This is a genomic window from Teredinibacter franksiae, from assembly GCF_014218805.1.
Taxonomy (GTDB): domain Bacteria; phylum Pseudomonadota; class Gammaproteobacteria; order Pseudomonadales; family Cellvibrionaceae; genus Teredinibacter; species Teredinibacter franksiae.
Genome location: NZ_JACJUV010000001.1, coordinates 749,728 through 865,070, shown reverse-complemented (window position 1 = coordinate 865,070; position 115,343 = coordinate 749,728). Strand labels below are relative to the sequence as shown.

At 47.0% G+C, this 115,343-nt stretch carries 90 protein-coding genes and 1 tRNA gene (1 of these 91 running past the window's edge); 74 read left to right on the top strand and 17 right to left on the bottom strand.

What is annotated here, in order from left to right; translation table 11 throughout:
* The 5 genes from lepB to recO all read left to right on the top strand — a co-directional run.
* Positions 1 to 367: the 3' portion of a signal peptidase I gene (lepB, locus tag H5336_RS03420; RefSeq protein ID WP_185231429.1), read on the top strand. It extends 494 nt beyond the left edge of the window; 367 of the gene's 861 nt are visible here — the last part of the coding sequence; the start codon falls outside the window, past its left edge; it ends in the stop codon at positions 365 to 367.
* Between the two features lie 29 nt (positions 368 to 396).
* Positions 397 to 807, top strand: coding sequence for a DUF4845 domain-containing protein (locus H5336_RS03415; RefSeq protein WP_185231427.1), 411 nt, complete (start codon positions 397 to 399; stop codon positions 805 to 807).
* Positions 782 to 1,471, top strand: coding sequence for a ribonuclease III (gene rnc / locus H5336_RS03410; RefSeq protein WP_313556051.1), 690 nt, complete (start codon positions 782 to 784; stop codon positions 1,469 to 1,471). The genes H5336_RS03415 and rnc overlap by 26 nt, the downstream gene beginning before the upstream one ends.
* Before the next feature lie 168 nt (positions 1,472 to 1,639).
* The gene (era, locus tag H5336_RS03405; protein WP_376766513.1) at positions 1,640 to 2,533 is read left to right on the top strand and encodes a GTPase Era; all 894 of its coding nucleotides are present in this window, start codon (positions 1,640 to 1,642) and stop codon (positions 2,531 to 2,533) included.
* Entirely contained in the window at positions 2,496 to 3,236 is a 741-nt protein-coding gene (gene recO, locus H5336_RS03400; RefSeq protein ID WP_185231423.1) for a DNA repair protein RecO, read from the top strand. Before era ends, recO begins: the two co-directional genes overlap by 38 nt.
* On the opposite strand, the gene H5336_RS03395 is transcribed toward recO, so the two are convergent.
* Entirely contained in the window at positions 3,229 to 3,873 is a 645-nt protein-coding gene (locus H5336_RS03395) for a YdcF family protein (RefSeq protein WP_185231421.1), read from the bottom strand. The two genes, recO and H5336_RS03395, sit on opposite strands and share 8 nt — an antisense overlap.
* 110 nt (positions 3,874 to 3,983) lie before the next feature.
* On the bottom strand, positions 3,984 to 6,836 hold the full coding sequence (locus H5336_RS03390; protein ID WP_185231419.1) for a response regulator: 2,853 nt from the start codon (positions 6,834 to 6,836) through the stop codon (positions 3,984 to 3,986).
* A 320-nt stretch (positions 6,837 to 7,156) separates the two neighbouring features.
* Here H5336_RS03390 and cysM point away from each other — a divergent pair, with 320 nt between their 5' ends.
* From cysM to mazG, 3 genes are read left to right on the top strand one after another with little or no spacing between them, the layout of a single operon-like run.
* Positions 7,157 to 8,059, top strand: coding sequence for a cysteine synthase CysM (gene cysM / locus H5336_RS03385; RefSeq protein ID WP_185231416.1), 903 nt, complete (start codon positions 7,157 to 7,159; stop codon positions 8,057 to 8,059).
* A 20-nt stretch (positions 8,060 to 8,079) separates the two neighbouring features.
* On the top strand, positions 8,080 to 10,320 hold the full coding sequence (relA, locus tag H5336_RS03380) for a GTP diphosphokinase (RefSeq protein ID WP_185231414.1): 2,241 nt from the start codon (positions 8,080 to 8,082) through the stop codon (positions 10,318 to 10,320).
* Positions 10,321 to 10,325: 5 nt separating this feature from the next.
* A complete protein-coding gene (mazG, locus tag H5336_RS03375) occupies positions 10,326 to 11,168 on the top strand; it encodes a nucleoside triphosphate pyrophosphohydrolase (RefSeq protein WP_313556044.1) in 843 nt (280 codons plus the stop codon).
* A 21-nt stretch (positions 11,169 to 11,189) separates the two neighbouring features.
* On the opposite strand, the gene H5336_RS03370 is transcribed toward mazG, so the two are convergent.
* The gene (locus tag H5336_RS03370; protein ID WP_185231412.1) at positions 11,190 to 11,528 is read right to left on the bottom strand and encodes a type 1 pili tip component; all 339 of its coding nucleotides are present in this window, start codon (positions 11,526 to 11,528) and stop codon (positions 11,190 to 11,192) included.
* 427 nt (positions 11,529 to 11,955) lie between these two features.
* On the opposite strand from H5336_RS03370, the gene adk reads away from it, so the two are divergent.
* From adk to H5336_RS03235, 27 genes are all read left to right on the top strand, one after another.
* On the top strand, positions 11,956 to 12,612 hold the full coding sequence (adk, locus tag H5336_RS03365; RefSeq protein WP_185231410.1) for an adenylate kinase: 657 nt from the start codon (positions 11,956 to 11,958) through the stop codon (positions 12,610 to 12,612).
* A gap of 324 nt (positions 12,613 to 12,936) precedes the next feature.
* Complete coding sequence (locus H5336_RS03360; protein ID WP_185231408.1) at positions 12,937 to 13,764, top strand: hypothetical protein; 828 nt, start codon at positions 12,937 to 12,939, stop codon at positions 13,762 to 13,764.
* 152 nt (positions 13,765 to 13,916) lie between these two features.
* Positions 13,917 to 14,651 carry a tRNA (adenosine(37)-N6)-threonylcarbamoyltransferase complex dimerization subunit type 1 TsaB gene (gene tsaB / locus H5336_RS03355; RefSeq protein ID WP_185231406.1) on the top strand — a complete coding sequence of 245 codons (735 nt, stop codon included), beginning with the start codon at positions 13,917 to 13,919 and terminating at the stop codon, positions 14,649 to 14,651.
* Positions 14,652 to 14,679: 28 nt separating this feature from the next.
* Positions 14,680 to 15,477, top strand: coding sequence for an undecaprenyl-diphosphate phosphatase (locus H5336_RS03350; RefSeq protein WP_185235615.1), 798 nt, complete (start codon positions 14,680 to 14,682; stop codon positions 15,475 to 15,477).
* Positions 15,478 to 15,490: 13 nt separating this feature from the next.
* The gene (locus H5336_RS03345) at positions 15,491 to 16,798 is read left to right on the top strand and encodes a M18 family aminopeptidase (protein ID WP_246439013.1); all 1,308 of its coding nucleotides are present in this window, start codon (positions 15,491 to 15,493) and stop codon (positions 16,796 to 16,798) included.
* A 250-nt stretch (positions 16,799 to 17,048) separates the two neighbouring features.
* A complete protein-coding gene (locus H5336_RS03340) occupies positions 17,049 to 18,092 on the top strand; it encodes a cyclic nucleotide-binding domain-containing protein (protein ID WP_185231404.1) in 1,044 nt (347 codons plus the stop codon).
* A 162-nt stretch (positions 18,093 to 18,254) separates the two neighbouring features.
* Entirely contained in the window at positions 18,255 to 19,364 is a 1,110-nt protein-coding gene (locus H5336_RS03335) for a tRNA-queuosine alpha-mannosyltransferase domain-containing protein (protein WP_185231402.1), read from the top strand.
* 189 nt (positions 19,365 to 19,553) lie between these two features.
* On the top strand, positions 19,554 to 20,558 hold the full coding sequence (locus H5336_RS03330) for a tryptophan--tRNA ligase (RefSeq protein ID WP_185231400.1): 1,005 nt from the start codon (positions 19,554 to 19,556) through the stop codon (positions 20,556 to 20,558).
* 487 nt (positions 20,559 to 21,045) lie between these two features.
* Positions 21,046 to 21,906 (top strand): methyl-accepting chemotaxis protein, encoded by an 861-nt coding sequence (locus tag H5336_RS03325; RefSeq protein WP_185235613.1) that lies wholly within the window; start codon positions 21,046 to 21,048, stop codon positions 21,904 to 21,906.
* A 10-nt stretch (positions 21,907 to 21,916) separates the two neighbouring features.
* On the top strand, positions 21,917 to 22,222 hold the full coding sequence (locus H5336_RS03320) for an STAS domain-containing protein (RefSeq protein ID WP_185231389.1): 306 nt from the start codon (positions 21,917 to 21,919) through the stop codon (positions 22,220 to 22,222).
* A 70-nt stretch (positions 22,223 to 22,292) separates the two neighbouring features.
* Positions 22,293 to 24,014 carry a PP2C family protein-serine/threonine phosphatase gene (locus H5336_RS03315; protein ID WP_185231387.1) on the top strand — a complete coding sequence of 574 codons (1,722 nt, stop codon included), beginning with the start codon at positions 22,293 to 22,295 and terminating at the stop codon, positions 24,012 to 24,014.
* A gap of 448 nt (positions 24,015 to 24,462) precedes the next feature.
* Positions 24,463 to 25,026: a contractile injection system cap protein gene (locus tag H5336_RS03310; RefSeq protein WP_185231385.1), complete on the top strand. Its 564-nt coding sequence runs from the start codon at positions 24,463 to 24,465 to the stop codon at positions 25,024 to 25,026.
* Positions 25,023 to 25,754 carry a hypothetical protein gene (locus H5336_RS03305; RefSeq protein WP_185231383.1) on the top strand — a complete coding sequence of 244 codons (732 nt, stop codon included), beginning with the start codon at positions 25,023 to 25,025 and terminating at the stop codon, positions 25,752 to 25,754. The genes H5336_RS03310 and H5336_RS03305 overlap by 4 nt, the downstream gene beginning before the upstream one ends.
* Positions 25,755 to 25,830: 76 nt before the next feature.
* Positions 25,831 to 27,303, top strand: a complete 1,473-nt coding sequence (locus H5336_RS03300) for a contractile injection system sheath protein (RefSeq protein WP_185231381.1) — start codon at positions 25,831 to 25,833, stop codon at positions 27,301 to 27,303.
* A gap of 47 nt (positions 27,304 to 27,350) precedes the next feature.
* Entirely contained in the window at positions 27,351 to 27,782 is a 432-nt protein-coding gene (locus H5336_RS03295; RefSeq protein ID WP_185231379.1) for a phage tail protein, read from the top strand.
* A 6-nt stretch (positions 27,783 to 27,788) separates the two neighbouring features.
* Entirely contained in the window at positions 27,789 to 28,229 is a 441-nt protein-coding gene (locus H5336_RS03290) for a phage tail protein (RefSeq protein WP_185231377.1), read from the top strand.
* A 35-nt stretch (positions 28,230 to 28,264) separates the two neighbouring features.
* Positions 28,265 to 28,432 carry a DUF5908 family protein gene (locus H5336_RS03285; RefSeq protein WP_185231375.1) on the top strand — a complete coding sequence of 56 codons (168 nt, stop codon included), beginning with the start codon at positions 28,265 to 28,267 and terminating at the stop codon, positions 28,430 to 28,432.
* Between the two features lie 5 nt (positions 28,433 to 28,437).
* Positions 28,438 to 29,121 carry a CIS tube protein gene (locus tag H5336_RS03280; RefSeq protein WP_185231373.1) on the top strand — a complete coding sequence of 228 codons (684 nt, stop codon included), beginning with the start codon at positions 28,438 to 28,440 and terminating at the stop codon, positions 29,119 to 29,121.
* Positions 29,118 to 30,854: a type VI secretion system tip protein VgrG gene (gene vgrG / locus H5336_RS03275; protein WP_185231371.1), complete on the top strand. Its 1,737-nt coding sequence runs from the start codon at positions 29,118 to 29,120 to the stop codon at positions 30,852 to 30,854. The genes H5336_RS03280 and vgrG overlap by 4 nt, the downstream gene beginning before the upstream one ends.
* A 12-nt stretch (positions 30,855 to 30,866) precedes the next feature.
* Entirely contained in the window at positions 30,867 to 31,160 is a 294-nt protein-coding gene (locus H5336_RS03270; protein WP_185231369.1) for a PAAR domain-containing contractile injection system baseplate protein, read from the top strand.
* 2 nt (positions 31,161 to 31,162) lie between these two features.
* Positions 31,163 to 31,570, top strand: a complete 408-nt coding sequence (locus H5336_RS03265; RefSeq protein WP_185231367.1) for a gp25 family contractile injection system sheath assembly initiator — start codon at positions 31,163 to 31,165, stop codon at positions 31,568 to 31,570.
* Positions 31,567 to 35,238, top strand: a complete 3,672-nt coding sequence (locus H5336_RS03260; protein ID WP_185231365.1) for a baseplate J/gp47 family protein — start codon at positions 31,567 to 31,569, stop codon at positions 35,236 to 35,238. Before H5336_RS03265 ends, H5336_RS03260 begins: the two co-directional genes overlap by 4 nt.
* Positions 35,235 to 38,603 carry a baseplate wedge protein gene (locus tag H5336_RS03255; protein ID WP_185231363.1) on the top strand — a complete coding sequence of 1,123 codons (3,369 nt, stop codon included), beginning with the start codon at positions 35,235 to 35,237 and terminating at the stop codon, positions 38,601 to 38,603. The genes H5336_RS03260 and H5336_RS03255 overlap by 4 nt, the downstream gene beginning before the upstream one ends.
* Before the next feature lie 109 nt (positions 38,604 to 38,712).
* Positions 38,713 to 41,991 carry a carboxypeptidase-like regulatory domain-containing protein gene (locus tag H5336_RS03250; RefSeq protein WP_185231361.1) on the top strand — a complete coding sequence of 1,093 codons (3,279 nt, stop codon included), beginning with the start codon at positions 38,713 to 38,715 and terminating at the stop codon, positions 41,989 to 41,991.
* A 41-nt stretch (positions 41,992 to 42,032) separates the two neighbouring features.
* The gene (locus H5336_RS03245) at positions 42,033 to 43,370 is read left to right on the top strand and encodes a contractile injection system tape measure protein (RefSeq protein ID WP_185231359.1); all 1,338 of its coding nucleotides are present in this window, start codon (positions 42,033 to 42,035) and stop codon (positions 43,368 to 43,370) included.
* Entirely contained in the window at positions 43,367 to 48,826 is a 5,460-nt protein-coding gene (locus tag H5336_RS03240) for an eCIS core domain-containing protein (protein WP_185231357.1), read from the top strand. Before H5336_RS03245 ends, H5336_RS03240 begins: the two co-directional genes overlap by 4 nt.
* Positions 48,827 to 48,844: 18 nt before the next feature.
* Positions 48,845 to 50,203 (top strand): ATP-binding protein, encoded by a 1,359-nt coding sequence (locus H5336_RS03235; protein WP_185231355.1) that lies wholly within the window; start codon positions 48,845 to 48,847, stop codon positions 50,201 to 50,203.
* A gap of 105 nt (positions 50,204 to 50,308) precedes the next feature.
* Here the strand turns inward: H5336_RS03235 and pelA are convergent, their stop codons facing one another.
* The 4 genes from pelA to H5336_RS03215 form a co-directional block, all read right to left on the bottom strand.
* Positions 50,309 to 51,937, bottom strand: coding sequence for a pectate lyase (gene pelA / locus H5336_RS03230; RefSeq protein WP_185231353.1), 1,629 nt, complete (start codon positions 51,935 to 51,937; stop codon positions 50,309 to 50,311).
* Positions 51,938 to 52,080: 143 nt separating this feature from the next.
* Entirely contained in the window at positions 52,081 to 53,367 is a 1,287-nt protein-coding gene (bioA, locus tag H5336_RS03225) for an adenosylmethionine--8-amino-7-oxononanoate transaminase (protein ID WP_185231351.1), read from the bottom strand.
* Between the two features lie 48 nt (positions 53,368 to 53,415).
* Positions 53,416 to 54,180 (bottom strand): PilZ domain-containing protein, encoded by a 765-nt coding sequence (locus tag H5336_RS03220; RefSeq protein ID WP_185231349.1) that lies wholly within the window; start codon positions 54,178 to 54,180, stop codon positions 53,416 to 53,418.
* Between the two features lie 17 nt (positions 54,181 to 54,197).
* On the bottom strand, positions 54,198 to 54,428 hold the full coding sequence (locus tag H5336_RS03215) for a hypothetical protein (RefSeq protein ID WP_185235822.1): 231 nt from the start codon (positions 54,426 to 54,428) through the stop codon (positions 54,198 to 54,200).
* On the opposite strand from H5336_RS03215, the gene ttcA reads away from it, so the two are divergent.
* Positions 54,367 to 55,356, top strand: coding sequence for a tRNA 2-thiocytidine(32) synthetase TtcA (gene ttcA / locus H5336_RS03210; protein ID WP_185235612.1), 990 nt, complete (start codon positions 54,367 to 54,369; stop codon positions 55,354 to 55,356). The genes H5336_RS03215 and ttcA overlap by 62 nt on opposite strands.
* Positions 55,357 to 55,449: 93 nt before the next feature.
* Positions 55,450 to 57,903, top strand: a complete 2,454-nt coding sequence (locus tag H5336_RS03205; protein ID WP_185231346.1) for a putative bifunctional diguanylate cyclase/phosphodiesterase — start codon at positions 55,450 to 55,452, stop codon at positions 57,901 to 57,903.
* Between the two features lie 44 nt (positions 57,904 to 57,947).
* Here the strand turns inward: H5336_RS03205 and H5336_RS03200 are convergent, their stop codons facing one another.
* The gene (locus H5336_RS03200; protein WP_185231344.1) at positions 57,948 to 58,664 is read right to left on the bottom strand and encodes a 16S rRNA (uracil(1498)-N(3))-methyltransferase; all 717 of its coding nucleotides are present in this window, start codon (positions 58,662 to 58,664) and stop codon (positions 57,948 to 57,950) included.
* Positions 58,665 to 58,686: 22 nt separating this feature from the next.
* Here H5336_RS03200 and H5336_RS03195 point away from each other — a divergent pair, with 22 nt between their 5' ends.
* The 7 genes from H5336_RS03195 (at position 58,687) to nadS (ending at position 70,747) form a co-directional block, all read left to right on the top strand.
* The gene (locus H5336_RS03195) at positions 58,687 to 59,442 is read left to right on the top strand and encodes a hypothetical protein (RefSeq protein ID WP_185231342.1); all 756 of its coding nucleotides are present in this window, start codon (positions 58,687 to 58,689) and stop codon (positions 59,440 to 59,442) included.
* A gap of 10 nt (positions 59,443 to 59,452) precedes the next feature.
* Entirely contained in the window at positions 59,453 to 60,190 is a 738-nt protein-coding gene (locus tag H5336_RS03190; RefSeq protein ID WP_185231340.1) for a hypothetical protein, read from the top strand.
* Between the two features lie 745 nt (positions 60,191 to 60,935).
* Positions 60,936 to 63,338: a fibronectin type III domain-containing protein gene (locus H5336_RS03185; protein ID WP_185231338.1), complete on the top strand. Its 2,403-nt coding sequence runs from the start codon at positions 60,936 to 60,938 to the stop codon at positions 63,336 to 63,338.
* 64 nt (positions 63,339 to 63,402) lie between these two features.
* Positions 63,403 to 65,616, top strand: a complete 2,214-nt coding sequence (locus tag H5336_RS03180; protein WP_185231336.1) for a hypothetical protein — start codon at positions 63,403 to 63,405, stop codon at positions 65,614 to 65,616.
* Positions 65,617 to 65,634: 18 nt separating this feature from the next.
* Positions 65,635 to 68,172, top strand: coding sequence for an RHS repeat domain-containing protein (locus tag H5336_RS22835; protein WP_185231334.1), 2,538 nt, complete (start codon positions 65,635 to 65,637; stop codon positions 68,170 to 68,172).
* A gap of 1,971 nt (positions 68,173 to 70,143) precedes the next feature.
* Positions 70,144 to 70,467, top strand: a complete 324-nt coding sequence (locus tag H5336_RS03170; protein WP_185231332.1) for a type II toxin-antitoxin system RelE/ParE family toxin — start codon at positions 70,144 to 70,146, stop codon at positions 70,465 to 70,467.
* Positions 70,457 to 70,747, top strand: coding sequence for a NadS family protein (gene nadS / locus H5336_RS03165; protein WP_185231330.1), 291 nt, complete (start codon positions 70,457 to 70,459; stop codon positions 70,745 to 70,747). Before H5336_RS03170 ends, nadS begins: the two co-directional genes overlap by 11 nt.
* Positions 70,748 to 71,133: 386 nt before the next feature.
* On the opposite strand, the gene H5336_RS03160 is transcribed toward nadS, so the two are convergent.
* From H5336_RS03160 to H5336_RS24000, 3 genes are all read right to left on the bottom strand, one after another.
* Positions 71,134 to 71,286 carry a hypothetical protein gene (locus tag H5336_RS03160; protein ID WP_185231328.1) on the bottom strand — a complete coding sequence of 51 codons (153 nt, stop codon included), beginning with the start codon at positions 71,284 to 71,286 and terminating at the stop codon, positions 71,134 to 71,136.
* Between the two features lie 205 nt (positions 71,287 to 71,491).
* Positions 71,492 to 72,460 carry a transposase gene (locus tag H5336_RS03155; protein WP_185231327.1) on the bottom strand — a complete coding sequence of 323 codons (969 nt, stop codon included), beginning with the start codon at positions 72,458 to 72,460 and terminating at the stop codon, positions 71,492 to 71,494.
* A gap of 246 nt (positions 72,461 to 72,706) precedes the next feature.
* Positions 72,707 to 73,099: a glycine zipper domain-containing protein gene (locus tag H5336_RS24000; protein WP_446697315.1), complete on the bottom strand. Its 393-nt coding sequence runs from the start codon at positions 73,097 to 73,099 to the stop codon at positions 72,707 to 72,709.
* Here H5336_RS24000 and H5336_RS03150 point away from each other — a divergent pair.
* Positions 73,098 to 73,991, top strand: coding sequence for a carbohydrate binding domain-containing protein (locus H5336_RS03150; RefSeq protein ID WP_446697314.1), 894 nt, complete (start codon positions 73,098 to 73,100; stop codon positions 73,989 to 73,991). The genes H5336_RS24000 and H5336_RS03150 overlap by 2 nt on opposite strands.
* A gap of 175 nt (positions 73,992 to 74,166) precedes the next feature.
* On the opposite strand, the gene H5336_RS03145 is transcribed toward H5336_RS03150, so the two are convergent.
* Together H5336_RS03145 and H5336_RS03140 are read right to left on the bottom strand one after the other, a co-directional pair.
* Entirely contained in the window at positions 74,167 to 74,997 is an 831-nt protein-coding gene (locus H5336_RS03145; RefSeq protein ID WP_185231323.1) for an MBL fold metallo-hydrolase, read from the bottom strand.
* A gap of 28 nt (positions 74,998 to 75,025) precedes the next feature.
* Complete coding sequence (locus H5336_RS03140; RefSeq protein WP_185231322.1) at positions 75,026 to 75,421, bottom strand: NifB/NifX family molybdenum-iron cluster-binding protein; 396 nt, start codon at positions 75,419 to 75,421, stop codon at positions 75,026 to 75,028.
* 154 nt (positions 75,422 to 75,575) lie between these two features.
* Here H5336_RS03140 and H5336_RS03135 point away from each other — a divergent pair, with 154 nt between their 5' ends.
* From H5336_RS03135 to H5336_RS03125, 3 genes are all read left to right on the top strand, one after another.
* Positions 75,576 to 76,961 (top strand): sigma-54 interaction domain-containing protein, encoded by a 1,386-nt coding sequence (locus tag H5336_RS03135; protein WP_185231320.1) that lies wholly within the window; start codon positions 75,576 to 75,578, stop codon positions 76,959 to 76,961.
* A gap of 480 nt (positions 76,962 to 77,441) precedes the next feature.
* Positions 77,442 to 78,014 carry a disulfide bond formation protein B gene (locus H5336_RS03130; protein WP_246439010.1) on the top strand — a complete coding sequence of 191 codons (573 nt, stop codon included), beginning with the start codon at positions 77,442 to 77,444 and terminating at the stop codon, positions 78,012 to 78,014.
* A 54-nt stretch (positions 78,015 to 78,068) separates the two neighbouring features.
* Positions 78,069 to 78,434 carry a carboxymuconolactone decarboxylase family protein gene (locus tag H5336_RS03125; RefSeq protein ID WP_185231318.1) on the top strand — a complete coding sequence of 122 codons (366 nt, stop codon included), beginning with the start codon at positions 78,069 to 78,071 and terminating at the stop codon, positions 78,432 to 78,434.
* A gap of 511 nt (positions 78,435 to 78,945) precedes the next feature.
* Here the strand turns inward: H5336_RS03125 and H5336_RS03120 are convergent.
* Positions 78,946 to 79,021 (bottom strand) — tRNA-Arg (locus H5336_RS03120).
* Positions 79,022 to 79,230: 209 nt separating this feature from the next.
* Between H5336_RS03120 and H5336_RS03115 the strand changes: the two genes are divergently transcribed.
* A complete protein-coding gene (locus tag H5336_RS03115) occupies positions 79,231 to 81,261 on the top strand; it encodes a M13 family metallopeptidase (protein WP_185231316.1) in 2,031 nt (676 codons plus the stop codon).
* Between the two features lie 16 nt (positions 81,262 to 81,277).
* On the opposite strand, the gene H5336_RS03110 is transcribed toward H5336_RS03115, so the two are convergent.
* The 3 genes from H5336_RS03110 to flgA form a co-directional block, all read right to left on the bottom strand.
* The gene (locus H5336_RS03110) at positions 81,278 to 81,775 is read right to left on the bottom strand and encodes a flagellar protein FlgN (RefSeq protein ID WP_185231314.1); all 498 of its coding nucleotides are present in this window, start codon (positions 81,773 to 81,775) and stop codon (positions 81,278 to 81,280) included.
* Between the two features lie 209 nt (positions 81,776 to 81,984).
* Entirely contained in the window at positions 81,985 to 82,308 is a 324-nt protein-coding gene (gene flgM / locus H5336_RS03105; RefSeq protein ID WP_185231312.1) for a flagellar biosynthesis anti-sigma factor FlgM, read from the bottom strand.
* 137 nt (positions 82,309 to 82,445) lie between these two features.
* Positions 82,446 to 83,216 (bottom strand): flagellar basal body P-ring formation chaperone FlgA, encoded by a 771-nt coding sequence (flgA, locus tag H5336_RS03100; protein WP_185231310.1) that lies wholly within the window; start codon positions 83,214 to 83,216, stop codon positions 82,446 to 82,448.
* A 255-nt stretch (positions 83,217 to 83,471) separates the two neighbouring features.
* On the opposite strand from flgA, the gene H5336_RS03095 reads away from it, so the two are divergent.
* The 25 genes from H5336_RS03095 (at position 83,472) to H5336_RS02975 (ending at position 115,288) form a co-directional block, all read left to right on the top strand.
* Positions 83,472 to 84,419: a chemotaxis protein CheV gene (locus tag H5336_RS03095; RefSeq protein ID WP_185231308.1), complete on the top strand. Its 948-nt coding sequence runs from the start codon at positions 83,472 to 83,474 to the stop codon at positions 84,417 to 84,419.
* 42 nt (positions 84,420 to 84,461) lie between these two features.
* Entirely contained in the window at positions 84,462 to 85,337 is an 876-nt protein-coding gene (locus tag H5336_RS03090) for a CheR family methyltransferase (protein WP_221627975.1), read from the top strand.
* Between the two features lie 405 nt (positions 85,338 to 85,742).
* Positions 85,743 to 86,147, top strand: a complete 405-nt coding sequence (gene flgB, locus H5336_RS03085) for a flagellar basal body rod protein FlgB (RefSeq protein WP_185231306.1) — start codon at positions 85,743 to 85,745, stop codon at positions 86,145 to 86,147.
* A 7-nt stretch (positions 86,148 to 86,154) separates the two neighbouring features.
* Entirely contained in the window at positions 86,155 to 86,595 is a 441-nt protein-coding gene (flgC, locus tag H5336_RS03080) for a flagellar basal body rod protein FlgC (RefSeq protein ID WP_185231304.1), read from the top strand.
* Positions 86,596 to 86,633: 38 nt separating this feature from the next.
* Complete coding sequence (locus H5336_RS03075) at positions 86,634 to 87,353, top strand: flagellar hook assembly protein FlgD (protein ID WP_185231302.1); 720 nt, start codon at positions 86,634 to 86,636, stop codon at positions 87,351 to 87,353.
* A gap of 77 nt (positions 87,354 to 87,430) precedes the next feature.
* Entirely contained in the window at positions 87,431 to 89,860 is a 2,430-nt protein-coding gene (locus H5336_RS03070; protein ID WP_185231300.1) for a flagellar hook-basal body complex protein, read from the top strand.
* A gap of 340 nt (positions 89,861 to 90,200) precedes the next feature.
* Entirely contained in the window at positions 90,201 to 90,950 is a 750-nt protein-coding gene (gene flgF / locus H5336_RS03065; protein ID WP_185231298.1) for a flagellar basal-body rod protein FlgF, read from the top strand.
* A gap of 11 nt (positions 90,951 to 90,961) precedes the next feature.
* Positions 90,962 to 91,747, top strand: coding sequence for a flagellar basal-body rod protein FlgG (flgG, locus tag H5336_RS03060; RefSeq protein WP_185231296.1), 786 nt, complete (start codon positions 90,962 to 90,964; stop codon positions 91,745 to 91,747).
* A gap of 254 nt (positions 91,748 to 92,001) precedes the next feature.
* A complete protein-coding gene (flgH, locus tag H5336_RS03055) occupies positions 92,002 to 92,682 on the top strand; it encodes a flagellar basal body L-ring protein FlgH (RefSeq protein ID WP_185231294.1) in 681 nt (226 codons plus the stop codon).
* Entirely contained in the window at positions 92,682 to 93,806 is a 1,125-nt protein-coding gene (locus tag H5336_RS03050; RefSeq protein ID WP_221627974.1) for a flagellar basal body P-ring protein FlgI, read from the top strand. The genes flgH and H5336_RS03050 overlap by 1 nt, the downstream gene beginning before the upstream one ends.
* Positions 93,806 to 94,756: a flagellar assembly peptidoglycan hydrolase FlgJ gene (flgJ, locus tag H5336_RS03045; protein WP_185231290.1), complete on the top strand. Its 951-nt coding sequence runs from the start codon at positions 93,806 to 93,808 to the stop codon at positions 94,754 to 94,756. The genes H5336_RS03050 and flgJ overlap by 1 nt, the downstream gene beginning before the upstream one ends.
* Positions 94,757 to 94,769: 13 nt before the next feature.
* On the top strand, positions 94,770 to 97,952 hold the full coding sequence (gene flgK / locus H5336_RS03040; protein ID WP_185231289.1) for a flagellar hook-associated protein FlgK: 3,183 nt from the start codon (positions 94,770 to 94,772) through the stop codon (positions 97,950 to 97,952).
* Positions 97,953 to 98,186: 234 nt separating this feature from the next.
* Positions 98,187 to 99,788, top strand: coding sequence for a flagellar hook-associated protein FlgL (flgL, locus tag H5336_RS03035; protein WP_185231288.1), 1,602 nt, complete (start codon positions 98,187 to 98,189; stop codon positions 99,786 to 99,788).
* A gap of 516 nt (positions 99,789 to 100,304) precedes the next feature.
* Positions 100,305 to 102,050, top strand: a complete 1,746-nt coding sequence (locus H5336_RS03030) for a flagellin N-terminal helical domain-containing protein (protein ID WP_185231287.1) — start codon at positions 100,305 to 100,307, stop codon at positions 102,048 to 102,050.
* Positions 102,051 to 102,436: 386 nt separating this feature from the next.
* Complete coding sequence (locus H5336_RS03025; RefSeq protein WP_185231286.1) at positions 102,437 to 104,233, top strand: flagellin N-terminal helical domain-containing protein; 1,797 nt, start codon at positions 102,437 to 102,439, stop codon at positions 104,231 to 104,233.
* Between the two features lie 86 nt (positions 104,234 to 104,319).
* Positions 104,320 to 104,712: a flagellar protein FlaG gene (locus H5336_RS03020; RefSeq protein ID WP_185231285.1), complete on the top strand. Its 393-nt coding sequence runs from the start codon at positions 104,320 to 104,322 to the stop codon at positions 104,710 to 104,712.
* Between the two features lie 186 nt (positions 104,713 to 104,898).
* Entirely contained in the window at positions 104,899 to 106,986 is a 2,088-nt protein-coding gene (fliD, locus tag H5336_RS03015; RefSeq protein ID WP_185231284.1) for a flagellar filament capping protein FliD, read from the top strand.
* 532 nt (positions 106,987 to 107,518) lie between these two features.
* Complete coding sequence (gene fliS / locus H5336_RS03010) at positions 107,519 to 107,896, top strand: flagellar export chaperone FliS (protein ID WP_185231283.1); 378 nt, start codon at positions 107,519 to 107,521, stop codon at positions 107,894 to 107,896.
* A 258-nt stretch (positions 107,897 to 108,154) separates the two neighbouring features.
* The gene (gene fliS, locus H5336_RS03005) at positions 108,155 to 108,541 is read left to right on the top strand and encodes a flagellar export chaperone FliS (RefSeq protein ID WP_185231282.1); all 387 of its coding nucleotides are present in this window, start codon (positions 108,155 to 108,157) and stop codon (positions 108,539 to 108,541) included.
* Positions 108,542 to 108,727: 186 nt separating this feature from the next.
* On the top strand, positions 108,728 to 109,006 hold the full coding sequence (locus H5336_RS03000) for a hypothetical protein (RefSeq protein WP_185231281.1): 279 nt from the start codon (positions 108,728 to 108,730) through the stop codon (positions 109,004 to 109,006).
* A gap of 262 nt (positions 109,007 to 109,268) precedes the next feature.
* A complete protein-coding gene (locus H5336_RS02995; RefSeq protein ID WP_185231280.1) occupies positions 109,269 to 110,732 on the top strand; it encodes a sigma-54 dependent transcriptional regulator in 1,464 nt (487 codons plus the stop codon).
* Positions 110,733 to 110,882: 150 nt separating this feature from the next.
* Positions 110,883 to 111,983: a phosphoribosylaminoimidazolesuccinocarboxamide synthase gene (locus H5336_RS02990; RefSeq protein WP_185231279.1), complete on the top strand. Its 1,101-nt coding sequence runs from the start codon at positions 110,883 to 110,885 to the stop codon at positions 111,981 to 111,983.
* A 190-nt stretch (positions 111,984 to 112,173) separates the two neighbouring features.
* Positions 112,174 to 113,394 carry a sensor histidine kinase gene (locus H5336_RS02985; protein ID WP_246439009.1) on the top strand — a complete coding sequence of 407 codons (1,221 nt, stop codon included), beginning with the start codon at positions 112,174 to 112,176 and terminating at the stop codon, positions 113,392 to 113,394.
* 24 nt (positions 113,395 to 113,418) lie between these two features.
* Entirely contained in the window at positions 113,419 to 114,876 is a 1,458-nt protein-coding gene (locus H5336_RS02980; RefSeq protein ID WP_185231277.1) for a sigma-54-dependent transcriptional regulator, read from the top strand.
* Between the two features lie 214 nt (positions 114,877 to 115,090).
* On the top strand, positions 115,091 to 115,288 hold the full coding sequence (locus H5336_RS02975; protein ID WP_185231276.1) for a hypothetical protein: 198 nt from the start codon (positions 115,091 to 115,093) through the stop codon (positions 115,286 to 115,288).
* The last annotated feature ends 55 nt before the right edge of the window (positions 115,289 to 115,343 follow it).

Below are 115,343 nucleotides of genomic sequence, written 5' to 3'. Positions count from 1 at the left end.
CTACGAAGATAAAGTGCTATATGTTAATGGTAAACAGGTTGAGCAAAGCAACAGTAAGCGTGAACCCGTTACAGAAAGGAATCGCTGTGTAGCCTTTGGCGGCCACTATCAGTTGGCAGAGGAGCGCTTGGGCGACGAATCGCATGTGATGCGAAAATGCAGTGTCGCCGGCCGTGCGGGACCGGAAGGTACGTGGGTACTGAGTGACGGTGAATATTTCATGATGGGCGATAATCGCGATAACAGCTCAGATAGCCGTGTCTGGGGCCCTGTTCCCGAAGAGCGTATAGTGGGCAAAGCATTCGCTGTATGGATGCACTGGGGAGGAACACTGCCAAGTTTTTCACGGGCTGGGTCCATTAAGTAGTTTCACCAATTGTTGAGTGGAGTGAAGATATGAAATCGATTAAATCACAAGCTGGACTAGGCTCGATTACGTGGTTGGTTATCCTCATGGTTGCAGGGTTTTTCTTGCTCTGTTTTTTTCGCTTGGGGCCACATTATCTTGATAATATCTCGATTGACGCTGCCTTGAAATCTCTCGCGGAGCAGGAGGAAAACCTTGGCAGTATGGACAAACGTGACATCTATCGAAAGCTAGATAATTTCATGATGGTTAATAATGTCCGGGGTCCAGAAGCCGAAAGTTTCAAAGTGATTCGAAAAAAGGATCGAGTATTGGTCAACAATGAATATGAGAAGCGTATACATATGTTCCTCAATATAGATGTTTTACTGACATTTAAAAGTCAGCTGGATACATCCAATCCGGAGCTCTGTTGTGAGTATCTTATCGAACCTGAATAAAGCGCAGCTCAGCGCGGCATTGGGCTACGAGTTTAACGATCAATCTTTGTTGGTCAGAGCGTTGTCCCATCGTAGTGTTGGGAAAGAAAATAACGAGCGCATGGAATTTTTAGGTGATTCACTGCTGAATTTTTTCATTGCTGAAAGCCTATTTAATCGTTTTCCCCATGCTCGAGAAGGTGACCTCACCCGTCTCAGGGCAACTTTAGTAAAGGGCGAAACACTTGCTGAAATTGCACGCGATTTTAAGTTAGGGGAGTTCCTTTTTCTCGGCGAGGGTGAAATGAAAAGCGGCGGGTTTCGACGGGCTTCGATTCTTGCCGATACCGTAGAAGCTCTTCTTGGGGCCATTTATCTTGAGTCTGGCATGGAGGTCTGTCGGGATATTGTGTTGTCGTGGTATGCGACCCGACTTGAACAGGTTTCGCCAGAGCAAACCGAAAAAGACGCAAAAACGCGCTTGCAGGAATATCTCCAAGAACGAAAAAAACCGCTGCCGCAGTACCGAGTATTACGTTGTCTTGGGGACTCTCATTCTCCAGAGTTTGAGATATGTTGTGAGGTTGGTCGTGGTTTAGATTCTACCAAAGCCATTGCTAGCAGTAAGCGCCAAGCTGAAAAGCTAGCGGCACAAAAAATGTTGCAGATTTTAGGTTTAAGCTAAGAGCAATACTATCAGTTGCTCTTGGGCTCAGCACGGCGTTAATGCTTTCCTCTAGCCACTACATGCCCGTAAGTTTTTCCGTATGCAAGAATCACGGGCAAAGCCAGAGGCTAAAATCAATGAAGAGAGGTACCGTCCAATGCCATTTAATACGTTCAAGAGTTTATGATGCCCAGTAAATCTGTATCCGGCTATATAGCCATTGTCGGCCGACCTAATGTAGGTAAATCGACACTGTTAAATCATCTGCTGGAACAAAAAATCAGCATTACTTCCCGCAAGCCGCAAACTACACGCAATAACGTGCTTGGCATTAAAACTGTTGGGCACGTACAGATGTTGTTTGTGGATACTCCTGGTATTCACAAAGGCCAAGAAAAAGCCATCAACAAATTTATGAATAAAACCGCTTCCTCCGCATTGAAGGATGTGGATGTTGTGATTTTTGTGGTGGATAAAAAACAGTGGACGGAAGAGGACGACTGGGTAGAGCAGCAGGTAAATAATGTTGACTGCCCCATAATTGTTGCTATCAATAAGGTTGATCAAATAGAAAATAAATCCGACCTATTGCCTCACCTACAAAAGTTAGCCGAGCGCATGCCTAAGGCCGAGTTGGTGCCAATTTCTGCATTGAAAATGCAAAATCTAGATCAGTTGGAACGGCTGGTTGTCGAGCGCCTGCCAGAGGGCGAACACTATTTTCCTGAAGACCAGATTACCGATAAAAACTCACGCTTTCTGGCGTCTGAGATAGTCCGTGAGAAGATTACCCGCCAGCTAGGGGATGAGGTGCCATATCAGTCTGCGGTCGAAATTGAAGAGTTCGTGGAAGAGGGTAATCTTATTACCATTAGCGCCGCGATTTTGGTGGAGAGATCGGGTCAGAAAAGAATGTTGATTGGCGATAAAGGCGACCGTATCAAGCAAATTGGTCAGCAGGCAAGGCTTGATATGGAAAAGCTCTTCGATTCAAAAGTAATGCTTAACCTCTGGGTAAAAGTGAGGCGTGGCTGGTCAGACGATGAGCGCGCCCTACGTAGCCTTGGTTTTGATGATTAAGGTAGAGCACCACCCTGCCTATATTCTGCACCACCGCGACTACACCGATAGTCGAATTCTTATTGAACTCTTTACACGCGAACACGGCCGTTTTACAGCGGCGCTGCGTATGCCTAAGCGAAAGTCTCCCGGCGTTGTTCGTCCACAGGCTTTTACCCCTTTTGTGATCAATTTTTCGGGTAAATCTGGACTTAAAAACCTTACCCACTACGAACAAGTGAGCCCGCAACTGTTAGCGAAAGGCGTAAAGCTGTTTTGCGGGCTTTACGTCAATGAATTGTTGCAGCGTTTGCTTGCGACGGATGACGCGAATATCAATTTGTTTGACGCTTACGGACTTTGTTTGAGTCGCTTGGCACTAGCGGAATCTGGTGAGGAAGATATTGCGTTAAGGCAGTTTGAATTTCATTTGATAGAAGAATTGGGTTACGCGGTGAACTTTACAGAAGATGTAGTAGGTAAGCCCATTGTTGACGGATCTAAAATTCATTACCGCTATGACCATGGCTTTAGGCCCGTTGTGGTCGAGGCCACAACGCCTGCTGCTCAGAGTGACATTTTTACCGCGAGCGAGATTGTGCTCATCGGTAATCAAAGTTGGTCCTCGCCGCCAACGCGTGCGGCCGCCAAAAGGTTAGCTAGAATCGCGCTTGCCAATCTCTTGGGAGGTAAACCATTACAGAGTCGCGAGTTGTTTAGGTAGTTTTCACTCTGTAATAGAGTAATCCTAACCATTCGTGTAAGGCTTGGGTGCTGTCACTGAGTGCGCGTGCACTTGGAATGAGCTGGTGAAACCGAAACGGTTGTTGAGAGACAAAATAGGTCGGTGCTGGCACAACCTCAAACCCGGCTGCTTCGAATAATAGTTGTGCTCTCGGCATGTGATATGCGCTTGATACGAGTAAAATTTTATCGATATTTATTGCCGCTAACATGTCGTAACTGAATTTAGCGTTTTCGTCGGTTGTTCTGCTGCTACTTTCCAGCCATTCGGGTGTTACTTGAAATCCGTCCTGTAAATCGAATGCTGCTGTGTGGGCGAGACTTGTGGTGGTTTCGCCTGCTGTGAAGCCACCTGTCACTAATAAAGGTAATTGCGTACGGCGCTGCAGGAAAGCAGCGTATCTCAGTCGCATTAAAGCTTCACCGGAGGAAATTGGGTGACCAAATTCCGGAGTATCGTTATTTTGGGCGCCGGTCAATACGACAATGGCCTGGGCGTCAATACTAGGCAGTGTTTCGGGTGAGAGGGCCGGTGTGTTTTCTAAGCGCGCGTGCAGAGCGTTGCTGGCGAGAGGCGTCGCAAGAGCAAATAAGCTGGTAAGGCTAGTAGCGATCAACGCTTTTCCCGTGGCTGGATGCCGCCGTAACAGCCAGAGCCCGGCGCCTGCCAATATAATTTGGCAAAGTGGCGGTAGCAACATACTTTTCAGGAGAAGTCTGATGATCATCAGTCTTCATCAGAAAAAAGTGCTTCGACCTCGACAGAGGCCTGCCATTCCAGCTGCTGATTAATAACGCTAAGTAAATGCGCAACTTTTTCTTCAAGTAAGGGGGTCACTTCGTCCTTTTCCAGTGCGCTTTGCATTTTGGCATCCAGCTCTGCGCTGTACTTTTTTAGCCGTGGAACGCCGCAATAGCAGCAACCACCGTGCAGTTTATGGATGGTTTCCTGTAATTCCTTGTGGTTGCCTTCGCTAAGGTAAGTTTCAATGTTGGTACGAGTTACCGGTAGTGAATCTAGGAGCATGTTGAGCATATCTCGGGCGAGATCAGGCTTATTTTTGGCCAGCTCCAGTGAATGCTGAATGTTAATAAGTTTTTCTGATTCATCTGGTTCGTTGTCGATTAACTCGGCGTCCGGGCTCGGTGTTGAAGCTCTGATGATAGGGGGTTCCGTTCGCTTGTAGGGGTTGCGCGATACCCAGCGGTCAATAATGTGCCGAAGTTCATTTTCACTCACCGGTTTGGTGAGATAGTCGTCCATACCGGCTAGAAGAAGTTTTGATTTCTGCTCGTTGGCGGCGTGAGCAGTGAGAGCAACAACTGGCGTGCGGTGGTCTGGTTTTTCACGCTTACGCAGTTCCTTGGTTGCTTCGATACCGTCCATCCCCGGCATTTGGATATCCATTAATATTAAGTCAAAACTGGTGGAGTCGCAGAGCTTTACTGCGTCGGCTCCGTTATCGACGGATGTTACATCAACGTCAATGTCTTTTAGTAGTTCACTGACCAGTCGCAGATTTGCCGGATTATCGTCTACGGCCAGAATGCGTGTTTGTTTGTTGGGCTCTGTTACTACCCCCTGTGAAGGTGCCATTTCCTGCTCAGTGTCCGGAATGATAATGCCTAGTTGTTCGCATACCGTTTGATGTAGGCGGTTACATAATATCGGGCGCTGTAATATGACCGAGTGAGTACCGGTAATGGCAGGTTCTATAAGGCGCTGAATGGAGGGTGATGCCAAAACAATAACCGGAATGGAGTAGTCTAAGTTGAGCACGTCAATAATCTTACGCAGCTTGAGCTTGTCGAAGGTTTTATCGTTTACCTGCGCGTCGACGATGGCTAAATGTATTTGCCCCGAACGGCAGGCATAGGCGGTTTTTTCATCAATATCTTCGAACCTAGATATCTCGTTTATTTCGGCTCCCCAGCCGCGCATGTAATGAGTGATTTCCGTACGGCTCATGGAGGAACAGTCGTAAACCATGGCGCGTACGTTGCGCAGTGTTCCGGTTAAATAGCCTGAGGTATTAGCGGCATTTGGGTTGCGGCCCAAGGTGGAGGAAAACCAGAAGGTCGCGCCTTTACCGGGTTCGCTGTCTACACCGATTTGGCCGTGCATGCGATCAACAAGCCCTTTGGCAATGGCAAGTCCTAATCCTGTGCCGCCGTGAGCACGGCTTTCGCTCGAATCCAATTGCGTAAAAGCGTCGAATAATTTGTCTTGTTGGGCCTGATTCAAGCCGATGCCGCTATCGGTGATACGAAATTGTAGAGAGATTTGGTTGTCTGCGCGGTCTTCCTTGCCGACGCTGATGAGTATGTGGCCGGTATTGGTAAATTTAATGGCATTGGAAAGCAAGTTGGTCAAGACCTGTTTTAAACGCAGCGGGTCGCCCAGTAGGTGCTCGGGAATGTCGTGATCGATAATGGTGAGTAAGCGCAATTTTTTTTCGTGTGCGGAGGGCGCTTGTAAACGCAGAGACTCTTCAATTACCTGCCGTAATCGAACGGGTTTATATTCAAGTGTAAGCTTGCCTATTTCGAGGCGCGAAAAATCTAGAATGTCGTTAATGATGGTTAGCAGCCCTTTGGCCGACTCATCAATTGTCTCTAGGTACTCTGCCTGCTGTGAATTCATTACGGTTTTTTTCAGTAACTCGGAAAAGCCGATAATGCCATTTAGCGGGGTGCGGATTTCGTGGCTAGTGTTGGCTAGAAACTCCGATTTAACTCGGCTACTTTCTAGCGCGGTTTTACGGGCGATATCAAGTTCAATGTTTTGAATTTCGACTGTTTCTAGGGTTTCTCGAAGCTCGGACGTTGATTGGTCAATATTTTTTTGCAAATCTTCCTGTGAGGTTTTTTGCAGCGTGGCTAATTCGTTAATGTCTTCGACCAAGTCGCCGTAAATATCTTCTTGCTCAACGACAATGTTTTTCCCGTAGCGACCGTTAATGTATTCGCGAATACCCGAGTGTATATTTTCTAGGGGCATAATGATTTTACATTTAAATTGGTTCAATAGTATTCCGGCTAGCACCATACAAATGGCTAAGCCTAGAACTAACGCTAGCAAAAACTGATAGCGAGCCAAGGAGTGCCCGAGGTTGTCTGTGACCACTAGGAAAAAACTGGCATTGGCAATGGGGGCTGTTAGTGCATCAAGGCTCGCTTCGGGAGGGGGGATAATTAAATAACATTTGCGCTCTATACAGCGGTTTTGGCGGCCGATTTCGTTGGATACATGCTGCTCTAGGTAGTCTATCTGGTAAGGCTTTAGGGGAATGCCTCGTTCCCACACGGGTTCTAATTCATTGTTCAATAGCGCGAAGGACAAACTGCCTTCCATACTTAGGATTGTATCGCTAAATGCTTCCAGCGAGGTGGCATGATGTTGCTGTGTGGCGAAGTTAATTAGCAGCGTATCGAGGAAGTTGTCGTGTTGTTCTTTGCGTTCCTGTAAAAACTGGCTCTGCAACAAGTAGAAGAGAATCGCAAGCCCGAGTAGTGCAAAGGAGCAGGGTATTAGGATTAACTGAACCAGTTTTGTATTGATTGCTCGATTTCTAGACATCTAATGGCCTTGGAGGAAAAGGGTGCGCGAATCTGTAACGCGAATTTACGGGTAACGAACCTGTGGGTAAGGTGTCTGCATTGTTATCGGTTTCACTTTCAAATTCCCGGATAGCATAGGCAAAAAGACGATATTTAGGAAGTAGAACTGCTAGAATTGCGCTCCCTACGAGCTAAGCCATTTGTTAAGCAAAGTAAGTCGCTTCAGACTGAGTACCAATCCTTGCTAGCGCGCGATCGTTCGGCGCTAATGGTAAACGAATAGCTACAGTAGAATAAAGTGCAAAAGCAAACAACAAACCTGGGTGAGACACAACAAGGATGAAGGAATTTCCTACCATTGAATCCTGCATTGGTCAGACGCCGCTGGTGCGGCTTCAGCGATTGGCCGGAACCGAGCGCAATACGGTTCTGGTGAAACTTGAGGGCAATAACCCGGCGGGTTCAGTGAAAGATCGTCCGGCTTTGTCGATGATCAACCATGCTGAGTCCCGGGGACGGATACAGCCCGGTGATACGTTAATCGAGGCGACAAGCGGTAACACGGGTATAGCCTTGGCCATGGCTGCAGCCGTGAAGGGTTATAGTATGATTTTGATCATGCCCGAAAATGCTACTGACGAACGCAAGGCCTCAATGGCGGCCTATGGTGCCGAATTAATCTTGGTGTCTAAGGACAAAGGCATGGAGGGTGCTCGTGATCTTGCGCAGAAAATGGAGAGTGAAGGCCGGGGTATAGTGCTCGACCAATTTGGTAACAGCGACAACCCGTTGGCTCATTACGGCGGAACCGGGCCGGAGATTTGGTCTCAAACGGCTGGTATGGTTACCCACTTTGTCAGCTCTATGGGAACCACTGGCACCATTATGGGGGTCTCGCGTTATCTTAAAGAGCAGAACGCAAACGTTCAGATTGTTGGCCTGCAGCCGGAAGAAGGAGCCGCTATTCCGGGTATTCGTCGTTGGCCGAAAGCGTATTTACCTTCGATATTTAATGATGAGGATATCGACCTAGTGGTTAATATGTCTCAGCGGCTTGCCGAAGACACCATGCGTGATTTAGCCCGAAAAGAGGGTATTTTTTGTGGGGTTTCTTCCGGTGGTGCGGTCGCGGCTGCATTAGAAATTAGTCAAAAAGTGGAAAATGCCGTCATTGTCGCCATAATTTGCGATCGGGGAGATCGTTATCTCTCTTCAGGTATCTTTAACCCACCGTCTGCATAGTCAAGGGGCTGAAACTCTAAATGGTTAAAGTCAGGCAAGACCACCCAATCGACCACGAAGGCGCAGTGGATATCACCGCTTGGACGAAGCGTATCCAAGAGCTGGCGCATGTCCCAGAGCCGACTCAGGAATGCCTCCATCAAGCCTGTATGCTTGCGCAGCAGGTGGTAAGCCGTGACGGCATTAATAACGCCGGATGGGGGGAGGGCTACTCTACGCTCAATGCCGGGTTGGAAATGGCCGAAATACTGGCTGATTTGCAACTTGACGAAGAAACCTTGATGGCGGCCATTTTGTACCGCAGCGTGCGCGAGCAAAAACTGTCCATTGAAACTGTGCGCGAACAGTTCGGAGAGGTGGTTGCTAGGCTAATTGAGGGCGTACAGCAGATGGCTGCCATCAGCGGCCTGTCCAATCACTCTAACGAATCAGTATTTGGCCAGCAATCGGAAGAGCAGGCGGAAAATGTACGCAAAATGCTGGTGGCGTTGGTTGATGATGTCAGGGTAGCGCTCATCAAACTTGCGGAGCGTACCTGTGCCATTCGTGCTGTCAAAAATGCGCCTGCTGAGCGGCGACAAAAGGTCGCCAGAGAAGTTTCCGAGGTATTTGCGCCACTGGCTCATCGGCTGGGTATTGGGCATATTAAGTGGGAGCTGGAAGACCTGGCTTTTCGCTATCTACAACCATTCGACTACAAATACATCGCAAAATTATTGGACGAGCGTCGGTTAGACCGGCAAGCGTATATCGATAAGGTAATTGCGCTGTTGCACGATGCCCTCGGGAAAGAGGGTATTAAGGCCGATATCTTTGGCCGCGCCAAGCATATCTACAGTATTTGGCGAAAGATGCGGCGTAAAAAAATAGGTTTTTCTGAAGTTTATGATATTCGCGCTGTACGCATATTGGTGAACAACGAGCGTGAGTGCTACACCGTTTTAGGCTTGGTTCACGCGCTATGGCGCAATATTCCCGGAGAGTTCGATGATTACATCGCCAACCCAAAGGAAAATGGCTATCGCTCCCTACATACGGCGGTGAAGGGGTCGGACAATCAGGTGTTGGAAGTTCAAATTCGTAGCAAGGGTATGCACGACGAAGCGGAATATGGTGTATGTGCACACTGGCGCTACAAAGATACCGATACCGCTGATGATACGGGCAGCTACGAAAAAAAGATCGAGTGGCTACGACAGGTACTTGAATGGCACGAGGAAATTGGCGGAAATCCGCTGGACGAATACCTACCGAAAACCATCGAGCAAGATCGCATATACGTTTTTACTCCCGATGGCCATGTGATTGACTTGCCCGCGCATGCAACACCCGTAGATTTCGCTTTTCGCATTCATTCAGATGTTGGCATTCGTTGTCGAGGAGCGAAGGTAAATGGCCGCATCGTTCCTTTGAACCATGCGCTGCGCACCTCGGATCAGATACAAATTCTCACGGGTAAACGCGAAGCACCTAGCCGGGACTGGCTTAACTCAAACTTGGGTTATATCACCACGTCTCGTGCGCGAAGTAAATTACAGCACTGGTTTAAGGAGCAGGACCGCGACCAAAACGTCGCTGATGGCCGTACCCTGCTGGACCACGAATTCAAGCGCCTTGCGGTAGAGAATTTCGACTATCAGGATCTCGCCGGCAAGCTCAATTTGAAAACATTGGACGACCTATATGCGGCGGTGGGTAATGCTGATATTGGTGTTGAGAAGGTTATTAATCTTGCTCAGCGATTGCTGAATATTGATAAACAAGAGAACCCGGTTGCGTCTCTTGTTGGTCGGGCCACCAATGAAGTCGGCGGTGCCGATGTGTTTATTGATGGGGTCGGTAATCTGCTATCGCACATTGCCCAATGCTGTAAACCCATACCTGGAGACCGCATCGCCGGTTACATTACCCAGGGCCGAGGTGTTTCCATTCATCTACTCGACTGCATTAATTTTATGCAGCGTCAGGCCATCGAGCCAGAACGTATTATTTCGGTCGACTGGGCGGAAGAGCCTACGCAATCCTATTCGGTGTCTATTGTCATTGAGGCTTTTGATCGCCATGGATTACTGCGTGATATTACTACCTTGCTCGACCGTGAGAAAATTAACGTAAGTGCTATGCAGACGCTGTCCAATAAAAGTAAGAATACCGTGGATATGACCCTGCAAATTGAAATATTGGACTTCAGTGAATTGAGTAGAGTGTTGGCAAAAGTCAATCATCTACCCAACGTGTCGTCTGTTAGGCGAAAGGTATAACGCTTGTGAAAACCAGTACTCGTCGGCAGTACCTTGTAGAGGATTTACTCTACTTGATGGCGCGATTGCGTAACCCTGATGACGGTTGTCCTTGGGATATCAAGCAAGACTATCTGTCTATTACGCCTTCAACCATTGAAGAAGCCTACGAAGTTGTTGATGCCATTGAGCAAAAAGATTACGACCATTTGAAGGAGGAGTTGGGTGATTTACTCTTTCAGGTTGTCTTCTATGGTCAGTTGGCAAAAGAGGAAAATCGTTGGCAATTTTCGGACGTTGTGCATGAATTAACGGCTAAGCTGATTCGCCGTCACCCTCACGTATTTCCCGATGGTACCCTGCAAAGTCGCCGAGAGGCGGGGCAGCTACTCACAGAGGGTGATATCAAAGCGTCCTGGGAGAATATCAAACAACAAGAGCGTGGTGAAAAAGGCAAAGAGCGGTTGCTTGATGACGTACCGCGAGCGCTGCCTGCCCTGAAGCGCGCTGAAAAGCTGCAAAAAAGGGCGGCTAAAGTTGGCTTTGACTGGGCAGCCTCCATAGAGGTAGTAAGCAAGCTCGAAGAGGAGATCGCCGAGCTTAAGTCTGTGCTAAATGCGCGAGAGGTACAGGCTAATGAAGCCGCTGAGGAACTCGGCGATGTGTTATTTTCCTGCGTCAACCTCGCTCGTCACCTAAAGGTGGATTCCGAGCAGGTACTGCGTGGTGCAAACCTAAAATTCGAGCAGCGCTTCAACTATATTGAGACTGAATTAGTGGCGCGCGGCCAAACTCTGGAAAACGCCACGTTAGCGGATATGGACGCACTATGGGGCCAGGCGAAAAATAATAGTCAACCCGTGCGATAGCGCCGAACGCTTATTTCAACATTAACAGATGGTTTTGGCGTCTTGGTGTTTGGCTAGGTATTCGCGAGACAGCGCGAGAAATTCTGGTGTGGGGCCCACGTCTTCGTAGATGGGGTCGCCCGATTCGTCAAGTGCAATCACCTTGCTTCCTGCTACGTAGGGAAGGCTCTCTTCCAGCTCGGCCAAAGCCGCGGACACCAGCTCGCTTAACAGTTGCTCTTTGGTGCGGCGGGGATACAGCTCTGCCAGTGCATCCACTCTGGCCGCATCCTCCAATGCTAGGTTCAAAATGTAGGTCTCGTTAGCGAGCTTTGCGCTTGCGGTTTTTTGCCAGGCGGTTGCCAGCTTTTTAACAGTCATACTCTCATCACATCTGTTGGACATTGAAAGGCGGGGTAGTGTGCCATTTGCATCAGCTAAAACGTTGAATCTGAGTCAAAGTAAGGGGATATTCCCCAAGCCCTAATTTGAGTATAGAGCAGCGTTACAATAAGTTAAGTGAATTGGTGCCAGGGTTGGCTTTAGAGCATTATTCCGGGGCTCCCTTGTTTCGGCTGCGGGTGGCGTGTATCGTATCGCCCTATTTTGAGGTGGGAGTGTTGCTCGGGAAGCCGCGTTTATTGTCTAAACACTGCTCCGGGAGCTGGTCGTCTTAGGGCTCGCAGCGTCAGTGTAGCCTCCATGGTTACAGACGCGGTGATCTGTATGCCTGTGATCGAAGTGTATGCAATAAAGCGCTACTACCCGCCTTCATCAAAAACACACTTTTAGTTAAGAGGTGAAATCAATGCGAGTTATCTTATTGGGTGCCCCGGGAGCCGGAAAAGGCACGCAGGCCAAATTCATTATGGAGGCCTTCGGCATACCCCAAATATCTACCGGTGACATGCTTCGAGCTGCCGTTAAAGCCGGTACGCCGTTAGGACTAAGAGTAAAAGACATTATGGCGTCAGGTGGGCTGGTTTCGGACAGCATCATTATCGACTTGGTAAAAGAGAGAATTACGCAGGACGATTGTAAAAATGGCTTCTTGTTTGATGGTTTCCCTCGCACCATTCCTCAGGCAGAAGCGCTTGATGCCTCTGGCGTTGAGATCGATCATGTTCTTGAAATTTTTGTTAAAGATGAAGAAATAGTGGCCCGCTTAAGTGGTCGTCGTGTTCACGAAGCCTCGGGTCGCGTCTATCATGTAGAGCATAATCCTCCTAAGCAGGAAGGTCTAGACGATGAGACGGCTGAACCACTAGTTCAGCGTGAAGATGATAAAGAGGAAACGGTCCGTAATCGTCTTTCTGTTTATCACGAGCAAACAGAACCTTTAGTGGATTACTATAAAAATAAGGAGGCCAACGATGAGACTTCGGTTGTGCGTTATAGCCAAGTAAATGGTGTTGGTTCCCTGAGTGACATTAAAGAGCGAGTACTAGCGACCGTAAACGATTAATTTAGGTTTCGGGGGTGCTGCTAAAAAGCAGGTGGATAAACCTCTTCCGATATTATTTAAAAAGCCTCCCAACGGGAGGTTTTTTTTGTTTGCTGGTTATCGACGTTAGTAAAAAATATGGGGATCGCATGCCTAATAGCGTGGAATAAATTCCGAAAGAGAGAAATATCAGACAATTTGGCTATAAATCCAGATATTTTGTTAATTATTCATCAAAAACGTGCAAATGTATAAAAGATAAAATAAGATTCGCCCGCAGACGCATATGCGTCTTTACAGGGTACTATGAATCCAATTTGCCAGAACGAATGAATCGTCATCGAATTGGGAAGTTATATTGAAATTGATGAGGAGAACTTAAATATGGCGAAAGTTGCCAAAAAGCGCGGTCGTCCTGCGGCCAAAAAAGTAGCCGGAAAAACGGTTAAAAAAGTAGCTGTAAAAAAAGAAGTTATTGTTGATGCAGCCCTAGCCAAAGTTGAGGCTGTTGCAGCTAAAGCTATGGCTAAATTGGATGCTGCTAGCAAAGCTGTCGCAGATGTTCGCAAAAAAGCAGCTGCCGCTAAAGCTGTTGCCAAAAAGTCTAAGAAAGCTGTAGACATACGCAAGGCCAAAACCGCTGCTGGCGCTGTAGCCAAAGTAGCTGAAAAGGCTGCTGCAGCAAAAGCTGAAGCTACAAGTGCCAAGCAGGCACTGGTTGCTGCCAAAACTTTGGCAGCCGTTAAAGCCGCAGAAGTTGCCGCTGCTACAAAACTTGAAGCGCTTAAAACCTCTTTGGCAACTGCAGCCGAAGCCGACTTGGCAAAAGCTCTTGCTACGTTTTCTGCTCGTTGGAGCAAGTCCAGAGCTACTGCCGACGGCAAAAAGTTCAAGACTGCTGCTAAAAAATTGACTGCAAAAATTTCAGCCGCTGACAAAAAAGCTAAAGCTAAACTCAAGGCCGCCGCTAAAAAAGCTGCCGCCAAAGGCAAGGTTAAGCGCAAACCAGCCGCTAAAAAAGCAAAAGCTGCACCAGCTGCTGCCAAGTCAGCCACTAAGTCAGCCGGTCGTCCTAAAGCTACTGCCAAGCCAGCAGCCAAGGGTCGTGGTCGTCCTAAAGCTACTGCTGCTAAGCCTGCAGCCAAGCGTCGCGGCCGTCCAGCCAAGAAGTAAGCTGTACACGCCAGTATTTTACTCGCGTATTTAATAAAAAATCCTCCGAGGGCTATGCTCTCGGGGGATTTTTTATTTGTCACATATTTATTGCCTAAATTAGCCAAGATCTGGAGAATGCGCGTTCTACTCTTACTCAGGAAAGTCACGTCATGTCCAAGATACTTGCACTGGACGCCTCTACCGAGGTCTGCTCGGTCGCAGTTGGTGATGGTTCTCAGGTTACCAGCCGGTTTTGCGATATCCCCAAATCTCATTCCAAAATGCTACTGCCACTGATTGATGAGGTTCTAACCGAGGCGAATTTGACCCTTGCAGATCTAGATGCAATTGCTGTTACCCGAGGCCCGGGGTCCTTTACCGGTATTCGTATTGGCTTGGGCATTGTGCAGGGACTTTCTTATGGGGCAAATATACCAATTGTGGGATTAAGTACGCTTGAAGCTCTGGCGGAAACGGCCAGGCAGAATGGTCTCTGTGAGCATGACGGAATTATTGTGCCGTGCCTCGATGCCCGGATGGGTGAGGTTTACAGTAGTATTTATCGGCCTGCTGTCGATGACAATAGCTGGCTGGCGTTGGTTGCGGCCTCTGTTGGGGCACCTGAGAAGTTGGCGGCGCTATTGCTGAAACAGTTCGCTGGCAATTCGATAGTGGCGGTGGGGCATGGCTGGCATGTTGCGCCGTTAAATGATCTATCAGTGCTAGCATTGGACGCGGAATTAAAGCCTCAGGCAACAGCGGTACTAACGCTGGCGCAACAGTATTTTGCCCTGGCTGGCCATGTTGTCGCGGAAGAAAGCAGTGTGTTTCCTGTGGGTTCGATAGAACCGATATATCTTCGCAATGAAATCACCTGGCAAAAACGCCAAAGAATTCGCCAATAGTCGCTTTACGTTTACAGAGATTAATTTTATGGATTTAGTACAGGTCATTGTGCTCGCCTTTGTTCAGGGTATTACCGAGTTTTTACCCATTTCCAGTTCAGCACATCTCATACTGCCGAAGGAACTGTTGGGCTGGCCGGATCAAGGCTTGGCGTTTGATGTTGCTGTGCATCTTGGAACGTTATCGGCGGTAATTATCTATTTTCGACAGGAAATTTACGCTTTAACGGGTGGCTGGTTTCAGTCTGTGGCGGGGAGAGGAACTAACACTGATGCAAAAATTGCCTGGTACATTATATTTGCGACCATTCCAGCGGGCTTGGCCGGGTTAATATTCGGCGACTTTATTGAAGACAATCTGCGTTCTACCAGCGTTATTGCGGCAACGACTATTCTATTTGGTGTCGTATTGGCCGTTGCCGATCGACTGCCTACGCGGGCAAAAGAGCTTACACAACTAACACTGCTTGCGGCGATTATCATTGGTTGTGCGCAGGCCTTGGCACTTATTCCGGGTACTTCGCGATCTGGCATTACAATCACAGCAGCGCTATTTTTGGGCTTTTCACGAACGGATGCAGCCCGATTTTCATTCTTGCTCTCTATCCCGATTATTTTACTCAGCGGTGGTTACAAAGGCTTGGAGTTAATACTGGGAGAGGCTCAGGTAGATTGGCTCTCTTTATTTTTGGGCGTTGTGCTTTCCGGTTTTAGTGCCTACCTTTGTATCCACTATTTTTTAAGTTTTATTAATCGCCTTAGCATGATGCCGTTTGTCATCTATCGCTTGCTGCTTGGGCTATTCTTAATTGTATTCACCTTGTAGGCTGTTAACCATTATGACAATGACAGATTGCACAACAGGGTTGCTCGACTTTATTGCTCGTTCGCCCACACCTTTTCATGCTACCCAATCTTTAGTTGAGTTATTGACGGAGCAGGGTTTTTCTCCGCTCGATGAGATGGACAGCTGGCGGTTAAAGGCGGGAGGGCGATATTACGTTGTACGTGGTGGTTCCTCACTGATTGCATTTGTAGTCGGTAATAAAGCGGTGGAAACTTCGGGTTTTCGTATTATCGGCGCTCATACCGACAGCCCCTGCCTTAAAGTGAAACCTGTACCGGAAATAGATAAAAAGGGTTACTGGCAGTTGGGGGTTGAGGTTTATGGCGGAGCACTGCTAAATCCATGGTTTGATCGCGATCTGTCAATTGCCGGACGAGTTTCTTATTTATCGAAGAGTGGCGAGCTGCGCTCTGCACTTGTGGATTTTCAAAAAGCGATAGCCTGTGTTCCTAGCCTGGCGATTCACTTAGATAGAGAAGCGAATAAAAATCGTTCGGTCAACCCGCAAACCGATATGAATGCCATACTGCAAATATCGAGCGAAAAGCAGAGTTTTCGGACGTTGCTTATGGCGCAAATAAAGGATGACGAAGCCCAGGAGGTTCTGGATTACAACCTAAGTTTCTATGATGTGCAAACACCATCGGTGATTGGTTTAAAGGGTGATTTTATCGCCAGTGCAAGGTTGGATAATTTATTAAGCTGTTACCTCGGTGCACAGGCTCTTTGCGAGGCAGGGGGCGCGCATACCAGTGTACTTATCTGTAATGACCACGAAGAAGTGGGGAGTCGTTCGGATATTGGCGCTCAGGGACCGCTTTTGGATGAGGTGATCGACCGCCTAGCAAGTGACGGCGAAGTGCGGCAACGGGCTTTGCGTCGGTCGGTGATGTTTTCGGTTGATAATGCGCATGGTGTTCACCCCAATTTTCCGGCTTGTCATGACGACAAGCATGGCCCAATGTTAAATCAGGGGCCGGTAATCAAATTTGACGCAAACCAGAGCTACGCTACCAGTAGTGCTTCGGCGGCGCTGGTACGCTGGCTGGCAGGAACGGCTCAGGGGGAAGAGGTTATTCCGCTGCAGGATTACGTTACCCGAGCCGATATGCGCTGCGGTAGCACCATTGGACCCCTTACAGCAGCGGCAGTGGGGGTGGCAACCGTTGATATTGGCGTGCCAACATTTGCCATGCATTCCATTCGTGAACTGGCTGGGGTGTCCGATTTGAGCTATATGGTTAGGTTGCTCGAGCGATTTCTAGCCCATGAATCTTTACCATTTCCGTCTAACCTTTAATATCTTTAGAGCGATAAAGCAGGGGTGGCGCGTAAAATTATGTGGAAACGACCTGCAAGGCACTGTCATACTTGGCTTAAGTGTAAAAAATTGTGCTGGGTTTGCGGTTTAGTTCCCAAAATTGAGTGATTCCAAACGCAGTTCCATTTTGGCCTTTCGTGCAGAATGCAGAGGAGTCTCCAAAGAGCTGGGGTGCCGCCCCGTGCGCTGTTTCGTACCAGGGCTCTGAGGACTATTTCGAGGTAAATAAATGCTGGATATCCAAACATTAAAACGATTCGTGCCTTTTAATGGACTAGAAGACGATTATCTGCAGGAAGCACTTTCGAAAATTGAAGTTCAGGAGTACGGCAAAGGGCAAATGCTGTATAAGCGTGGCCGAGCTGTAGCGACCAAATATTTTTTACTAGAAGGGCAAATCGACCTAATCAACAGTGCGTTTTACGTTTCAACTGTTTTGGGAGATTCTGCAGCTGCCAATTCGGCACTTAATTCGGAATCGCCTACGCTGTGTTCTGCTGTGGCTAAGTCTCCCTCTGTTCGGGTTTTCAGTATTGAAGCCGAGGTCCTTGATCGACTGACGGCATGGAGTCAGTCTGCGGTCGAAGAAGGCTTTGATGATTTTGAGTACTCCACTGGTGAGTTTGAGGTTGAAGAGGTTGGCGAGGAAGGCGGCGATTGGATGGCTGCTCTGCTGCAGGCTCCGTTGTTCTCAAAGGTACCACTGACCCAGGTGCAGGAGCTGTTTCTGCGATTTGAAGATGTAAGCCTAAAAAAGGGTGACATGGTCGTAAAAGAGGGCGAGCGTGGGGATTACTTCTATGTGCTCGTATCCGGCAGTGCGCGGGTACGCAATCGTTCTGAAAGCGTAGATTTAGTTGTACACCCCGGCCAATTTTTTGGGGAGGAATCCTTGCTCGGTGATACCCCGCGTAACGCTTCTGTCGAAATGGAAAGTAACGGGCGCTTAAAGCGGTTGAACTCCGAGGACTTTAACGCGCTTCTAAAAGCACCTGTGGTTCGCTATGTTGAATCCAAAGTACTGGATAAAATGGATAAACCCTACAAGCTGTTGGATGTAAAAATGCCTATGGAATATCGTATTCAGCATATGCCAGGGGCGATTAATATCCCCTTGTCGAGGTTAAGGAATTCTCTGGCCGAATTGGGACGAACCAACATTTACGTGGTGCCGGACGATGCTGGTAGCCGCGCCGATATCGCCGCACATTTGCTTTGTCAGGCTGGGTTTGACGCCGTTATATTGAAAAATTGCCAGGCGCAACCTGCCTAGAGTTGTTCAACCTAGGTTTTGCGTAAAGCCAGTTAATCTTAGTTTTTTGAGCGTTTTGATGAACGTTTTGCGGTAGCTGCGCTACTAAAGGGCGCCTCTAATAATTGATTTCAGTTTGGCCTGAACAGACAGTCTCTGTTCAGGCCTTTTACTATTCCGTCTATGAAAATTCTTCTTCTCTCTGCCTATGATGCTGAAAGCCACAAACGCTGGCGCACAGGATTGGTGAATAACTTAAGTGAACACGAATGGGTAACCCTAACCTTGCCACCAAGGTATTTCGCCTGGCGAATACGGGGTAACGGACTTAGTTGGGGAGTTTCCCAGCGCGACACCTTTTGTCAGCCCTGGGATCTCATTGTCGCAACCTCTATGGTTGACCTGGCCACCCTTAAGGGCTTGGTCCCAGAAATCGCACGCGTCCCTACCGTTCTATATTTCCATGAAAATCAGTTCGCTTACCCCTCGACTCGGCGCCAATTTTCCTCGTTAGAGCCGCAAATGGTGACTCTGTATGCCGCATTGGCGGCCGATGTATTGGTGTTTAATAGCGACTACAACCGAAACACCTTTCTAGAGGGGGTCGAAGAACTCTTGGCTAAAATGCCAGATGCAGTTCCGCAAGGGGTAGCGGGCAAGCTGAATCGGAAGGCGAACACGTTAGCAGTGCCGTTGGAAGCGTCTGCTTTTACGGCGCGTGAACAGCGGCAGGAGCGAGGTCAAGGCTTGCACATTCTATGGAATCATCGCTGGGAGTACGATAAAGGCCCGGCTAGATTACTGGAGGCCATTTGCGCCATGCCCGAGAGCCTAAAGCTCACATGTCACGTTGTGGGGCAGCAGTTTCGACAGCGGCCACTGGAGTTCGAAAAACTGCGGGAATTATTAATTGTACGTGGTTGGCTCGGGCAATTTGGTTATATTGAGGACGCGCAGGTATATCGCCAACTATTGCGTTCTAGTGACGTGGTACTGTCGACAGCGCTTCACGATTTTCAGGGGCTGTCGGTGCTTGAAGCTGTGGCCGCGGGCTGTGTACCTGTAGTGCCCAATCGACTTGCCTACCAAGAACTCTTTGCCGACCGGTACCGCTATCTGTCGTGCAGTGGAGACGGGAGCGCTGAGCCGGCTGAAGCGACTTTGTCAGAAAGTGCTGCTTGCGCTGCCATGATTACTCAATACGCGCAGCACGGGCTGCCCATTGCCCCCAGCGTGAGTAACCTGAGTTGGTCTTCGCTTGGCCCATTATACCGGCAGTTGATTCAGCAATAGGCTTAAGGTGTGGTTGTCGTTGGGCGCTAGGGGTGGCTGAGGTTCATCCTCATGGTATATTAGCGCCCCCGCCAATATTGCGTCAATTTTGTGATAGCAGCATCTGGTGGGCCATAAAAAAAGCAGCTGCCTTAATATCGGACAGTAGTTGCATAACAATTTTAAAATAGAAACTATGCTGGACCCATTATGTCTGTGAATCGAATTCTTACCGGTATTACCACAACCGGTACGCCCCATTTGGGCAACTATGTGGGCGCTATTCGCCCGGCAATACAAGCCTGCCAAGCCGGTGGTTCCGAGTCCTACTATTTTCTCGCGGATCTCCACGCCATCATTAAATGTCACCAGCCCGAACTTATTCGCCAGTCGGCGAAAGAGGTGGCAGCCACTTGGCTGGCGTTGGGTTTGGACACGGATAAAGCGGTGTTTTATCGTCAGTCGGATGTGCCCGAAATTACCGAACTTAGCTGGATACTGAGCTGCATGGCGGCGAAGGGCTTAATGAATAGGGCACATGCTTACAAAGCCTCTGTGGCAGCAAACCTTGAAGAGGGGGCCGACCCAGATTTCGGTGTAACCATGGGTCTCTATAGTTATCCGGTATTGATGGCAGCAGACATCTTAATGTTCAACGCCAACAGGGTACCTGTTGGTAAAGACCAAATTCAGCACGTGGAAATGGCTAGAGATATTGCAGGCCGCTTCAATCATCATTTTGGCGAGGTATTTAAACTACCTGAAGCTGTTATTGACGATTCGGTGGCTGTGCTGCAGGGCCTGGATGGCCGTAAAATGAGTAAAAGCTACAACAACACGATTCCCATGTTTCTGCCAGAAAAGCAGCTGCGTAAACACATCAATAAAATCAAAACCAATCTGCTGGAGCCGGGTGAGCCGAAGGATCCGGATACTTCTACGGTTTTCCAAATTTGGCAGGCCTTTGCCGACGGAGAGCAAACGGTTTGGATGCGCAAGCAGTTTGAAGACGGTATTGCTTGGGGCGAAGCCAAAAAACAATTGTTTGAGCTAATAAACGACGAGTTGGGCGGTGCTCGGGACAAATACAACGAGCTACTAGCCGACTCCTCCGTTATCGAGACGGTGTTACAGGCGGGAGCTGAAAAAGCCAGAGCAGTCAGTGGCCCGCTACTTAGTAAAGTTCGCGATGCCATTGGTATTGGTGCTATGTAACGGCCGAGGCATGTTCGCTCTGTGGGCATGTCTCAATTTTCCCCTCCGCGTAAATCCCCTAATTAATATCTCGTTGGTTCTACTTCCTTTTCTTCTTTCATAGAGTTGGCGTAGCCTGTTTAGGCCGTCTAGGCTTAAGAGGGAGTCTCTTCCGGATGTTTGAGGTAGCCCTGTGGAAAACAGCCTATTTAAACTTGTTGTCCCTGCAGCAGTATCTGTTGTCTCGGTGGCAGTTATCTATTTTGTCGATTCATCACACATTGATGCTTTAGTTTTGGTGCTGTGTGTGGGCTGCTGTGTGTGGGTAGCTGGCTTCTCCGATGACGGAGAGAGTGAACAAACCGCGGCTCAGGCGAAGAAGTTATTAGCAAGTTTCTCCGGGGTCCAGGATCAAATTGGCCAGACTTCACTACCGGTCTGCAAGGAACTATTAGAGCTGTCCGGTGAGATTCAAAAAACCGTTGAGGGCTCCAGTATTCGTCTACACATGAGCTTCCAAGGCTTGTCAGCCTCAGCGAATGCTGAAAAAGATCTTATGATGGGGATTGTCCATCAGCTTTCGAGTAAGCAGGAACAAAATAGTGGTGGGCAGGATGAAGACGTTTCCCTCGAGGGCTTCGCTAACGAAGTAGGCCGAATACTGGATGATTATGTCAGCCTGTTTGTTGATATTAGCGATAAAAGTGTCCAGGCCGTCCATAATATTCAAGACATGGTGAAGCAATTGGATAGCATGTTTGGCTTAATCTCCGATATTCGAGGAATAGCCGATCAAACTAATTTATTGGCACTCAATGCCGCCATTGAAGCGGCAAGGGCAGGTGAAGCAGGGCGTGGTTTTGCCGTCGTTGCGGATGAAGTTAGAAAGCTATCGCAAGACTCAAATGCATTGAATGAACAAATACGTGTGCGAGCAGAAGCGGCAAAAAATACGGTTACAAATGTGGAGAAAGTTGTAGGCGAAATTGCCTCCCTGGATATGAATATTGCCATTGATGCTAAGGGCCATTTGGATGCCATGCTGAATGAGTTGGAAATGGTGAACGAAAAAGTGGCTGTTAGTGTTAGTCGTGGCGCGGAAATTGGTGAAGAGATAAACAGTGAAATTGGTAATGCCGTAACGGCCCTGCAGTCCGCCGATCGGGTGTCGCAGTTTGCACAGCAGATAACCCATTATTCGCAGAAAATGGTGGAAGTCTTTTCGGTTCTTACGGAATCGAAAGGTAGTAGCAAGGATCTCGAGAACGTATTTGTCGATATTCGTCAGCGTATCGACGAGTTACAGTTAAATACAGACCCCCGTGGATTGACGCGAGAAAAATCTACTGGAGACATTGAGCTATATTGAGGAAAGCTAAATGGCAATTACTGTTGGTAAAACGGATAGTGGTGATACACGTCTTTCTCTGGGTGAGAGGTTCGATTTTGGTATGGTCGATCAATTCCGAAAATGCTATGAAGATTTGGATGAGATGAAAAGTAAATCGTTGGTAATTGATTTTGCGAATACGCGTTACATGGACAGTTCTGCGTTGGGTATGTTAATTAACGCTAGAAGTTTTTTCTCTGATTCCAAGGTGAAAATTAAAATCATCAATACCAATGATCAGATAAAAAAAATATTTTCAATTTCCCGATTTGATACGAAATTCGATATCTCTTAAAGCGGGTGTCTAAAACCATTAAAATGGAAGCTGTTCGTCTGTTAACGTTGACGTATCGAGTGAATGGAAAATGAAAATACTGGTCGTCGATGATCATTCCTATAATCGAGAACTTTTGTCTTTTATTCTTGAAGACGAAGGCCATGCTTGTGTGGAAGCAGAAAACGGTCGTTTGGCTTGCCTAGCTGTTGAGCAAGATTCGGAAATCAATTTAGTATTGATGGATATTAATATGCCAGAGATGGATGGCATAGAGGCAACAATACAAATAAAAAATGACATAGGTGAAAGGTTTTTACCCGTTATATTTGTAACCGCACTGGATGATAGCGAAGTTGTAACCCGATGCCTTGATGCCGGTGGGGATGATTTTGTTCCCAAGCCGGTAAACGAAAATGTGCTGTTGGCAAAAATTAATGCTCACGCGCGCTCGCAGAGCCTTTATAATGGGCTGCAAGAGGCTAACAATCGACTCATTTATCATCAAAAACTGATGGACCGTGAACACGCCATCGTCGAGCACATATTTGCGCGCGGAAATGCTCGCAGCAAGACAACTTGCGATAACCTCAATATTTTCACTTCACCGGCTTCCATGTTTGATGGTGATGTAACCCTCTCAGGTGCAGCGCCCAACGGTGGGGTGTATCTGATTGTGGGTGATTTTACCGGCCATGGTTTGGCCGCGGCGATGGGGTCTTTGCCGGTTATCGAAGTGTTTTTTAATTTGATCGAAAGGCAAGCTAGTGTGTCTCAAATTGCACTTGAGTTGAATACTCTGCTCTTTGAACTATTGCCGAATAATATGTTTTGTTGTGCAACTATTGCTCATGTCGAACACAGTGGTACGAGTTTTACCATTTGGTCGGGTGGAATGAACGATATTCTGTGTTTGGGCGCGGATGGTAAAGCGCTCACTCGATTTGAATCCATGCATATGCCGCTTGGGATACTCAGCCCTGCTGAGTTTGATGATAGCCCACGGATGATAAAAATTGAGCCTGGTGAAAAAGTGTATGTTTACACCGACGGAGTAAACGAAGCGGCAAACCCGGCGGGTGAAGAGTTTGGTAATGAACGGCTTGAGGAAATCCTCCTTGCCGGCGGTAGTGATGTTGTTAGCGCAATTACGCAGGCGGTCAATGAATTTCATGAGGGTATTGGTCAGTCGGATGACATGTCAATTGTGCAGCTTACCGGAGGGCCGCTAATTCATCGGTCACGAGAAGTTGGCGAAATAGTTGATGTGGCTGCTGACTACCACCGAGCCCAATCTTTTCCTTGGGAGTTTTCGGTACTTCTGGAGGGGGACGACCTTCGCAGTACCTCGGTGGTGAATCAGCTGATGGGTTTTGTGTCCAGTATTAATGGTATTGAACTCCATCAGGATAAAATATTTACTATTGTCAGTGAGTTATTTAGTAACGCTCTAGAGCACGGCGTGTTAGAGCTTGCATCCAGTATGAAACATACGGCGGATGGTTTTGAAGAGTACTACCAAGAGCGAGAGAAGCGCTTGGCGACATTGTCTGCCGGGCAGTTTATTCGCATTAATTTGAATTATTTGTGTGGCGAACCCAATCAGATCAAGCTGGCAATCAGTGATTCTGGTAACGGTTTCGACTACAGTAATTCGATGCGTAAGGCTTCGCTAAATGATGACCTGTACGGCCGTGGGTTAAGCCTGCTGTCTAGCCTGTGCTCCACTTTGGAATACAGTAATGGCGGTAGCACCGCTATAGCGGTATATGATCTTTGTCGAGAACCCTTTACTCATATGGAAGGCATCTAGTCATCTATCGGCAGATAATAATGATTGGTGTGCCGATTATAGTATTGCATTAATCCACACCCGTAAATTTTTACTCACTAGGCGCAAAGCCTAAAAATACCTTAATCGGTTATTGCGACGTTTGATTTGGCGCTGAGTAAAACACTTTAGGCGTTAATTGACGCGAAAAACACCCTTTGTACAAAAAACGCACTCAGCTAGATGTGCTATACGGTATCGTTTCTCGTCTTAAATCGTCGAATCAAACTGGAAGTGCTAACAAAGAAGTCTCAAATACAGATAAACTCTTTGACACCCTCCGAAAATCTACCTTATTCTACAGCCTGATTTCTAACTTTTGCTTTAAGTGCAACAAAGTGAGCGGTCGAAAATGCTTTGTTGCGTACATTATTTTATATATTAGCGAATAAAATAATAAATAGGTTAACTATAACCTTGAGGTTTGCCAGTGATAGGCGACGCGATAGCGTATATTCGACGGGAAGTTCGAGACTACTTGGGTGTTACAGACACCGAGGTATCAAGTGGACCTCTACACGATTTGTCCGGTCGGGATCTTAATCCTGGCGTAAGGATTGCGTTGGTGAACGTTGGGGCAGAGCCCACTCTCCGAAATACTTCACATGTAAAACGAAGCTTATCGGGGCAAAACCAGTATCTGGAGCCTCCGGTATTTGTAAATTGTCATCTAATGTTTGCCTTCGATTTTTCTTCATACCAATCTAATCTTATTCGTCTTTCAGACACTATCGAGTTTTTCCAACAAAAACCCTTCTTTGAGCCTGAAAATGCACGGGTTGAAAATCCGTTCCCTGCAGGGTTAGGCCGACTAGTTTTTGATATGTGTTCGATGGATTTCGAGCAACTAAATCATCTCTGGGGCATATTGGGAGGCGCCTATATCCCTTCTGTACTTTATAAAGTACGGTTAATTAGGCTTCAAGCAGGCACCGCTATTGACGGTCCTGAAGTTACCAGTATTCAGGTGTCAACGGGGTTCAAAGCACAATGAGCTTTCGCCGTGATTACCTGCCGTTGTTCAGTATCAAGTTATTGGATAATAGCGATGGTCAGCCGATCACAGGGGGCAGTATTGTACCTACCCGTGCCGGCATGAAAAAACTGAGCGACCACCAGTTGATTGCAAAATCGAGAACTTGGGGCCTACAGGTCTATTATAGCCGGAACCCTAGGGCCGAATCGCCAGTCGTTGCCGAAGTCAGCACCCGCGTAAGGTTTGACTTTGCGCTGCACTTACCCAGATCTTTTTATAGTGAATATTTGCCCGATATCTCAGGGGGTGAGAAGCTCCACCTGCAAAATTTGGAGGGGGGTGGTGCGATAACGATTGGTGATACAGTCAGTATTGCAGCTGGCGTAACGGTTTCTGCAAATGACGCGGTATTTCTTTTCCCCAAGCGCTTTGAAATAGAACAGGAAGTGCCGCCAGGGGCAACGGAGTATGAGTTGCGCGCTCAGCACGACAATACAGTGCTCGGGAGCTTCCCCGTTGAAACGCTTGGTGGTGGCGACCTACTTGAGTTTGATTTAAAAAAAATTAATAGCGGGCGTTATAGGCTTACAGCCGATACGCAGCCAGGCCTCCACACTCACATATTTGTAGAAAATCAGTTGGCCTCTGAATCGCTGCAAGGAATATGCAGTATATATTTGGAAACTTCACAGCAGTTGGCACCGGTGAATGGCTACCAGTATGAAGCAAGGTTTGCGACGCGTTAGCAGTAGATGTAAATGCTGGCGAAGAGCAATGGACACTCCCTACAACCAATGCCTTAAAGGCGCATAAGGAAAGACTATGGCTCTTTATAAGACCCCGGGGGTTTATATTGAAGAGATTGCCAAGTTTCCGCCGGCCATTGCTGCCGTGGAAACAGCTATCCCGGCTTTTATCGGATTTACCCAAAACGCCGGCTCTCTAACCAATATTCCTACCCGCATTACATCGCTGCTTGAATATGAACAGCATTTTGGCTCCGTGCCCAATCAAGCATTTAGTGTTGCGGTTACGCAACGACAGTTAGCCTCGTCGGGCAAAATTATTGGCACCAGTGTGGCCTTTAACGGTACGCCACCGAGAATTCCTGATTATTTGCTTTATTACAGCATGCAAATGTTTTTCGCTAACGGAGGCGGTGCTTGTTATATCGTCTCTGTTGGTGATACCAGTTCAACGGCCTATGCTTCTAGCCTCTTTACGGCGGCCATAGCCAAGCTCGAAGAGTACGATGAGCCGACTCTTTACGTGTTTCCTGATGCTTGCTCCCATCGAGCCTCTCATGTGGCGTTGGATGGTGATGTAAGTGACATTGTAAACGCGGCGTTAACGAGTTGCGCCAAATTACAGGACCGTTTCACCATAGCGGATGTACGTAACGCAATTGTCGGTGGTACAGATACAAATGCCGAAGTTAATTCAGCATTCAGAAGTGCAACGCTCTCAGATAAAGATATTGTGAAATATGGTGCGGCTTATTTCCCCTATTTGGATACCAATATCAATTTTATAACCACCGATGCGAGCATTCAAATTGCTACGCATACCGTTGTTAGTATTGCGGATGATGGCTCTGAAACGTCTGGTGCGGGTGTAATCGTTGCGGATACTGCGATCAATGATCCATCGATAATTAACGGCCAAACGGAAGTGTATAACGCTGTTAAATCGTTTATCCGGGTTAACGCGAAAGTCACGCTACCACCTTCCGGTGCAGTAGCCGGTATTTACGCACGGGTGGATGGAAGTCGTGGAGTTTGGAAAGCCCCCGCCAATGTTGGTGTTGCCATGGCCGCTAAACCGGCTGTAACCGTGACGAATGACCTCAACGATGACCTGAACGTGGATGCTACTTCGGGTAAATCGGTAAATGCGATACGCTCTTTTGCCGGTAAGGGCATACTTGTATGGGGCGCACGAACACTTGCCGGTAATGATAATGAATGGCGTTATGTACCTGTAAGACGCTTTTTTAATTTTGTAGAAGAGTCCGTTAAAAAGGCCACCTCGGCATTTGTATTCGAACCCAACGATGCAAACACTTGGGCAAAAGTTCGCACAATGATCGAGAATTTTCTGGTTTTACAATGGCGAGACGGAGCCTTGGCTGGGGCAAAGCCTGAAGATGCTTTTTACGTTCGGGTGGGGCTTAACCAAACTATGTCGGCGGACGATATTCTTAATGGATACATGATAGTTGAAATTGGTATGGCTGCTGTTCGTCCCGCTGAGTTTATCGTATTGCAGTTCTCACACAAAATGCAGGAATCCTAATAATCACGTTAATGCGTGATTCCGAATTTACCGGTTGAGGAAAGATTATGGCGAATTATCCATTGCCCAAATTCCACTTTAAAGTGGACTGGGGCGGTCAATCTATTTCGTTTTCAGAAGTCAGTGGTCTGGATGTGGAAACAGAGGTTATTGAATACCGTCACGGTGCCAGTAGCGAGTACAGCAAATTAAAAATGCCTGGGCTGCAAAAATTCTCCAATATAACGTTGAAGCGCGGGGTTTTTCGTGGCGATAACGAATATTTTGAGTGGTACAACACTGTGAAACTCAATACCATCGAACGGCGTGATGTAATGGTCAGCTTGTTGAACGAAGAGCATGAGCCGGTAATGGTATGGAAAATAAAAAATGCCTGGCCCACCAAAATTCAGTCAACGGATTTAAAATCTGATGGTAATGAAGTGGCTATTGAATCTGTAGAATTGGTACACGAAGGTTTGTCGATTCAAAACGAGTAAATACCCATGAGTGACTTTTACCCGCCGGTTGGTTTCCATTTTCGAGTGGAATTTGGTGTGGATGATGTTGGCGATAGCGATATCTTTTTTCGCGAGGTTTCCGGTCTCAATATGGAACTCGAAGAGGAAACAATCGTTGAAGGTGGCGAAAATCGTTTTGTGCAAAAGCTGCCTGTTAGAGCTAAATATCCCGACTTAGTGCTTAAACGCGGCTTATTAAAAGATTCGGCTGTTGGTAAATGGTGTCGAGCGGCCATTCAGGATCTCGACATTAAGCCGGCAACTGTATGGGTAACGCTATTAAATGAGCAACATGAACCTCTGCAAACCTATTGTTTTATTAACGCTTGGCCGAAAAAGTGGCAAATTTCTGATTTTAATGCGGAAAATAGCGAGCTGGTTGTGGAATCGATGGATCTTGCTTACCAGTATTTTACCGTCAGTTAACCCAGTGGTTAACGCGAAGAAAGTGAGGAGTTGCCATGCCGATCGTTATTCATGAGCTAGTTGTAACAGCCGAAGTGGAGCAGCGAATCAGTACCGAGGCGCAACGGCAGGGGGGCGAGCGTAGCGCTTTCGACAGAGAAGAATTGGTCAGAGAGTGTGCTGAGCAAGTAATGAAGCAATTACAGCGTGAGAGGGAGCGATAAGATTTATGTCGACAGGTCTACTCGATAAATTAAAGATCATTCCTTTTTTGGATGCAGAAAGTGTGCAAGGTGGATTACCCTCCGGCCCGCCTTTTTTCGCGCAGTTTAACCCCGAAACGTTGAGTATAAAAAACGAAATTAAGCTGAACACCGAGCAAACGGCTCAGGGCGCAAACGGTGCCGAAGCCAAGCAGGTTAAGGTTGAGCCGCAGGAGTTTAACTTTGATTTTTTGCTGGATGGAACGGGTGCTTCAGGGGTGTCGCTGGATGTGTTTGCGTCAATAGAGCTTTTTAAGCTTACTACCGGATTTACCGGTGAGACCCATCGAAACCGATTTTTAGTTTTACAGTGGGGGCTATTTGTTACCACCTGTGTTTTAAAAAGTTACACCATCAACTATAAGTTATTTCGGGCAGACGGCACGCCACTGCGGGCTGTTATCTCAGCAACGTTTCTTGAACATAAATCCCTGGAGTTGCAGGACCTCATCAGTAATTTGATGTCGCCGGATGTTACTCACGTGCATAACGTTACCGAATCAGAGCACCTAGGAAAGCTGAGTTTTGATATTTATAAGCGTAGCCAGTACTACCTGCAGGTGGCAGCTGTTAATGGCTTGGATACGGTTAGAAAAATTGATGCTGGTACACAGTTAAAATTTCCTCCACTCCGGGAGGGGAACGTGTGAATGCAATAGTACGCCCGGGCGGAAGTGATTTAACAACCTACACGCTAAAAGCTAACGGACAGGTTCTTACGGGTGACTTTAAACTCGAGTATTTGGATGTTCGTCGCATGGCCAACCGTATTGCTACGGCAGAGATTGCTTTTATAGATGGTTCAGCATCGAGTCAGGACTTCGCCTTGAGTGCGACAGATGAAATGCGACCGGGAACTGAAATTGAAATTGCGCTGGGCTATAGATCAAATGAAAATGTTGTTTTTACGGGTGTGTTGGTTTGCCAACAAATTAAAGTGGCCCGAGCTGGCCAGTCTCGCTTAATTCTGCGTTGCCGCGACGCTGCCTACAAATTAGCTATGGGTGCACACTCTGGTCATTACAGCGCTATTTCCGATAGCGACCTCATTAATTTACTTGCCAGTAACCAGCAGATAGTTGCTGATGTTGAAAATACATCGGTCACCCACACCGATATTGTTCAATTAAGACAAACGGATTGGGATTTGATTGTTCAGCGAGCCGAACGTAATGGCTTGTATGTGAATACTGAGAACGGCCAGTTGCAGATAAAAAGTTTTGAACCGAGCGAGCCTGTGATCGTATTGGCTTACGGTCAAAATATTCTAGATTTGGATTTACACCTTGACGGTGAACACCAATTTTCGGCGACTAGTGCGCAATCGTGGGCAATGGCCGAGCAGTCTAATAGCACTCAGGATGGATCTGCTAGTTTACCGCAACCGGGCGATATTTCCGCTACCGAATTGGCCCAGTCTGTTGGGCGTGAACAATTACAGTTGAGCGTAGATGGAAATGTAAACCCCCAAGCATTGCAGGCATGGGCAAATGCCGCAGTAGAGCGACAGCAGCTTTCAAAAACTATAGGTACCGTTACCTTCCAAGGTGATTCGTCTGTTGGCGTAGGTGACTGGGTGCAACTGCAAGGCTTGGGTGCGCGCTTTAATGGTTTGGCGTTTGTTGGTGGGGTGTCCCACAGTTGCTCACGCGGTAATTGGCTCACCACAATACAAGTGGGTATAAAACCCCAATGGCATATGGAGCAGGTGCAAGGTTCCGCGGGTGGTAATACTGCTTGGGAACAGCAAGCTCAGGGCGTCCACATTGGTAAGGTGGTTGCGCTAGCCAACGATCCAGACGGTGAGGAACGTATACAGGTCAAAATACCTATTCTTGGTGAAGACCATTCTGGCGTATGGTCGCGGCTTGTATGCCAAGATGCTGGCGATCAAAGGGGTAGTGTATTTCGCCCGGAAATTGATGACGAAGTAGTCCTTACTTTTGCCGATGGCGATGCGTCTCAGCCTATTGTGTTGGGTGGTTTATACAGCAGCGCACGGCCTGCACCTATAGCGGCGGATAACGACGACAATAACGAAAAAGGCTGGATAACTCGCTCAGGTATGCGTTTGGTTTTTAACGACGATGTCGTAAGTCTTACCATGGAAACCCCTGGAGGTAATGCCATCGTGATCAGTGAAGATGACGGCAGTATTGTTATTAAAGATCAGAACGACAATAGCTGCACGTTGAATAGTGATGGTATTGCTTTGCAGTCCTCTGCCAATGTCACTATTGAAGCGGCGCAAGATGTGAGTATTAAGGGTACAAATGTGGCCATAGAATCTAGCGCAAACTTAGATTTAAAAGCAGGCGCCAATGCCTCGCTCGAAGGTGGTGCTGTAACCAAAGTGAATGGCTCACTAGTTCAAATTAATTAATAAGGTTAGAAAATGCCTCCCGCTGCACGAGTGAACGATATGCATGTATGCCCAATGACGAGCCCTGGGCCGGTGCCCCACGTTGGCGGCCCCATTCTTCCCGCTGGGGAGCCGACAGTACTTATTGCGGGCATGCCCGCAGCCCGTGTTGGCGATAGTGCTTTGTGCTCTGGCCCAACGGATTCCATTGTTGCGGGTTCGTCAACGGTGTTAATTGGTGGAATGCCTGCAGCGCGAATGGGAGATTCAACCGCCCATGGCGGCACTATTGTTGTCGGAGAACCAACGGTACTCATTGGAGGCTAGGCATGGCACTACAGGATGATATTATCGGCCGAGGCTGGAGCTTTCCACCGGAGTTCGACGGTACAAGCCATGGTATAAAAATGACTACCGGGCATGAAGATATTAATAATAGCCTGCATATTATTTTTAATACGGCGCTCGGGGAGCGAGTTATGCAACCCAAATTCGGGTGCAGCTTGCACAGCATGGTGTTCGATTCATTAAATACCGGTAACCTTGCGTATATTCGCAACATGCTCGAAACCGCTATTCTTTATCACGAACCCAGAATAGATGCCGAACCAATAACGTTTGATACCACCTCTGAGTTGGGTACGTTGCGTATACAGATTGAATACACCGTTCGTGGCACCAACTCACGCTATAACTTTGTGCACCCGTTTTACCTTAATGAGGGGAGCGGAATATGAGCCACCCCTGTCAGCGTAAAAACCCGTTGGTGCGTAGTGGCACAGACCGTAGCTCTCGCCAGCTTCCTGCCCTGGCAACGGACTATTTCGTTGCCGATGAGCGGAGCCTAGCTGATTTTATTTTATTCGCCCGGCGTTACATGGCCAATATTAAATTTTACGGTGAGGGTGCGCCCGTAGAAGCCAATTGGCAGCCGTTCTTTGAGCAAGACATTAGCGTTAATTTGGCAACACTTGCCAGCTCGCCGTTAAAACCATTTGTAGCTTTTAAAGACGAGCTGATAAATTATTTAAAAAGCGCCTCCGATGAACAATTATTACGTGAGCACTTTGCGCTTTTACTGCAGCTTCCGTTACTGTTGCTCACCGAGATTAGTACCAGCAAAGAACGCATTACGCCTGGGGAACCGTTATTACGCCAAATGGAGCAATGGGCGGCAAGGGAGTTGGAAGGCGAGTTGGGGCAATTACTGAGTTTCTATCTAGGGGCTATTCAGGAGCTGGCGGGTTATGGCGATACGGCAATTGATACTACGCTGCTAAACTTGGATGCCAGTAGTGGCCTTGATCAACCGCTTATCCCCGAAAAAATACAACAACGGTTAACCGCATTAACGTGTACCCAGATGTTGGAGCAAGTATTTGATCAATTCGACGGCTTGGATGCAGGCGTTTTGGTGAGTACGGCTGCCAATACAGCGCCCTTTGAAGCTTCGAGTAATGTGGCAGAGCAAATCGAAGATGCGCTTAATTATAATTTACTGATTAACACGGTCGAACATCTTTTAAGTGCCACACAGTTCGTAATCGATATCGCCAGTACGGCGTTGGAAGAATCTCTACAGCGTAATGACCATGAGCCTTCTTATGGGCTTTGGTTAACTTTCCTAAAACTCTACCGCCACCCACAGCAATTACTGAATCAGTTTACCGACCGTCATCTTGAATTCTATTACCGTGATGTACTTCAGTTAAAAAACCAGCCAAAACAGGGTGATCGCATAGCGCTGGTAGTGGAGTTGGCGCGTCAGCATAATGAATATCTATTGCAGGCCGGTACTCGTTTTGATGCAGGTAAAGATGATAATGGAACGAAACGTATATACGAGCTAGAAAATGATACCGTTTTTAACCAAGCGAAAATTGCACAGTTAAAAAGTTTTTATCATCATGAACTTGCTACCGAGAGCAGCGCATATACAGCTGATGTGACCAACAGTAGCGATGGTCAAGGCGAAAAGCTTGATAAGCACGATCCCTCCTGGTTGCCCTTTGGCCCTGTTCACAGTAATAGCCTGGCAGCGCTGGGTTTTGCCGTCGCTGACGAAAAATTGCGCCTGTCGGATGGTGACAGAATCATCACGCTTAGCTTTGCTGGGGTGACCGGTTTTCCTACACGAATACAGAATTGTCTGGCTGCGGCCCTCACTACAGAAGAGGAATGGCTGCAGCTTGATAGTAATCAGCTGACCGTTGCGCGATCTGGAAATAGTTTGGTGCTTACCATAACACTGAATGGTGGGCAGCCTGCCGTAACGCCCTATAGTGCCGATATTCATGGTTACACTTTTAATGCGTCGCTTCCCCTTTTGCGCGTATGGTTAAAGCCAGAGGCCGGCAATTTTAAGGAGTGGTTAAATTTTCGATTTGTCGAGTGCTTATTGGTAACCGAAGTTCGGAGCAGTCGAAATTACAGCCTAAGTAATGATAATGGTCCATTAGACCCGGCAAAACCATTTATGCCCTTTGGCCCTATACCGAAAGAAAACAATCATTTTATTGTCGGTGGCAAAGAACTGTTCAGTAAGCCCCTATTAACAATCGAGCTTCGTCCAAAATGGCAGGAAAAGTTCGGTTGGACCTCCCATTACAGTCGCGAGCAATTCGCATATTTTGTCCGGACCGAAGTGGAGTGGCTCACAAAAGGTAAATGGGAAAAGAAGACGGAGGCGAACCGGGTTCCCTTTTTTGTACACGCCACGGACGAAGAGGCTCACGGGCTATTGGGAATTGCACTTTTGTTTCTTCTGCTTGCAGGAAAAACACTCGATTCGCTATTTGAAGATGACGAATTCTACACATTGCTGGTCAACCTGGGGCTGCTGGGGGCTGGCATTAGTCTTCCCGTGGATAACGCCAGTACGCCATTCGATAGCTTAGACGAGCAACGCAAGGCCTCTAGCTCAACCGGGTTTGTGCGCTTTAAGTTACTGGACGCACTAGGCCACCGTCAATACGCCAAGGAGTATGCGTTATCGGTAATGGCAAAAGCACCGGGAGTAACGGGAATTGCGCAAGATGCTTCGGTGAATTATGACAATGGCATTCCGAAAGAGCCTTATACGCCGGTTATTTCAGAGCTAACCCTTAACTATAAAACCCAAAGTGGCAGGCCTAGCCAATTTATTCATCATTACCCCTTTGGCGCGTTAGCAACGGCTGCCACTAATAATAGTATTCTTCCCCCACTTAACGAGAAGGCAGAGTTGTATGTTGGCTTGGAAAATGCTGAGCCTCCGCAATCAATATCGTTGCTGTTTTCGGCCGTGGAGGGCAGTGCAAACCCGCTTAAAAACCCGGCTAGCCTTCAGTGGCACTATCTTTCTGGCGACAGCTGGATTGAGGTCCCGACAGTGAACATCGCCGATAGCAGCGCGGCTCTCGCGGGCTCCGGTATCATTGCGTTTGAGTTGCCTATAGACGCCGACACCCGACACGCTATTTTGCCCACGGGTCTTCATTGGTTAAAGCTTTCTGTTGCAAGCGATGCGGATGCAGTAGCGAAGCTTACGGGTATTTATACTCAGGGTGTATCGGTTAGCTGGGTAGATAATAATAACGCTAATAATATGCTTGCTACGCCACTGCCCGTAAATGCCATATCACGCCTGGTTACACCTGATACAGCCATAAAAAGTATCTCGCAACCATTACCTTCAGTTGACGGTAAACCAGAAGAAGATAACAGCACCTTTAATTTACGCGTGAGTGAGCGATTACGGCATAAAGACAGGGCCGTAACAATTTGGGATTATGAACACCTGATTTTGCAACGGTTTCCGCAGGTTTATAAAGTGCGTTGTTTAAATCATACCGCTTTGTGTCGTGATGGAAACAAACGCGTGCTAGCAGAAAACGGCTTACACCCGGGTGCGGTGCTGGTTATCCCTATTCCTAAGTTAGAGGCCGACTCTGCGAGCGACCCTCATCGGCCCTACACAACAACCAAAACGTTGGCCGATATCAACACCTTTTTACGTGCACGTATTTCTCCATTTGTGCGTTTGGAAGTACAAAACCCAAAAATAGAAGAGGTGCAGCTTAAGTTTTGGGTGGCGTTTCATGTACACATTCTCGATACCGGATATTATTTAAAGTTGCTGAACAGCGAGATTAATCAATACCTGATGCCTTGGGCTTACAACCACAATGCCGAATTAGATTTTAACGGAAGTTGGTATAAATCGACGCTTGTCAATTTTATAGAAGAACGACCTTACGTTAACTTTATTAAAGATGTGGAAATGTTCCACCGTCGCGACATTGAAGATACAAGCGAAGGCTGGAAGCGGCAGGATACCGACGTTATTAGAACATCTACGGCGGGTTCGATTTTGGTCTCATATGCGCAGCACGATATTGTTGAAATTTCCGAGGTGGTGGCATGAGTGGGCAAACCCTGGTGCGAAACAAGGTTTTAAACACCGCACAAAATTTCGACACCCTGCGTGAACAGGGTATAGAAACTATCCGTCAGTTAAGCGGTGCATTGTGGACAGATCACAACCTTCATGACCCCGGCATTACTACCCTTGAGCTTTTGTGCTATGCCATCACAGATTTGGGCTATCGTACAGAATTCCCTACCGCAGATCTCCTTAGCGGGCAAACAGGGTTTATTTCTGAACCAGAAAAATCCAGTTTTTTTCCCGCTCAAGATGTATTAACCAGCACTCCATTAACGCCTCTCGACTACCGAAAATTACTACTTAAAATAGAAGGCATTCGCAACGCCTGGTTGCAACCGCGATTGGAAGCACCTAGTTCAGAAGTACCTGTTTATGTCGACACATTAGCTGGATCATTAAGTTTCTCTACGCTTAATGCAGAAAGCGGTAGCAATATACCGATTATAGTGACCGGTTTGTACGACGTATGGTTGGAGTTTGAGCCACACGTTGAGTGGGGCAGTATGAATGAAACCGCGTTGCCGCTAAATTTTCGTGGTGGCAGTTTCTCAGGTAAGCGAGGGCAAGTGTTGTTCGCTGAAAATACTGTTTCTAACAGTAATGCCTGGGGCAGGCTGGGGAGCATTGATAACCTACTAAATGATTTGACGATTGAGGTACAGCAATTCACCAATCGCTCGGCCAATATTCGTGTTACCTATGAGGAGGAGATCTTTCCTGAAGTTGTTGTACAACTCGCAGAATTAGGCTCGCTAGAAATAGCCGAGAGCGATTGGGTTGCAATGCTGTCTTCGCCCTCGTTCTCACCTCTTTTAGCTTTCGCCGCCAAACAGGCTGAGATTCAGCGGCGGACAGGAAAAGCGGTTGCTGTGCTACAGGACAATCGCAACCTTTGTGAAGATTTTGCTGCTGTAGTAACGGTTGCTGCAGACTATGTGGCGGTATGCAGTGATATTGAGGTCAGCCCAGAAGCCGATTTGGAGGAGGTGCAAGCGCAGGTGTATTTTGCCATTGAGCAATACCTGAATCCACCCGTACCCTTTTACGCGTTGAGTGAATTATTGAGTAAAGGCTTAGCCGCAGAAACCATTTTTAACGGGCCGTACATAAATCATGAATTGATTCACGATGGCGATCGTGTTTTTGATAAGCCCGGTTTCATATTAGATGAAGACTTACAGGCGGCCGAGTTACGGTCAATAATTCATAGCTCAGATATCATTAATGAGCTAATGGATATTGAGCATGTTGTAAATATTAAATCGCTTTCTTTACGCAAATATTCCGCTGCTGGGCAGCCAATGGGTGATGCTCAGCCCTGGTGCCTTGCTGTTAGTAGCGGCCACCAGCCTGTACTCAGCATTGCTAACTCCAATATTCTATTTTTTAAGCAGGGAGTGCCTTTTGTTGCCAGAACCGATGAGTTCGAAGCTACTCTGCGGCATTTGCGGGCGCTGGCTAGCAAGCAGGCCTATGGCAATCTTGAAGAAAGCCTGACGGTGCCCGCCGGTCGTTACCGGAACACGCTGAGCCATTACCCGGTACAGCACGATTTTCCACAGACTTACCAAATTGGTGAGGCGGGCTTGGAAGCCAGTGCCGACCACCAGCGGGTAACACAAGCTCGCCAATTTAAGGGTTATTTGATGGTCTTTGAGCAGGTACTGGCCGACTATCTTGCTCAGCTCGCTCATTTGCCACAGCTTTATTCTATAGAGTCGGATCTAGGGCAAAGTTATTTCAGTCAGTTTCTCACGGGTATCGCGCCTTCGCGCGGTACTTTTGCGGATGAATTTTATCAGGATGCTGCGCTATTTTCGAATGCTGCGGAGCGCGCAAGTTTACGTGAAGATAGAGAAGCTTTTTTTGAGCGTCGTCATCGTTTATTGGATCATTTGTTGGCAAGGTTTTCAGAAAAATTCACTGACTATGTCATGTTAATGATGCAGCAAGGAGGGCGATCTTTAAAAACATCTGAGGAACTCATGGCCGACAAAATTGATTTTTTGCGGCAGCAGCCCGTACTTAGTCGGGAACGAAATAAGGCGTTTAATTACAAGCCAGACTCGCCGGGTGAGGTATGGAATAGTCATAATGTTTCAGGGTTAGAAAAGCGAGCAGGCCGCCTAGCCGGCTTTGATGACTACAGTCGCCGGAACCTATCTTGCACCGCTTTTTTTAGTACGCTTATGGATACCCGCCGAGTGGGTGATGACTACCGTGTTGAAATCAAGGATGCCGCGAACAGGCTGTTATTTAAGTCGGTAGAGCTTTTTTCCAGCCGGGAGCTCGCAATGGACACTGCACGACTACTATATCCGTCAATTTCAGAGGAAAGCGCTTTTGTTGTCGACGTTAATGACGAAGACAAATCTATCTGGCGGATAGTAGTCGGTGAATTGTCATTGGAGCACGATAAACGCTACAGCCAGGAAAATGCGTTAAACGTCGATATTGATAAAGTGCGTACGCGCATTGGTGAAGTGTTATTGGAGGCAAGTGAAGAAACGCTTGCAGATGAAAGTTTACCTCAACATCCATTGAACATTATTTTCGATACACGAGAATACGGAAGGGATTACCGTGTTGAGATAAAAGACTCAGAGCAGAACATTCTATTTAAGTCGAAAGAAATATTTGCCACGAGGCAGCAGGCTGTAGCAAAGGCGCGGGCTGTTTTTTCCGGGGTTAAAAACCCAAAAAATTATACTATTGATGCTAGTGGCGGTGCCGGGGCGGTATTCTTTACATTGGTTTTTGGTGGGGTAGAGCTTATCCATGATGTGATGTTCGATACCGCGAATGATGCCGTCCACGCAATAGAAGAGGTTGTTGCACGTTATTTCCAAGTACTGTTGAGCGAAGCCTGTGATAGTGAGGGTATGTATCTAATCGAACACATTTTATTGCGCCCTCGCAATGCTAGTTCGACGTTACCAGACATCTGCATCAATCAGGATCATGGGGCTTGCACCGATGAAGATCCTTATTCTTTTAGAGCTTCGGTAGTATTGCCCTATTGGCCAACACGTTTCCAAAACCTTGCTTTTCGGAATTTTTTTGAGAATTTGATTCGCGAACAAGCTCCGGCTCATGTTCACCTAAAAATATGTTGGGTTGATCATCTGCAGATGGTTGAAGTGGAGAAGGCGTTGAAAACCTGGTTACAAGCTCTGCGTAACGAAGAATTTAATAGCAACCTGCTGGCAGCGGCTCAAAATCAGTTGTTGGTAATACTTGAACAGTTAAAAAGCATTTACCCAACTGCGACACTGCATGATTGTGAAGATGATGATAGCGGCACGCCTGTGCGGCTGGGAAGTACCAACCTTGGTGTGTTTTAAAACGCTATCGGGCAATCCTCGGGTAGCGCCGGTAAGTAGTTGTGGAAAGACCGTTAGTAGCCGCCAAAAAGAAATGCCAAACGCATAATTAATTAAGGCTGGAAAGGAAATGCAAACTTTTTATCCCGTATTTGAAAGTGGCCAGGTGCTTACTAATGCACATCTCAATCAGATGTCTGCTTGGTTGAATGAGCAGGTTCAGCAGAGTCGACACAAGCTATTTGGTATTGGCATTGTTTGTGGGCTTGAACCTCTGAGGGAGGGCAACCAGGTTAGCGTTAGCGGCGGTGTTGCCGTTACGTCTAATGGTTATTTATTAACTCAGGACGGCAATCAAAGCTACACCCAGTGTCGTGAGTACAACTTACCGGTATCAGCTTCGGTGGAAAACGACAACGCTGTAGACGCTATTGAAGTTCCAGAGTTACTCCCCGATGCCAATGTACCCATGTGGGAACTGCTCACGTCTGAGTTTGAAGCGGATGCTGAAGGTCCTTCGGTACAAACGTTGAGTGCAAGTTTCCTCGGCGATAAAGTAGTGATGTTGTTACTGGAAGCAAAAGTTCAGTCGCTTAAAAACTGTGATGTAAACAGTTGTGCAGATAAGGGCGCCCGCTATCAATTTACGCTACGAACCTTGTTAGTGCATGAAAACGATGCGCGAACGCTATGGCAAGGGGAAACCGATGCCAGTACAGAATTACGGCCTTTCGACCAAAACTGGCAGGTGTTACATAATCATTTACTGCCTCAAGCGGTTGAAAAGCTGGTTGTCGCCAGTGGTGGACTCGAGAGTTTAGAGCAGGTACATACTAAAGTACAAAGTATTGCCGCAAGTGCTTGGCAAAGGTTACGTGCACAGCTGCAGGCCAGTTTCGATGTGTATGGTTGGATTTTGCGCGAGCGCTTTCCCCATGAAACCTTCCCTACGGACCCTTGGGCGGGTATGGAAACATTGTTTAATACACAACCACAAAATGCACGGGACTTATTTCTTAATTTACATCATTACGATTTGTTACAGGATGTGGCCGCTTCCTACAATGAATTTCTTGAGGTTGCGTATGAATACAATGCGCTCTGTTGTCCCAACCCTCAGCGCTTTCCCTACCATGTATTCTTAGGAAAGGCAGAAACAGAAAAAGTGGCGCAACAACCGGGTAATAGAACGTTTGCGAGCATTAACTTCAATGTAGGAGCGAAACCGACGGCCGCTGAATTACGTCATCCTTTTTACCCATGTCCACAAATGGATGGGCAGAAACCTCTTGCGCTACGTATGCAAGATTTGTATTACCGTACTTGGTTACTCTTAAAGCGATATCGTACCAATAGCTTATCGACGAAGGCGTTGAAAATATTGCCGAGCCAAGTGGGTGGTGCATTATCGGGTAAGGCTATCCCCTATTACTTGGAGCTCAATCCAGCCGATGATCTTCATCGTAACTGGAACCCCGAGTTTACACGTAAAGGCAAGTTACCATTGGTGCCGGGGTACGACGTAAGTTCGAGTAACCCGCATCCACTTATGCGTGTGCCATTGGAGCACGATTTTTATCGTGTAGAAGGTGTTAGCGGTAAACCGTTAGGGCAGTTAATTGCAGAGCTGCGCCTGCAAAAGCAGCAATTGGGTCTTAGCTTTGCGATTGAACCGGTTTTCATACCGGTACAGGCGGGCAATAACCAGTTTTCTAAAGCTTCCCTGTTGGCACTGTTACTTAAAGATCGCACTTTGCTCAGGTTGTTTAAATGCAAGCTGGGTGATATGGATGTGATCTTTTTGCTTCTCTTAGCTGTAGTGTTTCAGCTATTACTAACGTTGGTATACCTGCTGGCGCGTTTGCGGCCATCGGAAAACCAAGCGCTGTCGATGGTTGGTCCCGAGCTCAAACGTTTCAGCGTTGACGAAAGTGCGCTGCGAGCGGCTATGGAGGGGAATGATGTCATAGCACTTCAATTAGCTGCCGACGAAATGATGCAGGCAAATAACGTTGGGCAGTTTTATTTAAATCAGGTGCGTGCCGGTAATCTAGGCGCCTTGGATCTAATAGATGCACTTGATGAAGACGACGACCCCAATGGGGCTATTGCGCAGGTGTATCAGTTGTCGAAAAAACAAGCTTCTGAGAGTTTGTTTGAACGCGTGCGCAGTGTGGTGGGTGATGACGCGGACGATGAGCAGTTACAAGAAGTCTACCATTCCGCCAGAATGATGCAGCAATCTGAAAAATTAATGGCGCAAGTATCCGTTGAAAGTATCGCTCAATTTGAATTTGATGACTTTCATGCACAAATTGAAGAGCTGAGCAGTGCCCACAAAGAACTCAACCAGCATGCGAACGCCCAAAATAATCCAGAGGTTCAAGCTGTACTTACGGGTGTTAACAGTCAAATGGGGTTGCTCGGTAATTTGGGTAAAAGCGCCTTGCTTACTAATATGCAAGAAGAATTCGGTAAGCGTATTAAAAACATTTTTGAAGAATTTATATTCGATGGCTATGCGCGTAAGCATCCTGGCTTAGAGCATTTATGCGGGGTGCCTAAAGGTGGCACCTTGGTTCTGGCGTATACCCATAAAACTTTATTGGAAAAATATACGCCTCCCATTGAAGAGTCAGAGCAAGCGGTTGCTCCTGCTCTGGCAGCGGCGCTTGCCAACGACGACGCTAAGGCCTTTGTCACTGCGAATGCTGAAATAATGTTGCGTGCCGAGACGATTCTTGCCGAAGAGCGGGTTTCGCCTGCGGTTGAGGCACGGCTGGCTAGTCTTGTAGAAGCCAGTCGGAATGATCGCTCGGCGATTATGGCCTTAAGCGAAAGTGTAATGGCTAACGAAAATGTGAATGTTGATAAGGACGTTGTTGGAGAGATGGCCTCCGAAAACCCGCAATTTGCGCTAGCAAATAATGCTTTTGAGCTGCTTGACGTTAGTAAAGCGGCGGATCAAGACGATCCGCTTAACGACATGGTAGTCGTTGCCGATTTCTGTTTACCCACTTTCTGTTGTGATAGCGATTGCTCCGATCTAGAGTTGGCAACAGCACCGAATGTGCCACCTGAGCAGGCAGAGGCTGTCAGTGTGAGTGTTAGTGGAAAGATAGTGGCAGCAGCAGCTAAAGGTGCACTCGAAGCCCTTGTGCGAAAATCGCGAGTCCCCTTGGTCGATGCGACGTTATCGGTACTTGATCGTGATAATAAAGCCGTAAAAGTGAGAGTAACGCGTGGATCATTTCTTTTTAAAGTGAAACCCGGGGTTTATAACATCACAGCGTCGGCTCCTGGTTACGTTACACAGGAACAGGAAGTGCAAATTGGTAAAACCGTTTTAAAAGATATAGTCGTTACGCTAGATAAGTCTAGGGGTAAGGGCAAAACAATACGCCAGTAAATCGGCGAAAACTCATGCTGGATTAATATATCGGTTAAAATGTGCATCATGTTCGCAGCGCCAATTTCCGTTTAAAAACCGCTTCGGAGAACGTCGAACCTCGCGTGCGCCAGGAGTGGCAGCGCTGGTTCGAATTTCGTTTTACGCCGTTATTGGATCAAACTCTTAGTCAATGGCAGGCTGACAATCGTATTCCTCCCGAACGTCTAATCGATGTTGCACAGCTGAACGTGAATATTGGGCAGCTTTCGGAAAATCTTTCAGATGCTGAGCTTCTTAGTAAGCTTGAAATACAAGTATATCCGCAATTAAGGGCCCAGTGTTTGTCGGTGGTAGCGACAAACACTGGGCCTGTCATTAGCCGGAAAACTCAAGGGCTAGCTGATTACTGCCAGTTTCTCCAGTTTGGGCAATGGCCATTCGCTAGCGCTCATTCATCCGTCATCGAAATTGAAAGCTGGTTCCTGCAGGATTCACAAAATGTGGATGCCCTAATCAAATTATTAATACGCTATCGGCGCAGTAAGGTAGTTTGGCTAAGGTTTTTGTACCAACATAGTGAAGCCTTCTTGGTTCGAGTTGCCGCGTGTTTGCCTGAATCAGAGCCCATACCAAATGGGTTCGCAATAACCCTTAACATGCAAAGTGCCGAGCTTTGTGCATTATTCTGGCGGTTGTGGACGGGTGTACTGCACGTTGGTGGGGTTGGGTTGAATAGCCAGCCAGTGAAAAATGCATTATTAGATCTTAATTTACCCATAGCTGGGCTGAGTATTACTCAGTTTGTCGATACGGTTATTCACGCCGGTGGTAAATTGGTAGCAGACGATTCAAATACCAAAGAAATGTTAAAGGAGGCTGATGCAGCGGCTACGGGTTTTATTGTTCAGCAGGCCGGAGTTGTATTGCTTCATCCCTTTTTACAAAGCCTCTTTGATTCAATGGGTTGCCTCCATAATAATGAATTTAAAACAGAAGCTAACCAGCTTGCCGCAATAGCGGCCCTACAATTCGCCGCTACAGGCTCTACCGAGGCCGATGAATCTTGCCTACTATTTCATAAATGGCTCGTAGGTTGGCCGCTATCGAAACCCCTGCCACGTAAGCTACACCTCCCGTTAAGCGTACAAAGCGAAATTACTACCATGCTGGAGGCGGTTATTGGGCATTGGGCGGCATTAAAAAACACGTCGATAGAGGGGCTGCGCGAAACCTTCTTTCAGCGCAGTGGTAGCTTAAAAGTTCAGGAAACCGGGTACATACTGTATGTTGAACAACGGTCGGTCGACATCTTATTGAAGCAATTACCCTGGGGTTTTGAGTTGGTTGTTTTGCCATGGTTAAAGCAGCCGCTATATGTAAGCTGGGAGGCCCAATGAAAACCAAGCATTCTCAGGTTATACCGTCGAGTAGCAGCCACCACTCTCGCTCAAGCAGTCAATCTCAACCAGTACAGGCCGGTGCGTGTACGCCATCGTTAGCGGAGACTTCTCGGCATGTGCTAGGACTACAGCCAGCCATTAAATTAGGTCGGTCAAACGACAGGTGCGAGCTTCAAGCCGATCGTGTTGCCGATAGAGTTGTGTCGGGGGAGACAGCTATTAGTACGGGTTTGGCTTTAGAAAACCCCCAAGCTGAAAAAACGCAAAAGAAAAACCAAGCCACCAAACAGGCTGAAAACAGTGTATCGCCGGAGCTGGAAGAAAAAACTGAACTGCAGGCCAAAGGTGAACAGGGAGCGAAGCTATCGCCAGAGTTGGATAGTGATGACCCTGAACCCAGCAATTTGGAGCTACAGGCAAAGGAGCAAATAGTTGTACCCACCCAAGATGATAAAGCGCTGCAGGCGAAGGTGAATACCGAAGCGTCTTTCAAAGAAAGCGACGGGGCAGAGCAAGCCAATGTACAGGCCAATGTACAAGCCAATGTACAAGCCAATGTACAAGCCAATGTACAAGCCAATGTACAAGCGAAGTCGGCCAATACAGAAGCGGCTACGGGTGTGGGTAGCTCGGCAGCTTTCTCAAAACAGGGTTCACCTTTAAGTTCAGCTGTACGTGGAAAAATGGAGCGAGCGTTCGAGGCGGATTTTAGCGGTGTGCGCATTCATACCGATGACGCGGCGGTACTCTTAAATAAGGCGCTTGGGGCAAGGGCGCTTACCCATGGCGAACATATTTATTTCAATCAACAAGAATTCTCACCCCATAATCGCAACGGCGAGCATCTACTTGCTCATGAACTGACCCATACGTTACAACAAAAACAGTCTTCAGTGCAGGCAGTCGAGCCTCAGCGCAAAGAGCAGGATGAAAATTATCTTGTACGGCCCGAACTACTTGATGCTGTGAATTTCGCGCGTAGCCGTATTGGGTCAGTTAACGCAAAACAAACGGATGAAGATGGGAATAGGGTAGGTTGGAAGTTTCTACAGGAGTTTTTTAATGTTGCTTTCGGCGGGCAACATCCCCTAAGTGAGAGTGTTATCCAGCAACCGGTAATGTTGGCGGGGCCAGACGGTAAAAACAAAGACGCGCTACCCAGCTGGTGCGGTATTTTTGTTTGGTGGTCTTTAAAGAGTGCCGGCATACCCATACCGGACTGGAAGTTGGGGCAGTCTGCAATGGCTTTTTTAAAGGTTCGGCCAAAAGGCGATATGCCGCGCAAAGGGGATATAGCCTACAGGGCGGCTTTTCAGCATTTTGCTATTGTATCCGGGGTAAAAACCGAAAATGGTCAAGTACAAATAGCGACTATAAATGGCAATACCGCTGGTGCAGACAATTTAGGTGGCCAAATTCAGGAGCAGTGGCATTCACCCAAACAGTGGCTCGGTTTTTTTGACCCTACTGCAAAATTAAGCCTTCCGGAAAAACCCCTTGTTAGTACGGGGCTCGCACCCGATTTAGCCGTGACAGCCGAAAAAAACACCGCGGATCAGAGTGAACCTGTTCAGGGTAATACTGCGACCCCGGCGGGTAAAGACTCTTCTTCAGTAAAAAGTGACGCGGAGATCGCTGCGGACGGTGACCTAAGTACAGCTTCGCAAGAACTGGAAAAACCAGCAGACAAAGAGGTAACCCTAGAGCTACCCGATATTCCCGCTGCCCCGGCAATGGAACCAGCAGCCAAAATTGAATCACTGGACCTCAAAGGTAGTTCAGACAAAGCTGTATCCACCACGGCAACGGCCAAACCTTCGCAAATTGCGCTGGAGGGCCATAAACTTGGTGGGGCAGTTACGGGCAAGCTTAAGAGTGAGCAGGCAGAGGAAGCCAAAGGTGCGCCAAAATTGCAGGTAAACCTTGCCGGGAATGTCACGGCAGGCATTACAACGGCGGACCAACTATCACCCGAAAGTGCAGATATTAAGGATGCAAAAAAAGACACCAGTCCGCAGGCCTTAAATGCTGACCCCCACATAAATCACGGTGCTGCGCCTTCCAATAGCCAAAGCGAAAAAGAACTGGAAAAGCAAAGCCAAAGCGGTAGCTTTCTAGATTGGCTAAAAGCCAATATAAAGCGCTTTATGAATGCGGTTAAAACCCGCGACTCCAACCTTAATACCAGTGCCGGACCGCGTCAAAAAGTAGCTCTTGAAGGTGGTTCAGACCCTTCGCGTATGGCCGAACAGCGCGAGGATGCCGGGAATAAGTTACGTGGTAAGCGTGACGACCTAACGGGCAAATTGAAGTCACACCCTGGTCAGTCGAACATACAAGCAAAATCAGTGCAGCAAACGAAGCCTGTAATACTTACGAAAGTAGAAACCCCAGCCGTAGAAACAACTCAGGCGAACGATGCCAAAGACTATGCCGAGGCGGCGCTCCCACAAACTGTTCGCGACAAAGCTGATGAGCAGCTTACTAAAGGCATGGCGAAGAACCTTTCTAAAGCCGATCAGGATTCTCGTCAGGCAGCTGACAAGAAAACGCATGATAAATCTCAAGCTGTTTCAGATGCCGAAGCAAAAAATAGAAAACTCAACGATCAAGCCGACGCAGACCAGAAGAAGTTGGTTATCGATAACCGCAAATCCGTTGCTGAAAAGCAAAAAGAGGGTATTAACAAGGCCTACGCAGGCGTAAATACCTTCGAGCAAGACGCGGGAAAACGTCAGGCCGACAATAAAAAGGAAATACAAAGTAAAGTTAAAACGTCTGAAAAGAAAGCAGACGACGAACTCAAAAAAGGTGAAAAGCAGGCCGAAGCCAAAAAACTAGCGGGCGAAAAAGAAGCGCAGGAGAAGAAAGAGAAACTCGAGCGTGAGCAGAAGAATCAAAGCTGGTGGGATAGAGCAAAAAACGCGATTAAGAGCGCTGTTAAGGCCATTACAGCGGCGATAGATAAAGTTTTTACTGCTGTTCGATCAGCCGTAAAAACACTTATTGATAAGGCAAAGAATCTTGCCATTAGCGCCATTAACGCGGCGCGAAACTATGTGGTGGACAAACTCAACAAATTCCGCGACTGGGCCAAAGATAAGGTGAATAAATACCTGGGTGAGCATTTCCCCGGTATTGCGGCCGCCATTAATTCGGCAATCGACAGTGTAGTGGATGTGGCCATTGCCGGGGTGAATATGGTCGCTGATGGTGCTATTGCTGCCGTGGAAGCCGTTGCCAAAGTTCTGACAGCGGCGTTGGATAAAATATTGTCGGTATTTCAAGCAGCGTTAAAGGCCGCAGTACAGATTGTTGGCGCGGTGCTTACGGGCGATTTTCTAGAGGCACTCAAAATTGCCATTCGAGCGGGTTGCGACATAGCCGGAATTGACTCAAAGCCTATATTTGACTTCTTTGATCGCGCCGGAAAAAAGTTGATTTCTATTCTTAAAAGCCCGGGTAAGTTCTTTAATAACCTTGTTACTGCCATAGGGATGGGCGTAAGAGGGTTTGTTAAAAACATTAAGCAGCACCTAATAAAAGGTCTCATTGGTTGGCTTACGGGAACGCTGTCTGAGGCCAATATAACCCTGCCTGAAAAATTTGATGTTAAGGGTATTTTTAATTTGGTTATGCAAATATTGGGGTTGACCTATGCCAATATAAAGGCCCGCATAATTAAACGTTACCCAAAAGCCGAAAAAGTAATTGGTGCCATAGAGAAGGGCGTTAAGATCATACATCTCTTGGTGACTAAAGGGCCGATCGCACTGTGGGAAATGGTAAAGAAAAGCATGGCCAATCTCAAAGAGATGGTTATGAGTGCAATTCGAAACTTTGTTATCACTACCGTTATTAAAGAGGCGGTAACTTGGCTACTCGGTCTGCTCAACCCTGCTGGGGCCTTGGTGAAAATATTGAAATTACTTTTCGATCTGGTAATGTTTTTTGTAGAACGCTTCCAGCAGATTAAAGAATTTATTCTATCGGTTTACGGTGCTGTAGTCTCGATTGCCAGTGGGGTGCTGGGGAAGGCCGCAGCGGCTGTCGAAAACGCAATGGCAAAGAGCTTGCCGGTGGTGATTGGCTTGTTGGCCTCTCTTGCCGGTTTGGGTGGTATAGGTAAAACCATTCAGGGGATTATTAAGAAGGTTACGACACCCATTAATAAGGTGATCGATAAAATAATCGATAAAGTTGTCTCGTTCGCTAAAAAACTACTTAAGTCGGGAAAAAAAGCGGCGAAAAAAATTAAAAGTAAATTGATTCAATGGTGGAAAGTAAAGCGTAAATTCAAAGCTAAAAATGGCGAAACACATACTTTATTCCTAAAAGGTAGTGGCGCATCGGCAAAGCTTACTATGCGCAGCGATGAAGGGCCCTATGCTAGTTTTATAGGTTCGGTAGATGAAGCCAGCCTGACGGCTAAGCAGAAGCCGCACTTGGCTGCAGCAAAAGTGACCGCGTCGGAAATTGATACTGAGCGTAAGAAAAAGGTGGCCGGCAAGACGGATGCCGAAAAAGAGAAGAATGCCGAGGCGAAAAAAATTAAGCTGGATGAACTCTTGGTAGCGTTAGGAAAGGATACCGCTTACCTTTTTGGGGCAACTCTGGAGAAATGGCGAAAGCCAAATTATAAACCCAAAGAGAATTCTGCCGGTTTCGGAACTTTTATGGAAATTTCGATGCTGACAAAAAGTGGAGATGGGTGGAAGGGTGGTTATGGGCCCACACAAAAGAAGCATGCCGTATATGATGTGTTGAATTTGAGACGTCAATCCAAGGGCGCCAGCTTTTACATTCGTGGACACTTATTAAATGATAATTTGGGAGGGCCGGGTGAGTGGTACAATATGACCCCGCTTTCGAGGGAGGGCAACCACCAGCACGAGGCTCAGGTGGAAAGCTTTGTAAAAGCCGGTTTTAATTCGGGTGCAGCTCAACGGTATAAAGTTGTGCCTGACTATTCAGGTCAGAGTGGTGGGCAGGCGTTAAAAACCGGACTTGCGACAAAATACCCTACACAGTCGGCTATTTTCAACAAAATTATTGATGCCGAAGATAATGTGCCTTCTGCGCTTGTTATTGAAGCGGCTATCTTGCATAAAAAAGATAATAAATACGAGGATAAAACCACAAAAAAATGGACGCTGGTAAACCCAATACAACGGAATGTGGATAGCTATTTTCTCGCCGATAGCCCTAAAATTATCGCGGTAAAACTGAGTGAGCTAAGCAGCGCGCAGGAACTTGTTGGTCTGAATCATGTCGATATTAGCGCGCAGGCTGGCGCAATCTATAAAGCTGTAGTCGCACGAAAAGCCGATAATACCAACGGTTGGTTCGCGTCTTATGAGGCATTGGTTAAAGAAGTACAAAAACACGGCGGTACGGCGACTATAAGCGATTTCACCAGCTGGAATAAAAAGGGATTTATTCTACTTAAGTAAAGTTTTTAGGGTATATAGATGACAGACACTAATGCTGCAAACCTTAGCCATGCGTTTAACTACCTTTCGCAGGTACTGGTAGCGCGAATTCGTTTGCACCTCGATAAGGACAGTCGACCACAGGCGGAAGAATTGCCGGGGCTCGCTTTTTTTGAGGACGGTTCGGCGTTTGCGAATTTTATTCAACAATATCAGCCCAGTTTTGATGAGTATGTAACGTTATTACTGGCTTTAGTGCCCCATGTACAGCCGGGGCTTATCGATAGCCTGTATGCGGAGCACCTTCCTGAAAAGGGATTGTTTTCCGAGTTCGGCGGCAGCAGGGATAATGTTAACCAGGTCTTTCAGCCCACGGGCGAAACAGCCTTGTATGTACTGGCGGGACGCGATTTGGACCGCCGGTTTTCGGTGCAAAAGCTTTTTTCGGTGGATCACTGGTTTGCGGTAAACAATATTGTTTTACTGCAGCCGGCTAAATCCGGCGACCCTTATTTTAGCGGACGTTTGCTTTTAAACCCGGATTATGTCGAATTATTCACAACAGGTAAAATCAGTAGTCCGCATTTTAACTCTGAGTTTCCCGCGCAGGAACTCTTGACGACGCTAGAATGGTCAGACCTTGTGTTGTCGGATAAGGTACGCGAGCGTATTAGTGAAATTCGTTTATGGATAGAAAAAAATAGTACGCTATTACTCGAATGGGAAATGGCAGCCAAATTAAGGCCTGGGTATCGCGCATTATTCTACGGCCCACCCGGCACAGGTAAAACCCTTACGGCTTCTCTTTTGGGTAAATATACAGAGCGGCCTGTGTACCGCGTAGACCTTTCTACGGTGGTATCTAAATATATTGGCGAAACGGAAAAGAATCTGGCAACGCTTTTTGATAAAGCTCAAAGCCGAGATTGGATACTGTTTTTTGACGAAGCCGATGCGTTGTTTGGGAAACGCACGGGCGTAAAGGATTCACACGACCGTTTCGCCAACCAGGAGGTTTCCTACTTGCTACAAAAAGTGGAGCAATTTGATGGTCTGGTGATTCTTGCGTCTAACTTAAAGGCGAATTTGGATGATGCCTTTTTGCGCCGGTTTAACGCCGTAATTCCGTTTTCTTTTCCAGATGTGGTCGAGCGTGAAAAAATATGGGCGGTCTGTCTGCCCGAGGGTGTACGCATAATTGGCCATGATAAGCCCATAGCTTATTTGGCTCTTTACGAACTGGCCGGTGGTTCTATCGTTAACGTTGTTCATTACGCTTGTTTACGGTCGCTGGGGCGGAACGACGAAAAGGAGTTGTTGCTTGAAGAGCTCGTTGCCGGTATTGAATTGGAAATGGAGAAAGAGGGCAAAGTATTTCGCCGTGTGATAGACGAATAGAGGTGCTCGCGAGAAAAGCGATTATAGGGGTATAAAAAAAGAGGCCGGTTGGCCTCTTTTTGAGTTTTAGATGATTTAAATATGTTGGTGCCTGAGCATTACGCGTTAGTAACCAACGCTGTTTGCATAAGAGATGATTTTATCGCCGTACCCACCGCCCCAGCTGTAACCATTGCGGCGCTCTTCGGATATATTCATTATGTCGTATACCTTACGGCTGTCACGGTCACTGAAGAAGCCAGCATTTGTGTCTAAGTCGTAAAAACGGTACCACACTTTACTGCCGGGGCTGGCGACAAATTTTTCTTCAACGGACTTGTCGTAGGTGTAATCGGCTAAATAAGTATTTGGGCTTCTGAACCACGCCAGCGCAGCTTTTACGGCGGTTTCAATTTCGGTAGATTGTGGTTGGGTCATTAAGAATGCAATCACCTCTACGGATTCGCTACCGCTTAAAGATACAAGCTCATAGGCACGGGCTTGTTTAGGTTGGTAGTCGAAGGCACCGTGTTGTGCGCACCATACGGTTAGTGTGCCATCTTGTGTCCACTGAGATTTGAGAATGTAATCTATACCGAGGTTAATGGCGTTTTGCAGCTTGGCTTTTTGTTCCGTTGTAAATACGTCACTGTCGAATGGGTAAGCATTGTTGTTGGCTTTATCTAGAACAACCAATGCGCGCGACATGGCATCGTCATTAAAGGTTGCGTGGTCAGCGTAGCCACCTTTTAACGGATAAAACTGGGGGAAGGCGCCTGTACTGTATTGCATTTCCAGTAGAAAATCGAGGGCCGCCCTAGCCGCCGTCCGGTATTTTTCTTGACCGCCACGCTGATAAATATCGGCGAGGTAGGTCATTTCTGCGGTGGTCGCACCGTTGTCTATAGTGCCGCTAGAACTGCCGCCGCTACCCATACTGGTGTATTCCTGATTTTTCGGAAAGCCACCGTTGGTTAATTGGTAAGAGAGTAAAATATCGGCAAAAGCTTCGTCGCCAGACACACTGCCTGTATGCCAGTCGGTGTATTTGTTAAAGCGTGAATACACGGGGTTACCGGTTTGCGAAAGCATTGGCCCTGTGGGTGTGGTAACAGTAGTTTCGCAGTTAGCCGCTTGGGCGGAGCCCCTTATTGTGAGGGAATCGATGTTGGCAAGGCCAGAATCACCCGTAGCAATGAGGCTTAAATCGTAACTGCCCGGCGTTAATGACACGGTCACGGTTGTGGTTAACCAGGTTGCCCAGTCGGCGGTTGCAGGGAAATCCACAGCGGCCTGAGTATTACCATCCACCAGAATATCGGCGGGGCGCTCGGTGGTACTTGCATAGCGGAAGGTGAGGTCGTAGTTACCGTTGTCACTGACGGTAATGCGCCAGTTTATACCGGTATCGGGAGCATTGGTCGTGTTGGCAAAGCCGGCGCCGGTATACCCGGCGTTGTCGGTATCAATAGAGCCATCAACGTTGCAAAAACCTTGCTCGTCTTCCTCAATAACCAGATCGCCACCGGTGCTGGATTGTGACGAGCTGCTGGATGACATGCTAGTTGATGAAGAACTCGAGGATGATGAGCTGCTGGAACTCGAATCTACCGAGCTACTTGAGCTGGATTCTACAGAGCTACTAGAGCTTGAAACACTGCTGGAATTGTTCGTAGGAGAATCCCCAGAACCTCCACCACAGCCAGCCACCAGACCAGCGAGGACGATACATATTGCCAACTTCACACTATTCATGGGGTTTCACTCTTGCGTTTATATTTGAAAACAAAGACAAGCATATAGGCGCCAAAGGGTGCGAGCAATCAAAAATGACGGGGATTACTGATCAGTTGACCAAGTTCAATGAGAAAGCAGAACGGAAGCCGTAATTAGCCTGTTCAAAGCCGCTCTACCACACTGCAAATGGCGCTGGTGAGCTTTTGCAGCTCCGCTGGCGCCATGCAATAGGGTGGCATAACGTACACGCGGGTTGAGAACGGCCTCACCCACACCCCTTGTTCAACAAACAGGGGGGTTATGGTCGCCATATTCACCGGCTCTTTCATTTCGACCACGCCAATAGCCCCAAGGCAGCGCACGTCTTCGACTGAGGCCTGCTGTGTGCAAGGAGCCAAGCCTTCGCGTAGAGCTGTTTCCATCGATAAAACCTGTGGTTGCCAGTCGTTGGCGAGTAATAGCTCAATGCTCTTGTTGGCGACCGCACAGGCCAGAGGATTAGCCATAAACGTAGGGCCGTGCATAAAGCAGCCTGCTTCCCCTGCGCAAATGGTCTCGGCAACCTCATTAGTACAAAGGGTGGCGGCGAGGGTCATGTAGCCGCCGGTAAGGGCTTTTCCGAGGCAAAGAATATCCGGCGTTATACCGGCAAAGTCACAGGCAAACATTTTACCCGCCCGGCCAAACCCCGTGGCAATTTCATCGGCAATCAACAATACCCCGTATTCCTTACACAGCTCGCTGACACGCCTTAGGTAGTCTGCGGAGTAAAAGCGCATGGCGCCCGCGCCCTGAACGATGGGTTCGAGAATAACGGCCGCCAGGGTTTTATGGTGCTGTTGCAGTTGCTGGCGAATATCGAGCAGATACTTTTCGTCCCAAGCCTCACCGTATTTGCAGGCGGGTGCTTCGGTAAAAAACTGCTCGGTAAGTACGCCGTTGAATAGTTGGTGCATGCCGGTGACGGGGTCGCAAACCGACATAGCGGCAAAAGTATCACCGTGGTAACCCAGGCGCAGGCTTAGCATTTTATTTTTTTGCGGGTGGCCTTTGGCGTGCCAATATTGAATGGCCATTTTTTGGCCAATTTCGACTGCGACAGAGCCCGAATCGCTGAAAAAAACCTGTTCTAGGCCCACGGGTGTAATCTCAACCAAAGATTTGGCCAGCCGTGCGGCGGGCTCATGGGTGAGACCACCAAACATCACGTGAGCCATGTTATCCACTTGGTCTTTTATGGCCTGATTTAGCTCGGGGTGGTTATAGCCGTGAATCATGCTCCACCAAGACGCCATACCGTCTATAAGCCTGCGGCCGTCCTTCAAAACAATTTCAACCCCTTGGCAATGGTCTACGGCGTAGAGCTCAGCCGCTGAATTTACCGAGGAGTAGGGGTGCCAGATATGGGCTTTATCGAGGGCGAGAATTTGTTCCTGCGTAAGAGCCATGGTGACGGTCCGGTTGTTCAAACCGCTGCATTCTACCCGATTCTGCTGTTAGGCCGCTGCAAATCCGGAAATCGGTTGTTGGAAGCCAGAGTAGGCAGCAGGTGGTGTAATAATTGAATGGATAAAAGTATCAATTTGAGCCTGCTGCTCTTCGTTTATTACCCTAAATTGCAGGCGTATGTGGGTGTGGCAACATGGGGTGCGCAGGAAGCGGCTCTGACGAACCTGGCATTTCAGCGTGAGGTGGAAATGGTCGTTAAAGCGGAATATACCTTCAATTTGCGAGGTTTGATTAACGCTGGCTTTTAGGTCTTGGCCAAATACTTCCAAAAGTGCACCGCGACTGCTCAGGTTTGCAATCCACGCGGTTTGAAGCGGTTGGTTATCCAGCTGTAATTCCACCTGTGGCCCCTGACGGGGTTCAAAATACACCCGCGGATGCCAGCGTCGGTTGTGGGTAAGGTTAGTTTGACACACGCGAACGGTGAGTAATTCATGGCCTTTTTGGCCTTCAACTTCCAAAAGTTTAACTTCCAGATTAAAAAAGCCACTGTCACACTTAATCTGAATCCAGAAGCTAGCGCCGGGCCGCAGGCGTTGCTGAGGCCATGGGAAAAGCCCATCCAGCAACAAGAGAGAGCTTTGCAGGTCAAACCCATGAATAAAGCTTTGTAAGGTATCGCCGGTTGCCGGGTCAAATACCGTCACAAACTGGTGCTTCAGGCCACAAGCTACGAGAATGTCGGCCTCCCAGAGCTTCCAGTCTTTTTTTGTGGCATTTTTGGCCGTGATAGACGTGTGATTAAAATGCATAGTGCTGAACTTATTGATTAAATCGCATGGCCGGTTACTCCGGCGGGATCGGCCCCAATGGCTGATAGAGAGACGATTGCAAGGCTTGTGCCGGTAATTCGGTGCTGTGGGGAATTCGCATCAAAGTGCGATGGTGCGTGGTCTGCTGATTTATCCCCTTCATCTAGGTTGGCGTTTTGGCGGCGTATGGGCGGCAAGGCCTTGCCATTGACGGTGACAATTCCCTGCCGTGGCCAAACTCCGTACAATAGCGGCCTTTTTGTTCATTCCAGATTCAGGAGTTTTTGTTTGGACCAGTCTGCGTCAACATCCCGCACCGAGTTTAATAAGCTGCAAAAACGCTTACGCCGTAATACTGGTCGGGCGATTGCCGATTACAATATGATCGAAGAGGGCGACCGGATAATGGTTTGCCTCTCTGGGGGTAAGGATTCCTTCGGCATGTTGGATTTGTTAATGGGCCTGCAGCGCGCTGCACCGGTTAATTTCGAGCTGATAGCGGTTAACCTTGACCAAAAACAGCCCGGTTTCCCCGAGCATGTTTTGCCGGAATATCTACAGGGGCTTGGGGTTCCATACCATATCATTGAACGCGACACATACAGCGTAGTGAAGGAGATGATTCCAGAGGGGAAAACAACCTGCAGCCTGTGTTCCCGTCTGCGGCGCGGCACTTTGTATGGTTTTGCTGAAGAAATTGGGGCAACCAAAATAGCCCTGGGGCACCACCGGGATGATATGGTAGAGACGCTATTCCTCAATATGTTTTACGGTGGGCGCTTGAAATCTATGCCCCCCAAGCTGTTGGCAGACGATAAGCGCAATATCATTATTCGGCCCATGGCCTATTGCACCGAAGAGGATTTGGCAAATTATGCCGAAGCGCGTAAATACCCCATTATTCCTTGTAACCTCTGCGGATCACAAGATAACCTGCAACGTCAGGCGATTAAACAAATGTTGCGTGAGTGGGATACACAGTACCCGGGTCGGGTAGATACCATATTCGGCTCATTACAGCGTGTTTCACCCTCTCAGCTAGCCGATACCGACCTGTTTAACTTTCAGGATTTGACGCTGGACCGAAGTGAGCCGGCTAAAGCTGGCTCGGGGAAAGATGATAAAGTCGATTCTACTGATCCAGTACAGTATATTGAGGCGTTGAATCTGGGATGATTACTCAAAATCCGGCTAATATTAAGGGATTACGGATAAACTCAGGCCGTCGGCCGGGTAGTATTTGGCCCTACAATAATGTATAGGTAGAGAGTGCAAGGCTTTTTTCACGGCATATCATTTCGACTCGCTAAGTTGGGTGTCATCATCGCGCTATTAATTGGTCTGTTGATGAGTGCCATCCAAATCTACATGGACTTCCAAGTACAATCCGAGGAAGTGAATAATCAAATTGCCAGTATCACCGATATGTCCACGCCGCCCGCTGCGCGCGCGATTCACACGCTGGACAACATGCTGGCTAACGAAGTGGCCGAAGGTATTATGGTTAACGATTTTATCGTCGCCGTTACCATCGAAGACGAGCTGGGGAACGAAATTGCCCAGTCAAAACGGATACCACGTGAAAGTGGCACCATCTGGGTTACGCGGCGTATTTCCGAACACCTAAAAACTTTCAGCTCACCGCTGTATATTCCCGATCACGACAAAAACGATGATCATGGTATCATTCGCTTTGAAGTGGATATGGATGCGGCCTTTAGCGGTTTCTACAAACAGTCATCTGTAGTGATAATTATTGGCCTTATTCGCAGTTTCGTGATTGTGTCTATCCTATTCATTGTTTTCCACTACCTGCTCACTAAGCCGCTTATTCGAATTGCGGGCCAAATAAAAGATATTAACCCTGGCAGCCCAGGGGAACAGCGGTTGTCCTTGCCAACCCACACACGAGATGACGAGTTAAAGCAGTTGGTAAACAGTGGTAATCAGCTACTGGATGCCGTTGACTTGGCTTTGGCAAAACGCCGTGCCGTGGAAGTGGTTCTTCGAAAGAGTGAGGAACACGTTCGCCAGATTATCGATAGCCTGCCTGTATGGGTGGGTGCTCGCAATAAAGATGGCCACTATATATTTGCCAACAAGGCGCTCGCCGATTTTCTGCAAACCTCACCCGAAGCTATGCGCGGTTCCCATGTGGGCGATTTTTCGGCCTTCTTCTTAACCAACCCGGCAGAAGTGACCAACCTGGATTCAGAGGTTATAAAGTCGCGTATTAGTGCGCAAATCTGGGAAGAAAAGTGGATGGGTGCCGACGGTACAGAGCACAGCATGCATACCCATGTTATGCCCATGGAATTTTACGATGAAATTGTAGCCCTTGTGGTGTCCTCCGATATCACCGAGTTGAAATCGGCGCAGGCGCAAATGGAGCATATGGCCTACCACGATGCGCTTACTGATTTGCCTAACAGAAGCTACCTTGTAGAGCGGCTTGAAGAAGAAATTCGAAAATCCGCACGGCATGATTACTACGGTGCGCTGTTATTTATCGACCTCGACCAGTTTAAATACATTAACGACTCACTGGGCCACCCCGCCGGTGATGGTGTGTTAAAACATGTCGCCCAGCGGCTAATGGCTATAACCTCCGACCATGATGTAGTTGTGCGTTTAGGTGGAGATGAATTTGTAGTGGTACTCACCGACCTAGGTGAAGAGCTGTCTAACGCATTATTACGTGCAGAAGAAATTGGCGAGCGCATTCGCGCCTATGTATCCGAACCGCACTTTTACAACGACCTTGAACTTCATGTGACCTGTAGCGTGGGTATTGTGATTTACCCCGAAGACGACGCCGGTGTTCACGAGTTGTTACGTTATGCCGATACAGCCATGTACCAGGTGAAAGAGCAGGGCCGCGATGCTATTCAGTTCTTCAATAAGTACATGGCCGACAAAGCCCGAAATGTACTGGTTATGGAAGGTGAATTACACCGCGCGTTGGAAACCGACGCCTTTAGCCTGCATTACCAGCCGCGCGTGGACGTGCACACGGGGAAAATTGTGGGGGCAGAGGCGCTGATGCGCTGGAACCACCCAACCCGTGGCATGGTGCCGCCGGTAGAATTTATCCCTATTCTGGAAACATCGGGTTTAATTGTACAAGTGGGTATGTGGGTTCTACAGCGCTCTCTGCGTCAGGTTAAAGAATGGCAACGCATGGGGCTGTGGAGCAGCGATATGCGCTTAGGCGTTAACATCAGCCCTCGTCAATTCCGTTCCTCAAAATTCGTAGATGATGTAATTGATGTATTAGACAGCGAGGAATTTTCCGCTGAAATGCTGGAGATGGAAATTACAGAGGGTATTGTTATACACAACCTCGAAGAAACCATTAGTACTATGGCTACCCTACAGCGGCAGGGCATAAACTTCGCGTTAGATGATTTTGGTACAGGCTACTCTTCTATTAGTTATCTTAAGCAGCTACCGGTTGCCATACTGAAAATTGACCAGAGTTTTGTTCGCGATATTACCGAAGACCGTAACGATCGTGTACTAGTAGAAACCATTAGTGCCATGGGTAATATGTTGGAGCTAGAGGTGGTTGCAGAAGGCGTGGAAACTATCGCTCAATTGGATTTGGTTCGTCAGTACGGTTGCTCATACTATCAGGGCTATCTCGCGAGTCGCCCGGTCGCCCCTAATGCGTTTGAATTATTACTGGAAAAACGTATTATTTCGGTAACAGCCGAAACTTAGTTCGTTTGAACCTTCGCTAACTCGAAGCTTATCTAACCTGAATATTAAACGCCGTAAAGCGTTGCTAGAACCGCAGTAACCGCCGTTTCCACTTTAAGAATACGGCCACCCATCGATACCGGCGTAAAGTTACAGTCAGTGAAATACGCCACTTCTTTTTCGGTAAAACCACCCTCCGGACCAATCGCAAATATCGATGCAACGTCATTGCCCAAACGCGGACAGTTTTCGTAGGGGCCGGGGTGAGCAATGTATTGGTTTTTTCCTTCACTCAACCCGCTCAGGCTATCTTCCGCAAACGGGCGAAAACGCGGGTATTTTTCAACAATTGGAAGCTGAGTGGCAACCCCCTGCTCCAAACCACATAACAACTGTTTGTGAATCTCTTCCTCTGTAACAGAGGGCGATTGCCAAAAACTTTTTTCAACTTTCGCCGTTTGAATTAAACACAGCTTCTGTACCCCCAAACACGCAACTGTTTGCAAAATGCGTTTAATCATTTGCGGGCGTGGAAGGGCGAGCACCAGTGTAATGGGGCGCACGGGGGGCGGTGCCTGGTCCAGCGCATTAATGGCAATGGTTGTTTCTTCCGCCTGCGAGGTAATGGTTGCTGTTCCCAAGTTGCCATTAATTAGGCCAATACGAATCTGGTCGCCTACGGCGGCTTTCAGGATTTTTTGCGCGTGTTGGCTTTGTGCTCGGGTTAAACGGGCGCATTCGCTATTGAGACGTTGGTGAGATTCAAGCAGGAAAATATTCATGTAGAGAAGGGCTTAATAAGAGGTGGCTGCCGTTATACAGGCAAGGGTACCTGATACATGGGAGGGGCGTAAAGTTTGTTTGTATGTCGAAGAAAGGTTGCTGCTTCTGTTTCAGTTAATTCATTGGTACAGCTGGGACTTAGTGCTACGTAACCGTGAGCGAATTAACTTCTACATCACCACCGATTTTGCCACATCAGATAAGCAGTCTGCCGACTTCTCGTTTATTTCCGTATGGGCTTACAATAATAATCGTGACTGGTTTTGGGTGGATGGTGTGTGCAAGAAGCAGTTGATGGACGCCAACATCAATGACTTGTTTCGGCTATCTCAGAAATACCAGCCTCAGTCAGTGGGTATCGAAGTCACCGGACAGCAGGGCGGCTTTATGCCATGGATTCAGGACGAGATGATACGTCGTAATGTGTATTTTCATCTGGCTTCGGATAACAACGACAACGACCCAGGCATTCGGCCATCAACCAATAAGATGCAGCGTTTTAACGTAACCGTGCCTTGGTTTAACGCTGGTAAAGTGTATTTACCACGGGATATGAAAGACCACCCCGCAGTGGTTGAGTTGGTCGAAGAGCTGGAATTGGTTTGCCCTGAAGGATTCAAAAGCCGAAACGACGACGGCATTGATACGATCTCCATGCTGCCCTTAATGCACGCTATGCCCCCGAGTGAGATAGCCACACTTACAGATGCTGGTGATCCCATGTGGGGCGACGCAGCAAACGACGACGAATCCGCTTATTCATCCTACATTGTGTGAGACACTGTAAATGACGCTTAATGATATTTTTACGCAGCTTGCCCATGGCGAACTCTCCCAAGTGATTTTGGGTAACGATGGGAAATCACAACTGAGCGTACCGGAGGGCCGGCGTAAGCAGGTTGCTTCGCATATTCAATTGGGTCTTACGGCGCTCTACACGCGCTTCCGTCTTCGGGAGGGTAGTTTGCTTGTACGTGTCACACCTGACGTTCGGGCGTATATCCTGAGTGCGGATTATGCTACGAGCAATACTGAATCCGAGGTGCCGACTGAAAACCGCTATATTCAGGACTCTGTGGCTGTACCGTTTCAGAACGATTTACTGAAAGTGGAGCGCGTGTATGCTAAGGGTTCGGTGGGTCACTTTGATGAGTTGGACGCCAACAAGCCAGATAACCCCAGTGCAGTTACCCTGACAGAGTTCAATTCACTGGTTTTACCTGATACATTGAAAACTGATTTGTTGAAAGTTATTTACCGAGGAGATCATCCCCCGTTTGATATTCATCGGGTAATACCTGCACCGCAATTGATCTCGGTGTATATACCGCCGTCATACCTTCAGGCACTTTTATATTATGTGGCAAGCCGTGCCTTGAACCCGGTGGGGATGGTTGCGGAGTTTCATGAAGGGAATGGTTACATGCAGAAGTTTGAGATGGAGTGTTCCCGACTTGAGCAGTTGAATTACAGCCTGGATCAGGAGCATGGCGATGGGCGCTTTGAAAGGAATGGGTGGGTTTAGGTTAGATTTGGGCGCCTAAGTCCCTGTATTTTTTTCGCGCCATGCTGGTGTTGCCGCTAGTCGCGGCATCTGGTTCAGTTTTTACTTTTCCGTAGGTTAAATAAGTCCTGCAACACAAAAGATACTTTTAATAGTCAGCGGTAGACGACTTCAGAAAGTCTTTGGCTCTATTGCAGCTAACCAATGGTTTCGAGGCAATAAAAATTAATTGTGGGGAGGGGTTCGATATTGCTGCTGCCTATGCCGAATAAGGGCTCGCCAACCGCGTATCAAAATTAACTCCTGCAAACTCGCAGTCTTCAACAAGAATTCTAAACCGCTCAGAGTAATAAATATCTATGCAGCTTTGAAAGGGGCTTTTGAAAAGTAATTTGTCCCCTACCGATTTTGCATCAAAAACTAATTTCGTTTCGCTACTCCCTGCTTCAACTACTTCGGCTGTCGTTAAGCAATTAAGTATTTGGTAGGTTTCCTAAATCGTTAGAAAATGGTAGATGAAAAACCTGCGCTAAAGTATACATTGCAGTGGGTTATTGGATTCCCGGATTAATAAAATGTGAAATCGTGTTTGGTATCTTTAGCTATCCAAATGTAATCACTGAAAATTAGTATAAATGTAGACATTTGTTTTAATTCTCTGTTTAATCCTCGGTTGAAGTGCTTGTTGAGGCTAAGGTGGCCTCGACCACTACAGTGAGTCTCGGTATTGAGAAAAATAAATTATTTTAGACTGAAAAGGAATCGTATGTTCGAAGAGAGCAAGGGAGTACGTTTTGGGTTGTACGTAATTTTAGTGTTTGGTGTAGTGGTTTTTGCTATGCCCACTTGGGCAGCCCCCAAGCTAATACTGGCAGACACTTCGACTTCCTGGGAATATAATATAAGTGTTTCCAAGGATGCGTATACTTTTCAAATACAAGAAAAACAAGAAAACGGAGTATGGAAAACCATTGTAGATGGTAATTACTACAATTATGGCCCGTTTAATATCGTAAAATCAAAAAATAATGTTTACTACTATAAGCTTAAAAATTGGTCGCAAAACGGCACGCTAACAACGCATTTGGATTCGATTAACGTTCAAAAACCCCTGCCTAAGCCTGCTGTACCAACTTTATCTTTAGCGACGACAGATTCCGATGGAACCTATACGGTTTCCTGGAGCAAGCCCACGCATACCACGAATTTTATATTGTATGAACAGAAACAAGGCGGTAACTGGGGTAAAAGTGAATTCGTTGCTTCGATAACATCGCGGTTGCGACCAGGGATGGCTGATGGCGTTTGGAATTACAGGATTGAAGCAGCAAACGGCAATGCTTTTTCAGGTGCATCAGGCATAAAGTCAATAAAAGTGGCGCGAATTCCCGGCGTTCCTTCTTCGATTGAAACGCCGGGCACAAACGATGGTAGCTACACAATTGGCTGGAATGGCTCTTCTGGCAGTGTGACCAGTTATGAATTGGAGCGCCTTAAGGTGAACACGCCGGGCTGGGTCGCTGTCTATAGCGGCTTGTCACGCCAAAAATCATTTCCTTCAATTGCTGCTGGCACTTATCGTCATCGCGTTAAAGCTTGCAATAATGTCAGTGGCTACGAGCCCTGCTCTTCTTGGAAGTATTCATCGGGTTCCACCGTCGTTGCAAAGCCTTCTTCTTCGCCCTCTATTGATTTGGCTTCAACAGATAGCGATGGTAGTTACACGGTTTACTGGAATTCGATAGGTAATACCAAATCCTATATTCTTCAGGAAAAAAAGGTTGGCGATAGCAATTGGTTTGAATATTCAAGTACAACCGCAACGCAGCTAAGCATTCCCCCAAAGGGGAGTAGTACATACATTTATCGGGTGAAAGCGTGTAATGATATTGGTTGCTCCGGGTACTCGGGCAGCAAAGAGATTAGTGTAGCAATTGCCCCTGGCACTCCCCCCAGTATTGATACTCCGCCAACCAATGATGGTGACTACATAATTACGTGGGGGTCTGCAAGCGGTTCTCCAAACAGGTATCGGCTGTACTATAAAAAAAGTAGCGCTTCAAATTGGACCAATATATACACTGGGTCAAATAAGTCATATAGCTTTGAAGGGTTAAGCGCCGGCACCTATAGCCATAAAGTGGCAGCCTGTAGGTACGAGGGTAGTTACGAGAACTGCTCCGGTGAAAAAGCGTCGGGGAATACCGTTGTAGCAGCACCGAATACCGTACCGGTGATAACTCTGGCCGGTAGCGATAGCGATGGCAGTTATCCCGTTTCGTGGAATTCAATTTCAAATTCGACAAGCTACGATTTACGGCAAAATATTAATGGTGGAAGTTTTAGTCAGGCGCAGAACAGCGGGGCTACCACCAAAGGTTACAGTAGCCAGCTAAGTCGGCGTTACGGTTACAAAGTGCGAGCCTGTAACAATATTGGCTGTACTGGCTACAGTGGAGTAAGTTATATAAATGTTGCCGTTAAGCCCGGTATGCCCTCCAGTATTACCCCTCCAGGCACGAGCAATGGTGAGCATACAGTAAGTTGGGGGGCTGCTAGCGGCGAAGTTCATTACTACCAGCTGGAGTACAGGCGTAGCCCCGATACAAAATGGTCGTTGGCCTACACTGGAGATAAAACAAGCGAAACGTTTACTGTTCCATCTGCAGGCGTGTACGAACATCGGGTTAGAGCATGTGTGAGCGCGGGGGGCCTTGAAGCGTGCTCCAGTGAGCGAACTGCAACACTCAAAACCAAGGTCATCAAACCTGTCGATATCACTTATCAGTACGACCCATTGGGCCGTTTGGTTAAAGTGAAGGAGGATGGGAGTACAAAAACAGGTTATTGCTACGACCCAGCAGGCAACCGCACAGCGCTCAAAGAGAGTGGTGGCGGCGAAGACTGCCCGGCGCCCTCCAGCCCAGATAAACCAACTGGGTTAGCCATTAGTACACCTGCGCCAAATATGTATATCGCTAGTTGGGGCCAGGCTCCAGGCAGCTCGCACTACATTTTTAAATACACAGATGAAATCGGTGAAACTACCATGACCATAAATGGAGGGAGAACGACAGAAATTACTATAGTGAAAGATCCCCAAGCATATCCGCCAATTTATTTACAGGCATGTAATCAATTTGGCTGTAGCAGTAGCGTTAGCTTTTAGTTGGGGTCGAGCGTTAGTCCATTGTGTGCTCGTAAGTCTATATACAATTTCAAAGGATCAGATAATGAGTGTCTTTCTCCGAATTACAAGTGAATATGTAGTGGCATCCGTCAACAGCATAAAAGCCGAATTCAAACATAAATTTTCAAGCAGCGATTCAGGTGGCCATAGATCAAAAATGTGCGCATACAACTACGCAAAATTGATAAAAATGGCACCTAGTCGCCCAACAAGATATAAGGCAGAAAAGCGTGCAATGAATTTGAAAAAGTGCGCTACGGCATTTATTCTTTCCGCCTTCTCTCTGTCGGCTTATGCGGTGCAAGAAGCTGTTATCGCGCCACCGGATGTGGAGGTAACTGATTTCATGGGCGTGAATATGGCCACAGGAGAAGTGAGTCAGAGTTTAAATACTGTTGCAATTGGTGGGGAGTATGGGCTGAGTCACAGCATTTCATTATTTGCGAACCATTTTGATGCTAACGACGGAAAAGGTTATCGAGACAAATTTTCCGGCATGCCACATTTCACAATGCTGAATGAACATCAGGATGGGCTCCTGGAAGTAGACTCCAATGGTGTTCTGAATTTTGAGCTGGTAGAAGGCCAAACTCAAATTAGGCAGGTGCCTGTTATTCGCGTCTCCGGCCCTGTAGGTAGCCAGGACTTTGCCTTCAAAAAGAATGATGTATTAATCGGGCGCTTTATCGAAATCAATGCATCGGATTACTCTTATACTTTTGTACCAATCGGCGATAAAAGGCATTCTTTAAAATATATGGCAAACGGAGATTTAGTCTGGAGAAATCCAAATGGGGTCGAGATAAAATATTTGCAGGGTAAGGCAGGAATCGACACCATCACTTACCCTAATGGCTTCTCAATTTACGTAGACCACAGTGCAGTTTGGACCAATACCGGTTTTATGCTGAAATATGATAAGTCCAGCACCTATACCGCATGGGCAGACAACCCCAAATCAATATCCGCGCTCAATTTGGCCTACAACGACTGTGCACCCGACCAGGCTTGCACTACCAAAGATTGGCCCACGGCCAGCTTTGCATGGCCAGCTTCTGCGCCGGACTCCTTTTATAGCGATGGAGCAGAAAATGTTTTTTCCGTTACCAACCAGTTTGGTGGGGTAACCGATTACCATTACAACACTAAGGACGCCTGTTATTTCACCCAGCCCGAAGACGAAGGTATTTCTGAGTATTGCCTAAACCGGCATCCCGGCGATGAGCGGTTCGCGCCACGATTGGTCGGTATAAGATCAGCTAATAGCAGTGTTATTGATATCACTTACCAGTATGAAAACGATGGCTTCATGTTTAGCCCTTCACCGGGGGGCGGACCCGGAATGCATTTGGCGCAGTGGTATTGGAAGCTATCGACCAAAACCGGCCGGCTCACTAATGCCACTAATAGGGCTTATAGTCGTGTTTATGGTGAACCCTTCAGCGGCAGTCATTGGGGTTACAATACCGTTCGGGAGAGCGCGGGCAACAGGGTTCAATTATACAACGCCTTACCGGGTAAGCTTGAGCGAGTTGTCCTGCGTAAAAAAGGAACGTTTATTTATGAAGAAAGCTCTCGTAATTTTGTGACATCGCACACGCCTATTTCCGGGCCACCTAAACTCTATATTTACGGCGATGATGACGGTGGCCGTGGCAATCTTGTTCGCATTACCTCCAAGGGTACTAATATAAGCCAGGCTGACTATCCAGATACCTGTAACGATACGAATTTCAGGTATTGTAACAAACCCCTGTGGGTTAAAGACGCAAACAACAACCAAACCGACTATACCTACCACGCCGAATCGGGTCAGCTGGAAACCGTTACTCAGCCAGCCATAAAGATTAACGGCGCAAGCGTGCGCCCTAAAACAACCTATGTGTGGGAAGAGTATTTTGCTACCTTTTTCCAATATAACCAACATCAAACAAGCACCTCTATGCAGAAAGCCAATGACGGCATATGGCTATTAAAGCAGGAGTGGTCCTGCCGCACCTCTAACGCGTTAAGTGGCAGTGTAGGCTGTGCTGGTGGAGCGCAAGATCTGGTTCAAAAAGACTACCACTATGGGCCGCAAGAGGGTGGCGAGGCTAACAACCTGTTGCTGCGAGGCGAAAGCGTTACTGCGTACAATCATGCAGGTGCCCAAGAAACCCGAGTGACATGCTACGAGTATGACAATTACGGCAATCAAATTGGTGTAACCCTGCCCAAGGGTAACCTTTCCAGTACCAACGCTGCGTCATGTCCTTAAGGAAGAGGAAAATAGAAAATGTTAAATAAAGCTATCCATTCTTTAAATCTCCGTGCGTTGGTTGGTCTTATACTCTTTTTGCCGTTTAATGCACTGTACGCTGCACAAGAAAATGCCAGTTTCAAGTACGTAAAACGCTATGCACCTTCTGGGTTGTTAGTGGGGGAATTTAGCCCTAGCCCCAGTAGTGACGAACAAGACCGGCCTGCGAAACGGTACTTCTATGCCGACCCAAGTGGCCAGGATACGCGCACCACCTTATTGTTTTTAATCGAGGAAGGCTATTTAACGGGGTGGGCAGGCGAAGCGCAAGACCCTAGTCAGTGGCCATTTACGTCGACTGGCCGCACCCAGTACACATATGACCAATACGGTAGAAAGCGCACTGAAGGCGCTATCGATAATTCAGGCAACTACTTAAACCTTGCCCAGTACAGTTACGATGAAAAAAGTCGAGTTGTGTGTAAAGCGGTTCGGATGAATCAGCAAATGCTGTCGCCCTCGCTGCAGCCTGCGGAAAACGATAATAGCGTATACAGTGGTGGAGCCTGTGTATTGGGAGCGGAAGGTGAGCACGGTCAAGACCGTATCACGCAATATGTTTACGACGATGTGGATAACATACTGGAAGAACACCGTGCTGTAGGTACAAGCCTGGAACAGTTGTATGTCAAAAACACCTATAACGGATACCACAAAGAAACCGTTACTGATGCCAATCAAAATACCGCCAAAATGGAATACGATGAATTTGGCAGATTGTATCGTTGGTATTTCCCAGACCCGGATGCAGGGCTTGCGCATAACACAGATGATTATGAAGAATATGAGTACGACTTAAACGGCAACCGTAAGCGTTTTCGTAAGCGGGATGGCAGTGTTTTTAACTACCAGTACGATGCATTGAATCGTATGGAAAAAAAGGACGTTCCCGTAAAACCCGCTAACCACCCGTTCGCGGAAGATGTTTTCTACAGTTACGATACGCGGGGCCTACAGCTCTATGCCATGTATGGCAGTTACGGCGCCACCAACCACGACGGTATTGGTGTAGAAAATCAATACAGTGGCTTTGGCGAAATTATTGCAGAAGAAAGCAACGTAGGCGGAGTATATACAACATCGCACACCTACGATAAAAACGGGAATAAAGTAGATACAAGCTACCATGACAGAACAGCCATTGCCCGTGGGTACAATCACTTAGACCAGCTCACCACTATTACCAAAGGTGCGCAAGCCGTTGTCGGTTTCGGCTATACCCCGGCGGGCTTGTTGGAATGGAAAACTACCGGGAACGCTGCAACCACTACAACGCTTGGCTATGACCACGCCTCACGCGTTGACAATATTGGGTACGATTTTTCCAGCAATGGTGACGACCTGATTTTAGGCTTTGAGTATAACGCGGCGTCGCAAATTAACAGCAAAGCATTAAGCAACAGCCAGTACCACCATCTGGATGGCCTTGGCAATATGGGGGCTTATAGCGTTAACGGCCTTAACCAATATACCTCGGTAAATGGCGTTAACTACACCTGGGATGAGAACGGCAACCTTACGCAGGATGAGGAGGCCACCTACGCCTACGACAAAGAAAACAGGCTGGTAAGGGTTGTTCATGCCAGTGGGGCAGTTGCCGATCTTATATACGACCCTAGCGGCCGTTTGGCACAGTATAAAGTTTTTGGCAGTATTACTAATTTTGTGTACGACGGCGATGTGATTATTTCCGAGTACCGTACGAATGGTACCTATGCCAATTATGTACACGGGAATACTGTGGGTACGCCGTTGGTCAGTTATGAATCGAATGGCGATACGCTTTACCTCCATACAAACCATCAGGGCTCGGTGATAGCATCGTCCCGGCAGGATGGCAGCGTGGAATACATTAATACCTATGATGCCTATGGTGTTTCGGGAGATTTAAACGAAGGCCGTTTTGGTTATACCGGCCAGGTATGGCTGGCAGAGGTGGGGTTGTATCACTATCGGGCCAGAGCGTATCGGGCTGAGATTGGACGGTTTTTGCAAACGGATCCGGTTGGGTATGAAGATCAGATGAATCTTTATGCTTATGTGGGGAATGATCCGGTGAATATGGTTGATCCAGGTGGCAAGGAAGGGATTGGTCTTAATGCAAAGCCGCTGACTAAAGCACAGGTGAAGGCCATGAATAAGGCAGTATCAACATTTTCCAAGGGGGCAAGTGCAGCCTTAATGCAGTCGACGTCAAATTGGGAGCCGGATCCTTCATTAGGTGCAGGGATTTCGAGAGGGTTTAATGATGAGGGAGCCAAGGCATTGGGAAAGGAGGATATGCAAGACGTATATGAATCTAGCGCAAAAGATCTAGCGGCAGAGGCAGGGCCTTTGGCAGTTGCTGTCGTGGACACAATAGAAGATGTACAAGATCTGGTCCAAGATTTTAAAGATTCAAAGGCTCGAAATAAGAAAGCCAGCAAAACGTTAACTTCAGATGCTCGAAAGGCGATAAAAAAGGATAATAAGGTAAGAGAAGCCGAATTACCTGGCGATCCTAGTAAACTATAAGTTTTTGCATATCTAGATTCTATGTTTGGTGATTTTCAAGCGTTATAATATTGATGGTGGTAGCCGGTATGATAGAAACCAATGTCAGCAGTAATAATCAAGAGTGCAAGGGTAGAATTTCTGCAAAAATAACATTTTTTATTTCAATATTTTTTTTGTTTCATAGGTTCATATTGACATATTTTATTCCTTTGAATAATCCAACCTTTTTTTACGTTTGGGGGACGCTATTGCAAATAGTAATTGTCTCGGGAGTTGTTGTCGGTGTATTTTCATTGGTTAGAATAAACAAAATTCATTCTCGGAAATATGTGCTTATGGCAATATTTGGGTTTAGCGTCAATTCATATTTTTTCGGGGTGGCTGTTTACCATATGAGAAATTTGTGGGGTAATAGCCATTTATTGCCTTAAGTTGTAAGAATCATCATCGTAGTAGCGTCTATATTGAGAACCATACTTGGATCTGAAAATAAAAGGACATCCAAATAAACAGTTTAAGGGACACCCACCAGTAGAGGATTTGTAAAAAATCCATTGGGCGAAACACGTAAGATCAAAATCCTAAGGTAAATACTGTAAGAGTGGCGCGTACGAGCACGAATCACGCTGATTAAACCATCGGCAGAGCCTGGCTAGCGTGAGCTCGCTTTAATTGCAGTGAGTTTACAAAGCAGTTTAAGGGACACCCACCAGTAGAGGATTTGTAAAAAATCCATTGGGCGAAACACGTAAGATCAAAATCCTAAGGTAAATACTGTAAGAGTGGCGCGTACGAGCACGAATCACGCTGATTAAACCATCGGCAGAGCCTGGCTAGCGTGAGCTCGCTTTAATTGCAGTGATTTTTTTAAAAGGACTAAGCGACGTTTTTATCTCGCCGCCTATAATGGAATTTTTTATAGAAGATAAAAGCAGTTTAAGGGACACCCACCAGTAGAGGATTTGTAAAAAATCCATTGGGCGAAACACGTAAGATCAAAATCCTAAGGTAATAACTGTAAATACTGTAAGAGTGGCGCGTACGAGCACGAATCACGCTGATTAAACCATCGGCAGAGCCTGGCTAGCGTGAGCTCGCTTTAATTGCAGTGATTTTTTTAAAAGGACTAAGCGACGTTTTTATCTCGCCGCCTATAATGGAATTTTTTATAGAAGATCGCTTCAAATTTCTGCGTGTTACCCACCCAGTCGTCAGCGTCAATGCCTAGCCGTTGCAGAATGGGAAGAGATTTTTTGGAAAAGCAGTTTAAGGGACACCCACCAGTAGAGGATTTGTAAAAAATCCATTGGGCGAAACACGTAAGATCAAAATCCTAAGGTAATAACTGTAAATACTGTAAGAGTGGCGCGTACGAGCACGAATCACGCTGATTAAACCATCGGCAGAGCCTGGCTAGCGTGAGCTCGCTTTAATTGCAGTGATTTTTTTAAAAGGACGAGTTAGAAGGGACACCCACTCTTAGATGATTTGCGAAAAATCCATTGAGTAAAATACGAAGGATAAGCAGTTTAAGGGACACCCACCAGTAGAGGATTTGTAAAAAATCCATTGGGCGAAACACGTAAGATCAAAATCCTAAGGTAATAACTGTAAATACTGTAAGAGTGGCGCGTACGAGCACGAATCACGCTGATTAAACCATCGGCAGAGCCTGGCTAGCGTGAGCTCGCTTTAATTGCAGTGAGTTTACAAAGCAGTTTAAGAAGAGTTAGAAGGGACACCCACTCTTAGATGATTTGCGAAAAATCCATTGAGTAAAATACGAAGGATTGTTCTCTTATCAATGTGTCCGGTGTCATTAGACCACTACACATATACACGCATGTGAGTATCCGCAAGTTGCAGGAAATCCACGCGGCGACACATCCAGCAAAACTAGAAGCCAAAGACGCCTTGGCTGCAGTATTAGTGGAGGATCATAATGATTAAAATATTGGAATATATACGCCATTGGCGTATAGTTGAGCTATGATAATTATAGAAACAAGCGTATTTACCCGTCGAATCAAAGAGTTGATGGGTGATGACGAATACAAAGAGTTTCAAGAGGCCTTGGTGAGCCGCCCTGATATGGGGGCAATTATCCAAGGTACTGGCGGTCTTAGAAAGGTGCGCTGGAAGCTTGAAGGCAAGGGGAAAAGTGGTGGCGTTAGGGCTATTTACTACTGGATGACGGAAGATGAGCAGATATACATGCTTTATGTTTATCCAAAAAGTGAGCAAGAAGACCTAACATCAGATCAAAAGAAAGCCCTAAAAACGATAGTAGAGAGGTGGTCAGATGAAAAATGACATGTTCGATGAGTTGCTGGCCGGTGTGCAAGAAATGGACGAGATCGTCCAAGGGAAAAACGCCGCTGCCAGAGTGACCGAGTTCCCAGAACCCGAAGTTAAACTGATCCGGGAAAAAGTGGGCTTAAGCCAGAATCGCTTTGCGCTGTTAATCGGCGTTAGCAAGCGGACGTTGGAAAACTGGGAACAAGGCCGCCGACACCCCACCGGCCCCGCCAAAGCCTTGCTTAGAATCTTGGATGCCGACCCGGAGCTAGCCGTTCGTGCGTTGCATGGGTAAGCCGAGCTAGGAGGGATGCGAGCTAGGGAGCCAGGAGGGAAGGGAGCCAGGAGGGACACCCACTCTAAGAGAATTTGTAGAAAATCCATTGGGCGAAACACGAAAGATCAAAATCCGAAGGTAAAAGCTGTAAATACTGGAAGGTTGGCAATGTCGAGTGGGTGTCCTCGTGAATCGCTCTCCTCGTGAATCGCTCGTGAATTACTTTGATTTATAGGAGCTAGACGAGGGTTTTCAAGCTGCTTATGCACCTATAGGGTTTACCTGTTAATGCATAAAAATCATAGAGAAAGGCCCTGATTACAGCGCTAGTTGGCCAACACTGCAATAAAATATTCCAGGCCACAAGTAATTATTAGAGGTGCCTATAGCCCATACCAGCCGTTCTAATAATTCAGTCGTGAACCCGCACCAACCCATTGAAATTGTTCCGGGAATGCTTGTGACAATTGACTCATAGCGTTAAACCCGGTGCAGTGAAAAGGCGAAAGCTGCTGAATCGAAAAACGTTTTAGTGCGGTAATGGTGTTGTTAATCATCAGGGACACCTAATCATCAGGGACACCCACTCTTAGAGAATTTGCGAAAAACCCAATGGGGGAAATCCGAAAGATCAAAGTTTTAGGGTGATAACTGTAAATACTGGAAGAGTGGCGCGTACGAGCACGAACTGGTCAGTTTGAGCTATAGGCAGAGCATGGCTAGCTTAAACCCGTTTTAATTGCAGTGATTTTTTTAAAAGGACTAAGCGACGTTTTTATCTCGCCGCTTATAATGGAATTTTTTATAGAAGATCACTTCAAATTTCTGCGTGTTATCCACCCATTCGTCAGCTCCGATACCTAGCCGTTGTAGAATGGGTAGAGATTCATTAGCGATATAACCACGCTTATCCTGACGCTGAATACGGCCAGTCGTATCCACTAACGTGAGGTAATCTTTGATATCGAATAATACGCCGTGTTGTATGTCGGACCGCATATTCCCCTCAAAAACGGCTAATTCTTTAACGATAAAGCGGCTGAAGTGGTGAGGGTTGATATCAGGGTTGTGGGATAAAGCTTGCTTCAATTCAAAGTGAGGGTTTATTCGCTCTTGAACGCTGGTATGTTCAGAAGTTTCGGGTGACTCGGCCATTTTTGCGCGTATGGGGTTTAAATCCACGTAGGCCATAGCGGTTAACAGTGCCTCCTCGGTCAATAAGGCTTGAGATTTAAATCGCCCCTCCCAGAATCGGCCAGTGCAGCGTTCTTCTTGGTTCGCCTGTCGTGCGATGACTTGATTAAGTTGCTGCATAAACTCGCTTAAGCTGCCAAGGCGTGTACGCCAATCTTCTACAGTATCTTCGAGTACGCGTTGTTCTGCCGTATCTAAGGTTTCGCCTTTTTGATATTTTTGTACCAAAAAAGGGCCTTTGTATAAGCATAGCCAGCGCTGAATGACTTCGTCGAAGCTCCAGCTTTGCGGTGCCTGGGCATCAATTTTGATTACGATATGGTAATGGTTACTCATTACGGCGTAACTGCAGATATCGATAGCAAAAATGGTGGAGAGTAAGCGAATACGCTCTGCAATCCATTCGCGCCGGTGTTCGTAGCATTGCCCGGTATGAATATCTGTACCGCAGAGGTAGGAGCGGCGAACACAGCGGGACATAACGTGATAATAGGGCGTGTCACTGATAGAGACTTGATGCTTCCGTGCCGTCGTCATGGGTTTACCGTAACTGTGTATAAATACAGTCATTAATCGTAGGGGATGTTCGGTATGATGTCAATGGCGAGTGGGTGTCCTCGTAATTTGCTCTTCCTCGTAATTTGCTCTCGTAATTTGCTCGTAATTTGGCTGCAGAGTCAGAGTGAACACCTTTTGGCCAAGCCGACACGAGCGGTCAAATGGAGATACTTAGCTAATCAGCGTGATTAAGGCAATATGATTAGTGCAAATTGTAAAATATGGTTACTTAGTCTTAATTAATGCTTGAATTAGGGTATTCATGATGCCATTATGATTAAAAAACAACCTTGCATGCATGAGAGACTTTTGAATGAAAAACCTAATCCTAGTAAGTTTGATTACAATACTTACCGCTTGCGGCGGCAGTTCAAACGACATCATACCTTCCCCCACCTTGCCGCCAACAGCTGAACCAACGGCTGAACCAACGGCTGAACCAACAGCTGAACCAACAGCTGAACCAACAGCTGAACCAACAGCTGAACCAACAGCTGAACCAACAGTTGAACCAACAGTTGAACCAACAGTTGAACCAACAGTTGAACCAACAGTTGAACCAACAGTTGAACCAACAGTTGAACCAACAGTTGAACCAACAGCAGAGCCAACCAGCATTCTCTCTAATGGTAACCTTAACGAGGGAGATGGTGACGAATTTACCAGCTGGGGCAAGTGGAACGGTGGGCCGAATTTAACTGCCGTTACCGATAGCTGCAGCGGACGCGCCCTGCAAGCAGCAAGTAGCGGAGGAAACGCTTGGGAGCTGCAGTTTGTTAGCGATGAAGTCACCATGGTTGCCGATACCCAATACACGGCCTCGATGTGGATTAAGGCCGACGCGGCCGATGGTATTGTGCGATTCTCATTAAATGGTGCGAGCCCGCAATATGGCGTGGATGAAACCGTTGCCACTGGGGATTGGCAACAGATCACCTCGAGCTTTACCGCTAACGACACCAATACCCGTCTACTACTCGACTTGGGCGCATCTTCCGTGACCTACACTATCGACAATATCGCATTAGTCGAAGGTGGTACTGCGCTCGCTGGTGTCTGCCCAGAAAATAATCCTGAGCTGCTGTTAAACAGCGATCTGGAAACGGGTGACGGAGGTGAATTTACTAACTGGGGTAAATGGAACGGCGATACGGTATTAACCGTTACTACAACCGAAGTTCATAGCGGCAGTCGAGCCCTGCAGGCAGCGTCCCCTGGAGGAAACGCTTGGGAAGTACAGTTTGTTAGCGATGCCGCAACCACTGAAGTGGGCAAAGCATACACCGCAAGCATGTGGATTAAAGGTGCAGTAGCCGATGGTGTTGTTCGCTTTTCAACAAACACAGACGGTGCCACCGATGCTCAATACGGGCCAGACACAACCATTGGTACAGACTGGCAAAATATCACCTGGGGGTTTACTGCCGATAGTACGTCCACACGGCTGGTGTTAGATCTGGGCGCTTCTAATGTCACTTACTATATTGACGAAATTTCGTTGAAAGAATAAGCGGCACTTACCTTCAACCACTCGAAAAATCCCCGCTTCTGCGGGGATTTTTTTGCAAACACAGGCTGTTGGTTAAGTTATTAGTGTTAGCTTGGGTGCCCGAAAAGTATTCGGCAATAAGGTTCTTCAGGCCACAAGAAAGTAGTAGAGGTGCCTAAAGCCCATACCAACCGCTCTAATAGCTCAGTCGTGAACCCGCACCAACCCATTGAAACTGCTCCGCGAATGCTTGTGACAATTGGCACATAGCGTTAAACCCGGTGCAGTGAAAAGGCGAAAGCTGCTGAATCGAAAAACGTTTTAGTGCGGTAATGGTGTCGTTGATTTTTTGTGGTGAAGCGTGCTGCAAATGCATGCCGCCAAGCACAACCCGCATGGGCGCGCCGGAAGTAAGCTCATCAATATATTCCAGAGTGTTTATAACCCCTGCATGAGCACAGCCCAGTAATACAATCGTACCGGTTTTGGTTTCTATAAACATCGCTTGGTCGTCTTCTAGGTTATCGGCTTCACTATGAGACTTGTCGGTAAAATAATGACTGTCGTCAGTTTCGAAACTGTTGTGCCTCGGTACCGGCCCGGTACACCAAATATCGTCAGCAATTGCGGTGGGGGTTACTACCAAATGTCTTTCGGCAATTTTTTGAGTGGCGTAGCGTGTGGTTTCTCGCATTCCAATACTGCGCGATTCTTGCTTATCTTGCCCAGTATATTTACTGTTAAATGCCTTTGGATGAGCAAACACTTTCTGGCCATCGGTGCCCGCTAAAGCTTCAAGAAGGCCGCCTGTATGGTCGTAGTGGCCATGACTGAGGACGATGGCATTAGCGGTACTCAATAAAATGCCCAAACGTTTGGCGTTATGTTTCAGCGCGAGGCCTTGGCCTGTATCAAATAATATTTTTTGCCTGCCGGTGTCTATCCAAACGGCCAGTCCATGTTCTGCAAGTAAGCCGCGCTGCTGTGTGGAATTGTCCACCAAAATCGTGAGCGTTAAATTTGGCAATGCGTGGTCTCCATCGTCGGTTTAGACGTTATTTAAATCGTTCATTGCAACCTGGCATCAAAAATCGTTGCTGTGCCAATTGTTTGTTTATGTAGGCCGAAATCACCTCGGTGATATTTCCACGTGTTTGCGTAATGGAATGAATTTTAGCGTGATTAAGGGCACTGGAAAAGGACTTGGAAAGCGCACCACAAATCAGCAGCTTGACGTCAGCATGAGCTAAAGCGCTTGCTAGCGCACGAGGTTGCTCATGTGTTACGTGTAGTGTGTGCTGAGCAACGACCTTGTTGTTTTCTATGTCAACAATAAGCAAGGTTTCGGCAGCATCAAGTACTGGGGATATATGATGCTGCCAATAGGGTACTGCAATTCTCACGCGAAAGCCCTCTTCAGTTTTCCCTGCGTTCGCTGAACGTACGTGCATCTTATATGCCATAGATGATAAATGGCGTTATTAGCGGCAATAATGAAGAGTGCTTGATGCTACTCCAATTGTAATCGTGCAAATTGCATTAATATGCTGTTCCAGTGGAGGCAATTTGCCATACGCTAATTCTCGGGTTTATAGGAGCATTGATGTGTCTTCCCACGTAAATTCTACTCAACAGCGTGAAGCAGCCATTCTGGATTCTGTAAACGAGGGGGTGTTTACCATTGGTGACGATTGGCGGATAACAGCATTTAACGCCGCGGCGGAAAAGATTACCGGCATTCCACGAGAAGCGGCGATAGGCAGTCGTTGTTGCGATGTGTTTCGAGCGAATATCTGTGAGCAAAACTGTGTGTTACGGCGCACCATGTCCAGTGGAACGCCTATTCTCAATGCGATGGCGTATATCGTGAATAAAGAGGGGGAGCAGGTACCCATTCGCATTTCTACTGCACTGTTAAAAGACAGCGCTGGCAATATTGCGGGCGGCGTTGAAACATTTCAAGACCTCACCGTTGTTGAGCAGTTGCGTAAAGAGTTACATGGTAGCTATACCTTTGAAGATATTATTGGTCGCAGCCCGGTAATGAACAAACTCTTTGATGTGGTGCCGCTTGTAGCCGACAGCGATGCCACGGTGCTGATAGAGGGCCCAAGTGGTACCGGGAAAGAGCTTTTTGCACGGGCAATTCACAACCTTTCACCGCGCCGATCAAAACCTTTTATTGCTATAAATTGCGCAGCCTTACCCGATACCCTTTTAGAAAGTGAGTTGTTTGGACATAAAGCGGGGGCCTTCACCGATGCCCGTCGGGATAAGCCAGGGCGTTTCGCGCTAGCAGAGGGCGGTACGGTTTTTCTGGATGAAATTGGCGATATTTCGCCAGCGATGCAAGTACGTTTGTTGCGCGTTTTACAGGAACGCGTTATTGAGCCTCTAGGCGGTGTAAAAACGCACCCTATTGATGTACGTGTCATTGCAGCCACGAATAAATCTCTGTTACAGGAGGTAAACGAAAACCGTTTTCGTGAAGATCTGTATTACCGAATTCGAGTGGTTCATTTGATGCTGCCACGGCTGATTGAACGCCGCGAAGATATTCCTTTACTTGTGGATTACTTGGTTACTAAGTTCAATCGGCTACAGGATAAAGATATTGTCGGTGTTTCCAGTGAAGTGATGGTCCGCCTAATGGAGCACGATTTCCCTGGGAATATCCGAGAGCTGGAAAATATTATCGAACAGGCATTTGTGCTATGTCGCGGTGGACTGTTACATTTGAATCACCTTCCCCCAGAATTGCGGCCAGTTTCAGGTAAAGACGGCGAATCCCATTCGCTCATGTCGCTTGCCGAGCTGGAAACCCTGTTTATTAACGAAGCGCTTCAGCGTAATGATGGCAATCGCAAGAAAACTGCTGATGAGCTGGGAATAAACGTCAGTACTCTATTCCGAAAAATACGCAAAGCCGGTATTGAGATACCCAAAAAAACGGGTGAGGCTAGTGGGAAGTTGGTTTGGCGAGGCCATTAGTATAACGAAAGGGCGTATGTGGAATCGTTGTTCGCAAACAAATATGTGTTTTTCTCTGTTGCTAGCGATACGCGGTCATCACTAGTGCTTTCATACTATTTTCTAGAATAGAAAAAGGTCCGTTTCGACTATCCGTATACCCAAATACCATGTTTTTACGCCATGGCCATTTTGACTTTAGGTGCTGGCTAACACGTGGCTATTTTGTCTTTCATCCATATGCGTTCCATAGTCTAAAGTTCCATAGTCGAATTCCAATCGGGTGTTTTGCACGATTGTTTCGTGCGGCTAACCAATACTAAAAGCTAGATTTTACTGTTACACCACCCGCTATAGGGGCTTGGCCAATGTGTTGCTGGTTGGCATATTTTTTGTAAAGTATTTTTCATGATCGGATATCGTTACCTTTCCTGTCGTTTATTGGAGATGTAATCGATTTGGATAATGAAACTACACGAGCTTTAGAGCGGGTGTGCCTAAATGAAGAAATCGATTGTTCCTTCTGCGGAACACTTTGTCGTGCATTACAAAAAACTACACTCGATGTGCACGTCTATTCGCGGCATTAATTTACTGATTGTACTGGTCAGTACTGGTGCCGTATTGATAGCTGTGCTTTTTTTCCAAAAAGTGTTGCACCTCACCCCTTGTCCACTTTGCGTAACTCAGCGTGTGTTTGTGATGGCTGTAGGGCTGTTGGCACTCCTAGCGTTTATCCATGCACCTAAAAAGAGGGGGGGGCGTATTTATGCCGGGCTTGGTGCTGTTGTTGCCCTTTCAGGTGGAGCTATTTCCCTAAGGCATCTTTGGTTGCAAAGCCTACCGGACCATCTTGTTCCCGCTTGCGGCTCGGGCATCGCGTATTTATTTCAGACCTTACCGTTAATGGACGCACTAAAAGTAATTTTACAGGGCGATGGTGACTGTGCAGAAGTGGTTTGGTCGCTATGGGGTATCAGTATTCCTGGTTGGACATTAGTGTCGTTTATTGCCTTTGCGCTGATAAATGCTTGGCAATTTACTCGGCCAATGCCCGCCAAAATACTATTGTAATGATCCCTATAGATATCCATTCATGCTTTTTTAAAAATCACTAAGAGATATTTTATGACGACTAACTACAGTCATGTACGTAACGACATTCGCGAATACACACGCGAACTACAAAAAATGCAACCTGACACCATCAACGCTTTTTACACCGTATCCAAAAATGCACTGAAAGATGGGGTTCTATCTGAAAAAATAAAAGAATTTATCGCGTTAGCTATTGGTGTTTCTAAGCAGTGTGATGGCTGTATTGCCTTTCATGTGAAAAACTTGAAGAATTTGGGCGCAACTCGCGAGGAGCTAGGAGAGGTGTTAGGAATGGGCGTGTATATGGGAGGAGGGCCTTCACTTATGCATGCGGCGGATGCCTTAAGAGCATTTGACCAACTTGAACAAAACGAGGAACCTGGAGGTGTCACATGAAATCAAACCACTGTCGAAAACTGGGCTCTGAGGGGCAATGCGTTTGCCCGAAATGTGATTTTGTATCAGAGCATACAAAAAGTGTCCCCTGTCAGCAGGAACACTGTCCCAATTGCGGAGCAAAATTGCTGCGAGAGGGGTCTTACCATCATGATTTGTGGGTTAAAAAGTCAACGCCGGATTAATCTATTTGTTTTGTTGTATAGGTTAATAAAAGACATAAAAGTAATACGGTCATTTTTGGTGGGCCTATTAACTGATTTTATCCACTGCAGGAAAAATGAGGCGATCTACCTGCTTGGCCTCAAGCCCTGTATGCCGCTTATTGTTAAGTAAAAGTGTGGGGTTCATCATGCCCCCAAGCTTGAAGCAGTACCGAAAGTATCCCAGATGAATGGGCGCAGGAAGCATTATTGAGAGACATTGGGAACCTGGTGTCGAATAAAAACCGCATAAAAAACAGTAGGTTACGAGGGTTTTCAGTAAAAGGTGGTGTGTGAAAATTAAGCTGTGGCGTCCCCACCAGGACTCGAACCTGGAGCACGCGCTTAGGAGGCGCGGGATTTATCCTGTTAATCGATGGGGACGTTTTATTCAGAGCCGCTTTTAGACTTTTGGCCAGCTTGTTCTGTAGAATGCATAGCCAGCGGGTCGCTAATATAGCAAATACCTTGGCATTTAAACAATTGGTGTTTAAACAAATGCCAAAGAATAAACAATAAATGAGGCTATAGGGCGGCTAAAACTTACCCCAAAATTTGCGTCGACAATATACTTAATCGCTCAGGAGTTTTGCATGAAATATAGGGTGTTTTTGTTTCTTACCATCACAGTTCTCGCAGCCTGTAACCAGAAGGCGGACATGCCTCCAGCGGTTGAGTCGGGAATTGATTTGTCCTATATGGATACCAATACCCGCCCGCAAGACAGTTTTTATGACTATGCCAACGGTACTTGGTTGCGTGAAACAGAAATTCCTGCTGACAAAACCCGCTTCGGTGCTTTCGATATATTACGCGATAAAGTCGATGCCGAGGTGCGCGCCATAATTGAAGCATCGGCTTCGGCGGAAAAAGCCGCTATCGGCTCAGCAGACCAGAAAGTGGGTGACCTCTATACCAGTTTTATGGATGTGGAGCGCTTAAATGCTGTCGGGTTAAAACCGCTGGAACCCTATTTCTCACGAATAGAGCAGATTAAAACCTATAAAGCGTTATCGGCTTATTTTGGCTACAGCTCTCGTGTGGAGGTTACTTCGCCCATAGCGCTTGGGGTAATAGAAGACTTTAAAGACCCCACCCGCTATGTCATGTTTATGTTGCAGGATGGTCTGGGCCTGCCAAATCGTGATTACTATTTCGACAATTCCGAAAAAGGCAAAGGCATTATTGACGCCTATCAGGTTTACCTACAGGAGGTGTTCACGCTGTTGGAGCACAAGAACCCTGCGGATGCGGTGGCAAAGGTTTACGCCCTCGAAAAAGCTTTGGCCGAACATCAGCGCAACCCCGTGGAAAACCGGCAGTACGACAAGTGGGACAATAAATACGAACTCGCAAAACTCGATACTCTTATGGGGGATTTCAATTGGGCGCCGTATTTAAACGAAGCCGGTATTGCAAAGCAGTCGCAAGTGAGTGTGGCACAGCCAGAATACTTTGAAGCGTTAAATTCTATTATCGCCAATACAGACCTCGGTATTTGGCGTGATTATTTAAAGTTAAGATTATTAGCCGATTCCGCTCCGTTACTGAGTGAAGATATTTACGCTATTCATTTTCATTTTTATAAAAGAGTTTTAAAGGGGCAGGAGACACCTTTACCCCGCTGGCAGCGCGGTGTTTCGCTGGTGAACGGTAATCTGGGGGAGCTGGTTGGACAGATCTACGTTAAGCACTATTTTCCTCCTGCTTATAAGCAAAGCATGATGGAATTAGTAGACAATTTAGTTGCTGCGTACCGTGAGTCCATCCAAGAAATCGACTGGATGAGTGACGCAACCAAGCAAAAAGCACAGGACAAACTAAACGGATTTTTGCCTAAAATTGGCTACCCCGATACTTGGAAAAGCTACGATGCCGTTTCAATTTCGGCCGATAATTTAGTGGAAAATGTAGCGAGCGCCACACGCTGGAATCACGATTTTGAGTTGGCTAAATTAGATAAGCCGGCCGATAGAAGCGAATGGGGTATGAACCCGCAAGTAGTGAACGCCTATTACCACCCGATACAAAATACAATTAATTTCCCGGCGGCGATTTTACAGCCACCGTTTTTCAATATGGCCGCCGATAATGCCGTTAACTATGGCGCCATTGGTATGGTTATTGGCCATGAAATTGGCCACGGGTTTGATGATCAAGGGTCTAAATTTAATGCCCAAGGTAAGCTGGACAACTGGTGGACCGATGAAGATCGAGTGGCTTTCGAAAAGCTGACAGCTAAATTAATTAATCAATACAACGCCTATGAGCCCCTACCTGGTGTAAAAGTAAATGGTGAGCTGACTCAGGGGGAAAATATAGGTGACCTAGCGGGCCTCAGCATTGCGTATAAAGCCTGGCAAAAATCACTCAACGGTAAAGCTTCTCCTGTTATCGACGGCTTAACCGGTGAGCAACGTTTCTTCCTGGGAGTGGCTCAAGTTTTTCTGGGCAAGTATCGGGATGAGGCTTTGCAGCAGCAGGTGAAAACCGACCCGCATTCGCCTGGGCGGTATCGGGTGGACGGCGTACTCCGAAACTTAGACGCGTTCTATACCGTATTCGATGTAAAAGAAGGTGATGGCCTTTACTTAGCCGAAGAGGAGCGTGTTCGTATCTGGTAGTCGAACATTAGGGTTATTAGGCTTCGCCGACCTTTTGGGATATGTGGCCGCTGGTAGATTTTCCGGCAGCCGAATATAGGTTCGGTGCGGCCGTTTGTCCGCGCACAATTTCCAGTAATCGGCCAAAGGTTTTTTGATTGCGAGCCAGAATCTTACCGTTTACTTCGTTGGCTTGTTTGCAGGCAATCTGCAAATCCTTGAGTTTTTGCCATTGCTCCACCAGCTGGGGCGTTCCAGTGCTAGTCAGCATGTTGGCCCAGGCCTGTTTCAATGCCTCTAGGTCAGACCCGCTTTGCCCAAGGTAGTCCCGGCTCCACTGACTGCGTTGCTGAGCACTGGCCTCAAGGCTGGTTAGCTGTTCGGCCTTTTGCTCGATGATTCCGTCCATAGCATCAACATCTCTCGAACTCAGTGCTGTTTTCTCTTTTTCCAGTAAGCCCAGTAGGGTTTCGCAGGCGAGAATATCGGACTGCAATTGTTGCGTAAGTTGTTGAGGTGATATTTGCCCACTCATGGCAGATCTCCAGTGAAGGTTGCTCTTGAGTTTAGGACAGATGTCAATATTCTGCCCTTCTGGTACAAACGGGCAAAAACTATGCCGACGGGCAATAGCTTATCGTTTAATCGGCTCGGCGGGATAATCTGAAGGGGATTTTACTGTGTTCTTGAAGGTTTAGCTGCGCGCGAAGTGCGCGCTGCATATTCCGGTGAAGGGGATAACGCTTAGAGCAAAGCATCCTGGTCGAGTAATTTGCTGGCAATAGTCTCGGCATCAACGGTGTAGCTGCCGTTTGCAAGTGCTGTACGTGCTTCGGCTACTTTGGCTTCGTCTACATCAGGCGCTTGTGCTAGCTCTGCTTCGAGTTTTGCGAGATTCTGGCCAGCGCTACTCAGCGAAACACTGTCGGGGGAATGCGCGTTCGAGCCTTGGGCATCGGTTTTCTCCTGCTTGCCAGTGGGTACGGCAGGCCCTGAGTGCCGACTTTTGCCTGTGCCAGCGGCGGTGGAGCTATTTGCGTTAAAGCTGTTGCCAGGTTCAATGACCATGGGAATCACCTAATAAAGTTACTTCTGTAGAGACGCATATTACGCCATCAATGAGTATTTCGGCCGGTATTCAAGAATCTTTAGCCCTAATGACTAAAAAATTATCGAATGTTCATCTTGAACGCCCTTAAGCCGTGTTAGCGAATGGCGACGCTAACCTGTCCGGGGCCGACCACTCTGCCGTTAACAATTCGCCGAGAGTGTTCGTTTCGTACGCGTATCTGAGCACCAATTACTCCGTTGGAGAGCGCTGTGCCTTCGGTTTCGACCGTGAGCACTGTAGATTTGACCTGTAAAACAACGGTGTCGCCTTTGTGGACGAGGTTAGGCTGCTTAACATTGCTGAGCTTAATGACCTCTAGCGCCCGTAACGGACGCTTGAGCTCAAGGCCTTCAATGCGCGTTAGCTCACTGACATAACCGCCGGTTAAGCGTGCAGTATTCAGTGTTTTTAGGGTTATATCGTCGGCACTTATTTGAGTGCCGCGCGCCAGGCTTCGGCTGGCGACGATTACCGGGCGCCAGATCTCGAGGGTGGCGGGTACATAAATGGTCCATTTGGCAACGCCGTTGCAGCGGGTTTTTACCGTAACGTTTGCACTTTGTGGCAAATCGCGAATTTCCATTTCCAGAGGAAGCGTGCAGTCCACTAGGCGCAGTCGCTGGTCGAGCTTACCGGTTTTAATCTTTAATGATTCTCCCACCCGCAGCTGCGGGTAGCGCTGCTGAAAATAGCGCTCTAAGTGTTGTTGTACATTTTGGCGGATATCTTCTATCGCCGCGTAGCGGGTTTCAGCCGTTACTGTTTGCACAGAAAATAAAATTAATAGCGCAATTAGAGTGCCCATCATTCTGTGGTTAAAGCCAATTTTGTCTACCGTACGCGTCAATATAGCGTGTTGAGTCATGGTGAAAAAACTCCGTCGTGTGATAATTCTTGGCCTATGCTGTAGGTATTACAGCGCCTCCGCGTTGCTGCCAGAAAGCTGACGGTAGCAGGTAAGTCAATACGGAGCTGCAATTGCTGTGCCCACATGAGATTAACAATAGTTGCCAGTTTTTAGTTAAAAAATACGAATGTGCGAGGCCTAAATTACTGAGCGCCAAAAAAATGGCATGTTGTTTGTCCAAAATAATTGTTTGTAATGTGAAGAGGGCCTCCAATGGCTGGAGTATTAGATAGCGTCAATCAACGTACGCAACTTGTCGGACAAAACCGTTTAGAGCTATTGCTGTTTAGCCTTGGTGGTCGGCAACTTTACGGCATTAACGTATTTAAGGTGAAAGAAGTCCTACAGTGCCCGCCCTTAAGTGAAATTCCTAAGCGTAACCCCGTTGTACGAGGCGTGGCGCATATACGCGGCGGTACCATACCCATTATGGATTTACGTCAGGCTACCGGTTATAAACCGTTAGAGGATATTCAAAATTGTTTTGTCATTATCACCGAATACAACCGATCTACTCAGGGCTTTTTGGTGAAAGGCGTAGAACGTATTGTGAATATGAACTGGGGTGATATTCACCCTCCACCTAGGGGCGCGGGAAGGGAAAACTATCTCACGGCGGTAACAGAAGTTGAAGGTAAGCTGGTCGAAATCATTGATGTAGAAAAAATTCTTGCTGAAGTGTCGCCACTTCCTGCCGAAGTGAGTGCAGATGTTATTCAAGATGCTCAGCGCGATACCGTTGTTTGTAAGCACGTGTTAATCGTTGACGATTCCACCATTGCGAGAAAGCAAATACAGAAGGTGGTTGAGTCCTTAGGCGTGAAAACGACATTACGAAAAGATGGTCGTGAGGCGTTGGATTTTCTTAAGGGATTAATTGAAGACGGAAAAGATCCTTACCATGAACTGCTGATGATTATTTCGGATATCGAGATGCCGGAAATGGATGGTTATACTTTTACCGCAGAGGTTCGTGCCAGCGACGAATTGAAGAATTTACATATAATCCTACATACTTCGCTTAGTGGTGTGTTTAATGAAGCAATGGTGAAAAAAGTTGGCGCTAATGATTTTCTTGCCAAGTTTCATCCAGATGAGTTAGCAACCCGAGTGAACAAACGCATTGAGCAACTCAATGAAGAAGGCGAGAGTGTCGAATAGTGACACAGATTATATTCAATACCCCTTTGAGCTAGGCAATTTATGAGCGTAAATGCCGGTAAGAATACCGTCAGCCAAATACAGGGGCGAATTCAGCTGGGGAATACGGAATTCCAGGAGTTTCGTGATTATCTGCAAAATATTGCGGGTATAGATTTAGGCCATAATAAACAATATTTGGTGGCCACCCGCATAAGACGTATATTAATCGATTACGAATGTAGTTCGCTCGCTGAACTCACGCGACTTATCAAAAGCGATTCCAACCGGGCCGTGCGTCAAAAAGTCATAGATGCCATGACTACCAACGAAACATTTTGGTTTCGTGACAATTACCCGTATGAACATTTCCGTAAAATGTTGTTGCCAGATCTGGCCGATAAAAGCAAAGATAGCCGTATACGTATCTGGTCGGCGGCCTGTTCTTCTGGTCAGGAACCTTATTCTCTCAGTATTGTAGTGGAAGAATTTTTACGGTCGAAGCTGGGTGTCAGTAGCCTGCCTTTGGAGATCATCGCGACCGACCTCTCTAGTCAGATTCTCGATAGCGCTAAACAGGGAGAATATGATCGTCTTTCTATTGCGCGCGGGTTGTCTGAAGAGCGTTTGCGCAATTTCTTTGAGCGCCCGCATCCTGATTATTGGCGGGTAAAACCTAATATACGTCAGCGCGTTACGTTTAAACCTTTGAACTTACAGGAATCTTATTTGTTACTTGGGAAGTTTGATGTGGTGTTTTGCCGTAATGTACTTATTTATTTCTCTGCCGATCTTAAGTGCGATATTCTTAAGCGTATACGCGGTACGATGCGACCCGGGGGGTATTTGTTTTTGGGTTCTTCAGAAAGCCTAGCGGGTGCTTCAGAGCTGTTTGACATGGTGCATTGCAACCCTGGTGTTGTATACCGAGCCAAGTAGAGTTACAGGCAGAGGTAATATAGGTTCCCTTCTAAACCATACTGCGTTGTTTTCCTTTCCCTTTTTATCTTTATTTTGTGATGTTGAGTTTTTTCGTTCTATCTCACTTTACTTTTCCTGGCTTCTGTGGCTTCACGGTGTTTATCGGCTTGAGTGGTGGCAATCGGAAAGCCAAGACCGCTTAGGTGTACGGAGAGAGTACAGGTGCCCTAAACAAAGAATAAGCCGGCCAACAAAGACGGGCAAAGGAAAAACATTGCCGCTCTTAAACGCCATATTTACTTCGCATAAAAATAAAAATCAATAATTTCAACGACATAGCGGCTTTCGGTATCTTTGGCATAGCCATTGCAAATTGTCCATTAAGTAAGATTCACAGCAGATTACAACGGACACAATAGCAGCATGGCAATTTCGTTTGATAAAGCCCTCGGCGTACATGAATCAGCATTGCAACTACGCGCACAGCGTGCCGGTGTGCTGGCTAGTAACCTCGCCAATACCGATACCCCTGGGTACAAATCCAGAGATATCAATTTTCAGCAGGCATTAACAGCACGGCGGAGTAATCAGTCGGCTGATTTATCCATGAGTGCTACCCGTTCCCGGCATATCAGCTTTAACCGTGCGGGCGTGGGTTACACCGAGACATTATATCGAACGCCAAACCAGCCCAGTATTGATGGCAATACGGTAGAGGAGCAGGTTGAGCACGCCGAGTTCATGAAGAACAACTTAGAGTTTCAGGCGTCGTTTACTTTTTTGAGTAGTAAGTTCAAGGGGCTGACGAAGGCCATAAGAGGCGAGTAACTGAATTATGAGTTTATCGAATATATTTAATGTGGCTGGATCGGGCATGAACGCGCAGAGCGTTCGGCTGAATACAACGGCGAGTAATATCGCAAACGCTGAAACCGCCAGTTCCAGTATTGATCAGGTTTACCGTGGCAGACATCCGGTATTTTCGGCTGTACAGGCATCAGTATTGGCTGGGCAACAAGGCGGCCTACAGCAGCAAAACCCCGATTCGATTGGAGTACAGGTTCAAGGTATTGTTGAGAGTAATGCACCTTTACAGCCTCGGTACGAGCCTCACAACCCAAACTCCAACGAAGAGGGTTATGTTTATTACCCTAACGTTAATATCGTTGAGGAAATGACTAATATGATTTCCGCGTCACGCTCATTTCAGGTGAATGTAGAGGTCATGAATGCAGCCAAACAAATGGTTCAACGTGTCCTTACATTGGGGCAATAGAGTCACAGTAAGCGTAGGGTGCCGCAGAGGGTAAGTACATGAATGAAGTTAACAGTATTGCGAATAGCAGCTTATTCAGCGAATTCTCAATCGACGACAAAACCAAAGATGATCCCAAGTCGAATGAATTGGGGCAGAGCGCTTTTCTGGAACTTATGATTACCCAACTGGAACATCAAGACCCGCTGAGCCCACAAGAAAATACTGAATTTATTGCTCAGCTGGCTCAATTTAGCTCGGTGGAAAGTTTGGACAAGCTAAACAATAATTTTGATTCTTTCACCAATAATTTTATGGCCAACCAAGCGCTACAGGCTTCTACGCTTGTTGGTCGCTCGGTTACCGTGCCAACGGATCGTACTCGACTGGAAACCGGTGATGTGGTTACGGCGAGTGTTGATGTGCCGGCAAGTTCCAGTGATATCAGTGTCGATATTTTCAGTGAATCCGGTGCCTTGATTGATCAAATATCGTTGGGTATTCAACCTCCTGGCGAGCTAGTGATGCGCTGGGATGGTATGAACGCAGAGGTAAATGGCGAACTGCTGGATTGGCAAAGTAGCCATGAAGAGGGTGTTGCGCCTGGTGTGTATCAATTTAAAGTTACGACCAATGCCGACGGTGAAAGTGTGCAGCTAGCTACTGCTCTCAGTGCCAATGTTAACAGTGTAACCGTTGCCAGCAACGGTGGACTTGTATTGAACTTGGCTGGAGTAGGGGCTGTAGAGCTTACCGATGTGAAACAGTTTAACGAATAGGCGGCAAATTTTTGCCGCAGCGCGTATTGATCGATAATTTGGCCAATACAGAAGTCAGTAAATAGCAGGAGAGTGTTATGCCTTTCGATACCGCCCTCAGCGGCATTCGTGCCGCTTCAACGGATTTAACCGTTACCGGAAACAATATTGCAAATGCTTCCACCACGGGGTTTAAATCCTCGCGTGCGGAATTTGGTGATGTCTATGCTACATCGGTACTGGGTGCTGGCTCCAATGCTATCGGCAGTGGAGTGCAGGTACAGGACGTGGCCCAAACTTTTTCCCAAGGTAATGTGTCGTTTACCGAGAACGAACTGGATCTTGCAATTAACGGTAATGGCTTTTTCCAGTTAAGCGATAACGGAGAACTCTTATATTCCCGTGCCGGTATGTTTGGTGTAAATGATGAGGGTTACATCATCAATAATACCGATGCGCGCCTGCAGGGTTTTCAGGCGGACAGTGCGGGGAATATTGGTGGCATCACCGGTGATATTCAAATTCAGACGGCTAACTTGAATCCTCGGCAAACCACCGGGGTGGATTCGATACTCAATCTCGACTCGACAGAGCCGGTTTTACAAACGACAGGGAATGAATTTGTTACCGAAGGTTTGGCCATTGGCGTCACACAAGTGGGGTTGCGATCGGCAACTACAACAACACTTACCGGGAATAATATTGCTTTACCTTTGGCCAATGATTTTTCAACGCAGCCTGTAGATTTTGATATTCAGTTTTCAGGCTCGACTGTAGGCAATAACGGTGTCGTGAGTATAAGCCTTAATACTGGTGCGGGCGTACCTGCGACAATAGCCAGTTTCAACGATCTGAGAACGTTGACAGGTGTGATCAATTCGCAAATCTCTTCTCCTTTAGCTCCGCAGACACCCATTGATGTAGTCGCCGAAGCTATTGATTACGGTGCGGGTGTTTTCGGTATCGAGTTTACATCTCCGCATGAGGGCGAAAATTCACAGGTTCAAATCCTTAACCAAGTAGGGAATGTGAATCAGTTGGGGCTTGATCCGGCGCCGCCTTCTTTAGGCGGAATAGCGGCGGTTTCTAATGGGTATCCACAGCAAAGTATTGATATCGTCGGGCCGGATGGTGAAACCGTGCCTTTTGTTAGTCTTGCGGGGGGAACAGCTGCCGATACCGCGTCAAAATTAAACGCCTTACCTGGGATATCAGCGACCGCTGAAACCGTTACTAGCTTGTCGAATTTTAATAGTTCGGCCGGCAATATGACCGTGACCATTAACAATGTTCAATTGGTAAGTGACTCGCTGGCGCTGATGGAGGCGGAGGTTAACGGCCTAACGAATTCTACGTTACCGGGTGTTTCGGCCGAGTTGAATGCTACCGGTACAGCACTGGTACTAACATCAGCGGTTGGTGATGATGTTCGGGTCAATATCGAGAGTATTGATGGTGGAGATTCGCTTACCATACAAGGGGACATGGGATCACCGTCACAGACCCTGCAGATACCGCCCGTTGGCGCAGGAAATTTTGATTCTACTTTGAATTCAATCGTGGTGGGTGGCAATATCAATATGGTATTGGACCAAGGCTATTCCATTGAAAATGCAGTGCCGGTTGCGGGTGGCCTATTTCAACCGCTATCGGATTCGGAATTTACGCCCGTTGTACTCAATGCGTTCGACCCAATTGATCAGTCCACCTATAACAGCGCAACATCCATGAGCATTTATGACAGCCTAGGTGTCTCTCACGTGATGACCCAGTTTTTTGTCAAACAGGAATACAATCCAACCGATTTAACCACATCGCAAAACCATTGGGCTATGTATGTTCAAATAGATGGTAGTGATGTGGGTGATCCAAATACAGCGCTACCGCCACCGGGGAATACGCAACCTACGGAAGCGATGTTTAACGTGCATTTTAACGAGGACGGCTCACTAAACCAGACATTAACCGACGATATGTTGATTTCGAATTGGGTTGTGATGGATGACGATGGTAATCAAACGGGGGCAATGGGGCCAATAAATGTGTTGGCTGGTGGCACAACCGCAATACCGGAGCCACCGACTTCTTCCAATTTTGTGATTGACCTAATGGGGACGACCCAGTTTGGCTCCGAATTTTCGGTGAATGACGTCGACCAGGATGGCTATGCAACCGGACGCCTATCAGGTTTGAGTATTGATGAAAGCGGAATTATATTTGCCCGTTACACCAACGGAGAATCTCAGGCGCTTGCACAAATCGCACTTGCCGACTTTACCAATCAGCAGGGATTGCAGCCGGTGGGAAGTACAATGTGGGCAGAAAATTTTGAATCTGGGCCACCGAATGTGGGGACACCTCAAAGTGCCGCGCTAGGCGCCATCCAATCTGGCGCATTGGAAGAATCAAATGTGGATTTAAGTGCACAGTTAGTCAACTTGATTATCGCCCAGCGTAACTTCCAGGCCAGTGCTAAAACTATTGAAACGGCGGATCAGGTAACGCAAACCATTATTAATTTGCGATAAGGTTTGCTATTTTTACTGGCTGTTGGAACCCTTCACTCCGTAAGTCTCCAGCATTCAGGAATGCTTGTTATCCAAGCTTTCTGAATCTGGAAATTCAGCAATTGCTCAATGGTGTTTTTTACGCGGTTAAACGTGTGTGGAACAGCTGGTTAGGGCAAAATTCGGTTATCCCTCTCCAAAATAGCTAATTATCATAGATGAGCTAAATGCTTTTAGTGCATTTTAATTTTCTGGCATTCTTATTGCTCTTTTCATAATGAAGCGTAAAAAGTGACGAGATTCCACCGTTTTTACTCCTTACTATTTTTACGAAACTATTTCTAATTAAGAGCAATATCCCATGGATAAAGCACTTTATGTGGCCATGACAGGCGCAAAACACAATATGCGCGCGCAAACGGCGCACGCCAATAATTTGGCCAATATCAACACAACTGGATTCAAAGCCGACTTTGCGCAAGCCCGTAGTATGCCCGTGTACTACGGTGACGGACAGCCCACAAGGGCCTATGCATTGGCAGAAAGCCCGGCGACGGATTTTAGTCAAGGCGCGCTAATCGATACCGGTCGAGAATTAGATGTAGCCATTAAGGGCGAAGGATTTATTGCGGTACAGAGCCCAGATGGCAGCGAAGCATATACTCGTGCAGGGTCTCTTTATGTAGACAGTGTGGGTATTTTAAGAACCGGCAATAACTTGCCGGTACTGGGTAACGGAGGCCCGGTGGCAATTCCCGCAGCGGAAAAAATTGAACTCGCTGTTGATGGCTCGATTACGGTTATTCCTTTAGGGCAGGGTGTAGATGCACCGGTTGTTGTGGATCGAATTCGCCTTGTGAACCCTCCACTCGATACGGTAAAACGCGGGTCGGACGGCTTGCTACGCGCATTTAATCCTGAGCAAGATGTTCCCGCGGATGGCGCAGTACGTTTAATCTCCGGATTTGTAGAAGGCAGTAATGTTAACGCTGTTAACGAACTCACCAGTGTTCTTAGCCTCGCTCGTCAATACGAGATGCAGGTGAAAATCATGAAAAATGTTAAAGAAAATTCCGAAACCTCAGCAAGTCTGTTGCGGGTTAGTGGTTAACGAGGTGTGATATGCACTCAGCACTCTATGTCAGTAAAACAGGTTTGGCTGCACAGGACATACAGCTAACAACAATCGCCAACAACCTGGCCAATACGTCTACCGTTGGTTATAAGCGCGATAGGGCAGTATTTGAAGATTTACTCTACCAGATACAGCGGCAACCTGGTGCACAAAATACCGAGGAAACGCAACTGCCTTCCGGCCTGCAGTTAGGTACCGGTGTGCGTGTTGTCGGTACTCAAAAACAATTTACGGCCGGTAGCTTACAAATTACCGGTCAGCCATTGGACATGGCGATAGACGGTCGTGGTTTTTTCCAAATTCTGCAACCGGATGGTGATATAGGCTACACCCGAGCTGGCCAGCTGCACTTAAGCGCAGAAGGTGAAATTGTGGATGCCAGTGGTTTGTTACTACAGCCGGCTATTACCGTGCCACCGAATGCAGATCGACTTACCGTGGGTACCGATGGGATTGTGAGCGCGTTTATACCCGGAACACCAGACCCGCAGGTGTTAGGTAATATCCAAACGGTGGATTTTGTCAATCCAGCAGGGTTACAGGCTATTGGCGGTAATTTGTTTTTAGAAACAGCGGCCAGCGGAGACCCGCTTACCGGCACGCCGGGTGAAAATGGCTTAGGCCAAGTAAAGCAGGGCATGCTGGAAAATTCCAATGTAGATATTGTTGAAGAAATGGTAAATATGATTACCACTCAGCGTGCCTATGAAATGAATTCGAAAATAGTATCGACGGCTGATCAAATGCTGCAGTTTGTTACGCAGAACCTGTAATAACGCAGAAATTTACTGGCCTAATAAAAGTAGGTTAAGTGGCTAAACAAGAACTTGAGTTGTGAAATTATTTGAAATATTTTTTTTAGTCAAAATATTAACGCAGGAGCTGGGGAAGTTGGGGAAAGGAATAGTTTCGCAGGAGTGCGGAAACATTGAAATGGAATTTACTCAAGGAAGAACTAATTCTATGGCCCCCATGTGTTGTGCGTGGGGAAAGTAACACAATAGAGGCTCGTATATAGAGTTTTGGTATGACTAAGCTGATTATTGCAGTGCTCGTTGTTACTTTGTTGGGTTGCGTAAGCGAACCCCCGCTGCCTGACGACCCCTATTATGCACCGGTGATGCAATTGAACGATGCTCCCACACCACCCTTAAATGGTTCTCTGTTTTCCGATAATTCATCTATGGTGCTATTCACCGATCGTAAAGCCCGGCGGGTAGGTGACATTATAAACGTGCTCTTACAGGAGCGCACCACCTCCAGTAAAACGTCAAATGTTGAAGTGGTGAAAGATAATGAAATATCTATGGGAGGGTCCGGGGGCGATGCGGTGCTACTCGGTACAATTCCAGGTTTAGGTAACTTGACGTTAACCAGCGACCTAGTTGCTGAGCGCGAATTTACAGGTGAGGCGGATGCCGACCAAAGTAACCAGTTAACCGGTAATATTTCGGTGACGGTGGTAGATGTATACCCCAATGGAACGCTACTAGTTCGGGGTGAAAAGTGGCTGACCTTAAATCGTGGCGACGAGTATATTAGGTTAAGTGGTTTAATTAGGCCAGACGATATCAGTCCAGAAAACACCATCGTATCGACAAAAATTGCTAATGCTAGAATAGCGTATTCGGGAACAGGTGAGTTTTCAGATTCGCAGCAGATGGGTTGGTTGGGTAAATTCTTTAATAGTCCAAAATGGCCATTCTGATGAAAAATAATCGCTGGGAAAAGAATCTGGGCGTATTGGCGATTTTATTTTCGTTATGTTTATCTACTCCGCAGGTTATAGCTGAGCGGATTAAGGATTTAACGTCTGTTTCTGGTGTGCGAACCAACCAGTTAGTGGGTTATGGTTTGGTCGTGGGCTTGGATGGATCTGGTGATCAAACCAATTCTACTCCTTTTACCACTCAGTCATTTATGACCATGCTCAGTCAGTTTGGTATTACGATTCCAGCCGATGCAAAATTTCAACTTAAAAATGTTGCAGCGGTTGCCGTACATGCAGAGTTGCCGCCTTTTGCCAAGCCAGGACAAACTATTGATGTGACCATATCGTCCATCGCTAACGCCAAAAGCTTACGTGGCGGAGCCTTATTGATCACACCTTTGAAAGGGCTGGACGGCAAAGTATATGCTGTTGCACAGGGTAATTTAATTGTTGGGGGCTTTGGTATTGATGGGCGAGATGGGTCCAGCGTAACGGTAAACATTCCCAGCGTGGGGCGTATACCCAGTGGCGCGATGGTAGAGCGTAAAGTGGCTACTCAGTTTGGAGGCAATGGGAAAATAATATTTAATTTACATACACCCGATTTTACAACGGCTAAACGTTTAGCCGATAGCATTAACGATTTGCTGGGCCCAAATGTTGCGCTACCAATGGATGCAACATCGATAGCGGTACAGGCACCACAAAATCCGGCTCAACGAGTGGACTATCTCTCACTGTTAGAAAATGTACAAGTTAAGCCAGGTGAATCGGCAGCAAAAATTATCATTAATTCTCGAACGGGCACTATTGTTGTTGGCCAGCATGTTCGGGTATCGCCGGTGGCCGTTACTCATGGCTCCCTTACAGTTACCGTGAGGGAAGATGTGCAAGTTAGCCAGCCGAATTCATTTGGACAAGGCGACACGGTTGTTGTGCCAGACAGCACCGTGGAGGTTACGGAAGAGTCTGGGCCTATGTTTGAGTTTAGCCCTGGGCCAACGCTTAACGATATAGTGCGTGCGGTAAATGAGGTGGGCGCAGCCCCCGGTGATCTAATGGCTATTCTGGAAGCACTTAAACAGGCCGGCGCACTAAAAGCCGAGATTATGGTGATCTAATGGATGGTCTTGCGTCTTCTCAAATGCTCAGTGCGCAACAACATATACAGGCAGCTGACGTTTATACCGATTTAAATAGTCTGCAGAATATTAAAACTTCAGATGATAAAGACGCTGCCTTACGTCAAATTGCCCAGCAGTTTGAATCGATGTTTTTGAGCATGATGCTTAAAAGCATGCGAGATGCCAATGCTGTATTTGAAGAAGACAGCATGTTCAACAGTGGCGATGTAAAATTTTACCGCGATATGCATGATCAACAACTAACGTTAACGTTATCCCACGGTCGTCAGGGGGGGGTGGGTATTGCGGATTCGTTTTATCGACAAATGAGCGGGGCCAATATTACGTCACCACAAAAGGGCGAGATTTTGCCATTATCAGCGACTGAAATAAAAGACGTATCGAAATTAGACGTACCGAAAATAGACGTATCGAAAAAGGATAAATACCAGCCGCTTTCCGGTTCGCCAAGTGATTTCATAGAAAAAGTAATGCCTGCGGTACAGAAGGCGGCAAAAAAGCTAGGTGTTGATTCCAGTGTGCTAACGGCTCAGGCGGCATTAGAAACAGGCTGGGGTAAATTTATTCTCGCCAATGAAGACGGAAAAAGTAGCTTCAATTTATTCAATATTAAGGCTGGTGGAGAATGGCAGGGTAAGCGTGTGAGCGTGTCTGCGGTAGAATATACTGGCGGTACATTTACGCCTCAGCAATCCAGTTTTCGCGTGTACGATTCTATAGAGCAAAGTGTTGAGGACTACGTTAATTTTGTTCGCACTAACCCACGTTACCAAGAAGCCATGCAATCGGTAGATGACGCTGGACGTTATATCCGCGAGTTGCACAAGGCGGGCTACGCAACAGACCCGAAGTACGCCGAAAAAGTATTATCGGTACACGATCGTTTGCTCGACGATTTTGGTCACTTAACCACAACGGATACCTGAGGGAGAGAAAGCTATGTCTTCAGATTTACTCGGTATTAGCGTTAGTGGTATTCGCACTACACAGACGGCCCTCAGCACCATAGGCCATAACATCTCTAATGCAGGTGTCGATGGCTACAGTCGTCAGCGGGTTAATATTCAAACGAACCCCGCGACACTGGATGGGAACAGTTACGTGGGTAATGGTGCAAACGTTCAATCCATTGAACGTATTGTTAACGGATTTGTTACCGAGCAGCTGCGTACTGATACCAGCCTGTATCAGGACTTAGATGTATTTCATACCAATGTAAGTCAGTTAGATAACTTGTTGTCGGATACCTCTACAGGGTTAGCGGCCGGTCTGGAATCATTTTTTGCGTCTATGCAAAATGGTTTGGATGACCCGACATCTATTCCAGCACGCCAACTCATTATCAGCGAAGCAGAGAATCTGGCTGATCGCTTTAATACTATCTATAGTCGGTTCCAAACCCTTGATCGAAACGTTGACGAAAACCTTGTCTCGTCGGTAGAGCAGGTTAACGCTCTGGTACGCAATATCGCCGAGCTAAATCTCAAAATATCGGATGCGTATGGCATAGGTAATGGCGCCGAACCTAATGATTTACTAGACCAACGTGATGAAGCTTTACGAGGTTTGTCTGAACTGGTATCCATTCAAACCTATGAGCAAGGTGCTGGGCAAGTCAATGTCGTTGTTGGAAGCGGCCAAAACCTGGTGGTTGGATCAGAAGTTCGACAACTTAGTTTACGGCCGAGCGCGGAAAATATTGCGAGCCTTGATGTTGTTTTCGAAGGTGATTCGGCTGGCCAGGTCATTACCAACTTAATAAGTGGTGGTGAAATTGGCGGATTACTTCGCTTTCGCGATGAAACGATGAGCAAGGTGTATAACGAGTTTGGCCGAATTGCCGTAACGATGGCAGACACGTTCAATAAAGTACATCAGCAGGGTGTTACCCTCGAAAATGAATTTGGAGGTCGGTTTTTTTACGATATAAACGATTCAAGACTTTCTGCCGTACGGGTGATAGGCAACGCCAATAACGCGGAGCCAAGCGACCGGCAATTGCGCCTCGATATAGCAGACGGTACCCAGATAACCGACAGTGATTATCAAGTAAGCGTAGAATCCGGAGGCCTGTTTCGTGTCACGCGCGATGCGGACGGCGCCGAAGTCGCAACGGGGTTACTACCTGGTTCCTACCCTTTTAGCGTAAGTTTTGATGGGCTAGAATTAGTATTTGAAGGCGGCACGTTTCAAGGTGGCGACAATTTCACACTGCAACCGGTAAGAACCGGCGGTAGAGACTTTAGTTCGGCATTGGTTAATGCGCAAAGTATTGCGTTTGCTAGCCCTGTTTTGACGGACACAAGTATCGGAAATAGCGGTTCCGGCGTTATATCCCCCGGGGAGGTGCTATCACTGGTTGGAGCGGGCGGAAACCCATTGCCGCTGCTAGCCAGCGCTGGGGAGATGAATCCTCCATTAATTGCAATATTCACCTCGCCAACCAGTTACGACATTCTCGATAATTCGGACCCCGGCAATCCAGTACAGCTGGACCCGCCGATGCGTGATCAACGTTTTGTTGTCGGTATCAGTAATAAGCTATTCGGCACAGACCCTGGTGCAACCCAGGTGTCTTCACTTGGTGATATGACGGGCTTACCGGAGGGCCGGGCAATAGTATCCCAAGCCGCTATTCTACTGGGCCCACCGGCTGCCAATGTTCCGGATTATACCGTTGCAGATTTTAGTTCCACAGCGGATCAGTTTTCGTTTGATATTGTGATTAGCGGTACGCTTAATGCCGTCAGCGACGGGACTTATTCGGTGGCGATATCCGGCCCCGCTATTGTTGATAATAATGTACTCCTTGCGGAAATAAACGCGCAACTTTCTGGCACTGATGTGCGTGCGATGATAAGCGATAACGGTACAGTGGGCTTTAGACTGAATTCATCGGGTTATGGTGATATAAGTGTACAAAATTATAACGCTGATCCGGACGGTAATGCTGATATCGCGCCTGCGGGGCAAGCGAATAATTTACTCGGTTTTGATGTCGAGGGTACAAATTTTACTTCAGTCGGAAATGCAGACGGCATTAGTGGTATAGGGTTTTTAAGTAATGGCTACCCTGCTGAAGCAATTACAATTTCTCGGCCCGGTGCAACTGTGGGGGCACCAGCGATTACCGAAACACTTTATACGGGCCTTAATGCCAGCGTCAGAGAAATTGCGAGCGCGTTGAATAATGTCGCCGGTGTTTCAGTTAATGCATTTAACTACGTTGAGCTAACAAATCTCCAAATTAGCAATGCCGCGCCGTTACAAATAAATGTGAACGGCCAGGACCTTATTCGTTATGAAACAGACGCATTAGGTAACCCGGTGGTAGCCGCTGATGTTCCAGACCCAATGGCAGATCCCGATGCGTTTAATGACTATTTAGCTGAGCGTATTGGCCAAAACCCGGTTCTAACAGCGGCTGGCATATATGCATTGCCCGCGCGGGATGAGATAACTGGAGCCTCTGAATTTCGTATTTTTTCAACAGAGGGTGATGATTTTCAGATATCGTTAACCGCAGCCGCAGGCGAGTCGATGGATCTTAGCGACGGTAAGAACCCTAACGCTACGCTTGCTGGATTGGGTAATGGTGTTGCAACCTCGCTGGTTGTTGGCGGGCAGTTGGATGTAACGCTTGCTGATAGCCTTGAGCTGTCAACATTCCCACCTAACAGTATGATCTTTGGCGATACCGGTGCAGTCAATTTTGCCAAACCCCAATATTATGGTATCCAGGCGGAAATCAGTGGCATACCCGACACCGGAGATACCTTTACCTTCAACTTTAATATGGACGCAACTTCTGATAATCGCAACGCGTTGGCATTGGCCAATCTGGCGAGCGAAAAAACGGTTGACGGTGGAACGGCAACCTACACAGAAAGTTACGGTTCTTTGGTGGAAACTGTCGGTATTGATACGGCTTCAGCAAAAATTAATGTGGACGCCAGTGAGCAGGTTTTGCATCAGTCGACGCAAATGCGCGCGTCAATATCCGGTGTTAACCTAGACGAAGAGGCGGCAAATCTTATCCGTTTCGAGCAAATGTATGCCGCTAATACACAGGTAATATCCGTTGCTAGAGATTTATTTGATCGGCTTATTAACGCTTTTTGATTGGCCTTTCGGCTAAGCGGTAAGGTAAAAGCTGTATTGACGCTCGCCATTCGTATAGGTTTCAGCAATTTCCCCTAGAATTGACCAAAGTTCGCGCTTGAAGAAGCTTTGAAGCGTTTTGACTAAGTGGTGGGTTAGTTATTGTCAATAACGGCAAAGTGATGTGAAAATTTAGGCACGTTTTTCGCAAATAAAAGATATGAATTGATCCGCAATTGAGATAACAAAGAAATCATGCGTATTTCGTCACTGCAAATATTTAATATCGCCAATAAAGGTATTGCCGACGCAAATGAATCTATGATTCATACGCAAGCACAACTGTCGAGTGGGGTGAGGGTATTGAACCCCTCAGATGATCCCGTGGCATCCACGAAGATTATGCAGTTAACCAACGATATCGCTAATATTTCCCAATATCGAAGGAATATCGATATCGCGGAAAATAATTTGGTTCTAGAGGAATCTAATCTCAAGAGTGTCGGCAATCTACTACAGCGCATTCAAGAGTTGGCCGTGCAGGCGGGTAACACGGCAACACTCAGTACCAATGAGTATCGAGCACTGTCCAGTGAAGTGGATGCGCGACTAGATGAACTGAGAAACTTGCTGAATAGTCAGAATGCTAATGGAGATTACATTTTTGGCGGCTACAAAAGTAGGGGCGAGCCGTTTTCAGGAACCGCGGCAAGCGGCTTTACCTACGCTGGTGATGATGGCCAACAATTTATCAAAATATCGAATAATACGACTATCGCTTCGAGTGATTCGGGCAAAGAGATTTTTGTAAATATAGAAAGTGCTCACAATACCGTGCACAGTTATGCCAGCCCGGCTAACAAATCAGACCCGCCGGCCGGTATATCGGTTGGCCAGGTAGTGGACCAAGAGTTATTTGATACCTTTTACCCTGAAGATATGGTGGTTACCTTTAATGCCGACAATGCTGTTGTTCCGGCGGGGAAAAACTATACCGTCAGTGAGCGCTCCACCGGCCGCATAATAACGGCGAATCAACCCTATTCGGCTGGTTCCAACATAGAAGTAAGCGGTGTGAGTTTTCGAATAACCGGGCAGCCAGTTTCGGGAGACCCTTCCGTTACAGCGACTCGGCCATTCGGTATCGACGGGCCGGTTGTATTCCCATTTGATTTTACGCCACCTGCTGATGAGACGTTTACCCTTCGTGTTGGTGGGCGTACTGAGACCATGGTGCTCGACGGTAATGTGACTAATACTACCGATTTGGCTGCGATCTTAAATAGTGGTGTAAATGGAAACGCGGCCAAGTTAGCGGCTTTAGGTATAACAGTCGACAATACGGGTTTCAGTAGCGCTAGTGGTATTAATTTTTCCATCGCTAGTGGGTCGGGTAATGTTGATTCCGTTATGGGTATTAATTCTCTTGCAGGTTCAACATCTAACGATGGTGTAAGGGAGACACCGGGTGATCGTTTGTTTATTGACTCATCTAATAAGCAAGATGTGTTGACCACCATGGCTCGATTCAGCGAGGGAATGAAAGATTACGATGGTAGCGCTGAAAGCCGAGAACGCTTAGAAGAAATTATAGCAACAAGTATTTTAAACCTGAAAAATTCGCAAACCAGTATATTGGATATTACCTCAAAGTTGGGTGCTCGCTTTAATACGCTCGAGAGCACGAGAGACCTTCATCTTGATTCTGAGCTGGTGATGAAGGACGTGTTAGCGGAGCTGCGTGATGTCGATTATGCGGAAGCCGCCACGCGGCTATCCGCCCAAACCATGGTGCTGCAAGCGGCGCAATCGTCTTTTATTCGTGTAAGTCAGCTAAACCTATTTTCACAGCTCTAAACCTATTTTCACAGATTTAAACACATCTCCACAACTCAAAATCTATTTCTACAACCTCAGAATATTTTAACGTTATAAACCTGAATAGATAATAAAAGTATTCAGGTGCTTATATGAAGGGTTTCGGCGTCTATTTTTTGAGGTTTTATTGTGTAACCCTGATAAGTAATGCTGTTGTATAAAAAATTTAGGTTTCATGCATCATTTTTTCGAGCACAATAAAATTAAAATCTATAGTGACAACCGATTTCTAGGTGTTCATGTTGTTTTGTGTTCAACATGTAGGGTGTGTGGATTATAAGCGGCAATTGTTCTTCCTATTTGCCGACAATAATTGCCGCTTCTGTACAAAAACGGCACAAAAATAGCCAAATAAGCCTGTTTTTTGCACTTGGCACAAGCGTTGCAAATCCTAAAGTGTATTCCGCTGCTGTTGCAGAAAGTCGACAGTCAGATTGAATTGCAGCGTCCAACATTATTGGGGCAGCTGGTGATATATTTTACAGGAGAAGAGTTATGCCTTTAGTTATTAACACAAACGTTGCCGCGTTAAATGCTCAAAGGCAACTTGTAAAATCCGGAAGTGATATGGCGCAGGCGATGGAGCGTTTGGCATCGGGCAAGCGCGTTAATACGGCGCGTGACGATGCCGCAGGTCTCGCTATTTCCAACCGGCAGACATCGCAGATCCGAGGGCTCGACCAGGCTATCCGCAATGCCAATGACGGTGTGTCATTGATTCAGACGGCCGAAGGTGCGCTCGATGAGGTCACCAATATTTTACAGCGCATACGCGAACTATCAATCCAGTCCGCGAACGGAATTTACTCAGATCTAGACCGTTCAACACTGGATGCTGAAGCGCAGCAGCTTAAGCAGGAGGTTGACCGCATTGCGCAGTCCACAACCTTCAACGGTCAGCCATTGTTGGATGGTAGTTTAAGCGACGTGGCACTACAGGTAGGTTCTGAGGCTTACCAAACCATCGATTTAGAGATTCAAGGTTTTAGTACCTCCTCTTTGGGGGGAACCTCTGGTGATATTGTTGGTGAAGTTACACTCGCTGGTTTGGATTCTCTTACAGCATTTGATGGCACTGCGACAAACAGCATAACGGTAAATGATATAACGCTCAGCACCCTTGCGGGTATTACAGCAGCCGGTAGTACGGTTAACGATGCCTTGGCTATCATCAATGCCGATTTGGATGGCAAAGGAGCAGAAGCTTCTACCTTGATTTCTGTTGAAGCCGATGCGGCAGGTAGTGGCGTGCTCGCCGGTACCGATACAGTTGATATTGTTCTGACGGATGCAGACGGAAATGCCCAGTCATATATATTGTCTGGTACGAGTAATCTTTCTGAGTTGGCGGAAATGATTAATTCAGACACCATCATTGACGCAAAAATTAACGACGAAGGAAAACTAATACTTTCCGCAGAAAATTCAGAAAGCGTTAACATTACGGATGCCTCTGGGGCCACAGGCTTGGGTGCAGGCCAGCTAGCGACGGATATCTTTTTTGCGTTGGTGTTTACCGATACAAGCTCCGAAAGTAACGGTGTTAATTTCCTTACCGATGCCGCCACGGCCGATGTACAGGCGCTAGGTATTAATACCCAGGATACCGAAGGCAATATTATTGGTGTTGCAGGTATTGGCGAGACAAATACCATTCAAAAAGGCGATTTAAAAATAAACGGTGTTGATGTTCCGAGCTTTACCGGTGTAGCTGCCGCTGCGGCAACCATCGATACCGCAATCGTTGCGATCAACTCGATTTCCGAACAAACAGGGGTTGTTGCCTACGCCGAAACGGCGACGACCATCGGAATGCGTTCGACCAAAGGCAATGAAATATCGATTCAATACGGTGGTGGCGCAACGGCACAAGACGTCTTAGACGCTACAGGGTTGCTGGAGCGGAATGCGCTCAGCGGCAGTGGCTCGGTTGCAGGGATAGCGATTGATACTGCAGAAGGCGCTCAACAGGCTATTGACGTTATTGATGTAGCACTTGAGCAGATAAACTCAACACGATCTGAATTAGGTGCGATCAACAATCGCCTCGACTTTACTATGAGCAACCTAGCAAACGTTTCTGAAAAAACCTCTGCGGCAAGATCACGTATCATCGATGCAGATTTCGCATCCGAGACGTCCCAGCTAAGTAGGGCTCAGGTATTGCAGCAGGCGTCGCAGGCCATGCTTGCCCAAGCAAACGCGCAACCACAGCAGGTACTGCAGCTATTGCAGGGCTAACCGGCGCGTCAATCATCTCCTATTGTTAGCACTACCGAGTGGTTTCGGTAGTGCTAACAACATGTTTATATAATTATTTTATCTTTCAGCAAATTTTTTGCTCCCAAAGGATCTATCTTACGCGAGGCCTAATTGCATTTTTTTGTAAAAATTGTAGTTAGACTACGGTCGTTATTATCTTTTATGTCTTTGATTTTGTTGTAAATGTAATGTCTTTTCACTTTGTGATAGGGGTTGGTTACTCGAAGTAAATTCATACTAAAGTTTATCCAGGGTTCGCCGAAAACCTGAGTATGAGCGCCAAGTTGTACAATCTTTGGTGATCTGGTTTTTCATGGCCGGGCGAAGACGCTGGCGATTTTTAACTTTAGAATGGGAGGCTTATCATGCCTTTAGTAGTTAACAGTAATATTCCTTCACTGAACGCCCAGCGTCAGTTATTACAGTCCGGCGCCGACTTGGATAAAGCCAGCGAGCGTTTGGCATCCGGTAAACGCATTAACTCCGCAGCAGATGACGCCGCGGGCCTCGCAATTTCCAATCGTCAAACGTCTCAGATTCGTGGTCTTGACCAAGCAATTCGAAACGCAAATGACGGTATTTCGCTTATTCAAACGGCTGAAGGTGCGTTGGACGAAACCACCAATATTCTTCAGCGTATGCGTGAATTGTCTATTCAGTCCGCCAACGGAATTTATTCCGATACGGACCGCTCCACTCTCGATGCGGAAGTTCAACAGTTAAAAGCTGAAATTGATCGTATTGCCGAAACAACGGCATTCAACGGTAAGACGGTACTTGACGGTTCTTTAGGCGAGGTAGCGCTACAGGTAGGTTCGGAAGCGAACCAGACAATTTCTGTTAATATTTCTGGATTTAACACGAATTCTTTAGGCGGTAACGCCGGAGATGTTGTTGGAGAATCTGCGGAAGGTGGTACTTTAGCGGCATTGCAGGCGTTTACTAACGCGAGTGTGGTAGCCACATCTTTATATGTAAATGACGTAGCTATCTCGGATTTGAGTGGAGCAGCGAGTCTAGATAGTGCTATAGCCACCATTAATTCGGATTTGGAAGGTAAGGGTGCAGAAGCGTCTATCTTGGTGGCCACGGAAGGTAGTACCGTAGGTGACGGCAAACTTATTTCCGGTACCGACTCATTAACAATTACGGTTGAATCTTCAGATACTGCGGCCGGTAATGACACAGTTTATGTGCTTACTGGAACCAACAATATGAGTGAGTTAGTTGACAAAATTAACTCAGAAACGGGTGTGTCCGCCTCTTTGAATGATAGTGGGAAGTTGGTACTCAGCCAGGAAGGTGTCCAGAGTATCGCGGTAACAGGTTCGGGCACTGCCGCCGTTGATGCAGCAGGCTTTGCCGCAGCAGACAACACCGCTACCGGTGAGGCCCGTATAGTTTTTACGGATACCAGTGCAGATAAAGCGGGTGTGAAAATAGAAGGTAGTGATGGAAGCGCGGCTTCAACTGCGCAAGCCTTGTTCACCGCTCTTGGTGTTGATTTTGGTGATGATGAGGGTAATGTCCAAGGTATTGCAATTACCACCTTCGCTACTGATTTAAACGAAGGCGATTTGATTATTAATGGCACGGATGTCGGTGCAGTAACTCAGGGGGCTGATGCAACAACTCAGCGCGAAGCCTTGATTGCAGGCATTAATAAAATTAGTGATCAAACCGGTGTGGTTGCTTCTGTTGCCACCGATGCTGTAGGTGTAGCGATTGATGGAATAAAGCTTACAAACTCTTCAGGCGGAGAAGTGAGCGTTAAATATGGCGAGAATGCTGCGGCGTCAATCTACACCGATACCGGTCTGCAGGAAAGAAACGCCGCTTCAGGAGCTGGCTCAGTTGCGGGTATTAAAATCGATAGTGCCGCAAGTGCTCAAAAGGCCATTGATGTTATCGATACAGCCCTAGAGCAAATCAACTCTACTCGTGCGGATCTCGGTGCAATCAGTAACCGTCTAGATTTCACCGTATCTAACTTAGGTAACGTATCTGAAAATACCTCAGCTGCACGGTCTCGAATCGTCGATGCTGATTTCGCGTCAGAAACCGCTAACTTGAGCCGAGCACAGGTACTGCAGCAGGCGTCGCAAGCCATGTTGGCGCAGGCGAATGCACGGCCTCAACAGGTTCTTTCACTCTTACAGTAACCTAAAGGTTTTAACCCACAGGTCACTTAAATCCCCGGTAGTTTACTTAATGCCGGGGAGATTAAGAGAGAGAAGAGGATTAACCCATGATTGAAGTACGAAATACAGCACCAGCACCGCTTCAGGCGGCTGTGCAGGCTTCATCAAAGGGGGCTGTTGAAGCTCGGGATACTGGCGGCAAGAAATTGCCGGAACCTACTGAGAACCAGATTAAGAATTCCGCCGATGAGGTGCCAAAAGCACCGGAAAAGTCGGAACCGAAATTGGAATCGGTGGTTGCATCAATTAACGATTACGTGCAATCCATTCAAAGGAATCTACAGTTTTCAGTAGACGAAGAGCTTGATAAAACCGTAATTAAAGTGGTCGATGGTGGTTCCGGTGAACTCATTCGACAGATTCCAGAAGAAGTATTTTTGGAATTGGCACGCAACTTGAAAGAAGATGGAGAGTTACGGTTAGTGAATACGCTTGGATAAAGTAACCTAGTACATTCACATTTCTGGCTTAGCCAGTTAATGAGGAAGCATAGGGAAGACGCGTGGATAATCTACGCGTCTTTTCTGCCTATTTCAGCCCTGTAATTTTGGTTGTAAGCAGAGCGTTAAGCGGCGGTATTTTTTATAAGGAAATAAAAAACTGCTGGATGTTTTTGGAGATGTAATATGATCGACAACAATATTATCCAGTCACTCGGTGCCGGTTCTGGTATTGATACCGCCAATCTGACCAAGCAATTAACGGAGATTGAACGTGCGGCGCCACAAAACCGCATTGATACCAAACGGGATAAAGCCGAAACACAAATTTCTGATTTTGGTCTAGTTAGTAACGCAATGGCCATACTCCAGGATGCCGCCAATGTGTTGAGTGAACCGGAAGGTTTATTCAGTAAATCGGCATCATTTACGCAGAGTAGTGCTTTGGTTCCGGTAGAGCTAGATACCGACGTTCAAGCCGGCACTTATACTTTTACGGTTGAAGAAGTCGCCAGTTCACAATCACTGACATCTACCTCATTTAGTGACCCTAGCGATGCCGTAGGCGAGGGCGTACTGACTTTTCGTTTTGGGGATGCAACGGCTGATGGCTTGGGCGCTATGCTCGCCACCGATGGCTTTAGCCAGGACCTCGAAGCTGAAGAAGTCAACATCACCATCGACAGTACCAATAATTCACTTGAAGGTTTACGCGATGCGATAAACGATGCGGAGGTTGGGGTACAGGCCAGCATTGTAAACGACGGTTTAAATGGCTATGTACTGCAAATTACCGCTGAATCCGGTAGCAATAATGAGTTAGAGATATCCGTAGTAGAAGCGGGTGGTTCGCCCTCAAATAACGACAGTGCCGGTTTAAGTCGATTTACATTCAATGAAACGGCCTCGCAGTTAACACAACAGCAAGGTGGTCGGGATGCCGAGCTAACCATTAATGGGTTAACCGTATACCGAGAATCCAACACTATTGACGATATAGTGGAGGGCCTACAGCTCGACGTATTGGAGTCCGACCCTGGAACCCCGATAACGGTCACCATTACTGACGATAAAGCTTTCGCCGAACAGAATATTCGTGATTTTGTTGAAGCCTACAATATTTTTCTTGAAGCCATTACACCCGCTACGGGCACAACCGAACGGGAAGATGAAGATGGCGATAAGGAAAAAGTGATTGGCTCACTGGCGAACGATGCGTTGGCGAAATCCATGTTGTCCCAAATTAAAACGGTAATTAGCAGCGCCATTCCAGGCCTTGCAGATTCTAGTTTTACCTCTATGGGCGCCATCGGTATTCGTACAGAGCTGGATGGCACCATGAGTATCGATAACGAAACATTTGACAAAGCCTTTGACGAACACTTTGAAGATATTCAAAAACTGTTCGCACCGCACACGGCAACCAGTGACAACGGTATTTACATTAATAGTTATAACGACAATACCGCCGCCGGTGAATACGAAATTACCGCTACTACTACGCCTTCACGGGGTGCTTACACAGGGGGTACGCTTGGTGGAATAACGGCGTTCCCTAACTTTGACACAACGGGCCAAGTCTATGAATTTACCCTTGAGGTAAACGGTACGGCAACCGATACTATTAGCCTTGCAGAGGCGGTCTATGCAGACCACGATGCCATGGCAGCCGCCATTCAGGCTGCGATAAATACCGATAGCAATGTCTCAGATGACGGTTCATCGGTAACCGTCGCCTACGATTCAGATAACAATCGATTTGATATTGTTTCCAATAAGTACGGTTCCTCTTCACAGATTTCGATCCTAACCGCCCATACGGATATCGAAACAGACCTCGGGCTTGCGGTAGCAACCGGCACTCAGGGAACTACGACGGCGGGTACAGTAAATGGTACGGCAGGGTTTGGCTCTTCTAATGTGTTACTGCCAGCGCTCGGGCAGCCGGGTGAAGGTTTGGCGCTTGTCATTGGCGAATCGGCGACAACCGCAACGGTAAATTTTTCCCGTGGGTTTGCCGGCGAATTGGATGCACTATTGGGCGAGTTTCTAGGTAGCAACGGATTAATCGCTACTCGAGAAACCAGCTTAGAAAAAAGCTTGGAAAAGCTGGATGATGATCAGGAAAAATTGGATCGCCGTATGTCTTCTTACGAGGAACGCTTGATTAATCAGTTTATCTCGATGGAGCGCATACTTGCCAGCCTTAATACGTCTGGCTCTTTTCTAGAGAGCCTGATTGATACCTTGCCCTTTACCGCCCGCAATGATTAATTAAAACAATATGGACGGCAGATATTACCTTAGCCATCAAAATTGTAGGTACGCACTAAGGTAAGCCATTCCGTAATGGGGTTTCAATGCACAATAAAACGGTTGACCGATGTGTAATTTAAATTGGCGATTTCGGCCGCGAACATGCGAAAATATTCGACACCTAATGATGGATCGATGGCCCAATAGAAAACGGTATAAGTTTAATGGTTACTGGATTATGAAGTAAGGCCGGTGCTTGATATTGTATGTTCAGAAGTATGACTAACCTTAGTTGGTATAACGGCGGCGTGTAGTCATCGGCAAAACTAATGCAAAGCTTTTAGAGGTCGATTTAGAGTAGCGGTTCAACGATCAACCTAAAAATTTGGCGCCAAATAGAATTCGGTAACCCTGCAATTGTTAGCCGCATGGTTACCTTTTTGTGATCTAAAATGGGAAATGTATGCTGAATAATTATTATCGTGACCGCTAAGGAATCTGCCAAACTGGTCGATACCCTAATTAGACGTATCTAATTCGTGAGGTTACCGTGAATACCCAATTTGCAGTTGATTCATATGTAAATGTCCACCGTCAAGCCAGTGTGGAAGTCGCTTCGCCGCATAAACTTATTGATATGCTGTACGAAGGGGCTTTGGATAGAATTGCCCAGGCTAAAGGTGCCATTGAGTATAAAAATATCGAATTGCGGGGTAAAAAAATTAACGCCGCTATAGCGATATTGGGTGGACTTCGCACCAGCCTAGACAGCGAAAAAGGTGGTGATATTGCCGAAAACCTAGATGGCCTCTATGTTTACTTACAATCCATCCTAGCCCAGGCTCACCGAGATGCGAATACGGCATCGCTCGATGAAGCGTGGACATTGCTTGCTCAAATGCGGGATACCTGGAAACAAATCGGTTAACAAAAATCGCTACATGGTTCGTGGAACACGGTTGAGCGGCTTGCGCTGCGCTGCGTTACGTTCGTTGAGCTTCTTTCTATGCCTCCTAGCAAGGCTTAGCCGTGCTCCTGTGATGCTGGCGAGGTTCTCTGGGCCCCAGCAGGCCACATGCGGAGAAACGCCTATAATGGCTTTTTGGCATTTAACCTGCATTACCTCCCTTGAACGATTAAAAGCGGCACTTTTCTGCCGCTGTCACTTTATTTAAAGGAGGTTGCCATGTCTGTGGCCCCAACCCAAGCTGCAAAAATAATGGAGGAGAAAGCAGACAGCCTCTCTTCTCATGAAGTCATTTCCCTACTTCTGTCGGGAGCGCTGGAGCGCGTTTCACAGGCGAAAGCGTGTGTGCGAGACGGGAATGAAACGGATAAGTCGGTTCTTATTGCGAAGCTCATTGGTATCATTAACGGACTGCGTCAATCTTTAGATTTAGGCGCCGGCGGCTCTATTGCGGTTAATTTAGACAAGTTGTACGCGTATATGGAAGACCGTTTGGCAAGTTGTACCGATGCAGAAGAAATGCTTGCATTAACTGAAGTCGGTAAACTTATTGCGAATGTTCGCGAAGGCTGGGAAGCCATTGCCGAAGATAAAAGCTGCGCTTAGGCAAATTGTTAGGTGATACCGAGCAGACCTAGAACAGCGATTGCTTGGTCGATAATAGACAAACTTTATTCGTGTAGATAACGCCAAAACTCTAAAGAAATTTCGCTTAGGGCCGCTATTATTATATATGTCCTGCTCCGGTAGGAGTTAGTACGGGACGTTTTTAATAGCTGCTTTGGGTGACCTATGTCTGTAATCTCTACCAGTCATTTTTCCTTGGTACGTGCACGCCACTCGCTTGAAAAGGCGTTTAACAGTAATGACTGGCCGGGTGTTCGCAAGTGGGATCAAGTTCTTGGGGATTGCCTCAATCGCGCCTTTGATGATGATAATCGCGACACATCCGAATTGGTGTCAGAGTTGGAGCGCGTTTTACACCTGTATGCGAATATTGTGTGCACACTACCAGAGCAGGCTGGAGACATTTCATTGACAGGTATTGGTCATTTATCGCACCCCGAGTGAGTGTAAGATAACCGGCTACTTACCGGAAACTCAGCGTTTTCGTTTCTTTAGATCATTCGATCATATCCCCCGACAGAAATTTGACCCTCGGCATTTTGTTGACTATTACTTATCAACATCAGCGTCGGGAAGTTCTTCAAGTCAAAAATCAGACGAAGTATAAAATTGGCTTAATAACCGCATAAAATACAATACTTTGAATTTTCTTTTTTGTTGATGAAAGATACCCAGGTTGGGAATGAAGTAATAATGGAAGACTCTAATGATTTACGAGAAAGAAATACTGGTCATCGAGGACGATGAAAATGTGCGCCATGATTTGAACGTTGTGTTCGATTTTTTAGGCGAAAATACGCGCATTATTTCCCATGCAGATTGGCACAGTATTAGGGGGCGAGGTAAAGGCTCAGTCAGTTTGGAGAACGGCAAAGATATTGGTATGTTTTTCCTTGGTACTAGCGGGGCGCGCCAACCTTTAAAGTCGCAGCTTGAGGATATTCGTCAGTTTTGCGATTTATCCCCCGTGGTGGTCATTGGCGATGAGCAACAAGTCTCGGAAGACTGGGATCCGTACCTTAGGCACATGGTCATTCATCATTTAGACCTTCCCGCCAATTACACCGATATGCTCAATATTATTCACCGAGCTCAGCGCTACAACGAAGCGCAGCAGCGAGTGAAAGGTGACAAAGACGAGCGGCCAGCGCATTTATTTCGAAGCTTAGTCGGGACCAGTCGAGACATTCAAAATGTGCGTTCTATGATGTCTCAGGTGGCAGATAAAGAAGTCACTGTGTTAGTCGAGGGTGAGTCCGGTACGGGAAAAGAGGTGGTTGCTCGAAACCTGCATTTCCATTCATCGCGGCGAGACAAACCGTTTGTCCCCGTTAATTGCGGAGCGATTCCTGCCGAGTTATTAGAGAGTGAATTGTTTGGGCATGAAAAGGGTGCGTTTACGGGGGCCATCAGCTCGCGGGCTGGCCGTTTTGAAATGGCTGAAGGTGGTACGCTGTTTCTCGATGAAATTGGTGATATGCCGCTGCACATGCAGGTTAAAATATTGCGCGTTTTGCAAGAGCGTTCGTTCGAGCGTGTGGGCGGCAATAAAACATACAAAACCAATGTCAGAATTATTGCCGCTACCCACCGTAATCTCGAAGAAATGATTGCCGAAGGCAAGTTTCGAGAAGATCTTTACTACCGTTTGAATGTTTTTCCTATTGGGGTGCCATCGTTACGCGACAGGGGTGAGGATATTCCGCTGCTTGTGAGTGAGCTAACGGCGCGCTTAGAAAACGAGAAACGAGGTTCTGTACGTTTTAATTCCAGTGCCATTTTATCGCTTTGCCATCATGCGTGGCCGGGTAATGTCCGTGAGCTGGCAAACCTTGTTGAGCGTATGGCGATTATTCACCCCTATGGCATAGTCGGCGTGCAGGACCTTCCCCCGCGTTATCGTCACGTAGAAGAGGAGCCAGAAGAAGAGTTTGAGCGAATGGCTGCTGAGGAGCCTCGCAAACCGACCGTTGTGGGGGAGGGTGATATTGCACTTTTGCCCGAAAACGGTATAGACCTGAAAGAGTATATTGCAGGCTTGGAACAAAGCCTTATTCAACAAGCTTTGGATAATACCGGTGGTGTTGTGGCCCGCGCTGCTGAACAATTGACCATTCGTCGTACTACACTTGTTGAAAAAATGCGCAAGTATGGGTTACAGCGAGGCTAACTCCCCTTAGCGTCCTACCGATCATAAAAACTAGTCGGGTGGCCTTAGACCCTTCCGTCATTTTTTTGCTATTATCTGCCCCTTCTCGCTAGGTTCCCTCACCTAGCGAATATCCCTAATCAATTTAAGAGTATTTGAGCGAGAATCATTATGAGCCTTGCAGACCGCGTTCTTTCCGTTAATAACGATCTGCCCATTCGTACCGATCAACCCGTCCATAGTGGAAAAGTCCGTTCCGTATATTGGCTAACTGAAGCTGATAGTAAGCGCCTTATTCAGGAGCGCGGTTATAAAGTGGCCGCCGATGCACCGCTGGCGATCATGGTTATTAGTGATCGTATTTCGGCTTTCGACTGTATTTGGCATGGTGAAGGCGGTATGAACGGTGTTCCGGGTAAAGGGGCATCACTCAATGCTATATCAAATCACTGGTTTCGTTTGTTCCGTGAAAAAGGCTTGGCAAACAGTCATATTCTCGATATTCCACACCCGTTTGTATGGATTGTGCAGAAAGCCAAACCGGTGATGATTGAAGCCATTTGCCGACAGTATATTACCGGATCAATGTGGCGCTCTTATACTAAAGGAGAGCGTGAATTTTGCGGTATTCAGATTCCAGAAGGCCTGCAGAAAGATCAAAAACTGTCCGAGTTACTGATTACGCCCTCTACTAAAGGCATTCTCCAAGGCATTCCCGGCGTACCGGAAGTGGATGATGTCAATATTACCCGTAGCGACATTGAACAGAATTATCAGGCCTTTAATTTTCGGAGTCCGACGGATATCGATGAGTACGAAAAGCTATTAAAAGAAGGCTTCGATGTCATAACCGAGGAGCTGGCTAAGCTTGACCAAATTTTTGTCGATACCAAGTTTGAATTCGGTTATGTCACCAACGATAAGGGTGAAGAAGAATTAATTTATATGGACGAAGTGGGAACACCGGATTCCTCCCGAATATGGGATGGGCCCCATTATCGCGACGGTAAGGTGATTGAAAAGTCTAAAGAAGAGTTCCGTCAGCTGTTACTGAACCACTTTCCAGATCCCGATATTCTGCTCAATAAAGATCGCATGGCCGAGCGCAGCGAATTGGCTAAAAATAATGCGTTGTCAGAAAAAGTACTCATGCAGGTATCGGCTACGTACACAGGGATAGCCGAAAAAATTACAGGGCAAAAGCTAGCGCTCTCAGAGAACCCTCGGGCAGAGATCATCGATGTTTTGCAGCAGTACAACCTTATTGTCTAAGTACATTGTTCGTTCCTCGCGGGCCGCTCGGCCCGCGGTTCTTCGTCAATTCCCTGACGAATCTGCACTAGCCCCCACAAAGAACAGAATAACACCTTGATTTAAAAGGATTAATTCTTCTGGCATTAGGTTTGCACTACAGCTATTAACACCCTCTGGTGCGACATATTACTGCCGGGAGATTAGCTTGTTGTCTGCTTCACCATCGTTATTAGAGCCGTCCGAAACCCCTGATTCTTTTGCTCAAAAGCAAGAGAGCCTGGCAGCAGCGTTTGAGTTTTTTAATGAGACATCTCAGCAACTGGCGACCTCTTATCGTGTACTGGAAAAGAAAGTCGGCCAGCTAACCCTTGAACTGGATCAGGTCTCGGCAGAGAAAGATGACGAACACCATAAAAAACAGCAATTGGCGCAGCGAATGGCTGTGTTACTGGACGTTCTGCCCGGTGGCGTGATTGTTCTGGATGCTCGCGGTCGTATTGCCGAAGCCAACCCGGCTGCGCACCGATTACTGGCTACAGCCCTAAATGGCCGCCTGTGGCGTGAAGTCATCGGTGAATGCTTTGCGCCGCGTAACGACGATGGCCTAGAAGTATCAACGCGTTCGGGGCGACGCTTAAGTGTGGCGACCAGCTCTCTGGATATGAGTGAGCGCAGTGGCACACAGGGAGGCGGCCAAATTATTTTGCTCACCGATTTAACCGAAACGCGCGCACTACAGCAGCAGGTAAGTCGAACCGACAAGTTGTCAGCCATGGGGAAAATGGTTTCAGCTCTGGCACACCAAATTCGAACGCCGCTCTCGGCAGCTATTCTGTATGCCGATCACCTGTGTCATTCCAGCTTAACAGTGGAAAAACGAAGCGATTTCTCAAAAAAGCTTTTTGGCCGATTACAGCATATGGAACGACAGGTACGTGACATGCTGTTATTTGTTAAAAGTGAACTTCCATTGAATGATGTGATTACCGTAGCTGATTTAGAAAAAGGCTTGCGGGAAGCGGCGGAAGTGGCCATATCGTCTTCCGGTAGTCAGTGCCATTGGAGCAATACTGTGGGTGCTCGTACGATCAAATGTAATAGGGAAGCACTCATCAGCGCATTAATGAATTTGGTCAATAATGGTATACAGGCGATAGACGGAGGGGCCATTCTTACCCTCGATTTTGATGTTACTACTCTTACACCGGAGTACGTGAGAATCAGTATTCAAGACAACGGACCAGGAATGGCTGAAGAAGTTTTGAGTGCAGGCTACGAAATATTTACCACCACAAAAGCACAGGGTACAGGGCTTGGATTGGCCGTTGTACAGCAGGTGGTCAAAGCTCATGGAGGTGAATTTAAATTGAATTCCAAGAAGGGGAGGGGGGTTTTAGCGAATATCTTAATTCCCTTTCATGCCACCTGAATTAACTGAAGATTGGAGAATAGTATGTCCAGCAATAGCTCTCACGCCTGCCAAATTTTGGTTGTAGAGGACGATAAAAATCTTCGCGAAGCGCTGGTTGATACGCTGCAGTTAAACGGGTTCGATATTGTTGAGGCCGACTCCGCGGAACAGGCGCTTATGCGTCTTGAGGAGACCCAGCATTTCGACTTGATTATATCTGATGTCAACATGGGGAAGATGAGTGGACATGATCTATTGATGCAGGTTAAAAAAGATTTCCCACAAATTCCAGTTCTATTGGTAACAGCTTATGCAAGCATCAGCGATTCTGTTGAGGCTATGCGGAATGGTGCTGTGGACTACTTAGTAAAACCGTTTGAAGCAAAAATACTGATGGAAACCATTGGCAAGTATGTCGGTCATGGTACACATCAGTCCAACGAGCCTATTGCCATTGCTCAAGTTAGCCGGCAATTGTTACAGCTGGCCTGTCGGGTGGCAGAATCGGATTCCACGGTTTTAGTTGTTGGCGAATCGGGCACAGGTAAAGAAGTGTTAGCAAAATATATTCACGAAAAATCGCCCCGCAGGGAAATGCCCTTTGTGGCTTTAAACTGCGCCGCGATTCCAGAAAACATGCTCGAAGCTATGTTGTTTGGTCATGAGAAAGGCGCCTACACCGGTGCCTACCAGTCATCGCCAGGGAAGTTTGAGCAGGCCAATGGTGGCACCATTTTATTGGACGAAATTTCTGAAATGGACCTTGGTTTACAGGCAAAACTACTGCGTGTACTGCAGGAGCGTGAAGTAGAGCGGTTGGGGGGGCGAAAAAACATACGCTTGGATGTACGTGTTATTGCAACATCTAACCGGGATATGCGTTTATTGGTAGCGGAAGGAAAGTTTCGTGAAGACCTCTATTTTCGCTTAAGTGTACTGCCATTACAGTGGGCACCGTTGCGTGATAGAAGAGAAGATATTATTCCGCTGGCGGAATCTTTACTGGCGAGTCATGCGGCTAAACAACATCGAAATGGCGTCAGCCTTTCGGGGGATGCCAAAGATTTTTTGCAGGATTATAGCTGGCCGGGTAATGTACGAGAGCTAGACAATGTTATGCAGCGTGCACTCATTCTACAGCCTGGTAACACCCTGCGCACAGCCGACCTTGGGTTGGCGGAAACTGCAGCCTATAGTGAGAAGCCCTCGCTTTTCCAGGCGGTCGCCGAGCACACCAAAAATACTGTTTTGCGGGCGGCTTCTGAGGCCCTTCCGGAGGGTGTGTTTGAACATGCGGTAGTCGAGCAAGTAGACGATTCTGCACGTCTTGACAAAGATCTTATGAAACGTGAGTTTGAAATTATTTTGCAAACACTACGACAAGAAAAAGGCAGTAAGAAACAGACCGCAGAACGTTTGGGTATTAGCCCGAGAACGCTGCGTTACAAGTTGGCGAGACTACGGGATGAGGGGTACTCGCTCGAGGCCGCCGCCTTTTAGAGCGGAAAGACATAAAAATCTAATGTACCCATTTTATTCCTAATAGACGGTAAAAAAACATTTCAAAATAAAAAAGTTTTGGTATTATCGACTTGAATCGTCAATATTCATATTGTCGTAACTGAACTGTAACAATTAAAGTGGAGGATAGCCGCAGTTAGTATTCATTCATTTCCTTTTTTAATTTGAATTTACCTATGTGGGAGTCTGCTTTATGGGTATAGAGGTTTTGGATAGTTCTTCTGACTTGAACAATGTTATTCTGGAAAATGCCCTAGAGGTTGAAGAAACCTTGGGCAGTGACGGCGTTGCTGGCGTGGAGGCTCATACAGATGCACGTCGCAGGCTTGAAAATAAAATTGAAGAAATGCGCCTTCTAAGAGAAGTGCGGGAATTTAATTTCGATATTTAAACGGTTTTTTATCATCAGTTTTTGAGTTGCCGGTTGCTTGCACACTATGCAGCAA

Excerpts from the sequence above, each read along its gene's own strand:
- H5336_RS03415 (WP_185231427.1), top strand. The coding sequence starts at position 397 with ATGAAATCGATTAAATCACAAGCTGGACTAGGCTCGATTACGTGGTTG.
- era (WP_376766513.1), top strand. The coding sequence starts at position 1,640 with ATGCCCAGTAAATCTGTATCCGGCTATATAGCCATTGTCGGCCGACCT.
- recO (WP_185231423.1), top strand. The coding sequence starts at position 2,496 with ATGAGCGCGCCCTACGTAGCCTTGGTTTTGATGATTAAGGTAGAGCAC.
- H5336_RS03390 (WP_185231419.1), bottom strand. The coding sequence starts at position 6,836 with ATGTCTAGAAATCGAGCAATCAATACAAAACTGGTTCAGTTAATCCTA.
- cysM (WP_185231416.1), top strand. The coding sequence starts at position 7,157 with ATGAAGGAATTTCCTACCATTGAATCCTGCATTGGTCAGACGCCGCTG.
- relA (WP_185231414.1), top strand. The coding sequence starts at position 8,080 with ATGGTTAAAGTCAGGCAAGACCACCCAATCGACCACGAAGGCGCAGTG.
- H5336_RS03370 (WP_185231412.1), bottom strand. The coding sequence starts at position 11,528 with ATGACTGTTAAAAAGCTGGCAACCGCCTGGCAAAAAACCGCAAGCGCA.
- adk (WP_185231410.1), top strand. The coding sequence starts at position 11,956 with ATGCGAGTTATCTTATTGGGTGCCCCGGGAGCCGGAAAAGGCACGCAG.
- tsaB (WP_185231406.1), top strand. The coding sequence starts at position 13,917 with ATGTCCAAGATACTTGCACTGGACGCCTCTACCGAGGTCTGCTCGGTC.
- H5336_RS03350 (WP_185235615.1), top strand. The coding sequence starts at position 14,680 with ATGGATTTAGTACAGGTCATTGTGCTCGCCTTTGTTCAGGGTATTACC.
- H5336_RS03345 (WP_246439013.1), top strand. The coding sequence starts at position 15,491 with ATGACAATGACAGATTGCACAACAGGGTTGCTCGACTTTATTGCTCGT.
- H5336_RS03340 (WP_185231404.1), top strand. The coding sequence starts at position 17,049 with ATGCTGGATATCCAAACATTAAAACGATTCGTGCCTTTTAATGGACTA.
- H5336_RS03335 (WP_185231402.1), top strand. The coding sequence starts at position 18,255 with ATGAAAATTCTTCTTCTCTCTGCCTATGATGCTGAAAGCCACAAACGC.
- H5336_RS03330 (WP_185231400.1), top strand. The coding sequence starts at position 19,554 with ATGTCTGTGAATCGAATTCTTACCGGTATTACCACAACCGGTACGCCC.
- H5336_RS03325 (WP_185235613.1), top strand. The coding sequence starts at position 21,046 with ATGAGCTTCCAAGGCTTGTCAGCCTCAGCGAATGCTGAAAAAGATCTT.
- H5336_RS03320 (WP_185231389.1), top strand. The coding sequence starts at position 21,917 with ATGGCAATTACTGTTGGTAAAACGGATAGTGGTGATACACGTCTTTCT.
- H5336_RS03315 (WP_185231387.1), top strand. The coding sequence starts at position 22,293 with ATGAAAATACTGGTCGTCGATGATCATTCCTATAATCGAGAACTTTTG.
- H5336_RS03305 (WP_185231383.1), top strand. The coding sequence starts at position 25,023 with ATGAGCTTTCGCCGTGATTACCTGCCGTTGTTCAGTATCAAGTTATTG.
- H5336_RS03300 (WP_185231381.1), top strand. The coding sequence starts at position 25,831 with ATGGCTCTTTATAAGACCCCGGGGGTTTATATTGAAGAGATTGCCAAG.
- H5336_RS03295 (WP_185231379.1), top strand. The coding sequence starts at position 27,351 with ATGGCGAATTATCCATTGCCCAAATTCCACTTTAAAGTGGACTGGGGC.
- H5336_RS03290 (WP_185231377.1), top strand. The coding sequence starts at position 27,789 with ATGAGTGACTTTTACCCGCCGGTTGGTTTCCATTTTCGAGTGGAATTT.
- H5336_RS03285 (WP_185231375.1), top strand. The coding sequence starts at position 28,265 with ATGCCGATCGTTATTCATGAGCTAGTTGTAACAGCCGAAGTGGAGCAG.
- H5336_RS03280 (WP_185231373.1), top strand. The coding sequence starts at position 28,438 with ATGTCGACAGGTCTACTCGATAAATTAAAGATCATTCCTTTTTTGGAT.
- H5336_RS03270 (WP_185231369.1), top strand. The coding sequence starts at position 30,867 with ATGCCTCCCGCTGCACGAGTGAACGATATGCATGTATGCCCAATGACG.
- H5336_RS03265 (WP_185231367.1), top strand. The coding sequence starts at position 31,163 with ATGGCACTACAGGATGATATTATCGGCCGAGGCTGGAGCTTTCCACCG.
- H5336_RS03260 (WP_185231365.1), top strand. The coding sequence starts at position 31,567 with ATGAGCCACCCCTGTCAGCGTAAAAACCCGTTGGTGCGTAGTGGCACA.
- H5336_RS03255 (WP_185231363.1), top strand. The coding sequence starts at position 35,235 with ATGAGTGGGCAAACCCTGGTGCGAAACAAGGTTTTAAACACCGCACAA.
- H5336_RS03250 (WP_185231361.1), top strand. The coding sequence starts at position 38,713 with ATGCAAACTTTTTATCCCGTATTTGAAAGTGGCCAGGTGCTTACTAAT.
- H5336_RS03240 (WP_185231357.1), top strand. The coding sequence starts at position 43,367 with ATGAAAACCAAGCATTCTCAGGTTATACCGTCGAGTAGCAGCCACCAC.
- H5336_RS03235 (WP_185231355.1), top strand. The coding sequence starts at position 48,845 with ATGACAGACACTAATGCTGCAAACCTTAGCCATGCGTTTAACTACCTT.
- pelA (WP_185231353.1), bottom strand. The coding sequence starts at position 51,937 with ATGAATAGTGTGAAGTTGGCAATATGTATCGTCCTCGCTGGTCTGGTG.
- bioA (WP_185231351.1), bottom strand. The coding sequence starts at position 53,367 with ATGGCTCTTACGCAGGAACAAATTCTCGCCCTCGATAAAGCCCATATC.
- H5336_RS03220 (WP_185231349.1), bottom strand. The coding sequence starts at position 54,180 with ATGCATTTTAATCACACGTCTATCACGGCCAAAAATGCCACAAAAAAA.
- ttcA (WP_185235612.1), top strand. The coding sequence starts at position 54,367 with ATGGGCGGCAAGGCCTTGCCATTGACGGTGACAATTCCCTGCCGTGGC.
- H5336_RS03200 (WP_185231344.1), bottom strand. The coding sequence starts at position 58,664 with ATGAATATTTTCCTGCTTGAATCTCACCAACGTCTCAATAGCGAATGC.
- H5336_RS03190 (WP_185231340.1), top strand. The coding sequence starts at position 59,453 with ATGACGCTTAATGATATTTTTACGCAGCTTGCCCATGGCGAACTCTCC.
- H5336_RS03185 (WP_185231338.1), top strand. The coding sequence starts at position 60,936 with ATGTTCGAAGAGAGCAAGGGAGTACGTTTTGGGTTGTACGTAATTTTA.
- H5336_RS03180 (WP_185231336.1), top strand. The coding sequence starts at position 63,403 with ATGAGTGTCTTTCTCCGAATTACAAGTGAATATGTAGTGGCATCCGTC.
- H5336_RS22835 (WP_185231334.1), top strand. The coding sequence starts at position 65,635 with ATGTTAAATAAAGCTATCCATTCTTTAAATCTCCGTGCGTTGGTTGGT.
- H5336_RS03170 (WP_185231332.1), top strand. The coding sequence starts at position 70,144 with ATGATAATTATAGAAACAAGCGTATTTACCCGTCGAATCAAAGAGTTG.
- nadS (WP_185231330.1), top strand. The coding sequence starts at position 70,457 with ATGAAAAATGACATGTTCGATGAGTTGCTGGCCGGTGTGCAAGAAATG.
- H5336_RS03160 (WP_185231328.1), bottom strand. The coding sequence starts at position 71,286 with ATGATTAACAACACCATTACCGCACTAAAACGTTTTTCGATTCAGCAG.
- H5336_RS03155 (WP_185231327.1), bottom strand. The coding sequence starts at position 72,460 with ATGACGACGGCACGGAAGCATCAAGTCTCTATCAGTGACACGCCCTAT.
- H5336_RS24000 (WP_446697315.1), bottom strand. The coding sequence starts at position 73,099 with ATGCTGGTTGGCTCTGCTGTTGGTTCAACTGTTGGTTCAACTGTTGGT.
- H5336_RS03140 (WP_185231322.1), bottom strand. The coding sequence starts at position 75,421 with ATGCACGTACGTTCAGCGAACGCAGGGAAAACTGAAGAGGGCTTTCGC.
- H5336_RS03130 (WP_246439010.1), top strand. The coding sequence starts at position 77,442 with ATGAAGAAATCGATTGTTCCTTCTGCGGAACACTTTGTCGTGCATTAC.
- H5336_RS03125 (WP_185231318.1), top strand. The coding sequence starts at position 78,069 with ATGACGACTAACTACAGTCATGTACGTAACGACATTCGCGAATACACA.
- H5336_RS03115 (WP_185231316.1), top strand. The coding sequence starts at position 79,231 with ATGAAATATAGGGTGTTTTTGTTTCTTACCATCACAGTTCTCGCAGCC.
- H5336_RS03110 (WP_185231314.1), bottom strand. The coding sequence starts at position 81,775 with ATGAGTGGGCAAATATCACCTCAACAACTTACGCAACAATTGCAGTCC.
- flgM (WP_185231312.1), bottom strand. The coding sequence starts at position 82,308 with ATGGTCATTGAACCTGGCAACAGCTTTAACGCAAATAGCTCCACCGCC.
- flgA (WP_185231310.1), bottom strand. The coding sequence starts at position 83,216 with ATGACTCAACACGCTATATTGACGCGTACGGTAGACAAAATTGGCTTT.
- H5336_RS03095 (WP_185231308.1), top strand. The coding sequence starts at position 83,472 with ATGGCTGGAGTATTAGATAGCGTCAATCAACGTACGCAACTTGTCGGA.
- H5336_RS03090 (WP_221627975.1), top strand. The coding sequence starts at position 84,462 with ATGAGCGTAAATGCCGGTAAGAATACCGTCAGCCAAATACAGGGGCGA.
- flgB (WP_185231306.1), top strand. The coding sequence starts at position 85,743 with ATGGCAATTTCGTTTGATAAAGCCCTCGGCGTACATGAATCAGCATTG.
- flgC (WP_185231304.1), top strand. The coding sequence starts at position 86,155 with ATGAGTTTATCGAATATATTTAATGTGGCTGGATCGGGCATGAACGCG.
- H5336_RS03075 (WP_185231302.1), top strand. The coding sequence starts at position 86,634 with ATGAATGAAGTTAACAGTATTGCGAATAGCAGCTTATTCAGCGAATTC.
- H5336_RS03070 (WP_185231300.1), top strand. The coding sequence starts at position 87,431 with ATGCCTTTCGATACCGCCCTCAGCGGCATTCGTGCCGCTTCAACGGAT.
- flgF (WP_185231298.1), top strand. The coding sequence starts at position 90,201 with ATGGATAAAGCACTTTATGTGGCCATGACAGGCGCAAAACACAATATG.
- flgG (WP_185231296.1), top strand. The coding sequence starts at position 90,962 with ATGCACTCAGCACTCTATGTCAGTAAAACAGGTTTGGCTGCACAGGAC.
- flgH (WP_185231294.1), top strand. The coding sequence starts at position 92,002 with ATGACTAAGCTGATTATTGCAGTGCTCGTTGTTACTTTGTTGGGTTGC.
- H5336_RS03050 (WP_221627974.1), top strand. The coding sequence starts at position 92,682 with ATGAAAAATAATCGCTGGGAAAAGAATCTGGGCGTATTGGCGATTTTA.
- flgJ (WP_185231290.1), top strand. The coding sequence starts at position 93,806 with ATGGATGGTCTTGCGTCTTCTCAAATGCTCAGTGCGCAACAACATATA.
- flgK (WP_185231289.1), top strand. The coding sequence starts at position 94,770 with ATGTCTTCAGATTTACTCGGTATTAGCGTTAGTGGTATTCGCACTACA.
- flgL (WP_185231288.1), top strand. The coding sequence starts at position 98,187 with ATGCGTATTTCGTCACTGCAAATATTTAATATCGCCAATAAAGGTATT.
- H5336_RS03030 (WP_185231287.1), top strand. The coding sequence starts at position 100,305 with ATGCCTTTAGTTATTAACACAAACGTTGCCGCGTTAAATGCTCAAAGG.
- H5336_RS03025 (WP_185231286.1), top strand. The coding sequence starts at position 102,437 with ATGCCTTTAGTAGTTAACAGTAATATTCCTTCACTGAACGCCCAGCGT.
- H5336_RS03020 (WP_185231285.1), top strand. The coding sequence starts at position 104,320 with ATGATTGAAGTACGAAATACAGCACCAGCACCGCTTCAGGCGGCTGTG.
- fliD (WP_185231284.1), top strand. The coding sequence starts at position 104,899 with ATGATCGACAACAATATTATCCAGTCACTCGGTGCCGGTTCTGGTATT.
- fliS (WP_185231282.1), top strand. The coding sequence starts at position 108,155 with ATGTCTGTGGCCCCAACCCAAGCTGCAAAAATAATGGAGGAGAAAGCA.
- H5336_RS03000 (WP_185231281.1), top strand. The coding sequence starts at position 108,728 with ATGTCTGTAATCTCTACCAGTCATTTTTCCTTGGTACGTGCACGCCAC.
- H5336_RS02995 (WP_185231280.1), top strand. The coding sequence starts at position 109,269 with ATGATTTACGAGAAAGAAATACTGGTCATCGAGGACGATGAAAATGTG.
- H5336_RS02990 (WP_185231279.1), top strand. The coding sequence starts at position 110,883 with ATGAGCCTTGCAGACCGCGTTCTTTCCGTTAATAACGATCTGCCCATT.
- H5336_RS02980 (WP_185231277.1), top strand. The coding sequence starts at position 113,419 with ATGTCCAGCAATAGCTCTCACGCCTGCCAAATTTTGGTTGTAGAGGAC.
- H5336_RS02975 (WP_185231276.1), top strand. The coding sequence starts at position 115,091 with ATGGGTATAGAGGTTTTGGATAGTTCTTCTGACTTGAACAATGTTATT.